This is a genomic window from Curtobacterium sp. AG1037 (assembly GCF_003349855.1).
In the GTDB taxonomy this organism is placed as follows: Bacteria; Actinomycetota; Actinomycetes; order Actinomycetales; family Microbacteriaceae; genus Curtobacterium; species Curtobacterium citreum.
The window spans coordinates 1-113,714 of record NZ_QQAO01000001.1; the positions used below are offsets into that span (position 1 = coordinate 1).

At 71.5% G+C, this 113,714-nt stretch carries 107 protein-coding genes (1 of these 107 running past the window's edge); 67 read left to right on the forward strand and 40 right to left on the reverse strand.

The features are described 5' to 3' along the window. Positions 1-463: 463 nt before the first annotated feature. The 3 genes from DEU32_RS00005 to DEU32_RS00015 form a co-directional block, all read right to left on the reverse strand. Entirely contained in the window at positions 464-1,045 is a 582-nt protein-coding gene (locus tag DEU32_RS00005) for a TetR/AcrR family transcriptional regulator (protein ID WP_114848824.1), read from the reverse strand. Then, positions 1,042-2,547, reverse strand: a complete 1,506-nt coding sequence (locus tag DEU32_RS00010) for an MFS transporter (RefSeq protein WP_258554728.1) — start codon at positions 2,545-2,547, stop codon at positions 1,042-1,044. Before DEU32_RS00010 ends, DEU32_RS00005 begins: the two co-directional genes overlap by 4 nt. A 579-nt stretch (positions 2,548-3,126) precedes the next feature. Beyond that, on the reverse strand, positions 3,127-3,714 hold the full coding sequence (locus DEU32_RS00015; RefSeq protein ID WP_114848825.1) for a TetR/AcrR family transcriptional regulator: 588 nt from the start codon (positions 3,712-3,714) through the stop codon (positions 3,127-3,129). Between the two features lie 93 nt (positions 3,715-3,807). Here DEU32_RS00015 and DEU32_RS00020 point away from each other — a divergent pair, with 93 nt between their 5' ends. Both DEU32_RS00020 and DEU32_RS00025 read left to right on the forward strand, forming a co-directional pair. Beyond that, positions 3,808-4,722, forward strand: coding sequence for an SDR family NAD(P)-dependent oxidoreductase (locus DEU32_RS00020; protein ID WP_114848826.1), 915 nt, complete (start codon positions 3,808-3,810; stop codon positions 4,720-4,722). Continuing rightward, on the forward strand, positions 4,722-5,471 hold the full coding sequence (locus DEU32_RS00025; protein ID WP_114848827.1) for an SDR family NAD(P)-dependent oxidoreductase: 750 nt from the start codon (positions 4,722-4,724) through the stop codon (positions 5,469-5,471). Before DEU32_RS00020 ends, DEU32_RS00025 begins: the two co-directional genes overlap by 1 nt. Before the next feature lie 36 nt (positions 5,472-5,507). Here the strand turns inward: DEU32_RS00025 and DEU32_RS00030 are convergent, their stop codons facing one another. Then, positions 5,508-5,720 (reverse strand): hypothetical protein, encoded by a 213-nt coding sequence (locus DEU32_RS00030; protein WP_114848828.1) that lies wholly within the window; start codon positions 5,718-5,720, stop codon positions 5,508-5,510. 1,013 nt (positions 5,721-6,733) lie between these two features. Next, positions 6,734-7,393: an ATP-binding cassette domain-containing protein gene (locus DEU32_RS00035; protein ID WP_181819144.1), complete on the reverse strand. Its 660-nt coding sequence runs from the start codon at positions 7,391-7,393 to the stop codon at positions 6,734-6,736. A gap of 453 nt (positions 7,394-7,846) precedes the next feature. Between DEU32_RS00035 and DEU32_RS00040 the strand changes: the two genes are divergently transcribed. Then, on the forward strand, positions 7,847-8,953 hold the full coding sequence (locus tag DEU32_RS00040; protein ID WP_114848830.1) for a phosphate ABC transporter substrate-binding protein PstS: 1,107 nt from the start codon (positions 7,847-7,849) through the stop codon (positions 8,951-8,953). A 143-nt stretch (positions 8,954-9,096) separates the two neighbouring features. On the opposite strand, the gene DEU32_RS00045 is transcribed toward DEU32_RS00040, so the two are convergent. Together DEU32_RS00045 and DEU32_RS00050 are read right to left on the reverse strand one after the other, a co-directional pair. Continuing rightward, complete coding sequence (locus tag DEU32_RS00045) at positions 9,097-9,852, reverse strand: DeoR/GlpR family DNA-binding transcription regulator (protein WP_180224650.1); 756 nt, start codon at positions 9,850-9,852, stop codon at positions 9,097-9,099. Continuing rightward, positions 9,839-10,756, reverse strand: a complete 918-nt coding sequence (locus DEU32_RS00050) for a ribokinase (protein ID WP_167510008.1) — start codon at positions 10,754-10,756, stop codon at positions 9,839-9,841. The genes DEU32_RS00045 and DEU32_RS00050 overlap by 14 nt, the downstream gene beginning before the upstream one ends. A 183-nt stretch (positions 10,757-10,939) precedes the next feature. Here DEU32_RS00050 and DEU32_RS00055 point away from each other — a divergent pair, with 183 nt between their 5' ends. The 6 genes from DEU32_RS00055 (at position 10,940) to DEU32_RS00080 (ending at position 17,418) form a co-directional block, all read left to right on the forward strand. After that, positions 10,940-11,899 (forward strand): sugar phosphate isomerase/epimerase, encoded by a 960-nt coding sequence (locus DEU32_RS00055; RefSeq protein WP_114848832.1) that lies wholly within the window; start codon positions 10,940-10,942, stop codon positions 11,897-11,899. 80 nt (positions 11,900-11,979) lie between these two features. Continuing rightward, on the forward strand, positions 11,980-13,245 hold the full coding sequence (locus DEU32_RS00060; protein ID WP_208738890.1) for an MFS transporter: 1,266 nt from the start codon (positions 11,980-11,982) through the stop codon (positions 13,243-13,245). A gap of 63 nt (positions 13,246-13,308) precedes the next feature. After that, positions 13,309-14,349: an ABC transporter substrate-binding protein gene (locus tag DEU32_RS00065; RefSeq protein ID WP_114848833.1), complete on the forward strand. Its 1,041-nt coding sequence runs from the start codon at positions 13,309-13,311 to the stop codon at positions 14,347-14,349. Then, positions 14,346-15,902, forward strand: a complete 1,557-nt coding sequence (locus DEU32_RS00070) for a sugar ABC transporter ATP-binding protein (protein WP_202596804.1) — start codon at positions 14,346-14,348, stop codon at positions 15,900-15,902. The genes DEU32_RS00065 and DEU32_RS00070 overlap by 4 nt, the downstream gene beginning before the upstream one ends. Positions 15,903-15,912: 10 nt before the next feature. Further along, entirely contained in the window at positions 15,913-16,962 is a 1,050-nt protein-coding gene (locus tag DEU32_RS00075; protein WP_114848834.1) for an ABC transporter permease, read from the forward strand. Positions 16,963-16,965: 3 nt separating this feature from the next. Next, positions 16,966-17,418 carry an RbsD/FucU family protein gene (locus DEU32_RS00080; RefSeq protein WP_114848835.1) on the forward strand — a complete coding sequence of 151 codons (453 nt, stop codon included), beginning with the start codon at positions 16,966-16,968 and terminating at the stop codon, positions 17,416-17,418. An 80-nt stretch (positions 17,419-17,498) separates the two neighbouring features. On the opposite strand, the gene DEU32_RS00085 is transcribed toward DEU32_RS00080, so the two are convergent. The 3 genes from DEU32_RS00085 to DEU32_RS00095 are packed head-to-tail and all read right to left on the reverse strand — an operon-like array spanning position 17,499 to position 19,011. Further along, positions 17,499-17,843 (reverse strand): hypothetical protein, encoded by a 345-nt coding sequence (locus tag DEU32_RS00085; protein ID WP_114848836.1) that lies wholly within the window; start codon positions 17,841-17,843, stop codon positions 17,499-17,501. 11 nt (positions 17,844-17,854) lie between these two features. Next, a complete protein-coding gene (locus DEU32_RS00090) occupies positions 17,855-18,454 on the reverse strand; it encodes an Asp23/Gls24 family envelope stress response protein (RefSeq protein WP_141860396.1) in 600 nt (199 codons plus the stop codon). Continuing rightward, on the reverse strand, positions 18,451-19,011 hold the full coding sequence (locus tag DEU32_RS00095; protein WP_229666788.1) for an RNA polymerase sigma factor: 561 nt from the start codon (positions 19,009-19,011) through the stop codon (positions 18,451-18,453). The genes DEU32_RS00090 and DEU32_RS00095 overlap by 4 nt, the downstream gene beginning before the upstream one ends. A gap of 211 nt (positions 19,012-19,222) precedes the next feature. On the opposite strand from DEU32_RS00095, the gene DEU32_RS17435 reads away from it, so the two are divergent. After that, a complete protein-coding gene (locus tag DEU32_RS17435) occupies positions 19,223-19,351 on the forward strand; it encodes a hypothetical protein (protein ID WP_257222040.1) in 129 nt (42 codons plus the stop codon). Positions 19,352-19,388: 37 nt separating this feature from the next. Then, entirely contained in the window at positions 19,389-20,282 is an 894-nt protein-coding gene (locus DEU32_RS00100) for a serine hydrolase (protein WP_229666787.1), read from the forward strand. Between the two features lie 88 nt (positions 20,283-20,370). Here DEU32_RS00100 and DEU32_RS00105 read toward each other — a convergent pair whose 3' ends face one another. Next, entirely contained in the window at positions 20,371-20,718 is a 348-nt protein-coding gene (locus DEU32_RS00105; protein ID WP_058741171.1) for a hypothetical protein, read from the reverse strand. A 2-nt stretch (positions 20,719-20,720) separates the two neighbouring features. Between DEU32_RS00105 and DEU32_RS00110 the strand changes: the two genes are divergently transcribed. Beyond that, complete coding sequence (locus DEU32_RS00110; protein ID WP_258554729.1) at positions 20,721-21,710, forward strand: response regulator transcription factor; 990 nt, start codon at positions 20,721-20,723, stop codon at positions 21,708-21,710. Between the two features lie 18 nt (positions 21,711-21,728). Here DEU32_RS00110 and DEU32_RS00115 read toward each other — a convergent pair whose 3' ends face one another. Continuing rightward, positions 21,729-23,210, reverse strand: coding sequence for a glycosyltransferase (locus DEU32_RS00115; protein ID WP_114849148.1), 1,482 nt, complete (start codon positions 23,208-23,210; stop codon positions 21,729-21,731). 125 nt (positions 23,211-23,335) lie between these two features. On the opposite strand from DEU32_RS00115, the gene DEU32_RS00120 reads away from it, so the two are divergent. Then, positions 23,336-24,016, forward strand: a complete 681-nt coding sequence (locus DEU32_RS00120) for a hypothetical protein (RefSeq protein WP_147281380.1) — start codon at positions 23,336-23,338, stop codon at positions 24,014-24,016. 33 nt (positions 24,017-24,049) lie between these two features. On the opposite strand, the gene DEU32_RS00125 is transcribed toward DEU32_RS00120, so the two are convergent. Then, entirely contained in the window at positions 24,050-24,736 is a 687-nt protein-coding gene (locus DEU32_RS00125) for a hypothetical protein (RefSeq protein WP_114848840.1), read from the reverse strand. Then, positions 24,733-26,319, reverse strand: a complete 1,587-nt coding sequence (locus DEU32_RS00130; protein WP_114848841.1) for a cell wall metabolism sensor histidine kinase WalK — start codon at positions 26,317-26,319, stop codon at positions 24,733-24,735. Before DEU32_RS00130 ends, DEU32_RS00125 begins: the two co-directional genes overlap by 4 nt. Positions 26,320-26,360: 41 nt before the next feature. Here DEU32_RS00130 and mtnN point away from each other — a divergent pair, with 41 nt between their 5' ends. The 3 genes from mtnN (at position 26,361) to DEU32_RS00145 (ending at position 29,748) form a co-directional block, all read left to right on the forward strand. Continuing rightward, a complete protein-coding gene (gene mtnN, locus DEU32_RS00135; protein ID WP_114848842.1) occupies positions 26,361-27,071 on the forward strand; it encodes a 5'-methylthioadenosine/S-adenosylhomocysteine nucleosidase in 711 nt (236 codons plus the stop codon). 369 nt (positions 27,072-27,440) lie between these two features. Continuing rightward, on the forward strand, positions 27,441-29,390 hold the full coding sequence (locus DEU32_RS00140) for a potassium transporter Kup (protein ID WP_114848843.1): 1,950 nt from the start codon (positions 27,441-27,443) through the stop codon (positions 29,388-29,390). A gap of 133 nt (positions 29,391-29,523) precedes the next feature. Beyond that, complete coding sequence (locus DEU32_RS00145; protein WP_141860408.1) at positions 29,524-29,748, forward strand: hypothetical protein; 225 nt, start codon at positions 29,524-29,526, stop codon at positions 29,746-29,748. A gap of 125 nt (positions 29,749-29,873) precedes the next feature. Here the strand turns inward: DEU32_RS00145 and DEU32_RS00150 are convergent, their stop codons facing one another. Together DEU32_RS00150 and DEU32_RS00155 are read right to left on the reverse strand one after the other, a co-directional pair. After that, the gene (locus tag DEU32_RS00150) at positions 29,874-30,752 is read right to left on the reverse strand and encodes a DUF808 domain-containing protein (protein WP_114848845.1); all 879 of its coding nucleotides are present in this window, start codon (positions 30,750-30,752) and stop codon (positions 29,874-29,876) included. 41 nt (positions 30,753-30,793) lie between these two features. Continuing rightward, the gene (locus tag DEU32_RS00155; protein WP_114848846.1) at positions 30,794-31,099 is read right to left on the reverse strand and encodes a hypothetical protein; all 306 of its coding nucleotides are present in this window, start codon (positions 31,097-31,099) and stop codon (positions 30,794-30,796) included. Positions 31,100-31,164: 65 nt separating this feature from the next. On the opposite strand from DEU32_RS00155, the gene DEU32_RS00160 reads away from it, so the two are divergent. Continuing rightward, complete coding sequence (locus tag DEU32_RS00160) at positions 31,165-31,434, forward strand: hypothetical protein (RefSeq protein ID WP_114848847.1); 270 nt, start codon at positions 31,165-31,167, stop codon at positions 31,432-31,434. Here DEU32_RS00160 and DEU32_RS00165 read toward each other — a convergent pair. Beyond that, positions 31,431-31,868, reverse strand: coding sequence for a VOC family protein (locus tag DEU32_RS00165; RefSeq protein ID WP_114848848.1), 438 nt, complete (start codon positions 31,866-31,868; stop codon positions 31,431-31,433). The two genes, DEU32_RS00160 and DEU32_RS00165, sit on opposite strands and share 4 nt — an antisense overlap. A 49-nt stretch (positions 31,869-31,917) precedes the next feature. Then, positions 31,918-32,481 (reverse strand): TetR family transcriptional regulator, encoded by a 564-nt coding sequence (locus tag DEU32_RS00170; protein ID WP_114848849.1) that lies wholly within the window; start codon positions 32,479-32,481, stop codon positions 31,918-31,920. Positions 32,482-32,572: 91 nt separating this feature from the next. On the opposite strand from DEU32_RS00170, the gene DEU32_RS00175 reads away from it, so the two are divergent. Next, entirely contained in the window at positions 32,573-33,331 is a 759-nt protein-coding gene (locus DEU32_RS00175; protein ID WP_114848850.1) for an SDR family NAD(P)-dependent oxidoreductase, read from the forward strand. A 358-nt stretch (positions 33,332-33,689) separates the two neighbouring features. Here the strand turns inward: DEU32_RS00175 and DEU32_RS00180 are convergent, their stop codons facing one another. After that, positions 33,690-34,280 (reverse strand): TetR/AcrR family transcriptional regulator, encoded by a 591-nt coding sequence (locus DEU32_RS00180; protein WP_114848851.1) that lies wholly within the window; start codon positions 34,278-34,280, stop codon positions 33,690-33,692. A 77-nt stretch (positions 34,281-34,357) separates the two neighbouring features. Next, positions 34,358-36,544, reverse strand: a complete 2,187-nt coding sequence (locus tag DEU32_RS00185) for an MDR family MFS transporter (RefSeq protein WP_114848852.1) — start codon at positions 36,542-36,544, stop codon at positions 34,358-34,360. Positions 36,545-36,642: 98 nt separating this feature from the next. On the opposite strand from DEU32_RS00185, the gene DEU32_RS00190 reads away from it, so the two are divergent. Next, a complete protein-coding gene (locus DEU32_RS00190; RefSeq protein WP_114848853.1) occupies positions 36,643-37,119 on the forward strand; it encodes a MarR family winged helix-turn-helix transcriptional regulator in 477 nt (158 codons plus the stop codon). A gap of 135 nt (positions 37,120-37,254) precedes the next feature. Then, entirely contained in the window at positions 37,255-39,066 is a 1,812-nt protein-coding gene (locus DEU32_RS00195; protein ID WP_181819146.1) for a DEAD/DEAH box helicase, read from the forward strand. Positions 39,067-39,244: 178 nt separating this feature from the next. Here the strand turns inward: DEU32_RS00195 and DEU32_RS00200 are convergent, their stop codons facing one another. Further along, the gene (locus DEU32_RS00200; RefSeq protein ID WP_114848854.1) at positions 39,245-40,177 is read right to left on the reverse strand and encodes an NAD-dependent epimerase/dehydratase family protein; all 933 of its coding nucleotides are present in this window, start codon (positions 40,175-40,177) and stop codon (positions 39,245-39,247) included. Positions 40,178-40,299: 122 nt separating this feature from the next. Here DEU32_RS00200 and DEU32_RS00205 point away from each other — a divergent pair, with 122 nt between their 5' ends. The 4 genes from DEU32_RS00205 (at position 40,300) to opgC (ending at position 46,153) form a co-directional block, all read left to right on the forward strand. Beyond that, positions 40,300-41,034 carry a TetR/AcrR family transcriptional regulator gene (locus DEU32_RS00205; RefSeq protein WP_114848855.1) on the forward strand — a complete coding sequence of 245 codons (735 nt, stop codon included), beginning with the start codon at positions 40,300-40,302 and terminating at the stop codon, positions 41,032-41,034. Positions 41,035-41,154: 120 nt separating this feature from the next. Then, positions 41,155-43,182: a glycosyltransferase gene (locus DEU32_RS00210; protein WP_229666782.1), complete on the forward strand. Its 2,028-nt coding sequence runs from the start codon at positions 41,155-41,157 to the stop codon at positions 43,180-43,182. Between the two features lie 2 nt (positions 43,183-43,184). Next, positions 43,185-43,592: an ATP-binding protein gene (locus DEU32_RS00215; RefSeq protein ID WP_058742853.1), complete on the forward strand. Its 408-nt coding sequence runs from the start codon at positions 43,185-43,187 to the stop codon at positions 43,590-43,592. Next, the gene (gene opgC / locus DEU32_RS00220; RefSeq protein ID WP_181819147.1) at positions 43,589-46,153 is read left to right on the forward strand and encodes an OpgC domain-containing protein; all 2,565 of its coding nucleotides are present in this window, start codon (positions 43,589-43,591) and stop codon (positions 46,151-46,153) included. The genes DEU32_RS00215 and opgC overlap by 4 nt, the downstream gene beginning before the upstream one ends. A 381-nt stretch (positions 46,154-46,534) precedes the next feature. Here opgC and DEU32_RS00225 read toward each other — a convergent pair whose 3' ends face one another. From DEU32_RS00225 to DEU32_RS00245, 5 genes are read right to left on the reverse strand one after another with little or no spacing between them, the layout of a single operon-like run. After that, on the reverse strand, positions 46,535-47,650 hold the full coding sequence (locus DEU32_RS00225; protein WP_167510010.1) for a Gfo/Idh/MocA family protein: 1,116 nt from the start codon (positions 47,648-47,650) through the stop codon (positions 46,535-46,537). Continuing rightward, a complete protein-coding gene (locus tag DEU32_RS00230; RefSeq protein ID WP_114848856.1) occupies positions 47,647-48,471 on the reverse strand; it encodes a ThuA domain-containing protein in 825 nt (274 codons plus the stop codon). The genes DEU32_RS00225 and DEU32_RS00230 overlap by 4 nt, the downstream gene beginning before the upstream one ends. Positions 48,472-48,514: 43 nt before the next feature. After that, positions 48,515-49,405: a carbohydrate ABC transporter permease gene (locus DEU32_RS00235; protein WP_114848857.1), complete on the reverse strand. Its 891-nt coding sequence runs from the start codon at positions 49,403-49,405 to the stop codon at positions 48,515-48,517. Continuing rightward, positions 49,402-50,349: a carbohydrate ABC transporter permease gene (locus tag DEU32_RS00240; protein ID WP_229666780.1), complete on the reverse strand. Its 948-nt coding sequence runs from the start codon at positions 50,347-50,349 to the stop codon at positions 49,402-49,404. The genes DEU32_RS00235 and DEU32_RS00240 overlap by 4 nt, the downstream gene beginning before the upstream one ends. A 58-nt stretch (positions 50,350-50,407) precedes the next feature. After that, positions 50,408-51,643, reverse strand: coding sequence for a sugar ABC transporter substrate-binding protein (locus DEU32_RS00245; RefSeq protein ID WP_114848858.1), 1,236 nt, complete (start codon positions 51,641-51,643; stop codon positions 50,408-50,410). Positions 51,644-51,841: 198 nt separating this feature from the next. On the opposite strand from DEU32_RS00245, the gene DEU32_RS00250 reads away from it, so the two are divergent. From DEU32_RS00250 to DEU32_RS00265, 4 genes are all read left to right on the forward strand, one after another. After that, entirely contained in the window at positions 51,842-52,870 is a 1,029-nt protein-coding gene (locus DEU32_RS00250; protein WP_180225637.1) for a LacI family DNA-binding transcriptional regulator, read from the forward strand. A 165-nt stretch (positions 52,871-53,035) separates the two neighbouring features. Continuing rightward, a complete protein-coding gene (locus DEU32_RS00255; protein WP_114848859.1) occupies positions 53,036-54,355 on the forward strand; it encodes an ABC transporter substrate-binding protein in 1,320 nt (439 codons plus the stop codon). Next, positions 54,352-55,320, forward strand: a complete 969-nt coding sequence (locus DEU32_RS00260) for a carbohydrate ABC transporter permease (protein WP_181819148.1) — start codon at positions 54,352-54,354, stop codon at positions 55,318-55,320. Before DEU32_RS00255 ends, DEU32_RS00260 begins: the two co-directional genes overlap by 4 nt. Further along, a complete protein-coding gene (locus DEU32_RS00265) occupies positions 55,320-56,168 on the forward strand; it encodes a carbohydrate ABC transporter permease (protein ID WP_258554731.1) in 849 nt (282 codons plus the stop codon). The genes DEU32_RS00260 and DEU32_RS00265 overlap by 1 nt, the downstream gene beginning before the upstream one ends. Before the next feature lie 101 nt (positions 56,169-56,269). Here the strand turns inward: DEU32_RS00265 and DEU32_RS16995 are convergent, their stop codons facing one another. Beyond that, positions 56,270-56,425 carry a hypothetical protein gene (locus tag DEU32_RS16995; protein WP_167510011.1) on the reverse strand — a complete coding sequence of 52 codons (156 nt, stop codon included), beginning with the start codon at positions 56,423-56,425 and terminating at the stop codon, positions 56,270-56,272. Between the two features lie 160 nt (positions 56,426-56,585). Continuing rightward, complete coding sequence (locus tag DEU32_RS00270; protein ID WP_058743118.1) at positions 56,586-57,032, reverse strand: MarR family winged helix-turn-helix transcriptional regulator; 447 nt, start codon at positions 57,030-57,032, stop codon at positions 56,586-56,588. A 115-nt stretch (positions 57,033-57,147) separates the two neighbouring features. Here DEU32_RS00270 and DEU32_RS00275 point away from each other — a divergent pair, with 115 nt between their 5' ends. After that, positions 57,148-58,131 carry a helix-turn-helix domain-containing protein gene (locus DEU32_RS00275; RefSeq protein ID WP_147281381.1) on the forward strand — a complete coding sequence of 328 codons (984 nt, stop codon included), beginning with the start codon at positions 57,148-57,150 and terminating at the stop codon, positions 58,129-58,131. A 157-nt stretch (positions 58,132-58,288) separates the two neighbouring features. On the opposite strand, the gene DEU32_RS00280 is transcribed toward DEU32_RS00275, so the two are convergent. Continuing rightward, entirely contained in the window at positions 58,289-59,326 is a 1,038-nt protein-coding gene (locus DEU32_RS00280) for a LacI family DNA-binding transcriptional regulator (protein ID WP_114848863.1), read from the reverse strand. A gap of 156 nt (positions 59,327-59,482) precedes the next feature. Here DEU32_RS00280 and DEU32_RS00285 point away from each other — a divergent pair, with 156 nt between their 5' ends. From DEU32_RS00285 to DEU32_RS00305, 5 genes are all read left to right on the forward strand, one after another. Beyond that, positions 59,483-60,778, forward strand: a complete 1,296-nt coding sequence (locus tag DEU32_RS00285) for an ABC transporter substrate-binding protein (RefSeq protein ID WP_058743121.1) — start codon at positions 59,483-59,485, stop codon at positions 60,776-60,778. A 7-nt stretch (positions 60,779-60,785) separates the two neighbouring features. Next, positions 60,786-61,814 carry a carbohydrate ABC transporter permease gene (locus DEU32_RS00290; protein WP_114848864.1) on the forward strand — a complete coding sequence of 343 codons (1,029 nt, stop codon included), beginning with the start codon at positions 60,786-60,788 and terminating at the stop codon, positions 61,812-61,814. Beyond that, positions 61,811-62,689 (forward strand): carbohydrate ABC transporter permease, encoded by an 879-nt coding sequence (locus DEU32_RS00295; protein ID WP_114848865.1) that lies wholly within the window; start codon positions 61,811-61,813, stop codon positions 62,687-62,689. Before DEU32_RS00290 ends, DEU32_RS00295 begins: the two co-directional genes overlap by 4 nt. A gap of 170 nt (positions 62,690-62,859) precedes the next feature. Then, positions 62,860-65,268 carry a glycoside hydrolase family 3 N-terminal domain-containing protein gene (locus DEU32_RS00300; protein WP_114849156.1) on the forward strand — a complete coding sequence of 803 codons (2,409 nt, stop codon included), beginning with the start codon at positions 62,860-62,862 and terminating at the stop codon, positions 65,266-65,268. Positions 65,269-65,416: 148 nt separating this feature from the next. Then, a complete protein-coding gene (locus DEU32_RS00305) occupies positions 65,417-65,851 on the forward strand; it encodes a VOC family protein (RefSeq protein ID WP_114848866.1) in 435 nt (144 codons plus the stop codon). A gap of 11 nt (positions 65,852-65,862) precedes the next feature. Here the strand turns inward: DEU32_RS00305 and DEU32_RS00310 are convergent, their stop codons facing one another. After that, positions 65,863-66,261: a hypothetical protein gene (locus DEU32_RS00310; RefSeq protein WP_114848867.1), complete on the reverse strand. Its 399-nt coding sequence runs from the start codon at positions 66,259-66,261 to the stop codon at positions 65,863-65,865. 83 nt (positions 66,262-66,344) lie between these two features. On the opposite strand from DEU32_RS00310, the gene DEU32_RS17000 reads away from it, so the two are divergent. Together DEU32_RS17000 and DEU32_RS00315 are read left to right on the forward strand one after the other, a co-directional pair. Then, positions 66,345-66,515, forward strand: a complete 171-nt coding sequence (locus tag DEU32_RS17000; protein ID WP_180225628.1) for a hypothetical protein — start codon at positions 66,345-66,347, stop codon at positions 66,513-66,515. A 120-nt stretch (positions 66,516-66,635) separates the two neighbouring features. Beyond that, complete coding sequence (locus DEU32_RS00315) at positions 66,636-67,208, forward strand: TetR family transcriptional regulator (protein ID WP_114848868.1); 573 nt, start codon at positions 66,636-66,638, stop codon at positions 67,206-67,208. A gap of 22 nt (positions 67,209-67,230) precedes the next feature. Here the strand turns inward: DEU32_RS00315 and DEU32_RS00320 are convergent, their stop codons facing one another. The 3 genes from DEU32_RS00320 to xylA form a co-directional block, all read right to left on the reverse strand. Further along, positions 67,231-68,220, reverse strand: coding sequence for an acetylxylan esterase (locus tag DEU32_RS00320; RefSeq protein ID WP_114848869.1), 990 nt, complete (start codon positions 68,218-68,220; stop codon positions 67,231-67,233). Between the two features lie 147 nt (positions 68,221-68,367). Then, entirely contained in the window at positions 68,368-69,858 is a 1,491-nt protein-coding gene (locus DEU32_RS00325; protein WP_114848870.1) for a xylulokinase, read from the reverse strand. Between the two features lie 56 nt (positions 69,859-69,914). After that, positions 69,915-71,108 (reverse strand): xylose isomerase, encoded by a 1,194-nt coding sequence (gene xylA, locus DEU32_RS00330; protein WP_114848871.1) that lies wholly within the window; start codon positions 71,106-71,108, stop codon positions 69,915-69,917. Positions 71,109-71,205: 97 nt separating this feature from the next. Between xylA and DEU32_RS00335 the strand changes: the two genes are divergently transcribed. The 10 genes from DEU32_RS00335 (at position 71,206) to DEU32_RS00380 (ending at position 82,736) form a co-directional block, all read left to right on the forward strand. Next, positions 71,206-72,402: a Gfo/Idh/MocA family protein gene (locus DEU32_RS00335; protein ID WP_258554733.1), complete on the forward strand. Its 1,197-nt coding sequence runs from the start codon at positions 71,206-71,208 to the stop codon at positions 72,400-72,402. After that, the gene (locus tag DEU32_RS00340) at positions 72,399-73,097 is read left to right on the forward strand and encodes a ThuA domain-containing protein (protein ID WP_114848872.1); all 699 of its coding nucleotides are present in this window, start codon (positions 72,399-72,401) and stop codon (positions 73,095-73,097) included. The genes DEU32_RS00335 and DEU32_RS00340 overlap by 4 nt, the downstream gene beginning before the upstream one ends. Next, positions 73,094-74,194 carry a Gfo/Idh/MocA family protein gene (locus DEU32_RS00345; RefSeq protein WP_181819170.1) on the forward strand — a complete coding sequence of 367 codons (1,101 nt, stop codon included), beginning with the start codon at positions 73,094-73,096 and terminating at the stop codon, positions 74,192-74,194. Before DEU32_RS00340 ends, DEU32_RS00345 begins: the two co-directional genes overlap by 4 nt. A 26-nt stretch (positions 74,195-74,220) precedes the next feature. Continuing rightward, entirely contained in the window at positions 74,221-75,264 is a 1,044-nt protein-coding gene (locus DEU32_RS00350) for a sugar phosphate isomerase/epimerase (RefSeq protein ID WP_114849158.1), read from the forward strand. 159 nt (positions 75,265-75,423) lie between these two features. After that, a complete protein-coding gene (locus DEU32_RS00355) occupies positions 75,424-76,725 on the forward strand; it encodes an ROK family transcriptional regulator (protein ID WP_114848874.1) in 1,302 nt (433 codons plus the stop codon). Beyond that, positions 76,722-77,768 (forward strand): NAD(P)-dependent alcohol dehydrogenase, encoded by a 1,047-nt coding sequence (locus DEU32_RS00360; RefSeq protein WP_114848875.1) that lies wholly within the window; start codon positions 76,722-76,724, stop codon positions 77,766-77,768. Before DEU32_RS00355 ends, DEU32_RS00360 begins: the two co-directional genes overlap by 4 nt. A 139-nt stretch (positions 77,769-77,907) precedes the next feature. Beyond that, the gene (locus DEU32_RS00365) at positions 77,908-79,308 is read left to right on the forward strand and encodes an MFS transporter (RefSeq protein ID WP_114849159.1); all 1,401 of its coding nucleotides are present in this window, start codon (positions 77,908-77,910) and stop codon (positions 79,306-79,308) included. A gap of 191 nt (positions 79,309-79,499) precedes the next feature. Continuing rightward, positions 79,500-80,936 (forward strand): bifunctional UDP-N-acetylglucosamine diphosphorylase/glucosamine-1-phosphate N-acetyltransferase GlmU, encoded by a 1,437-nt coding sequence (gene glmU / locus DEU32_RS00370; protein WP_114848876.1) that lies wholly within the window; start codon positions 79,500-79,502, stop codon positions 80,934-80,936. A gap of 49 nt (positions 80,937-80,985) precedes the next feature. Next, the gene (locus DEU32_RS00375) at positions 80,986-81,963 is read left to right on the forward strand and encodes a ribose-phosphate diphosphokinase (protein ID WP_114848877.1); all 978 of its coding nucleotides are present in this window, start codon (positions 80,986-80,988) and stop codon (positions 81,961-81,963) included. Continuing rightward, on the forward strand, positions 81,960-82,736 hold the full coding sequence (locus DEU32_RS00380) for a putative protein N(5)-glutamine methyltransferase (RefSeq protein WP_114848878.1): 777 nt from the start codon (positions 81,960-81,962) through the stop codon (positions 82,734-82,736). The genes DEU32_RS00375 and DEU32_RS00380 overlap by 4 nt, the downstream gene beginning before the upstream one ends. Before the next feature lie 34 nt (positions 82,737-82,770). On the opposite strand, the gene DEU32_RS00385 is transcribed toward DEU32_RS00380, so the two are convergent. Continuing rightward, complete coding sequence (locus DEU32_RS00385) at positions 82,771-84,387, reverse strand: molybdopterin-dependent oxidoreductase (RefSeq protein ID WP_114848879.1); 1,617 nt, start codon at positions 84,385-84,387, stop codon at positions 82,771-82,773. Between the two features lie 291 nt (positions 84,388-84,678). On the opposite strand from DEU32_RS00385, the gene DEU32_RS00390 reads away from it, so the two are divergent. After that, complete coding sequence (locus DEU32_RS00390; RefSeq protein WP_114848880.1) at positions 84,679-85,305, forward strand: hypothetical protein; 627 nt, start codon at positions 84,679-84,681, stop codon at positions 85,303-85,305. 69 nt (positions 85,306-85,374) lie between these two features. Here the strand turns inward: DEU32_RS00390 and gndA are convergent, their stop codons facing one another. Next, positions 85,375-86,832, reverse strand: coding sequence for an NADP-dependent phosphogluconate dehydrogenase (gndA, locus tag DEU32_RS00395; RefSeq protein WP_114848881.1), 1,458 nt, complete (start codon positions 86,830-86,832; stop codon positions 85,375-85,377). 114 nt (positions 86,833-86,946) lie between these two features. Between gndA and DEU32_RS00400 the strand changes: the two genes are divergently transcribed. Then, entirely contained in the window at positions 86,947-87,486 is a 540-nt protein-coding gene (locus DEU32_RS00400) for a gluconokinase (protein WP_114848882.1), read from the forward strand. Here the strand turns inward: DEU32_RS00400 and DEU32_RS00405 are convergent. Continuing rightward, positions 87,473-87,721 (reverse strand): hypothetical protein, encoded by a 249-nt coding sequence (locus tag DEU32_RS00405; protein ID WP_258554735.1) that lies wholly within the window; start codon positions 87,719-87,721, stop codon positions 87,473-87,475. The genes DEU32_RS00400 and DEU32_RS00405 overlap by 14 nt on opposite strands. Positions 87,722-87,935: 214 nt before the next feature. On the opposite strand from DEU32_RS00405, the gene DEU32_RS00410 reads away from it, so the two are divergent. Together DEU32_RS00410 and DEU32_RS00415 are read left to right on the forward strand one after the other, a co-directional pair. Next, complete coding sequence (locus DEU32_RS00410) at positions 87,936-89,228, forward strand: sensor histidine kinase (protein ID WP_114848883.1); 1,293 nt, start codon at positions 87,936-87,938, stop codon at positions 89,226-89,228. Continuing rightward, positions 89,225-89,986 (forward strand): response regulator transcription factor, encoded by a 762-nt coding sequence (locus DEU32_RS00415; protein WP_114848884.1) that lies wholly within the window; start codon positions 89,225-89,227, stop codon positions 89,984-89,986. The genes DEU32_RS00410 and DEU32_RS00415 overlap by 4 nt, the downstream gene beginning before the upstream one ends. A gap of 28 nt (positions 89,987-90,014) precedes the next feature. Here DEU32_RS00415 and DEU32_RS00420 read toward each other — a convergent pair whose 3' ends face one another. From DEU32_RS00420 to DEU32_RS00430, 3 genes are read right to left on the reverse strand one after another with little or no spacing between them, the layout of a single operon-like run. After that, positions 90,015-90,650 (reverse strand): class I SAM-dependent methyltransferase, encoded by a 636-nt coding sequence (locus DEU32_RS00420; protein WP_114848885.1) that lies wholly within the window; start codon positions 90,648-90,650, stop codon positions 90,015-90,017. 46 nt (positions 90,651-90,696) lie between these two features. Further along, entirely contained in the window at positions 90,697-92,136 is a 1,440-nt protein-coding gene (gene uxaC / locus DEU32_RS00425; protein WP_114848886.1) for a glucuronate isomerase, read from the reverse strand. An 11-nt stretch (positions 92,137-92,147) separates the two neighbouring features. Further along, complete coding sequence (locus tag DEU32_RS00430; protein ID WP_114848887.1) at positions 92,148-93,209, reverse strand: LacI family DNA-binding transcriptional regulator; 1,062 nt, start codon at positions 93,207-93,209, stop codon at positions 92,148-92,150. A 144-nt stretch (positions 93,210-93,353) separates the two neighbouring features. Between DEU32_RS00430 and DEU32_RS00435 the strand changes: the two genes are divergently transcribed. From DEU32_RS00435 to mfd, 17 genes are all read left to right on the forward strand, one after another. Further along, complete coding sequence (locus DEU32_RS00435; protein ID WP_114848888.1) at positions 93,354-94,706, forward strand: ABC transporter substrate-binding protein; 1,353 nt, start codon at positions 93,354-93,356, stop codon at positions 94,704-94,706. Next, complete coding sequence (locus DEU32_RS00440; protein WP_114848889.1) at positions 94,706-95,692, forward strand: carbohydrate ABC transporter permease; 987 nt, start codon at positions 94,706-94,708, stop codon at positions 95,690-95,692. Before DEU32_RS00435 ends, DEU32_RS00440 begins: the two co-directional genes overlap by 1 nt. Next, positions 95,689-96,639, forward strand: a complete 951-nt coding sequence (locus DEU32_RS00445) for a carbohydrate ABC transporter permease (protein ID WP_058742280.1) — start codon at positions 95,689-95,691, stop codon at positions 96,637-96,639. The genes DEU32_RS00440 and DEU32_RS00445 overlap by 4 nt, the downstream gene beginning before the upstream one ends. Positions 96,640-96,719: 80 nt before the next feature. Then, the gene (locus tag DEU32_RS00450) at positions 96,720-97,559 is read left to right on the forward strand and encodes a sugar phosphate isomerase/epimerase (RefSeq protein WP_114848890.1); all 840 of its coding nucleotides are present in this window, start codon (positions 96,720-96,722) and stop codon (positions 97,557-97,559) included. After that, positions 97,556-98,785 carry a Gfo/Idh/MocA family protein gene (locus DEU32_RS00455; protein ID WP_229666767.1) on the forward strand — a complete coding sequence of 410 codons (1,230 nt, stop codon included), beginning with the start codon at positions 97,556-97,558 and terminating at the stop codon, positions 98,783-98,785. Before DEU32_RS00450 ends, DEU32_RS00455 begins: the two co-directional genes overlap by 4 nt. Then, positions 98,782-99,654: a sugar phosphate isomerase/epimerase gene (locus DEU32_RS00460; protein WP_114848891.1), complete on the forward strand. Its 873-nt coding sequence runs from the start codon at positions 98,782-98,784 to the stop codon at positions 99,652-99,654. Before DEU32_RS00455 ends, DEU32_RS00460 begins: the two co-directional genes overlap by 4 nt. Then, on the forward strand, positions 99,651-100,934 hold the full coding sequence (locus DEU32_RS00465) for a mannitol dehydrogenase family protein (RefSeq protein WP_114848892.1): 1,284 nt from the start codon (positions 99,651-99,653) through the stop codon (positions 100,932-100,934). Before DEU32_RS00460 ends, DEU32_RS00465 begins: the two co-directional genes overlap by 4 nt. Next, positions 100,931-102,283, forward strand: a complete 1,353-nt coding sequence (gene manD, locus DEU32_RS00470; RefSeq protein WP_229666765.1) for a D-mannonate dehydratase ManD — start codon at positions 100,931-100,933, stop codon at positions 102,281-102,283. Before DEU32_RS00465 ends, manD begins: the two co-directional genes overlap by 4 nt. Before the next feature lie 31 nt (positions 102,284-102,314). Beyond that, positions 102,315-103,235, forward strand: coding sequence for a hypothetical protein (locus tag DEU32_RS00475; RefSeq protein WP_114848893.1), 921 nt, complete (start codon positions 102,315-102,317; stop codon positions 103,233-103,235). Between the two features lie 96 nt (positions 103,236-103,331). Beyond that, positions 103,332-104,534: a sensor histidine kinase gene (locus DEU32_RS00480; RefSeq protein WP_167510016.1), complete on the forward strand. Its 1,203-nt coding sequence runs from the start codon at positions 103,332-103,334 to the stop codon at positions 104,532-104,534. Beyond that, on the forward strand, positions 104,531-105,187 hold the full coding sequence (locus DEU32_RS00485) for a response regulator transcription factor (RefSeq protein WP_114848895.1): 657 nt from the start codon (positions 104,531-104,533) through the stop codon (positions 105,185-105,187). The genes DEU32_RS00480 and DEU32_RS00485 overlap by 4 nt, the downstream gene beginning before the upstream one ends. A 9-nt stretch (positions 105,188-105,196) precedes the next feature. Next, a complete protein-coding gene (locus tag DEU32_RS00490; RefSeq protein WP_114848896.1) occupies positions 105,197-106,153 on the forward strand; it encodes a hypothetical protein in 957 nt (318 codons plus the stop codon). Positions 106,154-106,508: 355 nt separating this feature from the next. Then, positions 106,509-107,150, forward strand: coding sequence for a 50S ribosomal protein L25/general stress protein Ctc (locus tag DEU32_RS00495; protein ID WP_114848897.1), 642 nt, complete (start codon positions 106,509-106,511; stop codon positions 107,148-107,150). A gap of 31 nt (positions 107,151-107,181) precedes the next feature. Continuing rightward, positions 107,182-107,766 carry an aminoacyl-tRNA hydrolase gene (pth, locus tag DEU32_RS00500; protein WP_058742290.1) on the forward strand — a complete coding sequence of 195 codons (585 nt, stop codon included), beginning with the start codon at positions 107,182-107,184 and terminating at the stop codon, positions 107,764-107,766. Continuing rightward, positions 107,763-107,945 (forward strand): hypothetical protein, encoded by a 183-nt coding sequence (locus tag DEU32_RS00505; protein WP_114848898.1) that lies wholly within the window; start codon positions 107,763-107,765, stop codon positions 107,943-107,945. Before pth ends, DEU32_RS00505 begins: the two co-directional genes overlap by 4 nt. Positions 107,946-108,044: 99 nt before the next feature. Continuing rightward, entirely contained in the window at positions 108,045-109,409 is a 1,365-nt protein-coding gene (locus tag DEU32_RS00515) for a hypothetical protein (protein WP_147281382.1), read from the forward strand. A gap of 99 nt (positions 109,410-109,508) precedes the next feature. Then, positions 109,509-113,120, forward strand: a complete 3,612-nt coding sequence (gene mfd, locus DEU32_RS00520) for a transcription-repair coupling factor (protein ID WP_114848901.1) — start codon at positions 109,509-109,511, stop codon at positions 113,118-113,120. Between the two features lie 149 nt (positions 113,121-113,269). Here mfd and nhaA read toward each other — a convergent pair whose 3' ends face one another. After that, a protein-coding gene (gene nhaA, locus DEU32_RS00525; protein WP_181819149.1) for a Na+/H+ antiporter NhaA crosses the window boundary here: on the reverse strand, positions 113,270-113,714 show its 3' portion. Its footprint extends 734 nt past the window's final position; only the last 445 of its 1,179 coding nucleotides appear in the window; its start codon lies off the right edge, out of view; the stop codon is at positions 113,270-113,272.

The following is a 113,714-nucleotide window of genomic DNA, read 5'->3' on the forward strand; positions in this document are numbered from 1 at the left end:
CAGCTCGAGGGTGACAACGCGATCCTGACCGGCACCACGGTCCACGTCTCCGACGACGCCGCGAAGCTGCTCAACAGCACCTTCAAGACCGACGCGGTCAAGGGTGGTCTCCTCGTCGGGACCGCGACCATCACCGCACAGATCAAGTAAGCACCGGTCGAGCAAGACCCCGCGGGCACGACCCGCACCAGCACCACCACGAGAAGGCGCCGCCCCCGACCACGGGGACGGCGTCTTCCGCCCGTTCTCCACGTCAAGCGGACGTCAGCGTGCTCGGCTTCGATGAGGCTGAACGCGATACCCGCGTCCTCAACCACATGCAATCGGACCAATGCTGCAAGCTTCAGTCCGTTGCAGTGGCTGCGACCGCTTCATGCCGGCTACTACTCGTGGGGTCAGTCTTCAGTGATCAGCGCTTTCGGCGGTTAGCTGTGCCGCCGCAACCGCTTGGCGGCGATCTCCATCAAGTCGATGGGTCACTTCGTGTGAGGTCGAGGAGGGCGTCCCGGGCGACGTTGAGCTCGTCTGCGGTGAGGTAGGGGGTCACCGCGGAGGATGCGGCGAGACCTTCAGCGGCATGGCGGATCACGAGGTACCGTGCGGCGGGGAGCCCGTCGTCTGCGAAGAACCGGCGCCAGTACTCGGCGTCAGCTTGCAGGAGGGCCTTCGTCCCAGGTGCGTCCAGCAGGGCGTTCAGGAGTGACGTCGGCGAGAACACGGCTGCTGCTGCGGCGCTGCCGCCACACAGGGCGCTGACGTACGCACGAGTTCCCCGTCCCGGTGACGCGTCTGCGGGATCGATTTGCTGATCTACTTCTGTCACGAGCGTCCGCAGACCGCGGTCTGCGACGGCGACGAGCAGTGCGTCTCGGGAGGGAAAGTGATGCAGCAGTCCACTTTTTGAGACGCCCGCTTTGACGGCGACGGCGGCGATGCTCACCGCCGTGCCGTGCGCGGCGAGCAGTTGTTCTGCGGCATCGAGGATCTGCCTGCGGGTCAGCGCTCTGTCGCGCGGATGCCGAGGTCGTCGAGGCGCATCGGTCATGACTTCTCCCGCTCGGATGGGATGACGCGGAGAGCAAGGATGCCGCCAGCGGCTAGGAGCACGGCAGCGAGGACGGTTGTGACCTGCATGCCGGCCGTGAACGCTTCCTGCGCGTGCAGGAGAGCCGTTGAACCTGACGGTAGTGCTTCAGTGGCACTGGCAAGCGACTCTCGCACCGCGGCTGCCTCGTCTTTGGGGACGTCGTCAAGATTGAGTCGGGAGCGGTAGAACGCGGTCTGCAGGGAGCCCAGGATCGCGATGCCGAGCGCTGTGCCGAGTTCGTACGCGGTCTCTGAGATCGCGGACGCTGGTCCGGCACGTTCGCGTGGGACCGCCGCGACGACGGCATCGGTGGCGAGGGTCATGGCGATGCCTTCCCCGAGGCCGAGAGCAACCAGCGACAACGCGATCCCGAAGTACGCGGAGAGACCCTCGGTAGAGGCGAGGGACGCCATCCCCGCCCCGGCGAGGAGGAGCGCGCCGCCGATGGCGCGTCCCTTCCCGAGACGGCGAGAGAGCAAACCGACAACGGCGACGACCGCGACCGATGCCACTGTTGCGGGGAGCTGGTGGATACCGGCCTCGAGGGGAGAGAGGCCCCGAACCAGCTGCAGGTACTGCGAGAAGAAGAACAGCAACCCGATGAACGCGAACACTCCGAGCGCGTTCGCCAGGATCGCACCGCTGAACGCCGGGACCCGGAACAGTTCGAGGTCGATCAGCGGTGTCTGCAGACGTCGCTGACGTCGAACGAAGAGCACGGCCGCTACGACACCGAGCGCCGTGAACGCAGGAACGGTCCCGTCGAGGCCTTCTCCGGCGAGGTGCTTCACCGCGTAGACCACCGGGACGATTGCTGCGATGGACAGCACAGCGGAGAGCAGATCGATGGGGTTGCGGCTTTCCCCGCGGGACTCTTGCAGCAGGAACACGCCCCCGGTCAGGATCAGGACGATGACGGGCACGTTGATCAGGAACACCGAGCCCCACCAGAAGTGCTCTAGCAGCGCCCCGCCGATGAGGGGTCCGGCCGCCGCGCCGCCTGATGCGCCGGCCGCCCACACCGCAATCGCTGTGGTTCGCTGCCGCGCGTCGCGGAACGTCGCGCGGACCAGGGAGAGCGTCGACGGCATCAGCGTCGACCCGGCGACACCGAGCAGGGCTCGCGCTGCGATGAGCACCTCCGCGGTCGGCGCGAAGGCTGCCAGCACAGATGCCGCTCCGAAGCAGGCCGCACCGATCAGGAGCAGCCGTTTCCGCCCGACCCTGTCTGCCATGTTCCCCATCGTGATCAGCAGGCCGGCCAGGGCGAACGAGTAGATGTCGCCGATCCAGAGGATCTGCGTGCTGGTCGGCTGGAGATCCTCGCTGATCGAGGGCACCGCCAACGCTAGAACCGTGCCGTCGATGGACAGCAGCATGACCGCGAGGGTGAGGATGCCAAGCGATGCCCACTCCCGTGGCGTCGCCTTCTCGGTCGTCAGGACATCGAACGAGCTCACCACCAGCACGGTACAGACCGGATGGTCGGTAAAACTGACAACGATTGATGAGAGAGGGCTCGGGGCCCCGAAGCCCGCAAGCGCGTGGCCGTGCCAACGACAGCGTGATTCCTCGTCGTCGATCGTTCGGAGCTCAGTACCCTGTTCTGAGTCGGTTGAACGGAAGCCACCGCGGCTCCTCTGCGGCATGAGCGCATGGCGTGACCATTGCCATGCACACAACTCATCAGCGAGCGATCGTTGCCTCGTGGCCTGACCGAGATGCGCTGAAGGTCCCCCGTCAGGGGACATCATGACGCTTGTAGTGGAACCGACTGAAGCTATTTGGGCATCAAGTCTTACGACGCGGCCTCATCGGTGGTGAGAAGTGTCAACCAGCCGTTAGCACGTGTGTCAAACCGCATTTGCTTCCCGCATCTCGCGCAGCGAGCCACTCCTGCATCTCCGACCCGCACCTTCGCAGCATCGTGCCCAGCCGAGCCATGAATGCTGAGGTTCTGTTCCATCTGATCACGTTATCAGCGTCGATGTGGCAACGGTTGGCGGAGCAACGGCCACTCCGTGACTCTTTGACTCGGCCTACCAGTCGGTGAGGACACGGAGAGCTTGCTGGGATCGGAGTTGAAGGTCGTCGTCTTCCGCGGTGGTCCAGCTCTCGAGGACCACGGTGAGGATGGCGACGATCGCAGCTGACCGGGCTTGGGCTTCGAGTGCGGTGATGGTGGGGAAATACTGATGAATGACGGCAACGAGATCTTCCTGGGCGGCGCGGCCAGCGGCCAGCCATGACATGCGAAGCGCCGGTGTCCCGAGTATCAGTCGCAGCTCGCTGCGGCGGACAGGGCCGGCTGATACCTCCATGAACCCGGCTACCACTGCATCGAGCAGCGGTAGGTCGCGACGCTTCCGGATGGCTGCCGTCAGCTCATCTGGGCCCGCACGCAGACCGACCGAGAGTGCTTCATCTTTGCCCGAGCAGTGCCGGTAGAACGTACGCATTGAGATCCCCGCTGCCGTGGCGATCTGCTCGACAGTGACGTTCTCGAACCCGTGCCGCTCGAACAGTGACGCCGCTGCCTCCGCAATGTCTGCCTGCGTCGCCGTCCTGCGACGCACCCGAAGCGGCGCGAGCTGCTGCGTCTCATCGCCGATCGACTGCGTGTCCATGCTTCAAGTATCCCGCAATCCGTGGTGGCACACATCCGCTAAGTGGCATGATGTGCCACACGCTCGGAGAGGCCGAGTCTCGAAGGAGAGAACATGTCTGCAGTGTCGTTCACTGGCCGCGTGGCGGTTGTGACAGGGGCCGGCGGGGGCTTAGGTCGGGCTCATGCCCTCGAGCTCGCGAGCCGCGGAGCGAAGGTGGTCATCAACGACCTCGGCGGTGACATCAGCGGGGAGAACGGCGGAACCGCCATGGCCGACCAGGTCGTCGAGGAGATCCGGGCCGCCGGCGGTGAGGCGGTTTCGAACTACGACTCGGTTGCCACCCCTGAGGGAGGCCGATCCATCGTTCAGACCGCTCTCGACGCCTTCGGCAAGATCGACATTCTGATCAACAACGCCGGCAACATCCGCAACGCCGCCTTCACCGACTTGACCCCGACAGCGATCGACGCCCTGCTGGCGGTGCACGTCAACGGCGCGTTCTACGTCACGCAGCCCGCCTTCACGAACATGCGGGAGAACGGCTACGGCCGCATCGTGTTCACATCCTCTGCTGCAGGTTTGTTCGGGTCGATCCAGCAGGCCAACTATGCAGCGGCCAAGGGTGGGGTGTTTGGCCTCGCTAACGTGGTCGCGCTGGAAGGAGCGCCGCACGGCATCCTCGCGAACACGATCCTGCCCGCGGCGCTCAGTCGGATGGGAGCGGACATGAACGAGGACCAATTCGTCGGTATGCCGACAACGCCAGCGCACGCAGAACCCGAGATGATCAGCGCCTTGGTCGCATACCTCGCCAGCGACGCAAACACCCGCTCGCACGAGCTCTACTCGATCGCACGCGGCCGTTATGCGCGTGTCTTCATGGGGGTCACGCCAGGCTGGCATGTTGCTGCCGATGAGCCGGTCGCCACCCCCGACGACGTCGCCGCACACATCGACCAGATACGCGACCTGGACGGATATTCCATTCCTGGGTCCATGAACGAAGAGTTTGCGTTGGTCCGCTGATGACGCTCCAGGACAAGGTCGTCGTCGTCACCGGCGGCGCCTCCGGCATCGGAGAAGCAACCGCGAAGCTGCTCGCCGAACGCGGCGCCAAGGTCGTCATCGGTGATGTGTTCGAGGCAGCTGGCACCCGCGTGGTCGATGAGATCATCACAGCCGGAGGCGCGGCGTCATTCATCCGCACAGATGTCTCACGCGCCGAGGACACGATCGCCCTCGTCGAACACGCCGTGGACACCTTCGGCGCACTCCACCAAGCCGCGAACGTCGCTGGGATCGGCCATCCGCACGCTCGCATCCACGATCTCGACGAGACGTGGTGGGATCGCGTCCACAGCATCGACCTCAAAGGCATCTGGCTGTCGATGAAAGCCGAGATCAGCTTCTTCCTCGAGCACGGGGGCGGGTCGATCGTCAACATGGCCTCCGATGCCGGACTTCGTGCCACGATCGGTCAGCCCGCCTATGCTGCAGCGAAAGCCGGTGTCATTTCTCTCACGGGGCAAGCAGCACTCGAGTACGCCCGCGACAGCATCCGGGTCAACGCTGTCGCCCCTGGCCTGATCGACACCCCCGCAGTAGCAGCGCTCGACGATGAGATCCGAGCGCTGTACGCGGCGCAGATGCCAGTGGGCAGGATGGGGACGCCGCGAGAAGTCGCGGCAGTAGTCGCGTGGCTACTTTCCGACGACGCCAGCTTCGTCACCGGCATCACTCACAGCGTCGACGGCGGCTTCATGCAGAAGAGCTGACCCGCGACGCGACCAAAGTCACATCCGCTCTGGCGGCTACGCCCTGCCCCGCGGGGCGTAGCCGGGAGGAGGCATCATGACCGCCACAGCTTCGAAATCGAGCGTCAGGACGATCTGGTCTGACGACGGCGACGCGATTGATGTGATGTTTGCGGGCTGGGCCGAGTCGACGAACGACGCGTTGTCCTTGACCTGCTGAAGAGACCAGACGACGTCAGCCGCGATAACCGGCTTGCTGTCCTGGAACATCCTGCCGTCCCAAGGATGACCGTGAAGGTGAGCCCGTCGGACGAGAGCTCGTGCTTCGAGAGGAGCACGCCACGGATCGCACCGATGCCGTCCATCGCCCGGCCGACGAGCCCCTGATGCAGGTTGTCGATGAGCACCTGATCGAGCGCAGCACCGGGCTGCGTGCGGATGTCCACGCTGGTTGATTCGGGGACGAGCCCGCTCCGGGCCGTAGTGCCAGCGCCGCCCTGTTCGATCGAGGATTCCGAGCACCTGGTCAGAGCAAGGGCAAGGGTCGAGACGACCGCGACGGCGCTGGCAACGCGGGCTGCGCGTCCGCCCGGACGCGGGAGGAGCGGACTTCTGGGCTTGGCGTTCCTTCCGGCGCGGGATTGGCGGTCGTCGCGTCGCGCCTTCACGAGCGTAACGAGCATCTGCGACAGGGACGAGCAGGCAAGACGCGAAAGGCCGGATGCAAGCGTTCGTGACGCTCCGGAGGCCACGCCAACTCGGTCGTCAGTGCGCGTGCGACTCAGCCGTCGTCGCTACATGGGACCACGAAGCGAGGCCCGATCGGTCGCGGAACGCTCCCGAACGCCGAATTCGCAGTAGAGCCCGCACCCGGGCGTCAGCAGTGCCGTCGAATCTCCGCGCAACGCCGCCAGAAGGGAGCCCAAAAGTAGAAGTATCGGGGTTGATCGTCATCATGGTGACCACTCGGACAGGACGCGGTTCCTGCATCTTCTCATGAACGCGCTCGGGCTTGAGCTGACCTGTGTTCCAGCAGCCGCATTATGCATCGTCAGACTGCCGAAACCATGAATGACGGACGGCTAGATCCAGTCGTGATGCGCGGGCGCTAGTCACGAGATCCACCATGCCTGCAGATCCAGTCAGCTCGCGACCAGAAGTGCCCGCTACTCGGCCAGCGAGAGCCGCAGTCCGCTTTCGCGCAGAATTTGAAACTGAGCGCGAGTTCCAGATGGACCAGAACCCCTCAGCTGATGATCAACCATGGGACCCCGATTCAGCGGTCAGCGTCGAAGTTGGGCAACGTGTCGGCCGCCCTTGTTGAGCCGGATGATGATGTCGGCTTTCGGCCCTGGATCGGATCCGGGGGTCCCCACGATGACGATGCTGCCTTGACTGGCAAGCTGGGCAAGAGCATCGTAGACGACGTCTCGGGAGATGGGGTCGAGTTCACTTGCGGGATCGTCAAGTACCTTGACGGGGGCATCGACGACCATCGCGCGGGCCAGGGCAACGCGCTGCTGCTGGCCGCCGGAGAGTTGTTCCACGAGGTTGTGGTGCACCGCCGTTGGAAGACCGACGGCATCGAGCGCCGCTCGGATGAGTTCAGCTGAGCTGGCTTGTTTGGCAGCGATGAGTTCGAGTGCGACGTTCTCGGCTGCACTCAGGCCGCTGATCAGGTCGTGCTCGCGTGACATCTCGGACACGTGTGACGCCCGCTCCGCGAGCGGCCCATGAAGGCGGATGGAACCTTCCACGATCGATCCTGATACGGGTGTTTTCTCGCCGTGCTTGCGCAAATGGTGAACGATGTGGTTCAGGAAGTCTGTGATGACGGCCCCGTCATGGCCGGTCACGGCAACTACGCTTCCCTGCGGAATCACTCGATTGACGGTGAGGACTGCCCGGTCATTCATTTCGAGGAGGACTTCTTCGAGGATCAAAGATCCTTGATCACATCTCTCTACTTCGCCAGTCATACCGCCTCCGTATCGTTGTCCTCGGCGTCATCTCGACTCACCCTGAGAGCGTCTGGTCTGTCTGCTTGGACGGACACCAGCGAGCCGGCGGGCCAGCGGGCGCGCAAGTGCTCGGGAATTGGGATGGAGCCGTCGGCCGAGATGACGGCTCGGCGACCGCTGCCGTGATCTTCCTCTCCGACGCGGCCGTCTCGTAGGTGTACCAAGCGTTGCATCCGCTTCGCGACGGCTTCATCGTGGGTGACGAGCAGCGCCGCAATACCCTCCTGATCGGCCTCCGCAACCAGCAGGTCGAGTAACCGCTCTCGAGCAGCATCACCATGAGGCCCACTTAATTTTGTTTCGTCGCGCGGCAGGGTTCGCCGGTGCTGGCGTCTGCCGGGCGACTTTCCGACGTACGCCCCCGAAGGGACCCCTGTGAACACCAAGCGAATCGGTTCGATCGCAGCGATCGCGATCGCCGGCGCCGTCGCGCTGTCCTCCTGCGCCTCGAACGAGAGCGGCAGCGGCGACACCGCCGCGCCGACCTCGAGCTCCGGCACCGACTACTCGAAGCTCTCGGGCACGCTGACCGGCTCTGGTGCGAGCTCCCAGCAGACCGCTCAGGGTGTGTGGGCTGCGAACTTCCAGAACGTCGCCTCCGGCGTGACGGTCAACTACGCGCCGGACGGCTCCGGCGCCGGCCGCAAGAACTTCATCTCGGGTGCCGCGGACTTCGCCGGCTCCGACGCCGCGCTGAAGGACGAGGAGCTCTCAGGCTCGTTCGACCTGTGCGCGGACAAGGCCATCGACATCCCGGTCTACATCTCCCCGATCGCCATCGCCTACAAGGTCGACGGCGTCAAGGAGCCCACGCTCGACGCGAAGACCATCGCGGGCATCTTCTCGGGCAAGATCACCAAGTGGAACGCCTCCGAGATCGCCGACCTGAACAAGGGCGTCGACCTGCCGGACACGAACATCACCGTCGTGCACCGCAACGACGACTCGGGCACGACGTACAACTTCAGTCAGTACCTCAACGCGAACGCGCCGGATGTCTGGACCGAGGAGCCCAGTCAGACCTTCCCGTACTCCGTCGGCGACAGTGCGAAGGGCACCTCGGGTATCGCCTCGACCATGTCCACCGCCTCGAACGCCATCACCTACATCGACGACTCCGGCGCCGGTGACCTCGACAAGGCCAAGCTCATGGTCGGCTCCACGGCCACCGGGATCTCGGCCGAGGGCGCTGCCAAGGTCGTTTCTGACTCGGAGCTCGAGACCGGTCGCGAAGCCAACGACGTGGCGATCGACATCGACCGCAAGGACACCGCCGAGGGTGCGTGGCCGCTGGTCCTGGTCTCCTACGCGATCGCCTGCCAGGAGTACAAGGACGCCGACAAGGGTGCGCTCGTGAAGGGCTACCTCGATTACGTCGTCACGCAGGACGCGCAGGAGGCCGCCGCGAAGGAGGCCAAGTCGGCCGCCCTCACCTCCGACCTGTCGGAGAAGGCCGCGAAGGCCGTCGCCTCCATCAAGTAGCAGCAACCGACATGCAGGAAGGAGCACGGCCGCCAACGGGCCGTGCTCCTTCCTTGTCCTCCCGACGCTGCCGTCGAGCGCACTCCGGTCGGTGAGCGGGCTGCCAGCGGATTCGCGATCAGTGTGATGCCGTTTCGGTGAGATCAGGAAGGCGTGCTGCTCGTCAACGCGATCACTGCCGCGCCGGCGTGCTGGAGGACCTCGTCGTCCGAGTCTGTGATCACGGTGCAATCGGCGAGCGTGAAGGCATGGCAGAGGGACACCTGGTTGAACTTGCTGCTGTCGGCGAGCACGTAGGTGTGCTTGCTGTGTGCGTGCACGATCCGCTTCTTGTTCGCCTCGCGGATGTCGAACGTCGTCACCCCGGCGGCGGCATCGATGCCGGTCACGCCGATGAACGCCTTGTCGAAGTACAGGTCGGCGAGTTCGCGATCAGTGATCGGACCTGCCACGGAGCCGATCACGGGCAGCACGTCTCCGCCGAGTGCCGTGACGGTGACACTCGGAGGCAGCGGCAGGTTCAGCGCGTGCGTGTTCGAGGTGATCACGTGCACACGCGAACCACGGAGCGCTCGCATGAGTTCGGTCGCAGTCGTTCCTGAATCCACGTAGACCGTGTCACCGTCGGCGACGAGCGCGGCGGCGGCTTCGGCGATCGCGGTCTTCTGGGCCCGGTTGATGAGGGACTTCGTCGCGATCGGCACCTCGCTCGCAGCGTCTTCGAGCCGGATGGCGCCGCCGCGCAGGCTCACGATCCTGCCCGTGTCCTCGAGGGCCTTGATGTCCCGGCGCACCGTCGACGGTGACGCGCCCGTCACGTCGATCAACGCCTCGATCGTCACCGGGTCGCCGGCGGCGGCCTGTTCGAGGATCAGCTGGTGTCGCTCAAAGGACTTCACTGGTGAGCACCTCGCGGGTCGGCATGCTGGACTGCGCGCCGACGCCCTCGACGGTGATCGACGCCACACGCGTCGCATCGACTGCAGCAGCGAAGGGGTCGGACCCGTTGACGAGGGCATTGGCGAACGCCCCGATGAACGAGTCACCGGCGCCGGTCGAGTCTACGGCGTGAGCGGGGACGGCCTCGACGAACTGGACGGTGGTGCTGTCGGCGACGTAGCACCCGCGGCTCCCGAGCGTCAGGACCACCCCCTGGCAGAAGCGCTGCAGGTCGACCACCGCGCGCTGCATGGCCGCGTCGTCGTGGACGTCGCCGAGGTCGCGGCCGATGTACGCGCTCGCCTCCTCCTCGTTCACCACGAACCATGTGCACCGGCGCGTCACACGCTCCGCGACGGGGCGAGCAGGAGCGGCGTTGAACACGACCGGTACCGCGGCGGCTGCCGCCAGTTCGACGGTCCGTTCGTTCGCCTCGGCAGGGATCTCGTTCTGGATCACGACGACGCCGGCTTCCTGGAACAGCTGCTGGTTCTCATCGATCCAGCCCGGGTCGATCGCCCCGTTGGCACCTTCGACGATGGTGGCGTACACATCGCCCTCACCCACGACGTGGACGATGCCCAACCCGCTGGACTCGTCGGTCGGTCGCATGTGGCAGTCGATGCCATGGCTCCGCAGGTTGTCGAGGCACAGCCGGCCCAGACCATCGGCACCGCAGGCGCCGATGAACCGGACCGTCGCTCCGAGTCGCGCAGCCTGAACCGCTTGGTTCGCGCCCTTCCCGCCGAACGCACCCTTCGCCTCGGCTGCAGCGAAGGTCTCGCCGCGGCGGGGGAGACGGTCCTGCGTGACGATGTAGTCGTAGTTGACGCTCCCGACGACCAAGACGTCCGTGCCTGCCATGGGGACCTCCACCTCGTTGTGCTCGCTCATGCTCCAGCGCGGAGCAGCCGTGCGGCAAGCGGATCTCTCACCGCATTGCCGACACGGGCTGAGCCTAGGAAGCTCTGACGCTCGTTGTCAAAGATGGCGACGCAAAAAGAAAAAACTTGACCAAACTTGTCAGGCCGGGCTAGCTTCGCCGACATGAAGTTCGCAACGCGCCTCAACTCCTTCGTCAGCGGCGGCGACGTCCCCGCTGCTCTCCGCCGCATCGCTGCGACCGAGGGCGTCGACTACGTCGACCTCAACTACCCCGAGCACTTCGAGAGCGTCGGGCCTGCGGCCATGAAGGCGCTCCTGGACGAACTCGGCCTGACGCTCAACGGCAACGCCACGCGCTTCCGCAAGCAGTTCGTCGCCGGCGAGTTCAGCAACCCGGACGAGACGGTCCGTCGGGCGGCGATCGACCTGGCGAAGGACGCGATCGATGCCGCCGCGACCTGCGGCAGCGATCTGCTCACGGTCTGGCTCGGCTTCGACGGCTACGACTTCACGTTCCAGAAGGACTACGCGGCCGACCTGCAGCGCATCGTGTCCGCCTTCCAGGAACTGGCCGACCACCGCCCGGACTTCCGGATCAGCATCGAGTACAAGCCGTACGAGGAGCGCGTGCACTCGATGATCAACAGCTTCGGACAGACGCTCGACGTCATCACCCGCATCGACCGCCCGAACCTCGGAGCGACCCTCGACTTCGCACACATGCTGATGGCCGGAGACCAGCCTGCGTTCGGGGCGTCGCTGCTCCTCGAGCAGGGCAAGCTCTTCGGGATCCACCTCAACGACGGCAACAACGCCCATGACGACGGCCTCATGATCGGATCCATCCACCCGTTCGAGACCATGGAGATGATCTACTTCCTCCTCCGCCACGAGTGGGACGGAGTCATCTACTTCGACACCTTCCCGATCCGCGAGGACGCGCAGGACGAGGCCGAGACCAACCGCGCCACCGTCGAGCTCTTCTTCGAGAAGGTCAAGGCTGTCGGTGTCGACCGCATCACCGAGGTCATCCGTTCGCAGGACGGCATCGCAGCGCAGCGACTGCGCAACGAACTCCTCGGCATCGGGTCGTCGAAGTACCAGGGCGAACTCGCCGTCTGACCGTGAACCCGGCCGGCGCACATTCCTGCGCCGGCCGGCCTCGCCTCTCCTCCCGATGGTGTGAACAGAAAGGCTCCGAAGTGAACCGCGTCCTCGACCGCATAGGACTGCCCCGAAACCTCGTCTGGGGCTACATCGGACTCGTCCTCTTCATGGTGGGTGACGGCGTCGAACAAGGGTGGATCTCGCCGTGGCTCGTCTCCCGCGGCGTCACCGTCTCCGACACCGCCGCCCTGATCACGGTCTACGGAGTAACGGTCGCGATCGCGGCCTGGTTCTCCGGCGTCCTCGTGCAGACCATGGGGCCACGCAAGGTCATGCTCCTCGCCCTCACCGCGTTCCTGGTCGGCAGCGTCGGGTTCATCGGATTCGGCGTCACCAGCCTCGACTGGCCGGTGATGCTCGTCTTCTACGCGATCCGGGGCCTGGGCTACCCGCTGTTCGCGTACTCGTTCCTCACCTGGATCAACTACAGCGCCCCGCTGGAGCGCCGTGGCCTCGCCGCCGGCTGGTTCTGGTTCATGTTCTCGCTCGGCCTCAGCGTGATCGGGCCGTTCTACTCGTCACTCGCCTTGCCTGCATTCGGGCACATCGCGGTGCTCTGGACCGGCCTGGCCTTCGTCATCGTCGGAGCACTCGTCGCCACCATCGCCAACCGAGCGACCGTCCCGCCCGAGGAGATCCACCCGTTCAGTGCGCGCGAGCTGTCGAAGGCCGTCACGCTGATCGGACGACCGACGATCTCGATCGGTCTCCTCGTGAAGACGATCAACGGGCTGGCGCAGTACGGCCTGCCGGTCTTCATGCCGATCTACCTCGCCTCCTTCGGCTACACGACCACACAGTGGCTGCAGATGTGGTCCCTCGTGTTCACCGTCGCCATCTTCGCCAACCTGTTCTTCGGCTACGTCGGCGACAAGATCGGCTGGCGACGCACGATCGGTTGGGTCGGCGGCGTGGCCTACTCCGTCGTGCTCGTCGCGGTGTTCCTCGCGCCCCACCTCATCGGCCACGACGTGGCGCTGATGACGATCGTGCTCTGCCTGTGCGGCGTGACGATGGCCGGCTTCGTGCCGCTGTCCGCGCTCTTCCCACTGCTCGCGCCGGACAACAAGGGCGCAGCGATGTCCGTACTCAACCTCGGAGCCGGACTCTCCGCGTTCGTCGCACCGGCCCTCGCCGGACTCTTCTTCGGGTGGTTGGGCGCAGGCGGCGTCCTCGGCATCTACGCCGGCTTCTACCTCCTCAGCGCGATCCTCACCCCCTTCCTGAAGACCCCCGCCGAGAAGGCGTCCACCGACGCTGCTCCCGCGAGCCGTGACGAACCCGTCCCGGTCCACAACTGAACCTCCTCTCCTCACCCACCCCGCGGCACCCGAGTGTGCGGCGCATCCCAGAAGGTCAACGCAATGGCGCGAACCAGAACCGTGTTCTCCCTCTCCCTCGTCGTGGCGATCGCACTCGTCGCAGTGGTCGGCGGTGTCGTCGGCGGACGAGCCACCGTCTCGAACGCCGACGCGCGCAGTTCCGGATCCGCAGGTGCGGCCGCCGGTGTGAAGGTCGACGTGATCATCCGAGCAACCGACTCCGAGTACTGGCAGACCCTCCTCGCCGGTGCGGAAGCAGCAGCCAAGGACTACGGCGTCGACGTCAGCACCTTCGGTCCGACGTCGGAGACGGACATCGCCGGCCAGGTGCAGCTCGTCGAGAACTCCGTGGCTCGCGGAGCGGACGCGATCGTCGTCGCACCGAGCTCGAGCGAGGCGCTGAACGCATCCGTCAACGCGGCCCGGAAGTCCGGGATCAAGGTGATCACCGCCGACACCCGCGTCACCGCAGACGTCGACGGCCACATCGGAACCAACAACGAACTCGCCGGCACCTCCGCTGGCGAGAAGATGTGCAAGCTCCTGACCGCCCAGGGGACGACCACCGGCAAGGTCCTCGTCGAAGCGCCGATCGCTGGCATCGAGGCCAACCAGCAGCGCGACGCAGGATTCCGGTCCGGTCTGTCGAAGGACTGCCCGAAGATCGACGCGAGCCTGCAGAACTACAACAACAACGACATCAGCACAGCCGCGTCGCAGGTGAACGACGCCATCTCGGCCCACTCGGACCTGGTGGGTGTCTTCGCGGACAACAACAGCTCCGGAGTCGGAGCGGCCACGGCGATCAAGGACAACAAGGCAGCGGACACCATCCCGGTGGTCGCCTTCGACTCCGACCCCGCCGAGAACGCCGCGCTCAAGGCCGGGACGATCGACGCCCTCGTGGTGCAGAACCCCTGGTTCCTCGGCTACCAGGGCGTCGTCGAGGCAGCCATGGCCTCCCAGGGGCGCATCCCGCCGGCGGTCCTCGATCCCGGAGTCGCCGTCGTCGACCGCGACAACATGGACGACGCCGCGATCAAGACCCTGCTGAAGCCGCAGACCGCCAAGGTCGACAAGTGACGATCGTCGAGCCCGACGGAGCCGCGGTCCTGCACCTCGTCGACGTCTCCAAGGCGTTCGGAACGGTCCAAGCCCTCAGCGGGGTGTCCCTGAAGCTGGTCGCCGGCCAGGTGCACTGCCTGGCAGGCGAGAACGGTGCCGGGAAGTCCACCCTGATCAAGATCCTCACGGGAGCGTTGCATCGTGACTCGGGAGAATTCCGGATCGACTCCGACCCCGTGACCACCGCGACACCGTCAGCGTTGCGAGCTGCAGGAGTGCAAGCGGTGTACCAGGAGCTCAGCCTGCTGCCGCACCTCTCGGTTGCCGAGAACGTGTTCATGGGCAGACTCCCCTCCAGGTCAGGCCTCATCCGCACCGGCGAGCTCCACGACCGATGCCGGGTCGCGCTCGACGACCTCGGGCTCACCGAGGTCGATCCGTCGGCGACGGTGGAGCACCTGCCAGCGGCGACGAAACAGCTGGTCGAGGTCGCCAAGGTCGCGACCGCCGACCAGGTCAAGGTCATCGTCTTCGACGAGCCCACGACCGCGTTGACCGAAGCGGAGTCGGATCGCCTCCTCGAGCAGATTCGACGCTTCAAGGCAGCTGGCGTCGCGATCCTGTACATCACGCACCGGCTCGAGGAGATGTTCGCCATCGGCGACTGGGTCACCGTCCTTCGCGACGGTGAACTCTCCCAGAGCGGGCCTCTCTCCGACTACACCGAGGACACCCTCATCACCGCGATGGTGGGCAGGGACGTCACCGCGCTCTACCCGGACGAGGTCCGCGAGGAACACTCCGAGCGCCTCACGGTCACCGGCCTCCGACGCACACCGGACAGCCCGCCGATCGACCTCGTCGCGCGCGGCGGTGAGATCCTCGGTATCGGCGGCCTGCTCGGGTCAGGGCGCAGCGAGCTGCTCCTGAGCATCTTCGGGTCGGACTCGATCGCAGCAGGCGAGATCCGGATCGACGGGCGGGTCGTCAGGCCGGACGGCCCCCGGAGCATGATGAACGCCGGTGTCGCGCTGCTCACCGAGGACCGGAAGGTCCTCGGGCTCCTCCCCGAACTCTCCATCAGGGAGAACGTGACGATCGCGAGCCTGCGAACCGGTTCGCGGAAGGGGCTCCTGCCGCGGAAGTCTCAGATCAGCGAGGCTGATGCGCTGCTCGACAGCCTCCGGATCCGGGCCGGCTCGTACGACCAGCCCGTTTCGTCCCTCTCCGGCGGCAACCAGCAGAAAGTCCTCCTCGCCCGGTGGTTGCTCACCAAACCCAAGGTGATCATGTTCGACGAACCCACGAAGGGCATCGACATCGGCGCGAAGGGTGAGCTGTACGACGTGATCAACGGCCTCGCCCGCCAGGGGCTCGCGGTCGTGGTGGTCTCCTCCTACCTCCCCGAGCTCCTCGGTCTCGCCGACCGCGTCGTCGTGCTCCGCGAGGACGCCATCGCCGGTGAACTGCCCCGCGGGGCATCCGAGGAAGACGTCCTCCAGCTCGCCAGCGGCGCAACGCCGTCCCTCCGCAACGATCGATCCGACACCGCCGTCGGACAGAACCCCTAGGGAAGACCTCATGCCGAAACTCCTCTGGCGCGAAGCCATCGAGACCACCACCATCCGCACGGTCCGGGACAGTGGCGCCCCCCTCACCGCGAGGATCAGCCCGAAGCCGAGGGTCGCCACGCTCGGGAGCATCGCCGGCCGCGAGAGCGGAGTCCTCGTCGTCCTGCTCGTCGTCTTCGGCGCGCTGACCCTCCTCAGCGACGACTTCCTCACCGCCAACAACCTGGCCAACCTCGCTCGACAGGTCTCGATCTACGGCATCATCGCAATCGGGCAGCTCCTCGTGATCCTCACCGGCGGGATCGATCTGTCGACGGGATCGATCCTCGGCCTGTCCGGGGCGGTCACCGCACAGCTGATCGTCGACGGCGTCCCGGTCGTCCCCGCGATCGCGCTCGGACTCCTCATCGGCGCCGTCCTCGGGCTCTTCACCGGGTTCGTCGTCACACGCTTCAAGCTGCCCCCGTTCATCGCAACCCTCGGCATGCTCGGTATCGCCCGCGGTATCGTCCTCGTGATCACCGACGCCAACACCGTCCAGGGCCTGCCCGACAGCTTCCAACAGCTCGCCAACGGCACGGTCTTCGGTGTCCCGAACCTGCTCATCCTCTTCGTCCTGATCGCCGCGGCCGCCGCGTTCGTGCTCAGGCGGACGGTGTTCGGGCGCTACGTCTACGCCGTCGGGTCGAACGCGGAAGCTGCACGTCTCGCCGGCGTTCCCGTCAGACTCGTGACGGTCTGCGTCTACGTCATCGCGGGCCTGCTGTCCGCCGTCGGGGGCATCCTGCTGACCTCGCGTCTCGGTGCCGGTGTGCCGACGGCGGGCACGGGTTTCGAGCTGCAGGCGATCGCCGCGTGCGTCATCGGCGGAGCCAGCTTGTCCGGGGCACGTGGGAGCGCGATCGGTGCTGCGTGCGGGGCGCTCCTGATCGGCGTGCTCAACAACGGTGGCAACCTCCTCGCCGTGAACTCGTTCTCCCTGCAGATCGCGATCGGCGCACTCATCCTCGTCGCGGTGGCGTTCGACCAGCTCAACAACCGTGCCGCTGCGAAGGAGTGACCGATGTTGCGAGGCATCGATCCGGTCCTGAACGCCGAGGTGCTGAGCGTCTTGATGGCGATGGGGCACGGCGACGAGGTGCTGATCTGCGACGTCAACCACCCAGCAGCGTCCATCGCCGCACACACCGTCCACGGCAGCGTCGTACACATGACGGGATGCGGTATCGAGCGGGCGACGACCGCGATCCTCTCCCTGCTCCCACTGGACACCTTCGTCGATGCGCCGATCCGGCGGATGCAGGTCGTCGGTGCACCGGATCGGCTCGTCGATGCGCACCAGGTGATGCAACGTGTCGCTGACCGGGCCGCAGGCGGGCCCGTCACCGTGGAAGCGCTTGCACGGTTCGACTTCTACGAAGCAGCGCGCGGAGCGTACGCAGTGATCCGGACATCCGACCCTGGCCCCTACGGTTGTTTCCTCCTCCGCAAGGGAACCATCGAAGTCGGCGAGTGACCCGGCAGATCCTCGTGGACGAGGCAGCCGTCGTCTGCCGACCGCCGTCACGGCGGCACGCACACGACCGCGGGGAGCCGTCACCCGACGACCGTACCGCCGTCCTCCACCACCCGGATCGTCACCGTGATCAGGTCCGCCGACGGCCCCGGCACCCCGTCGACGACCTCGCGTAACCGCTCCCCGACCTCGCGCAGGGTGTCGGGCGCCGGCCGCCGGTCGTCCACCGCGATGTGCGTGGTGAGCCGGAGCGTGGTGTCGAGCCGGTCGACGTCGACGAGCACGTCGGGCTCCCGCAGCGACAGCGCGACCGCGACGGCCTCGGCGGCGGCGTGCACCGCGGACCGGGGTGCGTGCACGCCGACGACCCCGGGGACGGCCCGGACGGCGGCGGTCAGGTCGCGGGAGAGTGCTTCGTCGTCCACGGTGCTGCTCCTCACGGCAGGAAGACGTCGTCGAATCGGACGTCGATCGACGCGACGGTGAGCTCGGTGTGCCGCTCGAGTGCGCGCGTGACGGCGAGCCGGAGTCGCTCGGCGGTCTCCTCGGCGGGGTGTCCGTAGACGAGTCCGGCGGTGACGGAGACGGTGATCGGGGCGCCGGGGACGTCGAGGTCGCCGGTCAGGGTGCAGCGTCCCATGACGACCCCGCCCATGGTGTCGCCGGCCCGCCGCACGATGCCCTGCACGGCGGCCTCGGTCATCGACAGGCGCAGCCGCGGGTCGGGGTGGGAGACCGGGACGTCCCGGCCGGACCGGACCTCGGCGCGGATCGCCTCGAGCAGCCGGTCGACCCAGCCGGTCTCGCGGTCGGACTCGCCGTCGGCGCGGTGCTGCAGGGCGTCGAGCGAGAGCTCGCGGAGCCGCTGCATGTTCGAGAGCGCGAGACGGCACGCGGCGGAGCCCTCGATCGACGGGTCGATCGGGTTCCGTCCGCGGTCGAGGTACTCGGCGAGCTCCTCCATGGAGTGGCCGTCGAGGTCGTCGTCCGGCAGGGGCAGGTCGTCGTCGGGCACGGGCAGGTCGTCCTGGTTCATCGCCATCCCTCCATCTCCGCGGAGAGGAACCGTCGCGCTCGGGCGAGCAGCCCGCGGACGGTGGTCACGGGCAGTTCGAGTTCGTCGGCGATCTGCTGGTAGCTGTAGCCGGCGGTCTCCCGGAGCAACCAGCACCGACGCTGGTCGACGGGCAGCCGGTCGAGCGCGGCCCAGACGGCGTCGAGCTGCAAGCGCGTCTCGACGATGCGCTCCGGGTCCCGGGCGGCGTGGGTCGGCTCGGCGACGTCGTCGTCGAGCTCCTCGTGGTGCCGTCGGCGCCGCAGCCGGTCGAGGGCCTTGCGCGTGACGATCTGCATCATCCACGGCCGGAACCGCGCGGGCTGCTCGAGCTCCCCGAGCTTCCGCCACCCGGTCAGGAAGGACTCCTGCACGACGTCGTCCGACTCGACGTTCGACGCGAGGACCTGCTCCGCGTACACGCGCATCACCGGACCGTGGCGCCGGGCGAGGACCTCGAACGCCAGGACGTCCCCGTCACCGGCGCGCGACACGAGGGTCGCGTCCGATGCGTGGAGCAGGGGGTCGTCCTCGGGCACACCCCGAGCCAACACCCCGCGCCCGCGGGGACGCCGGACGCTGCCGTGCCCCGTCCGGACACGCCGCGGATCGGTCATTTCGTGACAGAACGCGCGCTCGGGACGTCCTCCTGTTGACATGCACCACGAACCCGCACCCGAACCCGGCACACCCCACCGTCCCCACGACGTCGGCGGTCCGCCGTCCGACCCAGTGGTCCGCGACCTCTGCATGAGCGTCTTCGACCGCTGGCGCTGCGCGCTCGCCGACGGGCACGAGGGCCTCCACGCCGCCGAGGTCGAGGGCTCGTCGACGTCGTGGAACGACGCGGCGTCCGGGCGCCGGCTCCGCGGACTCTGACGCGCGCCGCGGCCGCGGGTCCGCGATGATGGCCTCCGTGCACCCCGCCCAGTCCGACCGCGCCGCCGCCGTCCTCGACACCCTCGTCGCCCACGCCGACCGGACCGGCTTCCGCGCCCACGGCCTGCACGTCCGGATCGGTGACGAGACGGCCGAGCACCACTGGACGCCCGACGTCCGCCGCGAGGTGCACTCGATCGCGAAGGGCGTCGCCGTCCTGGCGGTCGGCATCGCTGCGGACGACGGCCTCGTCGACGTCGACGCACCGGTCGTCGAGGCGATGGCGGCCGCCCTGCCGGGCACCGCGTTCGGCCCGGGCACCGGCGAGGTCACCCTGCGGCACCTGCTCACGATGACGAGCGGCATCGACATGCCCTGGTCGGCGACGGAGCTCACCGAGTGGCCGGACCTCGCCGCCGAGTTCCTCGGCCGGCCCGCACGCGGCCGGGTCTTCCAGTACGCGAACGTGAGCACGTACACGGCGATGCGCGTCCTCGAGACCCGGGTCGGCGACGTCGGCGCGTTCGTCGCGGACCGCCTGTTCACGCCGCTCGGCGTCGACGGCGTCACCTGGGAGCGCTGCTCCCGCGGGTTCGTCGCCGGCGGGGCCGGCATCGCGCTCCGCACCGAGGAGGTCGCCCGCCTCGGCCGCCTGGTGCGCGACCGCGGCGTCGTGGACGGACGGCGCGTCGTCGGGGCGCGGTGGTGCGACGCGATGCACACGGACTGGGTCGTCCGACCCGACGCGGACCCCGGCTACGACCGGTACGCGATGGCGGGTTGGGGCGGGCCGGGGCGGCTCTGGCGCCTGCACGGCGCGTACGGCCAGATGGTCATGTCCGCCGACCACGCCGTGGTCACGGTCACCGCCGACGACCACGGCGGGGCGGACGCCTTCGCGGTCGCCGTGGACGCGGTGCTCGCCCCCTAGCGGCGCGGCCCGTCACCGGGGCGGGGACCACCGGACGGGAGGCACGTGGCGGGGCCGCACCGTGCCTCCCGTCCGGTGGGTGGTCGCGTCACGCGACGGGCGGGGCGAAGGCGGCCCCGGCGGACGCAGCCGAGCCGTCCCACCCGGTGGCACCGGCGGCGACCGCTGCACGGAGCAGGACCTCGCCCGTCCGCGAGCCGTCGCAGACCACGCGGACGCCGAGCGCGCGACCGACCCGGACGATCGACGCGACGGCGGCGGCGTCGCGGTCCGTGAGGGACGCGACCAGGAGCACGTCGGGGGCCGGCGCGAAGCCGCGGAGCGCGGATCCCCAGGTGTCCGCATGCAGGAGGGTGCTGCAATACTCCTCGGAGACGAGCCACCCGTACCGCTCGGCACGGTCGTGCGCGTCCAGGACCACCAGCGTGCCGTTCACGGGTGACCACCGTGGCGGGGGAGGGGGACTCCGTCGTGACGGACCCGGGACAGGAACGACGCGTCGCCGTCGTCATCGAGGACGACCTCGACATCCGCTACCTGCTCGAGCAGGTGCTCATGCAGGCCGGTTTCTCGGCGGTCAGCACCGGCAACGGCGAGGACGGCGTGCGCGCGGTCCTCGCGCACGAGCCCGTCGTGACGACGCTCGACGTGTCGCTGCCGGGGATCGACGGCTTCGAGGTGGCGCGGCGCATCCGGGAGTCGAGCAGCACCTACATCGTGATGATCTCGGCGATGGGTGACGAGATCGACATCCTGCAGGGCCTCGAGGCCGGTGCGGACGACTACCTCGTCAAGCCCTTCCGGCCGCGGGAACTCCGGGCCAGGCTCGGGGCGATGCTCCGGCGTCCGCGCATCGCGGAGCCCGCGGCGCCCGAGGTCGGCGACCCGGACGGCACCGGTCCGCTCGCCGCGAGCGAGGTCCCGGTCGCGTCCGCCGCGCCCTCGGCCGTCCTGTCCGTCGCGACGGTCACGCCCGAGGTCCCCGCCCCTCCGGTGGCCGCGGACCCGCCGACCTCGCCCGACGGTCCGGCGTCGCCGGGCTCGCCGGCTTCGCCGGTCGGTCCGGCCGACGTCGACGGTGCGTGGGTGCACCACAACGGGCTCGCGATCGACCAGGAGGCCCGGCTCGTCCGGGTGGACGGCGTCCCGGTCGAGCTGACCAAGACCGAGTTCGACCTCATCGCGACGCTCGTCGAGACCCGTCGCCGCGTCCGGTCCAAGGCGGACCTGGCGCTGGCCGTCCGGAACGACGCGTACGTCACCACCCACTACATCGGCGACGCCGACCGGCGGAACGTCGAGGTGCACATGGCGAACCTGCGACGCAAGCTCGCCGACGACCCGAACGCGCCACGCTTCGTCGTGACGGTCCGGGGCGTCGGCTACCGGCTGACGGGACCCGGGGACCCGGGGTTCGTCGCGGAGTGAGCGGGGAGGCGGCATCCCTCAGACCCGGTACCCGAACTGGCGGCGGAGCAGCTTGCCGACCATCCCGAGGGTCTGCATCGCCGTGATCACGGCGAGCACCGGCCAGCCGAACCACAGGATCGTGGACTGCGCGACGACGTCGAGCTGCAGCCATCCGTACACCGCGGCGGCCATCACGAGCAGGACGATCGCGACCGGCGCCAGGTGCGCGTTGCCCGAGCCGCGCTCGGCCTTCGCCTGCTCGGCCCAGTTGTCGGTCTGCTTCTTGCTCGCGAAGCGGGTCCACGCGCGCAGGAAGTGGCCGAGACGGATCCACATGTAGACCTCGGCCGGGGCGATGAGCGCCGCGAACAGCACGTCGCGCCACGTGCGGTGCTTCATGGACGCGACGACCCGCAGGTTCAGCGCGACGGCGACCACCGGCGGGACCAGCCACAGCGGGCTGAACACGAACGCGTGGATCGACAGGGACGCGACGAGCAGCAGCACGAAGAGCACGCGCGTCAGGAAGTTCATCGCCATCGAGGCGTGCTCGACCCAGCGCAGGCGCAGGTTCGGGTGGAACGGCTGCCCCTTCGTGTCACCGCGCTGCCCGGGCCACATGAGCTCGATCGCGCCGAAGTTCCACTTGACCTGCTGGGCGTCGAGGCCGCGCAGGGTGTGCATCCCGCCGACGTCGGCGCGGGCGCGGGCGCTGATCTTGGTGAGGTACCCGGCGCTCTTCACCTGGAGCGAGAGCAGGGAGTCCTCGACCTCGCTGTCCTTCACCCACGGCGAGCCCTGGTGGTTCGCGTCCATGACCTCGTGCAGGGCGCGCATCGAGAAGATCGAGAACTGGCCGCCGAGGACCGCCATGTTCCGGCCCTTGAGCATGTTCTGCATGTTGAACGCGGCGAACTGGGCGCGCTGTCCGGCGATCAGGAAGCGCTGCACGGGACCGCGGAAGGGCCGGTCGTCGATCGAGTAGATCGCGGAGATGCCGCCGATGCGCGCGTCGGAGACGATCTCCTGCGCCAGCCACTCCACGGCGTCCGGGTGCGCCGTGGTGTCGCCGTCGACGCCGAGCATGTAGTCGCAGCCCTCGATGAGGCTGAAGCCGTAGTTCAGGGCCCCGACCTTCTTGTCCGGGTTCTCGCCGATGTCGTGCACGTAGACCTCGGTGCGCTGCTCGACGCCGTCGCGCTCGACCACGTGCGGGCCGGCGAAGTCCGCGGCGACGTCGAAGGTCCGGTCCGTCGTGTTGTTGATCACGACGTGCACCACGTCCGGCAGCCGGGTCTGCTCGAGGAGCGAGGTGAGCACGGCGGCGATGCTCTCCTCCTCGTTGTAGGCCGGGATGACGCAGCCGATGGACGGGCGGTACTCCGGCAGCGCCTGCAGGTCGTCGAGGACCGACGCGGCCAGCTCGGGGTCGTGGCGGCGCGTGTAGCGGCTGCGGTCGGCGGCGGTCGAGGTGGTGGGGACCGTGCGGGGGGCCTCGGTGGGTCGGGTGGCGGACACGGGGTGCTCCTGATCGTTCGGGTCGATGCGGTTGCACCGAGTCTCCGGGCCACCGCTCTGCGCCGGCGCTACCATGGCGCAGCGGATCCTCAAGATCTGCTCTGGACGCAGGAGTGGGGGCGACGATGACGGTTCGGCGGGGGTCGGTCGTGGGGCGGCCGACGACGGGGCGTCCGGTCGTGGCGCGGGCTGCAGCCGTGTCGGCGCTCGCGGTCGGTGCGGTGCTCGTGCTCGCCGGGTGCGGGACGCCGCCGTGGGAGGTCGCGGCATCGGCGTCCGCGTCGGCATCGGGGGCACCGTCCGCGTCGGCGTCCGGGGCGCCGTCTCGCACGCCGTCCGCGAAGCCGTCCGCCGTCGGTGGGGACCTGGCCTCCGGGGCGGCGAGCCGGACCCTGCAGGCCGGCGACCTGACGGTGGACGTCCGCTACTGGTCGACCCTGCCGATGGACGAGTGGACCCCGGGAGCGGACAAGCCCCTTTCGATGTCCGTGACGACCCGGTCCGGCGGCGACGCCGAGGTCCGGCTCGTGCGGGCCGCCGTCGCCGTGTCGTACCGGACGGGGTCGGGCGCCGACGTCGCGTCGGACGGCTCGCCCGCCGAGCAGGCGGACGGTCAGGGCTACGCGGTCGCCGCGCCGCAGTCGTGGTCCGGGACCTTCGTGCTCGGGGCGGCTCCCGCCGAGGCCGCGCGGCTCCGGGCGATCGTGACGCTCGTGTTCACCGAGACCACGGCGGGGAGCGGCGGCGCGACGGCACAGCAGACCGCGACCGACACGCTGTCGATCGACCTCGCACCGGCGGGCTGACCGCACCGCAGGTCTGGCGGTCGCGGGGCGTCGTCAGTCGTCGGTCTCGAGGTCGTCGAGCCGGTAGCCGAGGTCGTCGGTCGAGGTCGTGCGCCAGGTCGCCGTCGGAACGGTCGGGACGCGGTCCGGCGAGACCGCCACGAGGGCCGTCTCGACCTCGGCGCGCCAGGCAGTCAGGTCGCACTCCTCCTGCCGGACGAGCGCCACGACCCGGTCGTGCTGCTCGGTCCACAGCGGGGCGTCCGGCGGGACGACGTCCCGGAGCGCCCGGGCCAGGGCAGCACGAGCGGCGTCGACCGTCTCGGAGCCGAACGCGGTCCCGAGCAGCGCGGCGTCGCCGACGGTCACCGCGAGGCGGACGACCGACACCTGGTGGTAGTCCGCGCGGTCGAGCATCCGCAGCGCCGCCGGGAGCGCCTCGGCCCGCTGCGGGACGCCGTCGCCCGCGGCCGCCGCCTTCCCCGGGCGGACCCGGAGCACCGTGCAGACGAGCCCGACCGTGAGCAGCACGACGAGCCACACGACCAGCACGCGGGTGGCCGACCCGGCGAAGAGCGCCGCGGCGATGCAGACCAGGAACGCCCCGACGATGCCGACCGCCGCGTCGAGGGCACTCCGGGGGACGTCCGGCCGTCGTGCGCCCGATCGACGGCTCACCAGCGCGGTGGCGAGCAGGACGAGGCCGCAGCCGACCGCGGTCCAGAGCAGGTAGGGGTTCACGCGACGGGCTCCGTCCGGTCAGGTCCCGCTGCCGGGATCGTCATCGTCGCGGTGGTGCCCTCGCCGAGCACGCTGAGCACCGTGAGGTCCCCGCCGTGCCGCCGGGCGATCTGCCGGCAGATGGCGAGGCCGAGCCCGGTGCCGTGGATCCCCGTGCTCCGGACGCTCTCGGCGCGGAAGAACCGCTCGAACAGCCGGTCCTGGTCGGCGTCAGCGATGCCGATCCCGTCGTCGCGCACGATGAGCCACACGAGGTCGCCGACCGCGTGCGCCCCGATCTCGACCCAGCCGCCGTCGTGGTTGTACTTGACGGCGTTGCTCACCAGGTTGTCGACGACCTGCCGGATCCGGAAGGCGTCGGCGACCACCGTCACGGGGGACGCCGCCGCGCTCGTCCGGAGCGTCACCCCGGCGGCGCGGGCGGCGGGCTCGGCGGCCTCGACCGCGGCGTCGACGACCTCGAGCAGGTCGCACGGTGCGAGCACGAGGTCGACACGTTCCTCGCGGGCCGCGTCGAGGATGCCGCCGACGAGCTCGACGAGTCGTTCGGCGTTGCGGGAAGCCACGTCGAGCAGGCGCTCGGCGTCCGCGGGCAGGCCGTCCACCTCGCGCGCGAGCTCCACGGAGCCGAGGACCGCCGTGGTCGGTGTGCGGAGCTCGTGCGACACCGAGGCGACCAGGTCGTCCCGGGCCTGCAGGGCACTCCGCTCGGCGGTGACGTCCCGCGCGACGAGGACGCCGCCCCCGCCGCCCTCGTCGGGCAGCAGGCGCGTGCTGACCGTGTACGTCCTGGCTCGACCGTCCTCGCGCCGGACCGGCACGAGCTCCTCCTCGAGCTCGGCGCCGTCCAGGGTCCGCCGCACGAGCGACCCGACCCCGTCCGCCGTGGTGCGGGCGGCGAGGTCCCGGGCGGCCGCGCCGCTGCGCCCGGCGTTCGTGACCGTGGTGTTCCCCTCGGCGTCGAAGGCGAGCACGTCGAAGTCCACCGAGTCGAGCACCGCGCGGACGAGTTCCTCGCGCGCGGTGACCTCGCCGAGGCGCCGACGGAGCAGTTCGGCCTGGTCGTGCAGGAGCGCCTGCCGGGCTCGGGCACGGCGAGCCAGGGCGGCCGCGGTCCCGCTGACCGCGGCGATCACGAGGGGGAGTGACACCAGCCGGGCGGTGTCGCCGGAGTCGATCGTCACCCACTCGCCGGGCGCGCCGACCCAGAGCAGGCCGACCGTGAACGCCGTGGTGGTCGCCGCACCGGGGAAGCCGAACGCGTACCCGGCCCACAGCGCGGGGAGTGTGAACAGCGCGCTGATCCCGACCGACGGCACGTCCCCGCGGATCAGGGCGATCGCGGCGACGTCGACGGCGAGCACGGCCGCGAACCACCGCGGGTCGACGGTCGTGGGGACCGCGGCCGCGACCGCGAGGGCCGCCAGCGGCAGCGCGGTCCCCAGGGCGGCGAGCACCCCGACCGACTCGCGGTCGACGACGAGCACGAAGGCGACGACCGGCATGATCCCGGCCACCATGGCGAGCTGGTTGCGGAACGCCCGCAGGCCAGCCCGCTCGTCCCGGTCCGTGCGCGTCCCCATGTGGACATGCTGGCACGCGCGCGGCGTGGGAGGATCGTCCGGTGCACCAGGAGTCCCGACCCGTCGCCGTCGTCATCGCGGCCATGAGCGAGGAGCTCGCCGCCGTCGCCGACCTGTTCGGCGGTGTGGTCCTGCAGGACGGCCCCGTCGGCGGACACGACGAGCACCACCTGCTCGACGTCGGCGGCCGGACGGTCGCCCTCCGCCGCAGCGGCATCGGCTTCACGAACGCCACCGCCGCCGTCGCCCACTGCTTCCACGACTTCGGCGCCGTCCCCGTGATCAGCGTCGGCACCGCCGGTGGGCTGATGCGCGGGATCGCCATCGGCGACGTCGTCGTCGGCGACCACTACGTCAACGTGAACGCGGACGCGACCGCCTTCGGGTACGCGCTCGGCCAGGTGCCGGGCATGCCGCCGGGCTACGCGCCGGACGCACGGATGGCCGACGTCGCCGCTGCCGCCGAGACACCGTACCGGGTGCGATCGGCCACGATCGGCTCGAGCGAGGTCTTCGTGACCGAGGGACGGGCGCGCGTCCTGCGCGAGGCGTTCCCCCAGGTCGCGGCCGTCGACATGGAGTCCGCGGCGATCGCCCAGTTCGCCCACGTGCACGACATGCCGTTCGTGTCGATCCGCGGGATCAGCGACCTCTGTGCGCCGGACGGCGACGAGTTCAAGGAGCACCTCGACGACGCGTCCGCGCGTGCGGCGCGCGTCGCGCACGACGTCGTCACCGACCTGACCGTCTGACGGGCCGACGTCCGCGCCGGACCGGGCCCCGTGCCTCCTGGCCGGTGGGGGGTGCCGCGTCAGCGGCGGCGCCTGCTCGCGATCAGTCCGCCGAAGACCAGCACCACCGCGATGACGAAGACGATCAGCTGGGCCGGTTCGAAGCCGTCGAGGTTCATGGTGTGCTCCTCCCGCGCGTGTCCGCGCTCTGTTCGTCGCCGACGGTAGGACGCCGTTCCTGTACGCGTCGAGGTGTCGGGGTACAGCGAACGGCAGGCCGGTCTCCGCACGGCTGTCCACAGGTGGAGGTCGCCTGCGAACCGGAGGCGCCCGTCGGTGCGATGATGATCCGCGGTCGTCGCCCGGACGACCCTGACGGAAGAGACGCGCGTGACCGAGACCCGCTCACCGTCGCCCACCACGGACACCGTGGCCGACGACGGCCACGTCCCCGGCAAGGGCGTCGTCGCGCTGGCACTGGCGGCGCTCGGCGTCGTCTTCGGCGACATCGGCACCAGCCCGCTCTACGCGCTGCGCACCGTCTTCACGATCGACGGCGGCATCGTCAAGGCGACGCAGGAGGACGTCTACGGCGTCATCTCGATCATGTTCTGGAGCGTCACGGTCGTCGTGTCGATCAAGTACGTGCTCGTGCTCATGCGGGCCGACAACAACGGCGAGGGCGGGGTGATGGCGCTCGCCGCCCTCGCACGGCGGCTGTACGCCGAGCGCCGCGGCGGGGCGACGATCTTCCTGGTGATCGGGATCATCGGCGTCTCGTTGTTCTACGGCGACTCGGTGATCACACCGGCGGTCTCGGTGCTCTCCGCGGTCGAGGGCCTGTCCACCGCGGCGCCGTCGGTCGAGCACCTGATCGTCCCGATCGCCGCGGTGATCCTCGTGCTGCTGTTCGCCGTCCAGCGGTTCGGCACGGGCAAGGTCGGCAACCTGTTCGGTCCCGTGATGCTCCTGTGGTTCGCGGTGATCGCGGTGGCCGGCGTGCCGCACATCATCGCGCACCCGGGCGTCCTGCAGGGGCTCTCGCCGACCTGGGCGGTCACGTTCCTCGTCGCGCACCCGTACATCACGTTCGTGGCGATGGGGGCGGTCGTCCTCGTCATCACCGGGGCCGAGGCGCTGTACGCCGACATGGGGCACTTCGGTCGCCCGGCGATCCTGCGCGCGTGGTTCTTCGTGGTGTTCCCGGCGCTCGTGCTCAACTACCTCGGCCAGGCGTCGCTGGTGCTCGAGGACCCCTCGGCGGCGAAGGACCCGTTCTTCCTGCTGTTCCCCGACGGTCTGCGGCTCCCCGTCGTGGTGCTCGCCACCGCGGCCACGGTGATCGCGAGCCAGGCGGTCATCAGCGGGGCGTTCTCGCTGACACGGCAGGCCGTGCAGCTCGGGCTGCTGCCGCCGCTGACGATCCGGCAGACCTCGCGTGAAGAAGGCGGCCAGATCTACCTGCCCGCCGTGAACCTGCTGCTGTTCATCGGCGTGATGGCGATCATGCTGGCGTTCCGGTCGTCCGCGAGCCTCGCGACCGCGTACGGGGTGTCCGTGACCGGCGCGCTCGTCGTCGACACCCTGCTGCTCCTCCTCGTCGTGAAGCCGCTCTGGCAGTGGAAGACGTGGAAGCTCGTGCTCGCCGCGGTCGTCTTCGGTGGGCTCGAGCTGACCTTCCTCGCCGGCAACCTGTCGAAGATCCTGCACGGCGGGTGGGTCCCGCTCCTGATCGCGCTGGCCGTCATCACGCTCATGACGACGTGGCGCCGGGGTCGGCAGCTCGTGCAGGACGAACGCAAGGAGCGCGAGGGGTCCCTCGCCGAGTTCATCGAGCGCGTCAACACGAAGCACATCCCGCGGGTCGAGGGGATCGCGATCTTCCCGCACCCGAACAAGGAGACCACCCCGCTCGCGCTCCGGGCGAACGTCGAGCACAACCACGTGATGCACCGGACCGTGCTCATCGTGTCCGTGCTCACCGCCAACGTGCCGCACGTCCCGCACGCCAAGGCGTTCTTCCGCGACGACCTGGGATACGAGGACGACGGGATCGACCACATCACCGTGAAGTTCGGGTTCTCCGACGACCAGGACCTGCCCCGTGCCCTGCACGCCGCGTGCCTGGCCGAGGTGCTCGACATCGACCCGGACGAGATGCAGCACGCGTCGTACTTCATCTCCCGCGGCGCGCTCCGGCCGCAGCCGGGCAACCGGGGCATGGCGCGGTGGCGGAAGAAGCTGTTCGTGGGGCTCGCGCACAACGCCGCCGATCCCGCCGCGCGGTTCGGGCTGCCGGCGCAGCGCACCGTGACGATGGGCAGCGACGTCGAGATCTGACCGCGGCCGTGGGCTGCGTGCCGCGGTGCTGCTCGTTGCTCCGATGCTGAGCACCGTCCAGCCGGACGGCGTAGCGTCCGAGCAGTCGTTCCGCCATCCGGGCTCCTGCGGCACCGAGCGGAAGCCGCCCCCGATGGCACACGTGCACCCCCTCACCTGGCGACAGGACTCCGCGACGACGTGGTGTGCGCTCGAGGGGGACACCGTGCTCGGGACGATCGTGCTCGAACGGCAGTACGAGCTCGCGTCGGTGGACGGGGCCGTCCGGGGATCGCACAGTGCGCTCGGGAGTGCGCAGGCGCAGCTCGAGGCGTGGTACCAGTGGTCGACGTCGTCGCCGGGGGACGGCGGACGCTGACGCGCGCGCGTGCGATGTGCGATGCGCGGTGCGCGTGCGGCGCGCGCGAGTCCATGTGCTCAGCGACACTTCACGCGCACTCGCGGCCGTGAGGTGTCGCTGAGCGCGTGAGGTCGCCGCCGCCGTCAGTGCGAGCGGCGCCGCAGCCGACCGACGCCGAGCACGATGCCCACGACGACCATGCCGAGCACGAGCCCGAGGACGGCGGACACGGCCGTGTCGACGATCCAGGTGACGACCGGTCCGGCAGCCTCCACCGCGTGTTCGACCACGTGCAGCAGGTCGTAGGGTCCGGACCAGAACGTCTCGGCGAGGTTCGCGATCACCAGGTGCCCGCCGACCCAGAGCATCGCCACGGTCCCGACGATGCTGATCACGCGGAACACCGTCGGCATCGCGGCGACGACCCGGGCGCCCGCACGTCGGGTGCGGCGCGACTCCTGCTTCATCATCTGCAGGCCGATGTCGTCGACCTTGACCAGGAGCGCCACCGCGCCGTAGACGAGCGCGGTCATGCCGGCGCCGATGAGCGCGAGGGCCCCGACGGTCGGCCAGAACCCGAGGCTCGTGTCCAGGCTCGCGAGCGCGATGAGCATGATCTCGGTGCTCAGGATGAGGTCCGTGCGGATCGCGCCGAACACGAGCTTCGGCTCGGTCGTCGGCTGCTCGTCGCCGTGCGCCGCGTGGTGCACCCCGAACCACTCGGTGACCTTCTCGGCGCCCTCGAAGCACAGGTACGTGCCGCCGATCACCAGGAGCCACGGGAGCACCCACGGCGCGAAGGCCGACAGCAGCAGGGCCAGGGGGATGATGATGACGAACTTGTTGAACAGGCTGCCCAGGGCGATGCGCCCGACCACCGGCAGCTCACGCGCGGGCTCCAGGCCCTGCACGTACTGCGGGGTCACCGCCGCATCGTCGATCACCACGCCGGCGGTCTTCGCGCTGGCCTTGAGGGCCGCGGAGAGGATGTCGTCCACCACGGCGAGCAACCCGACTGACATGTTCCTCAGACTACTGGGCCGGAACCTGCGAACCCGTGGTGTCAGACCGTCGGCTCGGGCGTGATCGTCCCGGGTCCGAGGGGCAGGACGCCGCTGCGGTAGCGCAGGGTATCCGCGGTGCCCACCGTGGCGTGCGCGGCGCCGAACCGCCAGACCCGGTTGTACAGGTAGACGCCCACCTCGGTGTCGCCGGACTCGGCGACCGCCCACGTGCCGGTGCCCCACTGCGCGGGGTGCCCGACGCCGTCGATCGTCACCGTCGGGCGGGCGCCCCAGGTGCACCAGGGCCGGTCGATGGTGAGCGTGATCCGGCGCCTCGTCGTGCCGGACGGCTGCGGGGCGTCCATGCGTTCAGGCTACGGGGTGCCGCGGTCCTGAACGGCCGCAGGATCGGCGTCCGTATGCTCGCGGCATGGCTGACTTCACCGCTGCACAGGCCGCCGTCGTCCGGATCGAGCGCGCCGAACCCGGTCGCTGGGACCTCTCCGTCATCAGCGACGCGGGGGTCGCGATGGGGCACGGCGTGTACCTGTTCGACGCGGCGCAGGACGACGCCGAGGACGAGCAGGCCGCGGCCCTCGACTTCGTGCGCGAGTACGGCTTCCGGTTCGAGCGGGACGCGGTCGTCGCTGACGGTCCGGACGCCTTCTGGGCCCCGCTGCTGCCCGCCGACGCCGCCTAGGAGCCGGCCAGGGCCGGGCCGGTCGCCGCTGCGGACGCCTCGAAACCGATCAGCCACGTGACCCCGAAGGCGTCCCGGACGACGCCGTCCCAGTCGCCCCACGGTCGTTGCTGCAGCGGGTCGACCACGGTGCCGTCGGTGGCCAGGTCCCCGAACCACCGCCGCAGGACGTCGGGTTCCGCCGCGCCGAGCAGGGAGAAGAGCAGGCCCGACGCCGCGAAGGACTCGTCGTCGGGGCCGGCGTCCGCCGCGAACAGCCGGAGACCACCGACGAGCCCGCCGTGCGCCACGGCGTCGGCCGGACCGTCGTCGCGGGAGAAGTCGGCGTAGGTGGCGATCCGGAGCTCGCCGCCGAAGACCCGCTGCCACCGGGTGAGCGCTGCCCGTGCCGTCCCGGGGAGCAGGAAGTACGGTGCCGGTCCGCTGACGTTCATGCGCCGACGCTACGCCCGGTCGTCGGGGACCGCGAGCCTCAGCCGAGCATCAGCCGAGCATCGAGAGGGCGCGGTCGACGGCGTCCTCGGGGCGTCCGTCGCCGTCGACCGCCCACCACGTGAGTGCGGCGCTCGCGGCCGCTACCAGGACGTTCGCCCGCACGACCACCTCGAGGTCGGTGTGCGATCGCCCGTCCCGCTCCGCGACGAACCGGACGACGGTCCTCGTCAGGGCGGCGATCGTCTCCGCGCCGACCAGGCCGAGCGACGGCTCCGCGCGGATCACCCGGAGTCGGTGCCGTGTCGTCTCGACGACGTCGTCCGGGAAGGTCGCGCCGATCCGGTACGCGGCCCGCAGGGCCTCCGCGGACGTCTCGTTCGTCGGGCGTTCCCGCAGCGCGGCGGTGAAGCGGTCGGCGAACTCGTCGAGGCCGCCCCAGACCAGCGCGGCCTTGCTCGGGAACAGGCGGAACAACGAACGACGGCTGACCCCGGCGGCCGCCGCGACCTCGTCCATCGAGACGGCGTCGAAGCCCAGGTCGTCGAACATCCGGAGCGCGACGAGCGACACCGCATCCGGATCGATCGTGCGCGGGCGTCCGACGGTTCCCATGGCATCCTTTCGGCACTGAGTGCTACAACTGGGTGGTGGACACCGCGCACCTGCGCAGCTCGCGCACCGCGCACCTCGACGAGGAGACGACATGAGCGACACCACCGCCGGACGGTTCGCCGGCAAGACCATCATCGTCACGGGAGCGGGGTCCGGCATCGGACGCGCCACGGCGACGCGCATCGCGAACGAGGGCGGACGCGTCGTCGCGACCGACGTCGTGTCCGAGCGACTGGACGCGCTCCGGGACGACCTCCCGGGGCTCGCCGTCGAGACCGTCGTCGGCGACGTCACCGATCCGGCGACGATCGACGCCCTGCTCACCGCCGCGGGCCAGCGCATCGACGGGCTCGCGAACGTCGCCGGGATCATGGACGCGTTCCTGCCGCCGGACGAGGTCGACGACGCCACCTGGGACCGCGTGTTCAGTGTCAACGTCACCGGTCCGATGCGGCTGACCCGGGCCGTCCTGCCGGCGATGATCGGCGCCGGTCGCGGTGCGGTCGTGAACGTCGCGTCCGAGGCGGCGCTCCGGGCCTCCGCTGCCGGGGCCGCCTACACGGCATCCAAGCATGCGATCGCCGGCTTCACGAAGAGCGTGGCGTTCTTCCACGGTCCGCAGGGCATCCGCGCGAACGCGGTCGCCCCCGGGGCGGTCGCGACGAACATCGAGGCGCCGATGCGGAGCGAGTACGCGGCCGGTCGGGTCGGACCGATCATGCAGGTGGCCATCCCGCCCGTCGCGCAGCCCGAGCAGCTCGCGGCGGCCATCACCTGGCTGCTGAGCGACGACTCAGCGAACGTCAACGGCGTCGTGCTGCCGTCTGACGGTGGGTGGTCGGTCGTCTGACCCGGTGCGCCGAGCGGGGACCCCCGGTGTCGACGACGACGACGTTGGCGTCGCCGACACGGGTTCCCGCCGACCGGGGTCGGCGGGACCGAGCATAGGGCGGTCCCGCCCGCACCGACGGCTGCGTTACGGCAACCCGCACGCTGCTCGCGTAGCCCCGCCGAGACGCCCGCCTGCCTCGAGACGCCCCGGTCCCGTCGAGACGCCCCGGTCCCGTCGAGACGCCCCGGCCCCGTCGAGACGGCCCCGGGGACGAAGGCGTCTCGGCCACACGGGGGCGTCTCGCCGAGCCAGCGGCACCGGCCGAGCCAGCGGCAGCGGCCGAGCCAGCGGGACCGGGACCGGGTCCGATCGCGCCCTACGCCGAAGCCAGCGCGCCCATCTCCGCCACGACGACCCGGAGCCGCGCGTCGAGCTCATCACTGTCGCCCACGGTGTCCCGGTGTGCGACCTCGGACAGCGCGGACATCACCAGCCCGACCGCAGTCCGCGCGGTCTGCTCGTCGGTCCGGACACCGACGGTGGCGAGGAGCGACTGCCGCGACTCGGCCATCCACCGCATCACCATCGAGGCCATCTCGGGCCGGAGCACGAGCAGCTCCTTCATGCGCCGACGGTCGGGCGACAGCGGGACGGTCGAGGCGATGAGCGTGCAAAGGTCGTCGACCAGCCGCCCGTCGGCCTCGGCGAAGCGCGAGGCAGCCCACGCGGGGACCTCCACGGTGTCGAGGCCGAGCGCGGCGTGCGCCTTCGACGTGAAGTAGTTGAAGAAGGTCCGCGGGGAGACGTCGGCGTCGGCGCAGATCTGCTCGACGGTGACGCCGTCGAGACCGTGCTCGGACACGAGCGTGAGCGCGGCGTCGTGGAGCGCCTGCCGGGTCTGCTGCTTCTTCCGCTCGCGCAACGTGCACGGCGCGGTGGCCGGGTCCGGTGCTGCTGTGGTGGTCACGTGCACTCCTGGGTGGAGGGTGGGTGGGGCGGGAGCGGCCGGTCCCGGTGCGCGGTGCACCCGGACCGGCCGCGTGGTCACCGACGCTGGGTCGGCGTGGAGCCGGTCATCGGCCCCGTGAAGGACCCGGCCTCGGCGGCGGCGAGACCGGCCTGGACCTCCAGCTCATCAGCGCCGTCACCGGCACCGTTCGCCTCGTCGTGCTGCTCCTGCAGCGCCGAACGCTGGCGGAGCGGCGGCACCCGGAAGAACCAGGTGAGGACGAACGCGAGCAGGATCACCCCGAGTCCGACCCAGTAGATCGTCACGGACGAGGCGTTGAACCCCGCCATGAACGGCCGGGTCAGCCGGCTGTCCGCACCGGTCAGGAACGAGGTGTCGTTCGTGCTCGTGGCGTTCGAGTCGGTGCCACTGCCGTCCTGGATCTCCTGCGCGAGCTTCGGCGTCAGCTCGTCGACCCAGTACGTGCGCTGCGAGGCGTCCGACCAGTCGACGGTCACCGTGCCGTCCTGCACGCCCGCGTGGGCCTTCGTCGCCACGGCGTCGAGCGCGGCGGCCTCGGCAGCGGGCGTGGCGTCGGCGACCTGCTGGTCGATGACGGTCTGGGCGGCGGCCTCGGGCAGCGCCCCGGCGTCGACCTGGGCCTGGACGGCGGCGCTGACCTTCGACACGACCTGCGCGTCGGCGGCCTGCTTCGCCTGCGCGGTCGCGTCGTCGAGCTGTGACTGCACGGTCTTCGTGAGCGGCGCGGTGATCGGGGCCCAGATCTTGTCGATCGCGCCCTGGTTCTCGGCCTTGCCCGCCACGGTCGGGTCGAGTGCGGCGGAGAGCGCCGGCTTCAGGTCGGCCTGGTTCGCGGTCGCGGTGAGGATGTTCGACGGCATCACCGAGAACAGGATCGACAGGAGCACGGCGGTGCCGAGCGTGCCGCCGATCTGCCGGAAGAAGGTCGCCGACGAGGTCGCGACGCCCATGTCCCGGGCCTCGACCGAGCCCTGGGACGCCAGGGTCAGCGACTGCATGACCGAGCCGAGCCCGAGGCCGATGAGGAACATGCCGATCATCAGGAACCAGAGCGGCTTGTCGATCGTCATGAAGGTCAGGACGACGTAGCCGGCGGAGACCAGGAACGTGCCGATGACCGGGAAGATCCGGTAGCGACCGACGCGGGCGACGATCTGGCCGGAGGTGATCGACGCGATCATGAGCCCGCCGACCAGGGGCAGCGTCGCGAAGCCGGACTCGGTCGGGGTGAGGCCGACGACGATCTGCAGGTAGAGCGGGATGGTCAGCATGGCACCGAACATCGCGAAGCCGACCAGGAACCCGATGACCGTGGCCATCGAGAAGGTGCCGGACCGGAAGAGCTTGAGCGGGATGATCGCCGCGTCGCCCATCTTCGCCTCGACGAGCAGCAGCGCGACGAGACCGAGCGCGCCGATGACGTAGCTCGCGATCGCGGCGGGGGAGCCCCAGCCCCAGGTGCGGCCCTGCTCGGCGACGAGCAGCAGCGGCACGAGCGTGACGATCACCGCCGTGGCGCCCCACCAGTCGACCTTCGGCTTGTCGCCCTTGCCGTGCACCTTCGGCAGGTGCAGGAAGACAATCACCATGATGAGCGCGGCGACACCGATCGGGACGTTGATGAGGAGCACCCAGCGCCAGCCGGTGATCCACAGGATCTCGGAGGAGCCGGCGAGCAGGCCGCCGATGAGCGGGCCGATGACCGACGAGATGCCGAACACGGCCAGGAAGTAGCCCTGGTACTTGGCGCGCTCGCGCGGGGCGAGGATGTCGCCCATGATCGCGAGCGGCAGCGACATCAGGGCGCCGGCGCCGATGCCCTGCACCGCGCGGAACGCGGCGAGCATGAGCATCGAGGTGGACATCGACGAGAGCACGGCGCCGAGGATGAACACCACGATGCCGAAGATGTAGAGGGGTCGGCGGCCGAAGATGTCGGAGAGCTTGCCGTAGATCGGCGTCGCGATGGTCGACGTGATCAGGTACGCGGTCGTGACCCACGCCTGCTGGTCGAGCCCGTGCAGGTCGTCGCCGATGGTGCGGATGGCCGTGCCGAACACCGTCTGGCCGAGGGACGACAGGAACATGCCCGCCATCAGGCCGTAGATCACGAGGAGGATCTGGCGGTGCGTCATGAGCGGCTGCTGGCCGGGCGTGCCGGGCGCGGGCGCGGCGGTCGCCGCGGGCGCCTCGGCCGCGTGGCGGCCGTGCTGCACCGGGACGGGTGCGGTGGCGGTCATCGAACTCCTTTTTCTGGCTGTGTAACTTTGCAGACCGCGCAACGATACATCCATTGCTTCCAGCAAGCAACTAATTTGGGCGCCGGTACCCTGGCCGCGTGACCGAGGACCGCGCCGCCGCCGAGCGGCTCCTGCACGCGCAGCTCGACCGGCTCTGGGTCCGCCAGGCGCTCCGCTCGTCGCTCATCGAGTCGCGCGGCGGGCTCGACCCGACGGCGCGCGTGATCCTGCGGGCTGTCGACCACTTCGGTGCCGTCCGTTCGATGGCGATCGCCGACGCGACCGGGCTGTCCCGGCCGGTCGTCAGCCGTCGGGTCGCGTCGCTGGTCGAGGCCGGGTACCTCGACACCTCGCCCGACCCCGCGGACGGACGCGCGAGCCTGGTCGCGGTCGCCGACGCCGGTCGCCGGCTGCTCGACCGGCTCGACGTCGCCGGCGCCGAGGCCGTCGACGAGCTCACGCAGGCCTTCGCGACCGACGAGCTGCGCACGCTGGCCGGACTGCTGGCCCGCCTCAACGACCGTGCGGACACCGTCCTCGGCATCGGCGCGCCGGACCGCGACGACGCGGCCTGACCACGCGGCCCGCGTCGCGGACGCGACCGGGGACGGACCGGAGGCTCGTGGCGGGGCCCGCCACGAGCCTCCAGTCCGGTGCTCCGTCACCACGCGCGGTCGCCGCGCAGGTCGCAGCCGGGGTACCGTTTCCGCATGAGCACGGACACCGCCACCACCACCGAGACCACCGACGAGGGGCCCGTGGTGACCTTCGCCGACCTCGGCCTGAGCGACCCGGTGCTCAAGGCCGTCAAGGAGATCGGCTACGAGACCCCCTCCGCGATCCAGGAGGCGACCATCCCGACGCTGCTCGAGGGGCGCGACGTCGTCGGCCTCGCGCAGACCGGGACCGGCAAGACGGCGGCGTTCGCGCTGCCGATCCTGTCCCGCATGGAGTCGGGCGCGAAGGTGCCGCAGGCCCTGGTGCTGTCGCCCACCCGCGAGCTCGCGCTCCAGGTCTGCGAGGCGTTCGAGCAGTTCGCCTCCCACATGAAGCACGTGCACGTGCTGCCGGTCTACGGCGGCCAGGCGTACGGCGTGCAGCTGTCCGCCCTGCGCCGCGGCGTCGACGTCGTCGTCGGCACGCCCGGTCGCATCATGGACCACATCGCGAAGGGCACGCTCGACCTGTCCGAGCTGAAGTACCTCGTGCTCGACGAGGCCGACGAGATGCTCAAGATGGGCTTCGCCGAGGACGTCGAGACGATCCTCGCCGAGACCCCGGACGACAAGCAGGTCGCGCTGTTCTCGGCGACCATGCCCGCGCAGATCCGCCGCATCTCGCAGCAGTACCTGACGGACCCGGCCGAGATCACCGTCAAGACGAAGACCAAGACCGCGGCGAACATCACGCAGCGGTACCTGATGGTGTCGTACCCGCAGAAGGTCGACGCGCTCACCCGCATCCTCGAGGTCGAGGACTTCGAGGGCATGATCATCTTCGTCCGCACCAAGAGCGAGACCGAGACCCTCGCCGAGAAGCTCCGCGCCCGCGGGTACGCCGCCGCCGCGATCAGCGGTGACGTCGCCCAGGCGCAGCGCGAGCGGACGGTCAACCAGCTGAAGTCCGGCAAGCTCGACATCCTCGTCGCGACCGACGTCGCCGCCCGCGGTCTCGACGTCGACCGCATCACGCACGTCGTGAACTTCGACATCCCCGTCGACATCGAGTCCTACGTGCACCGCATCGGCCGCACCGGTCGCGCCGGACGCAAGGGCGACTCGATCAGCTTCGTCACGCCGCGCGAGCGCCGCCTGCTCTCGGCGATCGAACGCCACACCAAGCAACCGCTCACGCAGATGCAGCTCCCGACGATCGACGACGTCAACGAGACCCGCCTGACCCGCTTCGACGACGCGATCACCGCGGCGCTCGAGCAGCAGGACCGGATCACGGCGTTCCGCGACGTCATCGCCCACTACGTGCGGAACCACGACGTGCCGGCCGACGACGTCGCCGCCGCGCTCGCGGTGGTCGCGCAGGGGGAGTCGCCGCTGCTGCTCGACCCCGCCGACGACCAGCTGCGGAACCAGGTCGACCGCGACGGTGCCCGCGCCGCCCGGCCCGACCGGGACCGCGAGGACCGTGGTCCGCGTCGCTCGCAGCCGATGACCGCCTACCGCATCGAGGTCGGGCGTCGCCACCGCGTCGAGCCCCGGCAGATCGTCGGCGCGCTCGCGAACGAGGGCGGCCTGCGCCGTGACGACTTCGGCGCGATCCAGATCCGGCCGGACTTCTCCATCGTGGAGCTGCCGCAGGACATGGACGCCGGCGTGCTCGACCGGCTGTCGGACACCCGGATCAGCGGGAAGCTCATCGAGATCAAGCCGGACCGCCGGGGTGGTGGCGTGCGGCGTGACCGGGACGACCGTGGGCCGCGTGGCGGGGGCCGGGATCGCGACCGCGACGACCGCGGTTTCCGTGGTGGCGACCGGGAGCGCGGGCCGCGCAAGCCCCGGTACTGAGGCGCGCGGTCGCCGGCTCGGCGCCGTTGCCGAGACGCCCTGCCGTCGCCGAGACGCCCTGCCGTTGCCGAGACGCCCCCGGATCCGGGGCGTCTCGCTCGTTCGGGGGCGTCTCGGTGCGTTCGGGGGCGTCTCGGTGCGTTCGGGGGCGTGTCGGTGCGTTCGGGGGCGCCGTTCGCTACGCCGTCACGAGTCCCGACAGGGTCCGGCGGCACACCTCGTCCCACGGCGTCGGTTCGATCCCGAAGTGCGCCCGTGCCTGCCGGTCATCGAGCACGTACGGCGCGGTCCACTGGTACCCGAGCTGTGCGAGCTCGCGCATCAGGGGCGTGACCAGGCCGATGGCCCGGACCAGCCCCATCGGCAGCCCGCGCACGGGGACCGGCGCACGACCAGCGGCGTGGAGCACGTCGGTGAGCGCCTGCTCCTGGGTCCGGGGTGGGTTCGACGGGACGTTCCAGGTGCGCCCGTGCGACGAGGGGTCGCCGACCGCCGCGACGAGCGTCCGCGCGACGTCCTGCACGTCCGTGTAGGTGTGCGGCCGGTCGGTCCGGCCGATCACCGTCACGGCCTTCCCCTGCAGGGCGGCGGGCAACACCCGTGTCACGTGCCCGTTCTGGCCGATGCCGGGTCCGACGTAGTCCGAACCGCGGACCTCGACGGCCCGCAGTCGTCCGGCCTCGTGCGCGGCCCGCGCCTCCGCCCACATCCGCGCCCGCAGCACGCCCTTGTGGTCGGTCGCCGCGTCGGGCAGGTCCTCGTGCATCGGTCCGTCGACGGGGCCGTACGGGTACAGGTTGCCGGTGATGCCGTACACGGCCCCGGTCCGCTCGGCGGTGGTCAGCAGGGCGTCCGCGAGCGGCGGCCACACCCGCTCCCACTGCGTGTAGTCGCCGGGGTTGGCGCAGTTGTAGAGCGCAGCGGCGCCCTCGGTGACGCGGGTCAGTGCACGGGCGTCGGCGGCGTCGAGTGCCTCGTGCCGCACGCCGGGAAGACCGGTGTCGCGGCCGGACCGCGTGACGACGACGACCTCCTCCCCGCGGTCGGCGAGGTGGGCGGCGACGTGCCGCCCGACGGGACCGGCGCCGACGACGACGTGGTGACGGGACATGGTGGCCTCCTGGATCGATTCGGAGAGCGGTGCTCTCGGAAGCAGTGTGGCGCGCTTCGGCTCCGTTCGCAAGAGCAGTGCTCCCGTTTGTGTGCACTGCTCTCGCATGGCATCCTGGCGGGATGTCCGACAATGCCCCGACCGCCCGCGCCCTGGCGCGCGAGACCGTCCGCGCGCGGATCCTCGCTGCAGCTCGGGCGCGCCTGACCGAGGAGGGTCCCGCGCAACTCAGCCTGCGGGCCGTCGCGCGGGACGTCGGACTCGTGTCCTCCGCCGTCTACCGGTACTTCGCGAGCCGGGACGACCTGCTGACGGCGCTGCTCGTCGCGGACTACGACGAGCTCGGCGCCGCGGTCGAGTCCGCCGAGGCGCCGGTCGACCGCGCGGACCACCTCGGCCGCTGGACGGCTGCGTGCCGGGCGATCCGCACGTGGGCGACCTCCCACCCCGGCGACTTCGCACTGCTCTACGGCTCACCCGTGCCCGGCTACGTCGCACCGCAGGACACGATCGAGCCGGCCTCGCGGGCGACGCACGTGCTCGTCCGGATCGTCACCGAGGTCTGGGACGACCCGGACGAGGGTCCGTCGCGGACCGGGACCGGCCCCGCGGTGGGTGACCCGGCGCGGACGGCCACCGCGATCGCCGACGCCGTCGCCTACACGCGACAGCGGGGCTTCCACACCGACCCGCACCCCGAAGCCGTGCTCCGCCTGCTCATGGCGTGGACCACGGTGTTCGGGGTCCTGTCCTTCGAGCTGTTCGGTCACGCCGTCGGATCGGTGTCCGATCCTGATGCCTACTTCGACGAGGTCGTCGTCCACCTCGCGTACGACCTGGGGCTCGCGGGCCGCTGAGCGTGGTCGGACGGCGCTTCATCGGGGCGTCGGGCTGACAGGTCCTCGTGTGCTGCGGTAGACAGGCTGGTACGCAGCGCACTCACCAGCGCTGTCCGGCAGCAGCAGGGAAGGATGCCGATGACGGCGCTCGACGTCAGCCGCCAGGACCGGCGACGGCTCACGACCGGCACCCCGACCCGGCGGCTCGCCGTGGTCCGGACGGTCGCCCTGCTCGCCTCGATCGCCGGCGTGAACTACATCGTCTGGCGCTGGGCCGCCTCCGTGAACTGGCACTCGTGGTGGATCGCGGTGCCGCTGATCCTGGCGGAGACCTACAGCGTCATCGACTCGCTCCTGTTCGCCTTCGGAGCGTGGCGGCTGCGCGAGCGGGGGGAGCCGCCGACGAAGCCGGCCGGGGACGTCACGGTCGACGTCTTCGTCACGACGTACAACGAGCCCGTCGAGCTCGTCGTCCGCACCGCCCGCGCGGCGAAGGCGATCACACACCCGCACAGCACGTGGATCCTCGACGACGGCAACCGTCCGGAGATGCGCGCCGCCGCAGAGGCACTCGGGATCGGCGTCATCACCCGCGGTGCCGACTGGGTCGACCGTCCCCGCCACGCCAAGGCCGGCAACCTCAACAACGCGCTGCTCGCCACCCAGGGGGAGTTCCTGCTCATCCTGGACGCCGACCAGGTCCCGGAGCCGTCGATCCTCGACCGCACGCTCGGGTACTTCAAGGATGAGCGGATGGCGCTCGTGCAGACCCCGCAGTGGTTCGAGAACGTCCCGGACGCCGATCTCCTCGGAAGTCAGGCGCCCCTGTTCTACGGGCCGATCCAGCAGTCGAAGGACGGCTGGAACGCCGCGTTCTTCTGCGGCTCGAACGCGATCCTGCGCCGCGAGGCCCTCATGCAGCTCGGCGTCACCCGCTACGTGCGCGAGGTCGAGGAGTCCGTCGAGCGGACGATCAAGACCTCGCGGAAGCTCCTGGCCCGGGCGCGCGAGACCGAGACCGACCCGCGCGTGCTCGACGCGCTCGACGGCGCCGAGCAGGTCGTCGACCGCGCCCGTGACCAGATCGACCGGGGCGAGCCGCTCGGCGACGTCACGTACGACTTCCAGCGCGGCATCGACGCGATCGCCTTCCGGTTCGCCGCCGCCGACCTCGAGGCGGTCCGCCGCGACCTGCAGGAGCTGGCGGCGATGTCGACCGAGGCGGACACGTTCGCCGGGCTCGACGACGCCGCACTCGACGTCCTCGGTCGGCGCGAGGCCTCGCCCGTCGCGGCCATCGAGTCGATCGCCGTCCTGGCCCGCGCGCTCGACGTCAACCGCGACGACGAGGCGCAGCCGATCATGCCGCTCGCCACGATCTCGGTCACCGAGGACATGGCGACCGCGATGCGCCTGCACGGCCTCGGCTGGAAGTCTGCGTACCACGACGAGATCCTCGCCAAGGGCCTGGCGCCCGAGGACCTGCCGACCATGCTCGTGCAGCGCCTCCGGTGGGCACAGGGCACCATGCAGGTGTTCTTCCGCGAGAACCCCCTCGTGCAGAAGGGGCTCTCGTTCGGGCAGCGCCTCATGTACTTCTCGACGATGTGGAGCTACCTGTCCGGCTTCGCCGCGGTCGTCTACATCGCGGCCCCGGTGCTCTGCCTGTCGTTCGGGGTGGTCCCGGTCCAGGCGTACAGCGTCGACTTCTTCGTGCGGCTCATCCCGTTCCTCGTGCTCAACCAGGCACTGTTCTGGGTGGTCGCCGCGGGCAGACCGACGTGGCGCGGGCAGCAGTACTCGCTCGCGCTGTTCCCCGTGTGGATCGAGTCCGTGACGAGCGCGTTCGAGAACGTGTTCCGGGGCAAGCCGCTCGGCTTCCGGGTCACCCCGAAGGTCCGCGACGAGTCCGAGCAGAAGCCGCGGTGGGACCTCGTCAAGCCGCAGCTCATCGCGATGGCGGCCCTCGTCGCGTCGCTCGTGCTCATCGGCATCCGCTACCTGACCGGCCAGGCGGAGGGGATCGCGCCCCTCGTCAACTCCGCCTGGGTCGTCTTCGACCTCTTCATCTTCAGCATCGTGATCCGGGCCGTCCGCTACGGCGGTCCCGGCCCCGGGACGGTGCAGTCCGAACACGAGTCCTCGACCGCAGGAGGCCCGCTGTGACCATGCAGCACGTGACCTTCGAGGTGCCGGCCGTCGCCGCGTCCCTCGACGAGGTGCAGGACCGGTTCGCCGCCTGGTGGGAGACGCTCGACGTCGACGACGTGCGGCTCCGCTTCGCGCTCGAGACCGCGTTGGCCGAGATCGCCGCGAACATCGTCGAGCACACGAAGCGCACCGACCGGGTCGAGGGCCGCCGGTACACGGTCGAGCTCCTGGCGACCGACCGCGAACTCCTCGCGGTGCTCACCGACAACGGGCAGCCGGCGGACGTCGACCTGTCCGCGGTGACGATGGCGGACGTCGACGAGGAGAGCGGCCGCGGCCTCGCGCTCGCCACCGCCGCGCTCGACCGGCTCGAGCACCAGCACGTCGGCGGTCACAACATCTGGACGCTGGCGTGCACCCGGTGAGGGGCGTCCTGGCCAAGGCCGTCGCGCTCCTCGTCGTGCTCGGGACGCTGCTGCTCGGCGGCGCACTCCCGGCGGCCGCGGTGACGGCGAACCCGGCGGCGGCGACCCCGGCGGCGGCGACCCCGGCGGCGGCGACCCCGGCGGCGGCCTCGGACCGCGGTGCGCTCCCGGCGTCCGACCGGGCGTGGTTCGGCCCCGACCTGGACTGGGGCGACGACAGCCCGGACGGCTACGCGGGCCGACTCGGTGCCGTGCCGTCGATGTACGGCGTCGAGATCGAGTACCCCTTCGACCGGAGCGCGCGGAAGGAGTTCCTCCGGGCGACCCGGGCCGCGGCCGCCCAGGGGGCCGTCCTCGTCGTCAGCCTCGAGCCCTCGCAGTCGCTCGGCTCCCTGACCCGCGCCGACGCCGAGACGGCGAACCGCCTGTTCGAGGAGGTCCACCGGCAGTACGACACCCGCGTGCTCGTCCGCTTCGCGCCGCAGATGAACGGCACGTGGGTCCGGTGGGGGCAGCAGCCGACCGCGTTCGTCGACGCCTTCCGCACGCTCGCCGGCGTCGTGCACGCCGGCGACTCGTCGGCCGCGATGGTGTGGTCGCCGTCGTACGGGGCCGGCTACCCCTTCGGGGAGTCCGCCGGCCGCCTGCAGGACCTGTCCGCGACCGACGTGTCGAAGCTCGACACGAACGGCGACGGACAGCTCACCGCGGCCGACGACCCGTACGCGCCGTACTGGCCCGGTGCGTCGAGCGTCGACTGGGTCGGCCTGTCCATGTTCTCCTTCGGCAAGGGCAAGGCCACCGAGGCCGCCGGGCGCGAGGTCCCCCTCACCACCAACGAGGTCCCCGCCGCCGGTGAGGTCCAGGCACGCTTCGACGAGACCTGGGGCTACCAGCAGCCGCAGACCGAGGGCACCTTCACCCAGCGCTTCGCCGTCGACCAGGACCGTCCGATGCTCCTGGACACCGGGGCGCTCTACGACCACTCGCTCAAGGGAGCCGCGGAGCTCCCCGTCAAGCAGGAGTGGTGGCGGCAGGTGATCGCCGCCGTGCAGCAGCACCCCGAGGTCCGCGGCGTCACGTTCCTCGAGACGAACCGCCGCGAGCCCGAGGCCGGCAACCGGGTCGCGGACTGGCGGGACACGGCCGTCCCGGGGATCGCCGGGTCGTTCCGGACCGACCTGCAGGACGCCGACCACTTCGTCTTCGGGCCGGTCACCGAGCGGATCACACCGCAGGACGGCGCCGCCGCCGTCAGCCAGGAGTACGAGACCGGCGGCGACCAGATGGCGTGGATCGTCTGGTTGGCGGCCGGTCTGGCGGCGGTGTTCCTGCTCAGCGGCCTCGTCGGTCTCCTGCTGCCGAGCTGGCGCTACCCCGACGACGGCAAGCCCGGGCGCGACCTGCGGCTCGACCTGTTCCGCGGGTTCATCATCCTCGCCGTCGTCATCACGCACATCGAGATCGGCGGACCGTACTCGTACATCACGCTGCACGCGACCGGCGCGATCACCGGCGCCGAGATGTTCGTGTTCCTGTCCGGCATGGTCCTCGGCATGACCTACCCGTTCGCGATCAAGAAGTTCGGCGAGTGGGTCGCCGCCGTCGGCGCGTGGAAGCGTGCGCGGAAGCAGTACCTCGTGACCCTCGGGGTGATCCTGGTCGTCTTCGCGATGAGCTTCATCCCCTTCCTGAACACCGATGCGATCACGACCTTCACGGACCGGGGGACCGGGACCGGCGGCGTCGGGGCCGAGGGACGCGTGTACGACCTGTACCCGAACGCGATGCAGCTGCTCGCGTACCCGCCGCCCTGGTACGCGATCCGGCAGTTCCTGCTGCTCGAGATGGGCCCGTGGCCGTTCAACATCATGGGACTCTTCGTGGTGCTGAGCCTGTTCATCCCGCTCTTCATGTGGGTGATCCGGCGCGGGTTCTGGTGGGCGCTGCTCGTCGTCAGCTGGGGTGTCTACGTTTTCCAGGCCCTCAACCCCGACTTCCGTCCGCTGAACTCGCAGTTCGAGGCGGTCTTCCCCCTCCTCACCTGGCAGGTCGTCTTCACGCACGGACTCGTGCTCGGCTACTACCGCCGACAGGTCATCGGCGCGCTCACCGGTCGGCTCGGCAAGGTGCTCATCGGCGTCGGCATCACCGGGTACGCGCTGTTCCTGGTCTACGTCTGGGCGGGCAACCAGTTCGGCTTCACCCCGACCCCGTTCCCCGCGACGATGTACGACCAGCTCTACAACACGGCCTACCAGCGCGTGGACCTGCAGTGGGGCCGGCTCGTCGACATCGCGTTCTTCGCGATCGTGTCGTACGCGATCCTCACGGTGTTCTGGAAGCCGATCGCGGCGGTGATCGGCTGGCTCTGGATCCCGATCGGGCAGGCGAGCCTCTACGTCTTCGTGTGGCAGGTGTTCTTCGCGCTGGCGATCGCGTCGATCCCCGGTGTCGACTGGTTCAACGGGTGGATCGGCTTCGCCGCCCACACCGCGCTGATCCTGCTGGTCTGGTACATGATCCGCAGGAAGTTCCTCTTCTCCGTCATCCCCCGCTGACCCCGCACGCGCGTTCGTTCCCATCGCGAGTGATGTGGGAAGCGGAATCGCGCATACCTGGTCAGAACGAACGACCCGGTGCGCGCGGATCGACCTGGTACGCGCGGTTTCGCCCGGTACGCGCGGAGGCACCGAGCACGCGCGTTCTTTCCCATCGCGAGTGACCCGGGAAGCGGAATCGCGCGTCGGAGGTCGGAAGGAACGACCTGGTATGCGCGGATCGACCTCCGTTGCGGGGATCGGCCCGGCATGCGCGGATCGGCTTCCTCCGCGCGGACCGGTAGCGCGGGTGGGCGGGTGCGCCGCGACCACGGACGGACGGGAGGCGCGGTGCCGGCCGGCACCGCGCCTCCCGTCCGTGGGGTGGTCGCGTGGGGCGGGTCAGGCGAGCGCGCCGCTGTCGGTCGCGAGCGCCTGCCGGACCGGACCCCACGCGGCGAGCCGCTCCCGGACCGCCTCGTCCCGCTCGGTCTCGAGGGCTGTCGCGTGCGCCTGCTCGAGCACCTCGTCGACGACCACGCGCTGCCCGGAGCGCGCCGACGCGATCGCCGCGTCGACCATCACCAGGCTCATCACGTTGCGGTGTACCTCGCCGTCGGGACGGTGTCCGGACCGGACCGCGCGGACGAACGAGGCGAGCGCTCCCGCGATCTCCGTCCCGACCCCGGCGGCGGGCTCGGGCGACCCCGCTCCGCCGTCGACGACGCTCGACGGGTCGTGGTCGCCGTCCCAGGCGGCCGAGCCGGTCGCGCCGGTGGCCCGCCAGTCGCCGTTCCAGGACGTCTCGTCGCCCGGCGCGCACCACGAACCGTCGTAGACGTAGCGGACGTCGTCCTCGAACGTGAACACCGCGGCGGCGTTCGCGTGCCCGCGGTACCAGGACCACGACGGGTTCCACGACTCGCAGTACACCGACACCGGCTCGCGTTCGAGCACGTAGCGGGCGGAGTCGAACGCGTGGATCGCCATGTCGAGGAGCAGGACGTCGTCCATCTCTTCGCGGAAGCCGCCGAAGCGCGGTGCCCTCGCGAACCGGGTGTTCAGGCTCCCGACCCCGCCGAGCGCGCGGACGTGCTGCCGGAAGGCGACGAGCTGGTCGTTGTAGCGGCGGGACTGGGACACCATGAACAGCTGCCCGGTGACCTCGGCCGCGGCGGCGAGGGACAGGGCCTCGGCGACGGTCTGGGCGGCGGGCTTCTCGCCGAGGACCGGCAGACCGGCGTGCAGGGCGTCCATCGTGACCTGGTGGTGGGCGACCGGCACGGTGATGTCGAGGACGGCCTCGGCACCGGTCTCCGCGAGGAGCGCCGTGAGGTCCCGGCCGACCGGGATCGACGGGGCGCCGGCCAGGTCGGCCCCGGTGCGTGCGGCGTCGAGGTCGAGGTCGACGACGCCGACGAGCTCGACGTCGGGGTCGGCGGCGACGGTGGCGAGCCACGCGCGGCCCATCCCGCCGGCGCCGACCTGCACGACCCGCAGCGGGGCGTGGTCGGTCATGCGCGAGCCCCGGCGGCGTGCTCGTCGGCCTGCTCGGACGCCGTCTCGTCCGGCTCGTCGTCGAACGGGCCCCGGTAGTGCTGGCCCTCGAAGTACTCGCCCAGGTCGTAGCGGCGGAGCGTCGGCAGCTCGCGCTCCCGGTCCGGCCGGGCCCACTCCGCGCCGTTCGCGACCACGCGACGGACGTCGGGGTGGTGGTACACGGGGAAGTCCTGGTCACCAGGCGAGAAGTAGAAGATCTTCCCGAGGCCGCGGCGGTAGGTCATGCCGCTCCGGAAGACCTCGCCGCCGGTGAACCCCGAGATGAAGATCAGCTCGTCGGGGGTCGGGACGTCGAAGTACTCGCCGTACATCTCCTGCTCGGGGATGACGATCGGGTTCGGGACGCCGCGGGTGATGGGGTGCTGCGGGTTCACGGTCCAGACGAGCTCCTGGTCGTGCTCGCTGCGCCACCGGAGCGTGCAGGTCGTGCCCATGAGCTTGCCGAAGATCTTCGACCAGTGGCCGGAGTGCAGGACGACGAGCCCCATGCCGGACAGGACGTGCTTGTGCACCCGGTCCACGACGGCGTCGTCGACGTCCGCGTGGGCGGCGTGCCCCCACCAGGTGAGGACGTCGGTCTCGGCGAGCACGGCGTCGGTCAGGCCGTGCTCGGGCTCCTGCATGGTCGCGGTGCGGACCACGGCCTCGGGCAGGTGCTCGCGGATGCCCGCGGCGATCGCCCCGTGCATGCCCTCGGGGTAGCGCTCGGCGACGTGTTGCTCGACCTGTTCGTGGACGTTCTCGCCCCAGACGGTGACGCGGAGGGGGGTGGTGGTCATGGTGTGTGCCTTCCTGGCTGTGGGAGCGCGGAGCGGGCCGTCGTCATTTGACGGCACCGCCGAGCGCACCGGCGGAGATGTAGCGCTGGGCGACGATGAGCAGGACCGCGGCCGGCAGCGAGGCCAGCACAGACGTCGCCATCACCGGCCCCCAGTCGGTCACGTTCGAGCCGATGTAGTTGTAGATGCCGAGCGTGATCGGTCGGACGGCGTCGGTCGACGTCAGGGTGAGCGCGATGAGGAAGTCGCCCCAGGCGCCGAGGAACGTGAAGAGCGCCGCGGTGACGATCGCGTTCCGGCTGATCGGCAGGACGATCGACACGAAGGCCCGCAGGTCGTTCGCGCCGTCGACGAGCGCGGCCTCGACCAGGCTCGGCGGGATCGACTCCATGAACGCGCGCATGAGCAGCACCGCGAAGGGGACCTGCACGGCGCTGTCCGCCAGGATCAGTCCGAGGTAGCTGTTGAGCAGTCCGACGTTGTTGAACAGCGCGTAGAGCGCGTTCGCGATCACGATCCCGGGGATCATCTGCGTGATGAGCAGCACGAGCAGGAACGCCTTCGTGCCGCGCATCCGGAAGCGGGCGAGTCCGTAGGCCGCCGGGGTCGCGATGACGAGCGTCAGCACGACGGTGCCGAGGCCGATGATCATGCTCGAGACGAAGTTCTGCCCCTGCTGGGCGAACGCCGCCTGGTAGCCGGCGAACGTCGGGTTCCAGGGGAACCATGTCGCGGTGGCGGCACCGGACGTGGCCTGCAACGACGTGTTCACCATCCAGTAGACGGGGAAGACCATGATCGCGAGGAACACGATGCCGAGGATCGTGAACGGGATCCCCTTGCGGCTCGAACGGGGTCGGCGGGCCCGGGTGCTCCGTGCCGTGGTGATCGCCCGGGTCGCCGTGACGGTCCTGCCTGCGAGTCCGACGCTCATTCGTCGACCGCCTTCCTGGAGATCGCGATGTAGACCATCGCGAAGACGAACGAGACGACGATGAGCACGTTGCTCACCGCGGCTCCGATGCCGAACTGGAAGTTGATGAACGACTGGTGGTACGCGTTCGTGGCGAGCGTCTGCGTCGAGTTCGCCGGTCCGCCACCGGTCAGGCCGAGGATGATGTCCACGACCTTCAGCGTGTAGACGACCCCGAGCACGATCACCACGCTGACCACCGACCGGATGCTCGGCCAGGTGATGTACCAGAAGGCCTTGAACCCGGTGGCGCCGTCGAGCGCGCCGGCCTCGTAGAGCTCCGGCGGGACGGACTGCAGCCCGCTGTACAGGATCGTGGTGTTGAACGGGATGCCGAGCCAGACGTTGACGCCGATCACCGCGATGAGCGCGAGGCTCGGGCTGACCAGCCACGGCACCGGCCCGATGCCGACGATCCCGAGCAGCTGGTTCAGTGCGCCGCTGTCCTGGTCGAGCAGCCACTTCCACACCGCGCTCGAGGCGATGAGGGGGAGCAGCCACGGCAGCAGCAGCAGGCCGCGCAGGAACCCGGACAGCGGGAAGTGCCGCCGGAAGAACAGCGCGAGCCCGAGCCCGAGGACGAACTGCAGGACGATCGATCCCGCGGTGAAGAGGGCGGTGTTGACGACGCTCGTCGTGAAGACGGCGCTCGTGAACACCGAGACGTAGTTGCCGAAGCCCACCCACGGGGCCTCGCCGGTGAAGAAGGTCTTGGTCGTGTAGTCCTGGAACGACATCACGACGTTCTTGACCACCGGGTAGCCGAAGAACAGGGCCACGAAGACGGCGGCCGGGATGACGAACAGCCATCGGGTCAGGCCGGAACGGAGCCGCGCGCGGCGCTGTCCGGGTCGTACGGGGGCCGGGGACGTCGCTCGCGAACGGAGCTGGGTCGAGGCGCTCATGTCAGGTCCTTTGCGTCGAGGACGGGGAGCCGGTAGGGGGACCGGCTCCCCGGATCCGCTACTGGTTCTGTGACTGCGCCTGCTCGAGCGCCTGCTCGGGGTCGGCCTTCCCGGTCAGCGCGAGCTGCACGGCGGTGTAGATCTTCGTGGCGGCCTTGGGCCAGTCCGGGCCGAGCTCGCCGGTGCGGGCCCGAGCGGTCTGCACCGTGGTCACGAAGGACGCGACGTCCTGGTGGTCCTTCGCCCACGCGGCGCCGACTTCGGTGTTCGTCGGCACGTTGCCGGTGACGCCCGCGATGACGTTCTGCATCTTGTCGCTGTTCAGGCAGCCGACGAACTTGCCGGCGAGCTGCATCTTCTCCTTGTCGCCGGTCTGCGGGACGGTGAAGGCCTCGCCGCCGAGCGGGGCGACGGTCGCCGAGCCGGTGCGGGTCGGGATCGGGACGCTGTCGAACTCCAGGTTCTTCGCTTCCTTCAGCGCCGGCAGCTGCCACGGGCCGTTGATCATCATCGCGGCCTTGCCGGCGATGAACTGGTTGTTCACGTCGGCCTGCGCCCAGTTGATCGAGCTCTTCGACATCGAGCCGTCGTTCTGCAGGTCCTCGACGAGCTGCAGGGCCTGTGCCGCCTCGGGCGTCGCGATGTCCTTCTCGTCACCGCCGTTCGACCAGAAGAACGGCAGGAACTGCCAGGTGCCCTCGTAGGTGTTGATGTTGCTCATCGCGAAGCCGTACGTCGACCCGCTCGTGAGCTTCTTCGCGGCGGCCTTGAGCTCGTCCCACGTCTTCGGGGGCTGCACCCCGGCGTCCGACAGGAGCTTCTTGTTGTAGTACAGCGCGATCGAGTTCGTGACGGGCTGCAGACCGTAGAGCTTGCCCTCGTACGTGTTCGCGCCCTTGACGCCCGGGACGTCGTCGTTCGCGTCGAGGCCGTAGTCGCCGAGGTCGGACAGGGCGCCGGACGCGGCGATCTGCTGCACGTCCGGGTTGTCGAGCATGAGCACGTCGGGCAGCGTCCGCGACGACGCCTGCTGCAGCACCTTCGAGATGAGGCCGGCGCCGGCGACGTGGTTGATCTTCACCTGGGCGCCGACGGTCTTCGCGCACTGCTGGTAGATGGTGTCGTAGTTGGCGGCGTAGTAGTCCTCGATCGTGAGGGTCTTGGAGCCGCCGCCGGACGAGGCGGACCCGGAGCCGGAGCAGCCGGACAGGACGAGGGGGACCGTGGCGACCACGGCGACCGCGCCGACGAGGGCGCGGATCCGGCGGGACGAGGAGTGGAACCGGTGCTTCATTGCGTAGCTCTTCTCTTGGGCGGATGCATGAGGGGACGCCCGGCGACGGCTCCATCGACGTCGTCGTCGCGGTGGTCCTTGGGGCGAGAACGTAACAGCAAAGCGCTTTGCCTGTAAAGCGCTTTTTTCGGGAATCGGCGGGTCTATGCTGACCAGACAGCAGGCTGACGAGACAGCACGACCCGACCCGGAGGCGCCATGGCCACGATGCAGCAGGTCGCCGACCGCGCCGGCGTCTCGATCGCGACGGTGTCCTTCGTCGTCAACGGCACGAAGTACGTCACGCCGGCGACCACCGCCCGGGTCGAGGCGGCGATGCGCGAGCTGAAGTTCCGCGGCAACCTCGTGGCACGGGCGCTCGCGAGCCGGCGGACCCGGATCATCGCGCTGCTGTTCCCGACCGTCGGCAACCGGTTCAGCCCGACGACGTCGGAGTTCTTCATGAGCGCCGCCGAGCGGGCGTCCCAGCGCGGCTACCACCTGGTGCTCTGGCCGGTCGACCCCGCTGGCGAGGACCTCGACGACCTCGTGTCGGGCGGGCTCGTCGACGGGGTCGTGCTCATGGAGGTGCGGATGGACGACCCGCGCGTCCGGAAGCTCAGCGAGCTCGACGTGCCCTTCACGCTGATCGGCCGGACCCGGGACAGCAGCGACCTGCCGTTCGTCGACATCGACTTCGAGACCACCATCGAGGACTCCCTCGACCACCTGCAGGGCCTCGGCCACCGCCGGTTCGGGCTCGTGCTCGAGAACCTCGAGGGCACGCCGATGGCCGGGTACGCCCCGCACCTGCGTGTCGAGGACACCTTCCGACGGTCCGTCGCGGCCCGCGGCGCCGTCGGGACCGTGGTCTACGCCGGAGCCGGCAGCGAGGGCGGACGCGAGGCGGCCCGCGCACTGCTCGACGCCGACCCGGAGGTCTCGGGCGTGCTCGTCATGAAGGACGACTCGTCCGCCGGGCTCCTCGTCGGGCTCTCCGCGGCCGGGCGACGGGTCCCCGACGACGTCTCGGTGCTGAGCATCGCCTCGTCCGGGACGGCGGGCGACCAGCACCACCCCCGCCTGACGACGATGGTCGCCCCGGGTCGCGAGCTCGGCGAGCGTGCGGCGGACGCCCTGATCGACCAGCTCGACGGCGCGAGCGAGGGCAAACCGCACTTCCTGCTGCCCTGCGTGCTCCGCCCCGCGGAGTCGGTGGCCGCGGCCCCCACCGGCGCGACCGCCTGACGGACGGGAGGCACGTGGCGGCGCCGCCACGTGCCTCCCGTCCGTCCGTGCCGGCCGCGCGCGGACGTGCGCCGAGTGCGACGACGGCACCGCCTGCACGCCCTCCCAGGGACGCTTGGTTGTGTGGACTCACAGGTTCGCAGCACCACACGTCGAGGAGGACGGATGGCCATCGACCGGAGACTGTTCCTGCTCGGGGGAGCGGGGGTGCTGCTGCTCGCCGGCTGCTCCACGCGACCCGAGCGCACCACCGTCCAGGACTGGCCGACGGACCCGCCGGACGGCGACGTCACGATCAGCTGGTGGGCCGGACAGGTCGCCTCGAAGGACGGCGGCGACCTGCGACGGCGCCTCATCGCGGAGTTCCGGCGGGAGCACCCGAACATCCGCGTCCGGATCGTCAGCGCACCGAGCGACACCGACACGAACCGGACGAGCCTGACGACGCAGATCGCCGCGGGCAGCCCCACGCCGGACGTGTACCTCGGCGACGTGGCCTGGCCGGGACAGTTCGCGAAGAACAAGCTCGCGACGCCCGTGAACGAGCTCGTCGGGGCGGACTTCTTCGAGCAGTTCCCCGAGGGACTGCGGCAGGCGGCGAGCGTCGACGGGACGTACTACATGTTCCCGCTCTACATCGACGAGTCGTTCTTCCTGTACCGCCAGGACCTGCTCGACAAGCACGGCTTCCAGGTGCCCCGGTCGTGGGAGGAGGTCAAGGACACCGCCGCGAAGCTCGTCGACACCGGTGACGTCAGCTACGGCCTGGCGTTCCAGGGCGACGTGTACGAGGGGCTCACCTGCAACGTGACCGAGTTCGTCGCGGACGCCGGCGGCTCGCTCCTGAACGACGACCTGACCCGGCCGGAGACCACGAGCTCGGAGACCAAGCGCGCCTTCGAGTTCATGCGCTCGCTCATCACCGACGGCGCCGCACCCCGTGCGACCCTGACCTACCAGGAGCAGGACACGAACGACGCCTTCTCGGGCGGACGGGCGGCCTTCCTGCGGAACTGGTCGTACGCGTGGGGGATCGCGAACGGGCCGGACTCCGCCGTCGCGGGCAAGGTCGGGCTCGCCGCCCGACCGACGTTCGACGGCACGGACGAGCACCACTCGACGATCGGCGGGTGGGGGAACTCCATCAACCCGCACACCCAGCAGCCCGCCGCCGCGCTGACGTTCGCCCGGTGGATGTCGAGCGAGACCGCGCAGCAGTTCCTGACCCGCGAGGGCGGTGTCCTGCCGGCCCGCAGTGCGAGCCTGGTCAGCGAGGACGCGAAGCGCCAGAACCGGCCGACGTACGACACCGCCGCCGGCATCACGCTCGTGCCCCGCCCGACGTCGACCGCGTACTACCCGAAGGTCTCGCAGGGCGTCTACCAGAACGGCAACAGCATCCTCGGGGGCCAGGCGTCGGTGGACGGCGGCACCCGGGCGATGGCCTCGGCGATCTCGCTCGCCCTGTCGGGGGAGGCGCTGTGAGCGCCGGGACCGCCACCCGGCCCGCCGCACGGACCCCGGGCGCCGGACCGGACGGGTACCGCCGGACCTCGGCCCGGTCGCGCATGGAGCGCATCCGGGCGCGCGGGGCGTGGGGCTTCGCGGCCCCGGCGCTCCTCGTGGTCGCCGCGGTGACGATCTTCCCGGTCGTGTACTCGATCGTCCTGAGCTTCGCGGACGTCGAGATCGGCTACGACGGGTTCAGCATCCAGGGCTTCGGGCTCGGCAACTACGCGGCCCTGCTGCAGAGCGCCGACTGGTACCGGGCGCTCGGCTTCACGGTGTCGTACACGCTCGTGACCGTCTCGGTCGAGCTCGTCCTCGGCATGCTCGTCGCGCTCGTCCTCGAGCGGCTCGGGGTCACCCGCGGGTGGATGCTCGCGCTGATGCTCGTCCCGTGGTCGCTCGTCACGATCGTGAACGCCCAGCTGTGGAAGTACGTCTACGACTCGACGTACGGCGTCGCGACGTGGTTCTTCGGGCTGTTCGGGGACGCCCCGGTCATCCTCGGCGAACCGGTCCCCGCGATCACCGGCCTGATGGTCGCCGACATCTGGAAGACGACGCCGTTCGTCGCGATCATCCTGCTCGCGGGGCTCGTGCAGATCTCCGAGGACCACTACGAGGCGGCCGAGCTCGACGGCGCGAACGGGTGGCAGACGTTCTGGCGCGTGGTGCTCCCGCAGCTCACGCCGACGCTGACGATCGCGGTGCTCTTCCGCGTCCTGCAGGCGTTCGGCGTCTTCGACCTGCCGTTCGTGCTGACGAACGGCGGCCCGGGCACTGCCACCCAGTCGCTCGCGATCATGGGCTACAAGGTGCTCTTCCAGGACATCAACATCGGACCGGGCGCGGCCATCGCGACGAGCACGGCGGTCATCGTCGCGGCGGGGTGCCTGCTGTTCCTCCGGGCGTTCCGGAACCAGGCGAAGGGAGGGGACGCCTGATGCCCCGGACACGTGTGCGCAAGGGCTGGCGGCGGTGGGTCAACACCGTCAACGTCAGCGGTGTCGTCATCGCGGTGCTCACCGCACTGCCGCTGTACTGGCTCGTCTCGACGTCCCTCAAGCCGTCGTCCGAGATCGCGCAGTCGCCGCCGACGATCTGGCCGCGCTCCCTGACGTTCGACAACTTCGTCACGGCGTTCCGGGACAACGCGCTCGGGCAGTACATGGTGAACAGCGTCGTCGTGTCGGTCTCGACGACGGTGATCGTCCTCGCGCTGTCGTTCCTCGCCGGGTACGCGCTCGCCGGCCGGTGGATCGCGGGGCGGACGGCGATCATGACGTCGCTGCTCATGCTGTCGGTGTTCCCGGCGATCGCGGTGCTGACGCCGCTGTACCTGCTCGAACGGAACCTCGGGTTGCTCAACTCGTACCCGGGGCTGGTCGTGCCGTACGTGGCGTTCAACCTGCCGTTCGCCATCTGGATCATGCGGAACTACCTGCAGGGCATCCCCTCGACGATCGAGGAGGCCTCCGAGATCGACGGCGCCGGAGCCTGGCGCACGGTGCTGTCGGTGATCCTGCCGATGTCGAAGCCGGGGCTCTTCACGGTCGGCGTGTTCACGTTCACCGCGTCGTGGAGCGAGTTCCTGATGGCGTTGACGTTCAACAGCGAGAACTCGTTCCGCACGATCCCGGTCGGCATCGCGCTCTTCGGCACCCAGTTCACGGTGCCCTTCGCGCAGATCTTCGCGGCGAGCGTGGCGGCGACGATCCCGATCGTCATCCTCGTGCTGGTGTTCCGCCGGTCGATCGTGTCCGGGCTCACCTCGGGTGCCGTGAAGGGCTGATGCCGGGCGTGCCCAGGAGACGGACGGGAGGCCCGTGGCTGTCGAGCCACGGGCCTCCCGTTCCGTCTGCCGGTCGCCCTGGGCGACCGTACGCCGCGCGGTCAGCCGCGCCGCGGGTCCCGAGCGGTGTCGGTGAAGAAGTCGGCGTACAGGCCGTTGCTGTCCTGCAGTTCCCCGTACTTCCAACGCTTGCGCATGCGACGGAACGTCTCGATGCGCACCGGGTCGATGCCCGGCTCGGACTGGTACGCGCCCATGGTGCCTCCCCGTCTCCCTGTGTTGCCCCCGATCGGGGGCTCCCACGGAGGACGCTACGGACGTGCGGCCGTCACGTCCGGCAAGATAGGTCGGGAAGTTACCTAGTTGCGCTTGTTGGACAAATGTTCGAGCAGTGTCCTCGCGCGCCCGTAGCCTGCGTCAGGGGGTCGGAGCGCCGTACTCGAGCGCCTCGATCACGCGGTTGATCACCCGCACGTACTTGACCCGGTCGCGTTCCGAGAAGGAGGACAACAGCTCGTGCAGATGCTCGTTGGTGCTGTCCATGGCGGACGCGTAGGCGCGCTGGGTCTCCGGGGTGAGCTCGATGAACCGGCTGCGGCCGTCGTCGGGGTTCGGGACGCGGCACAGGTGCCCGGCCCGCTCCAGACGGTCGATCGTGCCCGTCACCGCGGGGCTCGTCAGGCCGAGGTGCGAGACCAGGTCCTTCACGCGGACCTTCCGCTCCGCGGCCTCCGCGCGAGCGACGAACTGCAGCACGGTCAGGTCCGAGCCGGAGACCGACAGGCGTTCACGGAGTCGTCCACGCAGTGCGCCCATCGCGGCTTCGAGCCGGGTCAGGGCGGCGGTCAGGTCGATCTCGCTCACGTGGTGGTCGCCCCCTCGTCGCGTCGTGGTCCCGGGCGACGTTACGCCGCCCCTACCCCGGAAGCGTATCCAGATAACGAGATGTACCGCGCCATGTGGACAGTCGGAGGGAACCGTGGCTGACCCGCTCATCGAGGCGTTCGCCGCCGAGGCCACGATCGCCCCGGTCCGGTTCGAGGTCTCCGGCACCCGGAGCGACCACGCCGTCCGCGACCTCGGAGGCATCTACGCCGGCGACCGGTGGAGCGCGAGCGCGTCCGGCGGCCGGTTCGACTACCGGTACACCGCGATCGGCGACAGCGAGGTGACGATCCGCCGGTCCCAGATGCACGGCGAGATCCGCGGCGTCGTGCAGGGCGGCGGCGACTACGTCGTCACGTGGATCAGCGCCGGCACCGGCGAGGTCGAGGTCCGCGGGGAGCGCTGGCCGATGGAGCGGGACGTCCCCGTGCTGTTCCCCGCGGACGAGGAGTTCTGGTTCACGAGCGCCGACTACGACCAGCGGCTCGTGCACTTCGACCGCGACTTCGTGCGTCGGGTCGCGGCCACCCGTGGCGAGGTCGGCGAGCAGGGGCTGCGCTTCGACGGGTTCCGCTCGCCCGAGGCGTCGATCGGGCAGCGGTGGCAGGGGGCGCTCACGGCGCTGTCCCGGGCGCTGCGTGTCGGCGGACCGGAGTCGGACGCGTGGCAGGACGCCAAGGTGTCGGCCGTCGAGGTCTTCCTCGACATGTTCCCCCCGCAGACCGACGACCTGCCCGACGTCCTGGCGGAGACCCGGAACGCCCGGCTGCGCGCCGCGGTGGAGTACATCCACGCGCACGCGGCCGAGGACGTCAGCATCACGGACCTGTCCGACGCCGCCGGCCTGAGCGTCCGGTCCGTGCAGGAGTCCTTCCGCCGGGTCTTCGACGTGTCGCCGCTGACGTACCTGCGCCAGGTCCGGCTCGACCACGTGCACGAGGAGCTGCTCGAGGCCGGGCCGCACGCCGGTGCCGTGGGGGACATCGCGCGGCGGTGGGGCTTCGCGCACCTCGGGCGGTTCTCGGCGTCGTACGCCGAGCGGTTCGGCGAGTACCCGAAGCAGACGCTCCGGCGCTGACGCCCGGCGCGCGGCGCGGCCGCCCGCGTGGTGCGGTGTGCTCGCGCACAACCGGAAGCACGCCGAGCCGTGGTCTTGCGTGGTGCGGCGTGCTTCCGGTTGTGCGGAGCGCACGGGATGCTTCGACGGGCCCCCTGCGCCGCGCGCGGCCGCCGCGTCAGTCGCGCGCGGCCGGCGGCGCCGCCGTGCTGCTGCGGACGCGCAGCGTCGTGCGGAGCCGCACGTGGTCGGTCGTCGGCTCGCCGCGGAGCATCGCGAGCAGCATGGACACCGCGCTCGCGCCGAGGTCGACCAGCGGCTGGGCGACGGTGGTCAGCGGCGGCGTGGTCGTCGACGCCTGCGGCACGTCGTCGAAGCCGACCACCGACAGGTCCTCGGGGACGCGGAGCCCCAGCGCCTCGGCCGCGTGCAGCACGCCGATCGCCGACGAGTCGTTCGCCGCGAAGACCGCGGTCGGCCGGTCCGGCAGGGTCAGGAGCTCGTGCGCGACCGCGGCGGAGCGCTCCTCCTGGTAGTCGCCGGGGCGGACGAGGTGCTCGTCCACCGGGACGCCCGCCGCCGCCATCGCCGCGCGGAAGCCCGCGTCGCGGAGCTGGGACGACGCCAGGTCGCCGCGACCCTGCAGGTGCGCGATCCGCGTGTGCCCGAGCGCCAGGAGGTGCTCGACGGCCTCGCGGGCGCCGGCGGCGTTGTCGGTGTCGACGGTGGCGTGGCCCTCGGGCCCGGTGTGCGGGTCGATCGCGACGACCGGGATCGACGCGGCGGACATCGCCTCGGACGGGGTGACGACGATCGCGCCGTCGATGAGCGTGCCGGACAGGCGGGACAGCGACCGCCGCTCCCACCCCGGTCGGCTCGACCCGGTGAGCAGGCCGGCGTAGGCGAGCAGCTCGTACCCGGTGCCCGTCGTCGCCGCGGAGATGCCGCGCAGCAGCTCGGTCGAGAACGGCTCGAACTCGGTGACCAGGATGCCGATCACGTTCGTCCGGGTGCTCCGCAGGCTCCGCGCGACGAGCGAGGTCTCGTACCCGAGTCGCTCGACGACCTCCTGCACGCGCACGATCGTCGCCGCAGCCACGCCGTCCCGGTTGTTGATCACCTTCGACACCGTCGGGATGGACACCCCGGCGGCCCGCGCGACGTCCGCGATCGTGACCCGGCCCGGTCCGGGCGGGGTGTCGAGGGCCGTCTGCATGTGCTCACCGTACAACCGCTCAGGACTCGGCACGGCTCGGGAGCCAGATAAAGAAAACGTTATCGATAACGATTGACAAGCCTGCTCGGCGCCTGGCACGCTCTCCGCAGCGGCATCCGCTGCCGCACGTCAACGACGACACCGAGGAGTTCCACGATGACGAGGAAGATCCGTGCCGCGGCAGCCATCGCGCTGATCGGGGCGACCGCTCTCACAGCGGCAGGCTGCTCAGCGGGCAGCGATGCCTCCAGCGACGGCGGCAAGGTCACCATGACCTTCTGGCACAACTCGACGACCGGTCCGGGCAAGGCCTTCTGGGACCAGACCGTCAAGGACTTCGAGGCGAAGAACCCGAACGTCACGATCAAGGTCCAGGCCATCCAGAACGAGGACCTCGACGGCAAGCTGCAGACCGCCCTGAACTCCGGTTCGGCCCCGGACGTGTTCCTGCAGCGCGGCGGCGGCAAGATGGCCGCCATGGTCAACGCCGGCCAGCTGCTCGACATCTCCGACTCGATCGGGTCCACCGCGAAGTCCGAGATCAGCGAGGGCTCGTTCAAGGGCTACCAGCAGGACGGCAAGACGTGGGCCATGCCGGTCGACGTCAACCCCGAGGGCATCTGGTACAGCCAGGACCTCTTCAAGCAGGCCGGCATCGAGGGCACCCCCACCACGATGGAGGAGCTGAACGCCGACATCCAGAAGCTCAAGGACGCGGGCATCCAGCCGGTCGCCGTGGGTGCGAAGGACGCCTGGCCGGCCGCGCACTGGTACTACAACTTCGCGCTCCGGGCCTGCCCCGAGAGCGTCCTCAACAAGACCGCGCAGGACCTGAAGTTCACGAACTCGTGCTGGAAGCAGGCAGGCGAGGAGACCAAGGCCTTCTTCGACACGAAGCCCTTCAACGACGGCTACCTGACCACCGCCGCACAGCAGGGCGCCGGCAGCTCGGCCGGTCTCATCGCGAACCACAAGGCGGCCATGGAGCTCATGGGCGCGTGGGACCCGGGTGTGATCTCCTCGCTCACCCCGGACGGCAAGCCGCTGTCCGACCTCGGCTTCTTCCCCTTCCCGGAGGTCTCCGGCGGCAAGGGCGCACCCGGCTCGATGATGGGCGCCGTCGACGGGTACTCCTGCTCGGCGAAGGCCCCGAAGAAGGCCTGCACCGACTTCCTCAACTACATGACCGAGAAGCCCGTGCAGGAGGCCTACTACAAGGCGTTCAACGCGATCCCCGCGAACAAGTCGGCCCAGTCGGTCGTCACCGAGCCCTACCTGAAGAGCGTGCTCGAGGCCTACAACAAGGCACCGTTCGTCTCGAACTACCTCGACACCGTCTACGGCCAGAACGTCGGCAACGCCCTCAACACGAGCGTCGTCAACCTGCTCGCAGGCAAGGGGTCCGTGTCGGACATCGTCTCGACCGTCAACCAGGCAGCAGCGAAGGGCTGACGAACCCATGACCACCTCCGTCACCAGTCGCTCCACGGACCAGTCCGGGGCAGCGCGGTCCGGGACGGGGCGTCGCACGGGCGGGGCCGACGGTTCGCCGTCGGCCCCGGCCCGCCGGGCCCGCAAGGGCAACGACGTCCGCACCCGGGTCGAGATCGCCGTCCTCGCCGGACCGGCCACCCTGATGTTCGTCGGGTTCGTGATCCTGCCCGTCGTGCTGGCCGCGTACTACGGCTTCTACAAGTGGCAGGGGTACGGCACCCCGACCGACTTCGTCGGCCTGCAGAACTACACCATCATCTTCACCGACCCGGACTTCCGGGGCGTGCTCTGGCACAACCTGTTCATCGTCGTCGGGTCGCTCGTCGTGCAGGGGCCGATCGCGATCATCCTCGCGCTGCTGCTCAACCAGCGCATCCGCGGGCGCGGCCTGATCCGCGTGCTCATCTTCGTGCCGTACGTCATCTCCGAGGTGATCGTCGGCACCGGCTGGAGCCTCATGCTCCAGTCCAGCGGCGCCGTGAACGACCTGCTCCAGGCCGTCGGGCTCGGGTCACTGCGGAACGACTGGCTGTCGAACCCGGACATCGCCATCTGGACGCTGCTCGCGATCATCTCGTGGAAGTACATCGGCTTCGCGGTCATCCTGTTCCTCGCCGGCCTGCAGAGCATCCCGGAGGAGCTGTTCGAGGCCGCGCAGCTCGACGGTGCGAGCTACTGGCAGATCCAGCGGCGCATCACGCTCCCGCTCCTCGGCCCGACCATCCGGATCTGGGCGTTCCTGTCGATCATCGGCTCGCTCCAGCTGTTCGACCTCGTCTACATCATCTGGGGTCAGTACATCGCGGCCACCGCCGGGACCTCGACGATGGCGACGTACATGGTCGCCAACGGCCGGCTCTCCGGCAACTACGGGTACGGCAACGCCGTGGCCGTGGTCATCTTCCTCATCTCGCTGGTCGTCGCCCTCGTCTACCAGCGGTTCGTCCTGCGCCGCGACACCGCCGGCGCCCTGACCGAGAAGGGCGACCGATGACCGCCACCGCCTCCATCGTCGCGCCGAACCGCCGCCGGTCCCGTGACCACGGTCCGGTCCGCAAGGAACGCAACCTCGGCACCTACTTCATCGCCCTCGTGTTCATCGCGGTCTGCATCGCGCCGGTCGCGTACATCATCCTGGGCGGCTTCCGCACGAACTCGCAGATCACCGCGAGCCCGGCCGGCCTGCCGAACCCGTGGCAGATCGGGAACTACGTCTCGGTCCTGACGAGCGGCGTCTTCTGGCAGCAACTCGGCAACTCCGTCGTCGCCGGCGTCACCACCACGGTCGGTGTCGTCGTCCTCGGGCTCATGGTGAGCTTCGTGCTCGCCCGGTACCGGTTCCGCGGTCGCGGCGCGCTCTACTCGCTGTTCGCCGCCGGCCTGATGTTCCCGATCACCGTCGCGATCACCCCGCTGTACCTGCTCGTCAAGGACCTCGGCCTCACGAACAGCCTGGCCGGCGTGATCCTGCCGCAGATCGCGTTCGCCCTGCCGACGACGGTCATCATCCTCGTGCCGTTCCTGCGGGCGATCCCGGACGAGCTCGAGGAGGCCGCCGCGATCGACGGGGCGAGCCGGCTCGGGTTCTTCTTCCGCATGGTCGTGCCGCTGTCCCTGCCCGGGGTCGTGACGGTCGGCATCCTCGCGTTCATCGGCAGCTGGAACAGCTACATCCTGCCGCTGTTCATCCTCAACGACTCGTCGGCGTACACGCTGCCCCTCGGGGTGCAGGCGTTCTCGTCGCAGTACTCGGTGGACACCGCGCGCGTGCTCGCGTTCACCTCGCTCTCGATGATCCCCGCGCTCGTGTTCTTCGCGATCTTCCAGCGCCGCATCGTCGGTGGCCTGACCGGGGCGGTGAAGGGGTGACGGCGCTCGACACGTCCACGCACCCGACGGACGGACGCCAGCCGACGGACGGACGCCACCGGACGGACGGACGGGAGGCGCGTGGCGGCGCCGCCACGCGCCTCCCGTCCGATCCGCAGCACGTCGCGCACGGGACGGCGCCCGACCGGGTGACCGCGCTGCTGGCCGCGATGACCCTCGAGGAGAAGACGGCGCAGCTCGTCGGCTACTGGCTCGACCAGAACGGTGTCGTCGCGCCGATGCAGGGCGAGATGGCGGCCGCGCAGGGCGGCGAGACGCTCGCCGACGTGACCCGGCACGGGCTCGGGCAGTACACCCGCGTGTACGGCACCCGCCCCGTCGAGCCCGACGAGCGCGCGGCCTGGTTGTGGGCGGAGCAGCGGCGCCTCAAGCGCGAGACGCGTCTCGGCATCCCGGCGCTCGTGCACGAGGAGTGCCTCACCGGGCTCGCCGCGTGGCGCGCCGCGACCTTCCCGACGCCGCTCGCGTGGGGTGCCGCGTTCGACCCGGAGCTCGTCGAGCAGGTCGGCGCGGTGATCGGCCGGTCGATGCGCGAACTCGGGGTGCACCAGGGCCTCGCTCCCGTGCTCGACGTCGTGCGTGACCCCCGATGGGGTCGCGTCGACGAGTGCATCGGCGAGGACCCGTACCTGGTCGGCACCGTCGGCTCCGCGTACGTGCGCGGGGTGCAGAGTGCCGGCGTCGATGCGACGCTCAAGCACTTCCTCGGCTACTCGGCCTCGCGCGCCGGACGCAACCACGCGCCCGTGCACGCCGGACCGCGCGAGGTGGCGGACGTGTTCCTGCCGCCGTTCGAGATGGCGCTCCTCGACGGGGGCGCCCGCAGCGTCATGAACTCGTACGCCGAGGTCGACGGCGTGCCCGTGGCGGCCGACCCCGAGCTCCTGACCGGGCTCCTGCGCGACCGGCTCGGCTTCGACGGGACGGTCGTCGCGGACTACTTCTCGGTCGCGTTCCTCGAGGTGATGCACGGCGTCGCCCGGGACCGCGGCGAGGCGGCCGCACTCGCGCTCACCGCGGGCATCGACGTCGAACTGCCGACGGGTGACGCGTACCTCGCGCCCCTCGTCGAGCGGGTTCGCAGCGGCCTCGTCGACGAGGCGCTCGTCGACCGGGCGGTGCTGCGGGTCCTCCGGCAGAAGGAGCGGCTCGGGCTGCTCGACCCCGATGCCTTCGAGGACGAGCCCCCGACGGGCGTCGACCTCGACTCGCCGGAGCACCGGGCGCTCGCGCGGCGGCTCGCGGCGGAGTCGCTCGTCCTGCTCGCGAACGACGGCGTGCTCCCGCTCGGCGGCCCGGTCTCCGGCGCCGCGACGGGCGCGGTCGACGCCGCGGCGGGCGCGGTCGCCGCTGCGGGCGCGGTCGCCGCTGCGGGCGCAGTCCTGCGGGGCCCGGTCGCGGTGATCGGCCCGAACGCCCACCGTGCCGAGGCCCTGCAGGGCTGCTACTCCTTCGCGAACCACGTGCTCGCGACGCACCCGGGTCTGCCGCTCGGGTTCGCGATCCCGACCGTGCTCGAGGCCCTGCAGGACGCCCTCGGGGACGACGCCGTGCGGTACGCCCCCGGCGCCGCGGTCGAGGGCGACGACCGCTCCGGCTTCGCGGAGGCCGTCGCGACGGCGCGCGGTGCCGCGGTCGCGGTCGTCGTCGTCGGCGACCAGGCGGGCCTGTTCGGCCGCGGCACCGTCGGCGAGGGCAACGACTCCGAGACGCTCGACCTGCCGGGCGTGCAGCGCGAGCTGGTCGAGGCCGTCGTGGCCACCGGCACCCCGACCGTGGTGGTTCTGCTGACCGGCCGGCCGTACGCGATCGGCTGGATGCTCGACGGCGACCACGCGAAGCCGTCCGCCGTCGTGCAGGCGTTCTTCCCGGGGGAGGGCGGCGGCCTCGCGATCGCCGACCTCCTGACCGGGGCCACCGCGCCGTCCGGACGTCTGCCGGTCTCGCTGCCCCGGTCCGCCGGCGCGCAGCCGTACTCGTACCTGCACCCGCGGCTCGGGGGCCCGTCGGACGTCACCGCGACCGACTCGACGCCCGTGCGGCCGTTCGGCTTCGGCCTGACGTACACGAGCATCGCGTACGAGGACCTGCAGGTCGACGACGCCGTCGCCACCGACGGTGCGTTCACGGCGTCCGTCACGATCAGGAACACGGGGGACCGGGACGGGATCGAGGTCGTGCAGCTCTACGGGCACGACGTCGCCGCGTCGGTCACCCGTCCGGTCGCCCAGCTGCTCGGCTACGCCCGGGTCGCGCTCCCCGCCGGCGGGTCGGTGCGGGTGCGCTTCGACGTGCCGGTGCAGCGGTTCGCGTTCACGGACCGGGCGATGCGGAAGGTCGTCGAGCCGGGGGACGTGCAGGTCTGGGTCGCGTCCGACGCGGCGGCGTCCCGGCCGGGAGGCCCGGTGCCGACGGGCGGGATCGTCGCCTCCGGGGACGGTCCGGTCCGGCACGAGGTGCCCGGGTCCGCCACGGACCGTGCGGTCGTGCGCGTGACCGGTGCGCTGCACGAGGTGTCGCTCGCCGACCGGCGGACGGTCACCTGGTCGCTCGTCTGAGGGCGCGGGTGCGCTCGCGCACCGCGCGGTGCGCCCGCGCGAGACTCGGCTCTGCGGACACGTTCGCGGCCCCACGGCCGCGAACGTGCCCGCCTGGCCGAGTCTCGGGGGCGCCGCCGACCGGGCACCCGGATGGGACGATGGCCGGGTGCCGCTCGATCCCGACCCCGCCCTGGTGCCCGAACTCCTGGTCACCGACCTCGACCGCAGCCTGGCGTTCTGGCGGGACCGCTGCGGCTTCGTCGTCCGGTACGCCCGCCCCGAGGAGCGCTTCGCGGCCATCGCCCTCGGCTCGGCGCACCTGCTGCTCGAGCAGGTCGGCGTCGGGCGCAACTGGCTCGCCGGCCCCCTCGAACGCCCGTTCGGCCGCGGTCTGAACCTGCAGGTCGCCGTCCCCGACGCCAGAGCGCTCGCGGCCCGCCTGACCGACGCCGGCATCGCGCTGTTCATGCCGGTGGAACACCGGTGGTACCGCGTCGACGACGAGGAGACCGGGGTCGAGCAGTTCGTCGTCGCCGATCCCGACGGGTGGCTCGTCCGCTTCCAGTCGTCCCTCGGCCGCCGACCACGGCCGGTGGACTGACGAGCCCGCCTTCAGGAGACGTGCACACCCGTCGCGAGCCAGCTCGCGAGGACACCGAGCGCCGACACGACGAGCGCCGGCAACAGGGCGAACCCGCCGAGCAGGAGTGCGAACCAGCCGATCGCCCGACCGCGCACGGCACCACGGCGGACGCCCCGCACGCCGAGCAGGGTCACGACGACGGCGACCGGGAGCGCGGTCGCCAGCACCAGACCGATCGCGATCTGCTCGCGGGCGGCGGGCGTGAGGTCCTCCGGGCCGAGGGCGGGCTCCGCCGCGGCGACTGCGAGGTACACCGTCGTCCACACGAAGGCCACCAGCACACCGACCCACCCCGCCGCGCTCCTGCCGGCCCGGTCCCTGGTCAGCGGCGCCCACGGCCCGTCCCGGTGCCACAGGTCGTCCGTCACGGTCGCATCCTACGAGCACGCCGTCGAACTCCCGGGGAGTGCGCGTACCGTCGCGTTCTTCACGACCCTCGAAGGAGCAGGCCATGTCCGACGCCCACGACCCCCGCGACACCACGAACGACCCCGAGGGCACGCCGAAGCCCGACGGCCTCGGCGAGGACGGGACCATCCCCGACCACCCCGAGGGCGTCGCCGCCGGCTTCGCCGGGGACGACTCGCACTTCAACCACGAAGAGGACGAGGACGCCCAGTAGGCGGACGCGACCACACGACGCAACGGGAGGCCCGTGGCGACGCCGCCACGGGCCTCCCGTTGCGTCGTCCGGTCACCACGTCGCGACGGCGACCGTCCGTCGGGTCGGTACCGTGGTCGCATGGCTCGCTTCACGCCCCCTGTCGCCGACGCGATGCGCGCGCGCATCCTGGACGCCGCCCGCGACGAGTTCGCCGCCCACGGACTGACGGGGGCGCGCGTCGAGCGGCTCGCCGCCGCGGCGGACAGCAACAAGGCGCAGGTCTTCCACTACTTCGGCGGCAAGGAGGGGCTCTTCGACGCGCTCCTCGTGCAGGAGCTCGGCGGGTTGCACGACGCGGTCCCGCTCGACACGGACGACCTGCCCGCGTGGGCCGGACGCCTGCACGACGCGGTCGTCGAGCGACCGTGGGTCGCGCGCCTGGCGACCTGGCAGCGCCTCGAGCGTGCGGACGTAGCGGTCCCCGCGCTCGTCGAGCGGTACGAGTCCACGGTCGCCGAGGTCGAGCGGGCGCAGCGCGCGGGGGTCCTGCCGCGGTCGTTCCGGCCGGCGGTGCTCCTGGCCCTCGTGCAGCAGCTCGCCGGGGTGTGGACCGCGCTGCCCGCCGAGGCGACGGGCTCCGTGTCCGCCGTGGTGGCCGCGCGGCGTCGCCAGGTCGTCGTGGACGCGGTCGGGCAGCTGCTCGGCCGCTGAACCCACGAGGACGCCCGACCCGCTAGAGCCGGTCGCGCAGGAAGGCCACCTGGCGCTCCCAGTGCCGGAAGCCGCCGCCCTCGTGCCCGTTGTACGGGTACACAGCGATCTCGTGGTCGGCCGAGCCCAGGGCGTTGTACGCCGCGAAGGTCGTCCGTGGCGGCACGACGTCGTCCATCAGCGCCACGGAGAACAGGGCCGGCGCGGTGATGCGCTCGGCGAAGTGCACGCCGTCGAAGTAGGCCACCGTGTCCCACACACGGTCGACGTCGTCACGGTGGACCGACAGGTGCGTGGCGAGCTCGAGGTACGGGCCGCCGACGGCCACGGCCGCGCCGTGCTCCCAGTCGCAGAGGAACGCGACGTCGGGCAGCACCGCGACGAGCGGGCCGACGTGCGCCTCGACCAGGGCCGCCGCGGCGAGGGTGATCCCGCCGCCCTGGCTGCCGCCGGTGAGGGCAATCCGGTCGACGTCGACGCCGGGGAGCGTGCGGACCGCCTCGACGAGCCGCACCGCGTCCGTGAACACGCGGCGGTAGTAGTGGTTCGCCGGGGCGTCGACGCCGCTCGCCATCCACCCGCCGACGTGCGGCACGGAGCCGTGCGGGTCGGGGGTGTCCCCGCCGGAACCCCAGCCACTGCCCTGCCCGCGGGTGTCCATCACGACGTGCACGAAGCCCGCGAGCGCCCACGACACGCGTTCCCCGGGGAGTCCGCGGCCACCGCCGTACCCGAGGAACTCGACCACGACGGGCAGGTCCTGGTCGGCCGTGCCCGCGGGGCGGGAGACCCAGGCGCGGACCGGGTCGCCGCCGAAGCCGGGGAACGTCAGGTCCTGCACGTCGAGGGCGGTGACCGGCGTCTCGGCGGGGGTGGTGACGGGCGCGGTGCCGGCACCGGCTGTCCGGGCCTCGGCGATCGTGTCGGCCCAGAAGGCGTCGAGGTCGGCCGGACGCCGCACCTCGGGGCGGTACGCCCGGAGCTGGTCGAGGGGCAGGTCGGTGAGCGGCATGAGGTCCTCCGGGGTCGTTCCGCGCGTGGGATGGCGTTCCGCGCATTGGGGGTCGTTCCGCGCGTCGGAGGACGAATCTTCCGACCTCCGACGCGCAGAACGTCTTCCTACACCGTGCGCGATCGGATCGATCGCTCGCGGGCGGGGTCAGCGCGCGGCGTGTGCCCGGTACTGCTCGAGCACCTCGGGGCGCGGGTCCGCGGGGACGACGGTCGCGGAGACCTCCCACGACGGCAGGCTCCCCGTCAGTACCCACGCGGCCTGCCGAGCGGCGCCCGAGGCGACGTACTCGCCCGGCTCCGGGATCGACACGTCGCGGCCGAACACCTGCGCGGCGACGGCCCGGACGGCCTCGTTCCGCGCGGCCCCGCCGATGAGCAGCAGGCGGGACACCGTGACGCCGGTGCCCTCGACCGCGGCGAGCCCGTCCGCGAGGGCACAGAGCATGCCCTCGACGGCGGCGCGGGCGAGGTGGGCCCGGTCCGTGGTCGCCGGGGTCATCCCGAGCAGCGAGGCGGTCGCGTCCGGTCGGTTCGGGGTGCGCTCGCCGACGAAGTACGGCACGAGCACGAGTCCGTCCGCGCCCGCCGGCGCCTGCAGCGCCAGCTCGCCGAGGCCGTCGTGGTCGACGGCGAGGAGCCCGCCGATCACCTCGAGCACGCGGGCCGCGTTGAGCGTCGTCACGATCGGGAGGCGCGACCCGGTCCCGTCGGCGAAGCCCGCCACGGTCCCGCTCGGGTCGGTCACCTCGGTGTCGGTGACCCCGAAGACCGTCCCGCTCGTGCCGAGGGACACCGCGACGTCGCCGGGACCGAGGCCGAGGCCGAGCGCAGCCCCGGCGTTGTCGCCGAGTCCCGGGCCGACCACGAGTCCGGCGCGGGCGGTCGCGCCGCCCGGCAGCGCGACGTCGGACCCCAGCGTGCCCATCGGCTCGTCCGGTGCGACCACCCGCGGCACCACGACCGCGTCGTGGTCACCGGCTCCGGCTGCGGCTGCGGTTGCGCCACCCGCGACCCGGAGGTCACGGCCGAGCGCGGCCGCGAACAGCTCCGGGTCGTACTCGCGGCGCACCGGGTCCCAGTACGCCGTGCCGCTGGCGTCGGAGCCGTCGGTCGCGAGCCCGTCGAGGTCCGGGCCGAGCGGGCTCTCGTCCGCCGGGCCGTACCCGCGCAGCCGCCACGACAGCCAGTCGTGGGGGAGCGCGACCGCGGCGACGCGCGCCGCGTTCTCCGGCTCCGCGTCCCGCAGCCAGCGCAGCTTGGTCCCGGTGAACGAGGCCACCGGGACCAGACCCGTCCGGGCGACCCACGCCTCCCGGCCGAGCTCCTCGACCATCTGCGCGGCCGCGTCGGCGCTGCGGACGTCGTTCCAGAGGAGTGCGTCGCGCACCACGCGACCGTCCGCGTCCAGCGCGACCATGCCGTGCTGCTGCCCGGCGACCGCGACCGCGGCGACGTCGTCGAACCCACCGGCGTCCGCGATCGCGGCGCCGAGCGCGTCCCACCAGTGGCGGGGGTCGACGGAGGTGCCGTCCGGGTGGGACGCGCGTCCCTCCCGGACGACCGCACCGGTGGCAGCGTCACGGATGGTGACCTTGCAGGACTGGGTCGACGAGTCGACCCCGGCGACCAGGGTCACCCCTTCGGCGGCAGGCCGCCTCAGCGCGCGGAATGCAGCCGCTGGCGCGTCTGCCTTCAATTCCGCGCGCCCATCAGGTGCTCGATCGCGAGCTGCTGCAGGCGCACGAAGCCGAAGCCCTTGCCGCCGAAGTACGCGTCGGCGTCGAAGTCCTCGAACGCCGAGCGGTCGGCGAGGAAGTCGTCGTACGACTCGCCGCTGTGCAGCGTCGGGGTGCTCAGCTCGTCGACCTTGGCGGCGGACAGGGCCTCCTGCACCTCGGGGTCGGCGCGGAACGCCTGCGCGCGCTCCTTGAGGAGCAGGTACATGCGCATGTTCGCCTTCGCGGAGTCCCAGACGCCCGTGATGTCCTCGGTGCGCGACGGCTTGTAGTCGAAGTGCCGCGGGCCGTCGTACGCCTGGCCGCCCTGCGGGGCGCCGTGCTCGAGCAGGTCGACGAGCGAGAACGCGTTCTGCAGGTCGCCGTGGCCGAACACCAGGTCCTGGTCGTACTTGATGCCGCGCTGGCCGTTCAGGTCGATGTGGAAGAGCTTGCCCTGGTACAGCGCCTGGGCGATGCCGGCGGTGAAGTTCAGGCCCGCCATCTGCTCGTGGCCGACCTCGGGGTTGATGCCGAACAGTTCCGGGCGCTCGAGCGTCTCGGTGAAGGCGATCGCGTGGCCGAGGGTCGGCAGGAGGATGTCGCCGCGGGGCTCGTTCGGCTTCGGCTCGATGGCGAAGCGGATGTCGTAGCCCTTGTCGGTGACGTACTGGGCGAGCAGGTTGACGGCCTCGCGGTAGCGCTCGAGCGCGGCCTGCACGTCCTTGGCGGAGTCGTACTCCGAGCCCTCGCGGCCGCCCCACATGACGAAGGTCTTCGCGCCGAGCTCGGCGGCCAGGTCGATGTTGCGGAGCACCTTGCGGAGCGCGAACCGGCGGACCTGGCGGTCGTTCGAGGTGAAGCCGCCGTCCTTGAACACCGGGGCCGAGAACAGGTTCGTCGTGACCATCGGCACGATGATCCCGGTCGACTCGAGGGCGCCCGTGAGGCGGTCGATCTGCGCCTGGCGCTCGGCGTCGGTCGAACCGAACGCGAACAGGTCGTCGTCGTGGAAGGTCAGGCCGTAGGCACCGATCTCGTCGAGCTTCTCGACCGCCTCGACCACGTCCAGCGCGGGACGGGTCGGGCCGCCGAACGGGTCGGAGCCGTTGTAGCCGATGGTCCAGAGACCGAAGGAGAACTTGTCGTCACGGGTGGGCGTCGTTGCCATGGTGGGTCACCGTTCGTCGTCGAAACAAAATGTTGCCGCGCCCAACATAAGCGGTAGGGTGGATCCTGGCAACACCGGATCGCAAAGGAGCGAGTGGATGGCACAGGACGCACACGGACCGGGTCGACTGCGGGTCGCGATGGTCGGGCACGGCTTCATGGGGGCGGCGCACTCCCAGGCGTGGCGGACCGCCCCGCGGTTCTTCGACCTCGGCGTGGAGCCCGAGATGGCGGTCGTCGTCGGCCGGGACGCCGAGCGCACCGAGGCCGCGCGCCGGCAGTACGGCTGGCAGGCCGCGTCGACCGACTGGCGCCAGGTGGTCGCCGACCCGGACATCGACGTCGTCGACGTGGTGTCGCCCGGCTCCTCGCACGTCGAGGTCGCGATCGCCGCGCTCGAGGCCGGCAAGCACGTCCTGTGCGAGAAGCCCCTCGCCAACACCGTGGCCGAGGCCGAGGCGATGACGGCCGCCGCCGAGTCCGCCGCTGCGCGCGGCGTCCGCGCCATGGTCGGGTTCAGCTACCGCCGCGTGCCCGCCATCGCGCTCGCGCGCCAGCTGGTGCAGGACGGGAGGATCGGGGTCGTCCGCCAGGTCCGCGCGCTCTACCTGCAGGACTGGTTGGCCGACGCCGAGGGCCCGATGACGTGGCGCCTCGACAAGGCGCTCGCCGGTTCCGGCTCGCTCGGCGACATCGGCGCGCACGCGATCGACCTCGTCGAGCACGTCACGGGCGCACAGCTGTCCACCGTGTCCGGCACGCTCGAGACCTTCGTGCACGAACGCCCGCTGATGGCCGAGGGCGTCGGCCTGTCGGGCACCGCGTCGAGCGAACGCGGACAGGTCACCGTAGACGACGCCGCGTTCTTCCTCGGGCGGCTCAGCGGTGGCGCTGCCGACGGCGCGATCGGCACGTTCGAGGCCACGCGCTACGCGACCGGTCGGAAGAACGGCCTGACGCTCGAGGTCAGCGGGTCCGAGGGCGCGATCCAGTTCGACCTCGAGTCGATGAACGAGCTGCGGCTGTACGAGTCGTCGGCGCCCGCGGGGGAGCAGGGCTTCCGCCGCATCCTGGTCACCGAGCCGGAGCACCCGTGGATGGCCGCGTGGTGGCCGACCGGGCACCTGATCGGCTACGAGCACACCTTCAGCCACCAGGTCACGGACTTCGTGCGGGCGATCGTCGCCGGCACCGACCCGCAGCCGTCGTTCGCGGACGGCCTGCACGTGCAGCGGGTCCTCGACGCGGTCGAGCGCAGCGCGGCCGACGGCAGCGCCTGGACGGCGATCCGATGACCGGCGGGAAGAAGGCCCTGGTCGTCCGGGGCGGGTGGGACGGGCACATGCCGGTCGAGACCACCGACCTGTTCGTCCCGTTCCTGCGGGACAACGGGTTCGACGTGCAGGTGTCGGACTCGACCGCGGTGTACGCCGACGAGTCCGTGATGGCCGACGTCGACCTGATCGTGCAGGTCGTCACCATGTCGACCATCGCGGACGACGAGTTCGCCGGACTGCAGAAGGCGGTGCTCGGCGGTGCCGGACTCGCGGGATGGCACGGCGGGATCGCGGACGCGTTCCGGAACACCGCCGACTACCTGCACATGATCGGCGGGCAGTTCGCGCACCACGCGAGCAAGCACCCCTCCGAGCGCACCGGCGAGCAGTCCGACAACTACATCCCGTACACGGTGCACATCACCGAGGCCGGGCACGAGCACCCGATCACGCAGGGCATCGAGGACTTCGACCTGGTGACCGAGCAGTACTGGGTGCTCTCCGACGAGTACAACGACGTGCTGGCGACCACGACGCAGGAGGCCCGGGACTTCGACGCCTGGAACCGTCCGGTCACGGCGCCGGCGATCTGGACCCGGCAGTGGGGGCAGGGGCGCGTGTTCGTCTCGGCGCCCGGGCACCGGCTCGAGGTCGTCGAGTCGCAGCCGCTCCGCACGATCATCGAGAGGGGACTCCTGTGGGCAGCGCGATGAAGGTCGGTGTCGTCGGGGTCGGCGTCATCAGCCAGCAGTACTTCGAGCACTTCCCGGCGCTGCCCGGGCTCGAGCTCACCGCCGTCGCGGACATCGACGTCGCCCGGGCGCAGTCGGTGGGCGAGGCACAGGGTGTCCGCGGGACGAGCGTCGACGAGCTCATCGCGGCGGACGACGTCGACGTCGTGCTCAACCTGACGATCCCGGCCGCGCACGCCGAGATCGCGACCCGGGCGCTCGAGGCCGGCAAGCACGTCTACGGCGAGAAGCCGCTCGCGATGTCGACGGCCGAGGCGCAGCCCGTGCTCGACCTCGCCCGGCGCTCGGGGCTGCGGGTCGGCAGCGCGCCGGACACCGTGCTCGGCACCGGGATCCAGACGGCCCGGCAGGCGCTCGACAGCGGTGCGATCGGCACGCCCGTCGGTGCCGCCGTCTCCTGGTCGGCGCCCGGGCACGAGCTGTGGCACCCGGCGCCCGCGTTCTACTACCAGCCGGGTGGTGGGCCGCTGCTCGACATGGGGCCGTACTACCTGACGAGCCTCGTGTCGTTCTTCGGACCGGTCGTCCGGGTGAGCGGCGCCTCGACCCGCTCCGACCGCGAGCGCACGATCGCGACCGGACCCGCCGCGGGCACCCCGCTCCGGGTCGACATCGACACGCACGTGGTCGCCGTCCTCGAGCACGCGAACGGCGTCGTCTCCACGGTCACGGTGTCCTTCGAGGTCTGGGCCACCCGGGCGCCACTGTTCGAGGTGTACGGCACCGCGGGCACGCTCGGGGTCCCCGACCCGAACCGGTTCTCGGACCCGGTGTCGATCGCCGACGCCCAGGGGGGAACAGCACAGCCCCGCGAGTGGCGGGACCTGCCGACGAGCGCCGGGTACGCCGACGCCGGACGCGGGTACGGCCTCGCCGACATGGCACACGCGATCGCCACCGACCGGCCGCACCGGGCGTCCGGCGACCTCGCGTTCCACGTGCTCGAGGTGATGGAGGCGGTCTCGACCGCCGCCCGCGAGCACGCCGTGGTCGACGTGCGGTCGCGCGTCGACCGACCGGAGACCGTTCCCGCCGGAGCCGAGCCGAGCACCTGGTGAACGAGCAGCAGGAGGAAGGAAGCATCATGACGGAGACGACCCGTGCCTCCCGGCCGAGCGTGGCGACGCGACCGGTCACCCTGTTCACCGGCCAGTGGGCGGACCTGCCGTTCGAGGAGGTCGCCCGACTGGCGGGGGAGTGGGGCTACGACGGCCTGGAGATCGCCTGCTGGGGCGACCACCTGGACGTCCGTCGCGCCGCGACGGACCCCGACTACGTGGCGGACCGGAAGGCGGTCCTGGAGCGCAACGGCCTGCAGGTCTGGACGATCGCGAACCACCTGACCGGGCAGGCCGTGTGCGACGACCCGATCGACCAGCGGCACGAGGACATCCTCGCGCCGCACGTGTGGGGCGACGGCGACCCCGAGGGCGTCCGTCAGCGGGCAGCCGAGGAGCTGCAGTGGACCGCCCGCGCGGCCGCGGCGCTCGGCGTCACGACCGTCACCGGGTTCTCCGGGTCGTCGATCTGGAAGACCGTCGCCGGGTTCCCGCCGGTGCCGCCCTCGATGATCGACGCCGGCTACCAGGACTTCCACGACCGGTGGTCGCCGATCCTCGACGTGTTCGAGGAGGTCGGCGTCCGCTTCGCGCTCGAGGTGCACCCGTCCGAGATCGCCTACGACTACTGGACGGCGAAGCGGGCGCTGGAGGTGTTCCAGGACCGGCCGGCGTTCGGCTTCAACTTCGACCCGTCGCACTTCGTCTGGCAGGACCTGGACCCCGCCGCGTTCCTGCTCGACTTCGCGGACCGGGTGTACCACGTGCACTGCAAGGAGTCGGTGAAGCAGCTCGACGGCCGCAACGGACGCCTGTCGTCGCACCTGCCGTGGGGCGACCCGCGGCGCGGGTGGGACTTCGTCACCGCCGGGCACGGGGACGTGCCGTGGGAGCGGGTGTTCCGCGTGCTGAACCACATCGGCTACGACGGTCCGACGAGTGTCGAGTGGGAGGACGCGGGCATGGACCGGCTCCTCGGCGGCCCGGAGGCGCTGGCGTTCGTCCGGCAGCTCGGGACCATCGCGCCGCCGGACGCCGCCTTCGACGCCGCGTTCTCGCGCTCGCGCTAGCCGCCAGCGCCGGCGGGCCCCGCGCCGGCGGGCGCCGCGCCGGCGCGGGGCCGAGTCTCGGCCAGGCGGGCAGTTCCGCGGCGCTCGGCCTGCGAAGGTGTCCGCGGAGCCGAGCCTCGGCACCGCCCGACCCGCACCACCACCCCACGAGGAGGACCCATGGCCCGACCGGCCACGACCACGCCCGGCAACGCCGCGCGCGTCCTCCGCATCGTGCACGAGGGCGGGCCGCTCCCGCGCGCCGAGCTCACCCGGCGCACGGGCCTGAACCGCTCGACGGTCCTGGCGATCGTCGGCGAGCTCGTCGAGCAGGGACTCGTGCACGAGGAGTCCCCCGCCCCCGGCGGCCCCGGTGCCGATCGCCCCGCAGCCGGCGTCGGGCGTCCCAGCGCGATCGTCCGCGCGTCGCCGGACGTCGTGGCCGCCGCCGTCACGGTCGAGATCGACGCCGTCGGGGTGGCCCTCGTCGCGCTCGACGGCACCGTGCGCGACCGGCTCGTCGAGCCCCAGCCCAGCGTCCCGAGCGCGGCCGTCGCGATCGACGCCGTCGCCCGCGTGCTCGGCACCCTCACCACCCGGGCGGCACCGGGCCTGCGGCTCGTCGGGGTCGGCGTCGCGGTCCCCGGGATCGTCCGCGTCGAGGACGGGGTCGTCCGGGACGCCCCGCACCTCGGGTGGCGGGACGAGCCGTTCGCGGGACCGCTCGCCGAGCGCCTCGGCCTGCCCGTCCGCGCCGCGAACGACGCGAACCTCGGTGCCTGGGCCGAACGGCTGTACGGCAGCGCCCGCGGCGTCGACGACCTGGTCTACCTCAACGGCGGCGCGAGCGGCATCGGCGGCGGCATCGTCAGCGCCGGCCGACCGTTCAGCGGCGCCGACGGGTACGCGGGCGAGCTCGGGCACACCTTCGTCGCCGCGAACGGCGTCCGCTGCCACTGCGGGGCCGTCGGGTGCCTGGAGACCGAGGCCTCGCGCGAGTCCCTGACCGCGGTCACCGGGACACCCCCGGACGACCTCGACGCCCTCGCCGCGGCGCTCGCCGAGGGCCGGGACGAGGTCGAGCGGGTCGTCGACCGGCAGGTCACGGCGCTCGCCACCGCGATCCGGAACGCCGTCCACACGGTCGACCCCGAGGTCGTCGTCCTCGGCGGGTTCCTCGGCGAGCTGCTCGGGCATGTCGGGGACCGCGTCGAGGACGAGGTCCGGGCGCAGACGATGGCCGCCATGACCGACCGGCTCCGGGTCGTGCCGGCGGCGCTCGGCCGGGACGTCCTGGTGCGCGGGGCCGCCGAGCTCGGGTTCACCGACCTGCTCCGCGACGGCCAGGCGACCCCGATCCAGGCGACGCAGGCCCCGGCCCGAGCGACGCGGGCCCCGGCCCAGACAGCCCCGCCCGCCGCCAACACACCGACCACCCCGTCCGACCGCGACGACGCGGTCGAGGAAGCGAGATCCGCATGACCGACACCGCCACCACCCAGCGCGCGAGCGTCCTGCTCGGCACCCAGGACCTCACCGTCGAGGACCGCCCCGTCCCCGAGGTCGCCGCCGGGGACGTGCTCGTCCGCGTCGCCGCCGTCGGCGTGTGCGGCTCCGACGTGCACTACTACCGCCACGGCCGCATCGGGGACTTCGTCGTCGAGGAGCCCCTCGTCCTCGGCCACGAGCTCTCCGGCACGATCGCCGCCGTCGGCGAGGGCGTCGACCCCGCCCGCGTCGGGGAGCGCGTCGCCGTCGAACCGCAGCGCCCCTGCCACCGCTGCGCGCAGTGCCTGGCCGGTCGCTACAACCTCTGCCCGCACATGCGCTTCTACGCGACGCCGCCGGTCGACGGCGCGTTCGCCGAGTACGTCACGATCGAGGCCGAGTTCGCCCACACCCTGCCCGACACCGTCTCGTTCGAGGCCGGCGCCCTCCTCGAACCCCTGTCCGTCGGCATCGCCGCCGCACGGAAGGCCGGGATCGTCCCCGGATCGAGCGTCCTCATCGCCGGCGCCGGTCCGATCGGCGTCATCTGCGCGCAGGTCGCCCGCGCGTTCGGTGCGACGCGCGTCGTCGTCAGCGACCTCGTCCCCGAGCGCCGCGAGCGGGCGCTGTCCTTCGGCGCGACGGAGGTCGTCGACCCCGTCGCGGTGGACGTCACCTCGGACATCGTCCCCGTCGACGCCTTCATCGACGCCAGCGGCGCACCGCGCGCGGTCTCCGACGGCATCAAGGCGGTCGGACCGGCCGGCGCCGCCGTCCTGGTCGGGCTCGGCAACTCCGAGATGGTGCTGCCCGTCGAGCACATCCAGAACCTCGAGGTGACGGTCACCGGCATCTTCCGCTACACGAACACCTGGCCGGTCGCGATCGGGCTGGTCGCGTCCGGACAGGTCGACCTGGACGCACTCGTCACGGGACGCTTCGGGCTCGACGACGTCCGCGAGGCCCTCGAGAGCGACACCGACCCGGCCTCCCTCAAGTCGGTCGTCTACCCGAACGGGGTCCCGTCCGCCTCGTGACCCGGGACCGGACTGGAGGCACGTGGCGGGCCCGCCACGTGCCTCCAGTCCGTCCTGCGGTCGTGTCCGGCGACCGCACCTGCCGGTGCACCCGGACCGGGGGCACCGGTGCGACACCGCGACGCGCTACGGTTCGGCCATGACGGCGACACCGGCGGCCGCAGTGCCGCAGCGCACCGACCGACGGGCCCTCGTGTCCTGGGCCCTCTGGGACTGGGGGTCCGCGGCGTTCAACGCCGTCGTCACCACCTTCGTGTTCAGCACCTACCTGGCGAGCCGCGCGTTCGTCGACCCGCGGCTCGTCGCGGCCGAGGGCACCTCGGCTGCCGCCACCCGCGCGGTCGAGCGCGAGCTCGCGCAGAACGCGGCGACCGTCTCGACCGCCCTGACCGTCGCCGGGATCGTCGTGGCGCTGGTCGCCCCCGCGGTCGGACGGCTCGCGGACTCCTCCGGGCACCGGCGCCGGTCGGTGCTCGTCGCGACCATCGGCATCGCGCTGTCGATCGGGGCGATGGTGTTCGTCGCACCGAGCCAGCCGTACCTCGTGCTCGGCGCGGCCCTGCTCGGGATCGGGACGGTCGCGTACGAGATCGCCACGGTCGGGTACAACGCGATGCTCGGCCAGGTCGCCTCCGGGCCGGAGACCGGCCGGGTCTCGGCGATCGGCTGGGCGGCCGGGTACTTCGGCGGCATCGTGCTGCTGGTCGTGCTGCTCGTCCTGTGCATCCAGGACTTCGGGACGCCCGGCGTGGCCGGGGTCCTGCAGCTGCCGGCGACCGTGGCGACCGGGCAGTGGGACGTCCGCGTCGCGATCGGCATCGCCGCCGTGTGGCTCGCCGTCAGCTCGGTGCCGCTGTTCCTGACCGTCCCCGAGGCCGCGCCGGACCGGACGCAGACCGGCGGCCTGCTCGGGGCCTACCGGGACCTCGGCCGCCACGTCGCCCGGCTGTGGCGCGAGCGGCGGAACGTCCTGGCGTTCCTGGTCGCGAGCGCGGTGTTCCGCGACGGGGTCGGGGCGGTGTTCACGTTCGGCGGGATCATCGCCGCGCAGGTGTTCGGCTTCAGTGCGTCCGAGGTGATCCTGTTCGCCATCGTCGCGAACGTCGTCGCCGGGGTCGCGACGTTCCTGTCCGGGTGGCTCGACGACCGGTTCGGCTCCCGGGCGCTCATCACGGTGTCGCTGATCGGACTCGTCGTGTGCGGCACGGCGGTGCTCGCGGTCGGGACGGCCCAGATCGGGTTCTGGGTGCTCGGGCTCGCGCTGTGCGTGTTCGTCGGCCCGGTGCAGTCGTCGTCGCGGGCGTACCTGGCGCGGCTCGCGACGCCGGGCCGCGAGGGGGAGCTCTTCGGCCTGTACGCCACGACCGGGCGGGCGGCGTCGTTCCTGGCGCCGGCGCTGTTCGGGGTCGCCGTGACCGCGACCGGCTCGACGCGGTTCGGCATCCTCGGCATCGTGGTGGTGCTCGTCGCGGGGCTCGTGCTCATGGCGTTCGTCAAGCGGGAGGACGGGGCGGCGGCCGTCCCGCGCGTCGGGGGCTGATCCGCGCGTCGGGTGCCGTTCCGCGCGTCGGAGGCGTTTCCGCTCGTCGGGTGCCGATCCGCGCGTGGTGTGTCGTTCCTTCCGGCACCCCTCGCGCGATCCTGCCTCCCACGTCACCTGCGATGGGCCGGATCGTCCACGGTGACGGCCCCGCGGCACCCGCTCGGCTCCCGTGCGCCAGGATGGAGGGCATGACCGACCAGCGGATCGCCGTCGTCGTCCTCGCCGCCGGGCAGGGCACGCGCATGAAGTCGTCCACCCCCAAGGTGCTGCACCGCCTCGCCGGCCTGCCCCTCGTCGCCCACGTGCTCCGCACCGCGGCGTCGCTCGAGCCCGAGCACGTCGCCGTGGTGGTCCGGCACGAGCGGGAGCGCGTCGCCGCCGAGGTCGCCGAGCGCGCACCCGGCGCGATCGTCGTCGACCAGGACGACGTCCCCGGCACCGGGCGCGCCGTCGAGGTCGCGGTCCAGGCGCTCCCCGCCGACTTCGAGGGCGCCGTGGTCGTGCTCTCCGGCGACGTCCCGCTGCTCGACGCAGCGTCGCTCCGCATGCTCGTGGACGCCCACGCCGGGAACGCCGCGACCCTGGTCAGTGCGATCGCCCCCGACCCGACCGGCCTCGGCCGCGTGGTCCGCGACGCCTCCGGGGCCTTCGTCGCCGTCGTCGAGCACAAGGACGCGACCGACGAGCAGCGCACCATCACCGAGGCGAACGCCGGGATCTACGCGTTCGACGTCGCGCACCTCCGTGCTGTGCTCCCCGGTCTCACGACGGCCAACGCCCAGGGCGAGAAGTACATCACCGACGTGCCGGCCCTCATCGCCGCGCGCGGCGGAGCGATCGACGTCGTGACCCTCACCGACCCGTGGCTCGTGGCGGGGATCAACGACCGCGCGCAGCTCGCCGACGCCGCCCGCGAGCTCAACGCCCGGATCGTCCGTCGGCACCAGCTCGCCGGCGTCACCGTCCAGGACCCCGCGACGACGTGGATCGACCTGGACGTCACCATCGAGGCCGACGCCGAGGTGCTCCCGGGCACCCAGCTGATCGGCGCCACCGCGATCGCGGCCGGGGCCGTCGTCGGACCGGACACGACCCTGCGCGACACCGAGGTCGGCGCCGGCGCGACCGTGAACCGGGTCGACGCGACGCTCGCCGTGATCGGGGACGGTGCCTCGGTCGGCCCGTTCGCGTACCTGCGGCCGGGCACGATCCTGGGCGACCAGGGCAAGATCGGCACGTTCGTCGAGACCAAGAACGCCGTGATCGGGCGGGGCAGCAAGGTGCCGCACCTGTCCTACATCGGCGACACCGAGGTCGGCGAGGACTCCAACATCGGGGCGAACACCATCACCGCGAACTACGACGGCGTGCACAAGCACCGCACCGAGGTCGGGTCGAACGTGCGGACGGGCTCGCACAACGTGTTCGTCGCCCCGGTTAGGATTGGCGACGGGGCGTACACCGGCGCGGGTACGACCGTCCGCAAGGACGTACCGGCCGGGTCGCTCGCGATCAGCTACGCCCCGCAGCGCAACACCGACGGATGGGTCGAGGAACACCGACCCGGTACGCCGGCGGCCGAGGCGGCTCGGCGCGCGCACGGCGAACAGAACACGGCGACCTGACCCGGCCGTCGGCAGCGACCCCGAGCGGGTCAGGGAGTGAGCACCGCACTTGTCCGGAATCAAGACAACCGGCCAGAAACGACTCGTCCTCGTCTCGGGACGAGCGCACCCGGAGCTCTCGGCGCAGATCGCCGACGAACTCGGGGTCGAGCTGGTCCCGACCGACGCCCGCACCTTCGCGAACGGTGAGCTCTACGCCCGCTTCGACGAGTCGGTCCGCGGCTGCGACGCGTTCGTCATCCAGTCGCACACCGCGCCGATCAACGAGTGGCTCATGGAGCAGCTCATCATGGTCGACGCGCTCAAGCGTGCCTCGGCGAAGCGCATCACGGTCGTGGCGCCGTTCTACCCCTACGCCCGACAGGACAAGAAGGGCCGCGGCCGCGAGCCGATCTCGGCCCGACTGGTCGCCGACCTGTTCAAGGCCGCCGGTGCGCACCGCATCATGAGCGTCGACCTGCACGCCGCCCAGATCCAGGGCTTCTTCGACGGCCCCGTCGACCACCTGTTCGCCATGCCCGTGCTGCTCGAGCGCTTCCAGCAGATCCTCGACCCGGAGACGCTCACCGTCGTGTCGCCGGACATGGGCCGCGTGCGCGTCGCCGACATCTGGTCCGAGAAGCTCGGCGCCCCGCTCGCCATCATCCACAAGCGGCGTGACCCGCTCGTCCCGAACCAGGTCTCCGTGCACGAGATCGTCGGTGACGTCTCCGGCCGCGTCTGCCTGCTCGTCGACGACCTCATCGACACCGGTCGCACGATCGCCAAGGCCGCCGAGGCCCTGAAAGCGAACGGTGCCACCGGCGTCGTCGTCGCGGCGACCCACGCGGTGTTCTCGGACCCGGCGAAGGACCTGCTGCAGAGCGAGTTCATCGACCGCGTCGTCGTCACGGACACCCTGCCGCTGCCGGAGGAGAAGCGCTGGGACCGCCTCGAGGTCCTGCCGATCGCCCCGCTCATTGCCCGCGCGATCCACGAGGTCTTCGACGACGGTTCCGTCACGTCGATGTTCGACGGCGCGGCTTGACCACAGCGCGGGACGCGCTCGCCGCCCGGCTCCGGGCGGTGGGCAGCGTGTTCGCCGAGGACGAGGCCGACCTGCTGCTCGAGGCGGGCGACGGCGATCCGGTCCGTCTGCGTGCCCTGGTGCAGCGGCGCCTCGCCGGTGAGCCGCTCGAGGTCGTCCTCGGCTGGGCAGCCTTCGACGGGCACCGGGTCCGCGTCGTTGCGGGGGTCTTCGTGCCCCGGGCACGCACCGCGGTCGTCGTCGAGCAGGCGGCGCGGCGGCTCCACCGGTACGACCGGGTCGTCGACCTGTGCTGCGGGGTCGGCGCGATCTCCGTCGCGCTGCTCGGCCGCGTCGGCGCGCTCGACCTCGTCGCGGCCGACCTGGATCCCGACGCGACCGACGTGGCCGCCGAGAACATCGGGGATCGGGGGATCGTCGTCACGGGCGACCTGTTCGCGCCGCTGCCCGAGCGGTTCCGGGACGCCGTCGACGTCATCGCCGTGAACGCCCCGTACGTGCCGTCCGGCGAGGTCGCGACGATGCCGTCGGAGGCCCGCGACCACGAGCGGCTCGTCGCCCTCGACGGAGGAGCGGACGGCCTCGACGTGCACCGCCGCATCGCCGACGGGGCCGGCGCGTGGCTGCGTCCGGGCGGGGCGGTCGTCATCGAGGTCTCGGCGGCCCAGTCCGCGGCGTCCGCGGCACTGTTCGCCGCCGCCGGGTTCACCGTCGCGGTCGAGCGCGACGACGAGGTCGACGGGACGTGCGTCGTGGCGGTCCGACCGGCCTGACGCCCGGCCGCCGGCTGCCGTCCGCGGACCGCCGTCAGTCCGCGCTGACCTGCACGGTGTGCCATCCCGTTGCGCCGTTCGGCGCCGGAGGCCGCTCGACACTCGTCTGCACCTGCCCATCGGTCCCCGTGGCGCGGACCTGCAGCCGGTGCGACCCGGCCGTCGGGGTCCACCGCCACACCCACTGCCGCCAGGTGTCGGCGGACACCGAGTCGGCCAGGGTCGCGTCCTGCCAGTCGCCGTCGTCGACCCGGACCTGCACGCCCTTCACGCCGTGGTGTGGCTGCCAGGCGACACCCGCCACGGCGACGGTCTTCCCCGCCGCGAGCGACGCCCCGTCCCGAGGCGTGTCGATCCGCGACTCGAGCTTCACCGGACCGCGCTCCGACCAGCCACGCGGGGTCCAGTACCCCTGCGCGTCCGCGAATCGGGTGACCTCGAGCTCGTTCACCCACTTCGTCGCGGAGACGTACCCGAACAGGCCGGGCACGACCATCCGGACCGGGAACCCGTGCTCGGGCGGGAGCGGCTCGCCGTTCATCCCGACGGCGAGCATCGCGGCGGTGTCGGGGTCCTGCAGCACGTCGAGAGGAGTCCCGGCCGAGAAGCCGTCGACGCTCCGGGACAGCACCATGTCGGCGCCGTCCCGGACCCCCGCCCGCGCAAGGAGCTCGCGGATCGGGTACCCGAGCCACAGCGCGTTGCCGATCAGGTCGCCACCGACCTCGTTCGAGACGCAGCTCAGCGTCGCCATGTGTTCCTCGAGCGGGAGCGCCAGCAGTTCGTCCCAGGTCAGCTCGACCTCTCGCTCGACAGCGCCGTGGATCCGCAGCTTCCACTGCGCCGGGTCGACCGACGGCACGCGCAGGGCGGTGTCGATCCGGTAGAAGTCGGCGTTCGGGGTGACGTACGGCGTGACCCCGGACACGTCGAGGGACGCCCCGGCAGGGACGGACGTCGCCGTGGTCGCCGGCTGCGGCAGGCGGATCGCTCGTCGTGCGGCCGCGGCAGCCTGCATCGCCGAGGTCCCGAGGCGGGACGCGCCACCGACCACGACCGCGGCGACCGCGGTCGCCGCGCCCCACACCAGGAACGCGCGACGTTCGGTCGCCGCCGGCCGGGGCGAGGCCGACGGGACGGCGGCCGCGGCTTCCCAACGCCGGAGCCGACGGAGGAGCAGACGCAGCACGACGATGGCCGCGACCACGCCGAGGACGCTCGGCAGCCCGTCCCACGTGCCGCTGCCCGAGCGCGTGGTGACGGCCGCGAGCGACAACGCACCACCGACCGCGAACACGAGCGCCCCGAACGGCGGACGTCGACGTTCGAGGACGCCCGCGCCGGCGCTGATGCCCGCCGTGACGACGGCCATCAGGACGAAGAGCGCGGCCTTGTCCCCGGTGCCGAACAGCCCGACCATGAGGTCCTTCGCAGCGGGCGGAGCGAGGTCGATGACGGCGGAACCGACGGCGACGAGCGGACTGCCGGCGCCACCGAGCAGCAGCGCACCGAACTCGGCGACGGCCAGGAACGCGACGACGGCCACGATCCCGCACGCGGCGGCCCACCCGGCCGGGCGGCGGACGGAGGTCCCCGGCGGGAGCGGCTCGGCAGCGGGTGCGGAGGAGGCGGAGGGTGGTGCGGTGCTCACCCGTGCAGCGTAGGTCGGCAGGCCGCCGACGGGCTGACAGGCGGCCGGACGGTGGACGGGCGCCGGCGGCCGACCTGCTGGGGTGGAGCGGGGCTTCCCCGGGCGTTCATCACCTCGTTCCCCAGAACGGGCCAGCGCGGCGACGCCGGACCGTGCGAGGATCGGGATGTGCTGAGCCGACCCGACCGCGTGCCGCGTCGGCAGCGTGCGCAGCAGCGGGCCCAGGAACGAGCCCAGGAACGAGCCCAGCAGCGAGCACAGCGACGTGCACAGCGGCGGTCCCGCCCGGCGGTGTCGGTCGCCCGACGCTTCGCCGCCCTGCGCTGGACGATCGTGGGGATCTGGGTCGCCCTGCTCGTCACCCGCATCGTGGTGTCCACCACCGCGCCGGAGTCCGACCTGTCGTACTTCGGGGTGCTCGAGGCGGTCGCGATCACGGGCGGCCTGGTCCTCATCGCCGTCGCGGTCCTCCGGGCCCGGGCGATCCGACGTCGCCGTGCCGACGAGGCCCTCGCGCTCGCGATCCGGCGCATCGACCCGACCGTCTGGCTCGTCCCCTCGGTACCGACCCAGGAGCTCCGCGACGCCGTGCGCGATGCCCGGCCCGAGGCAGCGCTCGGGCAGCGGGTCACCTGGGCGTTCGGCGCCACCGAGGCGTCGCTCTGGGAACTCGAGGAGCGCCGCGCGACCCGGCTGCTCGTGATCCGCTGGAGCCGGATGGTGCACGTCGGACTCGAGGACGTCGTCGGGGAACGGAGCGCCACGGCGATCGCGCTGCACTACGTCCGGCCGGACGACACGACCGCGGTCGCCACGTTCTTCGTCCGCTCGGCTCCGGGGTCGCAGCGCCTGCTCGGCCGTGGTCCGCGGCTCGAGCGGCTCGTCGCCGACCTGGCCCGCGAGCGCATCGTCGCCTGAACGACCGGACACAGGCACGGGAACGGGCGAGGAGCCTGCGCTCCCCGCCCGTCGGCCGGTCCGGACCCGTCAGTGCGTCGACGGCTCCTGTTCGACCTCGCGCCGGTCGTCGTCGGACCACAGCGTGTGGAACGTGCCGTCCTTGTCGATGCGCTGGTAGGTGTGCGCCCCGAAGAAGTCACGCTGCCCCTGGATCAGCGCCGCGGGGAGCCGGTCCGAGGCGAGGGAGTCGTAATACGCCAGCGCCGACGAGAAGCCCGGCGCCGGGATCCCGGACGCGACCGCGATGCCGACGATCCGCCGCCAGGCCGCTTCGCCCTCGGCGACGGCGTCGGCGAAGTACGGGTCGACCAGCAGCGACTCGAGCGCCGGGTTCTTGTCGTACGCCTCGACGATGCGGTTGAGGAACTGCGCACGGATGATGCAGCCACCGCGCCAGATCTTCGCGACCGCGCCGAGGTCGATGTCCCAGTCGTACTCCTCGGCTCCGGCGATGATGAGGTCGAAGCCCTGCGCGTACGCGACGACCTTCGACGCGTACAGCGCCGCACGGACGTCGTCGGCGAACGAGTCGGGCACCTCGGCGATGTCCGGTCGGTTCTTCACGCTCCGCTGCACCGCGGCACGCTGCTTCGGCTTCGACGACACCGCACGGGCGAAGACCGCCTCGCCGATGCCCGACACCGGGATGCCCAGTCCGACGGCGTTCTGCACGGTCCAGACGCCGGTGCCCTTCGACCCGGCCTCGTCGCGGATGACGTCGACGAGCGGCTTCCCGGTGTCGGCGTCCTGCTGCTTGAGGACCTCGCCGGTGATCTCGATCAGGTACGACTCCAGGTCGCCCTTGTTCCACTCGTCGAACACCTGCACGAGCTGCTCGACGGAGTACCCGCCGACGCGGCGGAGCAGGTCGTAGGACTCCGCGATGAGCTGCATGTCGGCGTACTCGATGCCGTTGTGCACCATCTTCACGAAGTGGCCGGCGCCGTCGGAGCCGATGTGCGTCACACACGGCTCGCCCTCGGCCACGGCGGCGATCGACTTCAGGATCGGTCCGAGGGTCTCCCAGGCCTCCTTCGAGCCGCCTGGCATGATCGACGGGCCGTTGAGCGCGCCTTCTTCGCCGCCGGAGATGCCGGTGCCGACGAAGTTCAGGCCCTTCTCGCGCAGGTCGTGCTCGCGACGGATGGTGTCGTGGAAGTTCGCGTTGCCGCCGTCCACGATGATGTCGCCTTCCTCGAACCGCTCCGCGAGCTGGTCGATGACGGCGTCGGTGCCCTTGCCGGCCTGCACCATGATGATCGCGGTCCGGGGCTTCGACAGCGACGCGACGAACCCGTCGATGTCCTCTGATGCGATGAACCCGGCGTCGCCGTGTTCCTGCATGAGTTCCTCGGTCCGGGCGTAGGTGCGGTTGTAGACCGCGACCGTGTTGCCCTCGCGCGAGGCGAGGTTGCGTGCGAGGTTCGAGCCCATCACCGCGAGGCCGATGACCCCGATGTTCGCCTGTCCGTCGTGCTCTGCCACCTGGGTCTCCTTCGTCCTGGATGTTCGGTGCCCAACCTACGAGCCGGACCCTGGGGTCGCACGAGTGTGACGGCAACTGGGGACGGGAATCGGACGTGCTCCTACTGTGGAGGGATGAACGACGTCGCCGTCCTCCCGCCCGTGCTCGTGATGGGGGTCTCCGGCTCCGGCAAGTCGACGATCGGACAGGCGCTCGCCGACGCCCTCGCCGATCAGGGGCAGCCGAGCGAGTTCGTCGACGCGGACGACCTGCACCCCGCCGCGAACAAGGAGAAGATGCGGCAGGGCACGCCGCTGACCGACGAGGACCGCTGGCCGTGGCTCGACGCCTGCGCGGCCAGGATCGCGGCGGTGCAGGCCTCGGGTCGCCGCTGCGTGATGGCGAACTCGGCGCTCAAGCGCGTGTACCGGGACCGGCTCCGGTCCGCCGCCCCGGACCTGGTCATCGCCTTCCTCGACGGCTCGCACGACCTCATCGCCGAGCGGCAGTCGCACCGGCACCACGAGTACATGCCGACGTCGCTGCTCGACTCGCAGTTCGCGACGCTCGAGCGGCCGGAGCCCGACGAGGCCGCCGTCGCGGTGTCGATCGACGGCTCCGTCGACGACACCGCGGCGACGATCAGGTCGGCGCTGTCGGTCACCTCCGGCTGAGCTCGGCGAGCCGCCCGCGGTACTCCTCGGCGTCGATGTCGCCCCGGGCGAAACGGTCCGCGAGCACGGACCGGGCATCGGAGCGCGCCCGCCAGGACCCGCGGCGGAGGACGCCGAAGACGACGCCGAGCGCCACGAGCGCCAGGAAGAAGAACAGCGAGAGCGCGAGGAACGGGAAGCCGGGTCCGTGGGCGTACGGACCGACGGCGGCGGTGGACGAGAGTGCGGGGATCACGATGGCCTCCTGTGGTTGCGTGGTCGTCGCTGGTGCGACAGGACGAGCCTCCGGCCTGGAGGCACGGCGCGCGTCCGCCGACCGGGCCCACTTCCGGCTGCTCCCGCAGTCGCGACGACGCCACTCCTGCACAGGCGACTCCGCCCGGGGGAGTAGTCCACAGATGGTGCGGCGGCCCGACGCCCCGGCGCGCTGCCGCCCCTAGGCTCGCCCCGTGACCACCGACGCCCCCGCTCCGACCACCGGCGATCGCCGCCGGTCCTCGGGGAGCCCGCGGTTCGCCCGCGTCGGTCGGGTGCTCCCCGTCGCGGTCGTGCAGGTCGCCGGGACCCTGCTCGCGTCGCGCATCAGCGGCGGACCCCCGCGAGGGCAACGTCCCCCCTGGGCGGGCGCCGGCGTCGTGGTCGAGCCCGTGGACGTCGTCCCGCTCGCGGTCGTGCTGCTCGTGGCGGGCGTGCTCGTGCTGCCCTGGCGATGGTCGTTCCCGCGGAGCGTCCTCGCCGTCACGCTCGCGACGACCGTGGGGTACGCCCTGCTGGTGTCGCCCCGCGGCCCGTTCGTGGCGGCGCTGACGATGGCGATGGCGAACGCCTGGTTCCGCGGGCACCGGCGCTCGGTCCTCGCCGCGGCGGTCGTCGCCGTCGGGCTGCTGCCGTCCGCCGACCTGCTGACGGCTCGATCGCCCCTGTACAGCATCGACGCCGCCGTCCTCGCGCTCGCCTGGGTGACCGTGACGATCGTCGTCACCGAACTCGCCCGTGTCCGTCTCGAACGGGTCGCCGAGCGTCGGCGTGCCCGGGCCGAGGCCGAGCAGCAGCGCGCCAGGGACGAGCGCGTCCGGATCGCGCGGGAGCTGCACGACTCGGTCGCGCACAGCATGTCGCTCATCAACCTGCAGGCAGGGGTGGCGCTGCACCTCGGCGCGACCCTGCCTCCGGGGACGCGGGACTCACTGACGAGCATCCGGGACACCAGCCGCGAAGCCCTCGTCGAACTCCGGACGATCCTGGGGGTGTTGCGCTCGGCGGACGGCGCCGGTCCCGACCCCGACGGCCGGGTCGTGCCGGAGCGGAACCCGGTGCCGGGGCTCGACCGGGTCCCGGACCTCGTCGACCGTGCGCGGGCGGCGGGCATCGACGTGACCGCACGGGTCGAGGGCGACCCGACGACCGTCGGCGGCGTGGTGGACCGCAACGCCTTCCGGATCGTGCAGGAGTCCGTGACGAACGTGATGAAGCACGCGCCGGGCCACCGCGTCGACGTCACCGTCTCGGTGGGCGCCGAGGTGCTCGACCTCGTCGTCCAGGACCACCCGCTGCCCGGAGCCGTCCAGCGGTCGACCCGGCTCGGGGAGTCGGGCAACGGGCTCATCGGGATGCGCGAGCGCGCCGACGCGGTGGGCGGCACGATGACGGCCGGACCGACCCCGGACGGCGGGTGGCGGGTGGCCGCGCGCCTGCCCGTGCCGACGAACCGGCCACCAGACCGATCCGAGGAGCCAGCATGACCGACCCGAGCCCCGCAGGCCCGAGCCCCGCAGGCCCGACTTCCGCAGGTTCGACCTCCGCAGGCCCGACCCCTGCCGACGATGGGGGCGAGCAGATCCGCGTCCTGCTCGTCGACGACCAGGTGCTCGTCCGGGCTGGGCTCCGCGCGCTCGTCGACGCCGAACCGGGCATGACGGTGGTCGGCGACGCGGGCGACGGCGACGCCGCGGTCGACGCCGTCCGTCGGGAGCGTCCGGACGTGGTCCTCATGGACATCCGCATGCCGGGCTCCGACGGCCTCGAGGCGACGAGACGCATCGCCGCGGACCCGGAGCTCGACAGCGTTCACGTCGTCGTCCTCACCACCTTCGAGGAGGACGCCTACGTGTTCGAGGCGATCCGCGGTGGTGCCGCCGGCTTCCTCGTGAAGGACACCGAGCCCGCGGAGCTCCTCCGGGCGATCCGCACCGTGCAGGCGGGGGAGTCCCTGCTGTCCCCGGGGGCGACCCGGTCCCTCGTCGCCGCCTACGCCGCGCACGCGAAGCCGAGCGCCCTCGCCCCGTCGCTCGACGTGCTGACGGAGCGGGAACGCGAGGTCATGCAGCTCGTCGCCCTCGGACTCACCAACACCGAGATCGCCGAGCGCCTGTTCGTCAGCCCGATGACCACGAAGACCCATGTGTCCCGCGCGATGATCAAGCTCGGCGCCCGCGACCGCGCTCAACTCGTCGTCTTCGCCTACGAGACCGGCCTGGCCACCCCCGGCTGGCAGCCCTGACGACCACCTGCCGCGACGGCGGGCGACATCACCCCGCCCGCACCGCGCTGACCGCCAGGTGCGGCCGCACCCCCTCGTCCTCGCGCTCCCGCACGTCGACGACGGTGAACCCCGCGTCCTCGACCGCCGCGACCAGGCGCTCCTCCGGCCACCGCCACGCCGTCGTCACCGCGTGGTCGAACGGCTCCAGGACGGCACCGGCGAAGGCGCCGACGAGCAGCCCGCCACCGGCGTCGAGCACCCGGTGGAACTCCGCGAGGGCGACCGGGACGGCATCCGGCTCGTGGTGCACGAGCGAGTACCACGAGAGCACCCCGCCCACGCTCCCGGCCGGCAGCCCGGTCGACTCGAGCGTGGCCCGGCGCACCTCCACGTCCGGAGCCGTCCGCCGCGCGATCGCGACGAACGCCGGGACCGCGTCGAGCCCGACGACCCGGTGTCCGAGCCCGGCCAGGTGGGCGGCCCAGTGCCCGGGCCCGCACCCGGCGTCGACGACGACCCCGTGGCAGCCGGCCGCCCACTGCTCGACGTGGGTGCGATCCGCGACGTGCACGGCGTCCATCGACCCGAGCACGGCCGCGTACTCGTCAGCCCGGGCGGCGTACGCCCGCTGCACACGCTCGTCCGCCGGCTCATCAGCCCGCTCGTCCACCCGCTCGCCCATCCGACGACCGTATCCGCCGGCCGCCCGGCTGGCGACGAGCACCGGGTCAGAGCTTGAACGTCGCCCGCGGGATGTCCGACACGATCCGGTGGGCGGTGCGCACCGCGTCCTCCTCGCTGAGCTGGTGCGTCACGACGAGCGAGGCCAGGTACGCCGCGTCCGCCCGCCGCGCCATGTCGTGCCGCGCCGGGATCGAGCAGTAGGCCCGGGTGTCGTCGATGAACCCGGACGTCTTCGTGAACGACGCCGAGTCGGTGACCGCGGCGCGGTACCGGCCGATCGCCGCCGGGGTGTCGATGAACCACCACGGCGCTCCGGCGTAGACGGCCGGGTAGAAGCCGGCGAGCGGCCCGATCTCGCGCGAGAACACCGTCTCGTCGACCGTGAAGAGCACGAGGTGGAACCCGGGGGCGGTGCCGAAGGCCTCGAGGAGCGGCCGGAGCGGCTCGGTGAAGGACCCGACCGCGGGCAGGTCGTGCCCGGTGTCCGGCCCGAAGCGCTCGAGCGTCGGCCGGTGGTGGTTCCGGTGCACGCCGGGGTGCAGCTGCATGACCAGCCCGTCCTCGACGCTCATCTCCGCCCAGCGGTAGAGCATGTCGTGCCGGTAGGCGACGGCGTCCGCCTCGGTCAGGGACGCCGGGCCGCGCAGCGCCGTGGCGTGGATGCGCTCCCGTGCCGCCGTGGAGAGCGGGGTCGAACCCGCGTCGAGCACGCCGGTGTCCGTCGCGGTCGCGCCGTGCTCGATGAAGTACCGTCGTCGCGCGCGCAGCGCGGCGAGCAGGCCCGCGTGGGTGCCCGTGTCGATGCCCGCGGCCTGACCGATGGACGTGACCACGTGCCTCCAGTCCGGTCGGGACGGGTCGAAGACCGCGTCCGCGCGGAAGGTGGGCAGCACCCGTCCACGGAAGGACGGGTCGGCGGCGAGCCGCGCGTGCGCGGCGAGGTCCGCGGTCGGGTCGTCGGTGGTGGCGAGGACCTCGATGCGGAAGGTGTCGAAGAGCGCCCGCGGACGGAACGCGGGCGTGGTCAGCAGCTCCGCCAGGTGGTCGTACTGCGCGTCGGCGTTCTCGGCCGACGGCTGCTCCGTCAGACCGAAGACGTCGTGCAGCTCCGTCTCGAACCAGTACCGGACGGGCGTGCCGGCGAAGTCGTCCCAGTGCGCGGCCAGCCGGTGCCAGATCTGTCGACCGTCGGGGACGGACCCGTCGCCGGAGCGGTCCGGTCGTCCCAGTTCGTCGAGGCCGACGCCGTTGGCGTGGAGCAGCCGCAGCACGTAGTGGTCGGGCGTGACGAGCAGCGACGCGGGGTCGGCGAACGGCTGGTCGTCCGCGATCAGGGCCGCGTCGACGTGCCCGTGGGGGGAGATGATCGGCGCGTCCGCGACGGCCTGGTACACGGTCCGGGCGACGGTCCGCGCGGCGGGGTCGGCGGCGAACAGCCGGTCGGGGTGCGGGGCGAGCGGGGTGGCGGTGCTGGTCCGGGTCATCGTCGACTCCTTCAGGACGGACGGCGGGCGGTGGCCGGTGCGGGGCCGGTGGACTCCCGCACGGTCAGGTGGGTGGGCAGGGCGACGGCGCTCGCCGGGTGGTCGCCGACCGGGTCGCCGAGCGGATCGTCGGACGGGGACGCGCCGAGCCGACCGAGCAGCATCCGGATGGCGACCTGTCCGGCACGCTCGATCGGCGACGTCATCGTGGTGAGCGGTGGGTTGCAGAAGTCGGCACCGAAGATGTCGTCGCACCCGACGACGGACATGTCGTCCGGGACGCGGACGCCGCGCTCCCGCAGTCGGGTGAGCATGCCGATGGCGATGAGGTCGTTGAACGCGATGCAGGCCGTCGCGCCCGCGTGGACGGCGGCGTCGGCAGCGGCGGCACCGGAATCGACGAACGGCGCGTGCGGGCCGATCCGTGCGACCCGGACACCCAGGCGCTTCCCCACGCGGACGAGCGCCCGCCAGCGGCGTTCGTTCGACCACGAGCTGTCCGGACCGGCGACGTACAGCACGTCCCGGTGACCGAGCGACACGAGGTGCTGCACGGCCTGCTCGACCCCGCCGGGGGTGTCGATGAGCACCGAGGGGACCCCCGCCGGTCGGCGGTTCACGACGACGAGCGGCGTCCGCTCCGCGAACCGGGCGATCTGCGCGTCGGACAGGCGGGACGCGGTGAGCACCGCGCCGTCGGCCTTCGTCGCGATCGCGCTCAGGGCCGCGAGCTCCGCCTCGGCCGACTCCTCGGTGTCGACGAGCAGCTGCGTCCACCCGGCGGCGGCGAGCTGGTGCTGCGTGCCACGGATGACGTCGAAGTAGAAGGGGTTCGTGATGTCCGAGACGAGCACGGCGACGGCCCGGGTGCGACCGGACGTCAGGGCCCGTGCCTGCTGGTTCGGGACGTAGCCGAGCTCCCGCGCCGCGTCCTGGATCCGCTGCTGCGTGGCGCGGTTCACCCGGTCGGGCAGGGACAGCGCACGGGACACCGTCGACGGGGCCACACCGGTCGCGTCGGCGATGTCCCGGATCGTCACCCGCCGAGCGGTGTCGGTGTCTGCGCTGCTCACGGTGGTGACGCTAAGCCGCCGTGGCAACAAGTGGCAACCGGTTGCCGCATGTTGCCACGGAGCGGGACAGTGGGGCGCACAGCCGGCAGCGCCGCCGGTCGGCCGGGCTCAGCCCGGTGGAGGCTTCGAGGAGGAAACCCCCGCATGAGCACAGGAAGACGCAGGACCCGCGCCCTCGTCGGTGCCGCCGTCGTCGCAGTCGCCGCCCTCACGCTCCAGGGCTGCGCGATCGTGAACGGCAGCGGCGACGACCCGAACACCCTCCGCGTGATGATGGGCGCGGACACCACCTACCCCAAGGAGCGCAAGCAGTGGCAGCAGGAGACCGCTGCCGAGTTCGAGCGCACCACGGGCGCCCGGATCCAGTGGGAGACGTACTCCTCCGCGCAGGAGGAGCTGACCGCCATCCAGACGAGCGTCATCTCCGGACAGGGCCCCGACGTCTACGCGATCGGCACGACGTTCACCCCCACCGCGTACGCCACCGGCGCCTTCGTCGAGATGGGCAGCAAGGAGTGGCGGGCGGTCGGCGGCAAGGACCAGTTCGACGCCGCCTCGCTCGGCATCTCCGGGCCGAGCGCGTCGAAGCAGATCGGCATCCCGTTCGCCAGCCGGCCGTTCGTGATGGCGGTCAACAAGGACCTGCTCGCCCAGGCGGGCATCACCGACCTGCCGACCACCTGGGACGAGCTCACCGCGGACGCGAAGGCGACCACCCGTGACGGCCACTTCGGCATGGCGATCGCCTACGCCGACGGGTTCGACCCGTGGAAGTTCGTCTGGGGCATGGCGCAGAACGCCGGCAACACGATCGTCGACGGCTCGAAGGCGGAGATCTCCGCGGACGCCGTCGAGAACGCCTACCGCACCTACTTCGACTGGGTGACGAAGGACGGCGTCGTCGACCAGGCCGCGATCGGCTGGAACAACGCCCAGGCCCTCGCCCAGTTCGCGGACGGCAAGGCCGCGTTCTTCCCGATGACGACCACGACGTCGCTGAACACCCTCAAGGGCTCGGCGGTCGACGGCAAGTACGAGTACGCGCTCCTGCCGACGGTGCCCCCTGGTGCGACCGAGCGTCCGGTCGACGGGATCGAGGCGGCGAGCATCCTGTCCGGCGACAACCTCGTCGTCGCCGACTACGGCAAGAAGCAGGACCTGTCCTTCGACTTCGTCAAGCAGGTCTCGTCACCGGCGGCCCAGGAGCGCTACTTCGAGCTGTTCGGGCAGCTGCCGACCAACACGCAGGCCGCGCAGACCATCGCGCAGGAGAACCCCGACCTCGCTCCGATCGTCCAGGCCGGCAAGCTCTCGAAGCCCACCGCCTTCACCGGCGCGTGGTCCGACATCCAGCTCTCGCTCGTCGACGTCGTCGTGCAGTCCATCCCGTCGCTGAAGAGCGGCGAGGTGACCGACGACCAGCTCCGGAAGCGGCTCGACGCCGCACAACGGGACGCCCAGGCAACCCTGGACCGGCAGAAGAACGGAGGCCTGTGATGACGCAGGTCCGGCCACACGGCAAGACACCCCTCTACAAGCGCGAGCGCCCCCTGTGGATGCTCCTGCCCGGCGGTGTCCTCATGCTCGTCGTCATCGTCGTGCCGCTCCTGGTGGGCGTGTACATCGCGATGCTCGACCTCGACCAGTACACCCTCCGCGAGTGGTTCAGCGCCCCGTTCGTCGGCCTCGCCAACTTCGCCGAGGCGTTCACGGACTCGCCGCTCCTGCACTCGGTCTGGATCTCGGTGTCGCTGTCCGTGCTCGTCACGGCCGTCACCGTCCCGATCGGCGTCGCCGCGGCGATCTCCTCGCAGAACCGGTTCCCCGGACGCGGACTCGTCCGCTCGGTCTACCTCATCCCGTACGTGCTCCCGGCCTTCGTCGTCGGCACGTTCTTCCGCACGATGCTCCAACCGCAGGGCGTCGTGAACACGGTGCTCGGCACGGACGTGCTGTGGCTGAACGGCTCGGCGTCCTACTGGGCCCTGGCCGGCGTGATGATCTGGACGAGCTGGCCCTTCGTCTACCTGCTCTCGCTCGCGGGGCTGCAGGCGGTCGACAACGAGGTGCACGAGGCCGCGGCACTCGACGGCGTCACGTGGTGGGCGAAGCTGCGGTACATCGTCTTCCCGTACCTCCGCGGACCGCTCAGCCTCGCGGTGATCATCTCGATCCTCCACAACATCAACAACTTCACGCTGCCGTTCGTGCTGTTCGGCATCCCGCTGCCCTCGAGCGTCGAGGTCATGCCCGTCCTGACGTACATCGCGAGCTTCCAGTCGTTCCGCTTCGGGCTCTCCGCGGCGATGGCGATCTGCTCGCTCGTGATCGTCGCCATCCCGCTGTTCGTGTACCTGCGGGCCGTCAAGCTCGACACCGGTGACGACGCCGGCCCCAGCCGCAAGCAGCGCCGCAGCGACCGGCTGACCCTCGCAGCAGCGACCCCGGCCGCCGCCGCCGACCTCGACGGAGCCCGCGCATGAGCGCCTTCAGCACCACCCGCACCCGGCCCACCGCGACGCTCACCGAGAGCATCACCACCGGGGGCGCCCGGAAGCGCACCAAGCGCCCGTACGACACCGACGTCACCCGGCTCCTGCCCCGGTGGCTCCTGGTCGTCGTGATCGCCGTCATCATCGCGTTCATCGCCGCGCCGGTGCTCTACATCCTGTTCGGCTCGGTCAACTCGGACGTCGCGGTCGCCCGCGGCGAGTACTTCCCGTCCGAGTTCACGCTGGCGAACTACGTCGAGATCTGGAACACCGTCGCCCTCGGCCAGGGGCTGGTGAACTCGCTCCTGACCGCCGGGGCCGTGGCCGTCGCGAGCGCCGCGCTCGCCGTGTCGACCGCCTACGTCCTGGTCCGGTTCCGGTTCCTCGGCCGGCTCACGATCCTGCGCGGGCTCCTCGCCCTGCAGTCCATCCCCGGGACCCTCCTGCTCCTGCCGGTGTTCGTCGTCTTCGCGAACATCGCGAGCGCGACCGGTGTGCAGGTCATCGGCACCCGCTGGGGCCTCTTCGTCACCTACCTGACGTTCGCGCTGCCGTTCTCGACGTGGGTCATGGTGACCTACCTCCGCGGTCTGCCGAAGGAACTCGAAGAGGCGGCGCGCATCGACGGCGCCTCGAGCGGACGCATCCTGCGGAGCGTCGTCCTGCCGCTGTCGTGGCCCGGGATCGTCGTGTCGGCGATCTTCGCCTTCCTGCTCGGCTGGAACGACGTGCTGTTCAGCACGATCATGACGACCCCGAACACCCGCACCGTCGCGGTCGTCCTGCAGGTGCTCGGCACCACGCAGGAGGGCGGCGCCGTCCCGATCTACGGCCAGATGATGGCCGCCTCGATCGTGTGCGCCGTGCCGGTCGTCGCGCTCTATTTGATCTTCCAGCGCTACCTGGTCGGCGGCCTGACGGCCGGCTCCGTCAAGTAGCGAACGCAACCAGACGACGGACAGGAGGCGCGGTGCCAGCCCGCCCCGCGCCTCCCGTCCGGTCTCACGAAGGGAACGCAATGACCGACCAACCAACGTGGGAGCTCTCCGGCTTCGGCGACGAGATCGACGCCGACCCCACGATCCAGGTCGCCGTGCTGCAGGCGCTCGGCGCCTCCGCGATCGAGGTGCGGAGCGCCTGGGGGGTGAACGTCGTCGACCTCGACGAGGACCAGCTCGCCGGCCTGCACCGCCTGTTCCACGAGCGCGGTCAGACCGTCTCCGCCATCGCCTCACCGATCGGCAAGGTCGCCGTCGACGAACCCGTCGAGCACGAGGTGGGCCGGCTCGGCCGGGCGATCGCCGCCGCGCACGCCCTCGGCACGACGAACGTCCGGATCTTCTCGTTCTACTTCCCGGACCGTGCACCGGAGGACGTCCGCGACGACGTCCTCGTCCGGATGCGGGCGCTCGCCGACCTCGCCGAGCGCGAGGGCGTCACGCTCCTGCACGAGAACGAGAAGGACATCTACGGCGACGTGCCCGACCGTGTGCTCGACGTCGTCGAGAGCGTCGGGTCACCCGCGCTGCGGCTCGCCTGGGACAACGCGAACTACGTGCAGTGCGGGGTCCGCCCGTTCACCGACGGGTGGGCGCAGCTCGCCCCGTACGTCGACTACCTGCAGGTCAAGGACGCGCTCGCCGCGGACGCGTCCGTGGTCCCCGCGGGTGAGGGCGATGGCGAACTGCTCGACACCCTGACCGCACTCCGCGACGCCGGGTACGCCGGCTACGCGTCGCTCGAACCGCACCTCAGCGACTTCACCCACCTCGGCGGGTTCTCCGGCCCCGCGGCCTTCGGTCGCGCCGGTCGCGCCTTCCGCACCCTCACCGACCAGATCGGAGTCACCCTGCGATGACCACACCACTCAAGCTGGCAGTCGTCGGTGCCGGCGTCATCGGTCGCCACCACGCCCGCGTCGCCGTCCAGCACCCGGACCTGCAGGTCGTGGCGCTCGTCGACGCCGTCCCCGCCGCGGCCACGAGCGCCGCCGACGAACTCGAGTCGACGGGAGCCACCCGTCCGATCACGACGTCCACGATCGAGGAGGCCATCGAACAGACCGACATCGACGTCGTCGCGATCTGCTCGCCGTCGGGCATGCACGTGCAGCTGGCCGAGGCGGCCCTCGCCGCGGGCAAGCACGTCGTCATCGAGAAGCCCCTCGACACGACCATGCCGCGAGCCCGGCAGATCGCGGCGCTCGCCGCGGACGCTCGCGAGCGCGGACTCGTCACGAGCGTCATCAGCCAGCACCGGTTCGACCCGGCGTCGGTCGCCGTCGCCGGTGCGGCACACGGCGGCGACTTCGGGACCGTGACCTCGGGGGTCGCGAGCGTGGCGTGGTACCGGTCGCAGGGGTACTACGACTCGGGCGACTGGCGGGGCACCTGGGAGCTCGACGGCGGCGGCGCCGTGATGAACCAGGGCGTGCACACCGTCGACCTGCTCGTGTGGGCCCTCGGTCGTCCGGAGGAGATCTCCGCCCAGGTCGGGCTGCTCGCGCACGACCGCATCGAGGTCGAGGACACCGCCGTCGCCACCGTCCGGTTCCGCGGCGGGGCGCTCGGCGTGGTCCACTGCACGACGGCCGCCTACCCGGGCCTCTCCGCGCGCTGGGCCGTGTACGGCACGCACGGTTCCGCGATCGTCGACGACGACCGGCTCGCGTACTTCCACGTCGCCCCCGACACCGCGACGCTCGAGTCCGCGGCGACGACGGCGAACACCACCGCGGTGGCCGACGCCGCCGACCAGAAGGACCGGGTCGTCCCGCCCGAGCACGTCGTCGGCGGGCCGGTCGAGCCGGACCACTTCGCCGCCGGGCACGCCCGGCAGTACACCGACATCGTCGCCGCGATCCGCGAGGGCCGGGACCCCGGCGTCACGGTCGACGCCGCCCTCGTCTCGCTCGCGACCGTCCGCGGGCTGTACGTCAGCGCCACGCTCGGCAAGCCGGTCCGGATCGACGACGTGATCGAAGGCCTGTACGACGACGTCGTGCCGGTCGTCGGAGCGCCGTCCCGCACCGTCGCCACCGCCACCACCGCCACCACCGCCGCCAGTGAAGGAGCAGGCCGATGAAGTTCTCCGTGTTCACGGCGTCCACCCCGGACTGGACCCCGTCGCAGGCCGCCGAGACCCTCGCCGAGCAGGGCTGGGACGGCATCGAGTGGCGCATCGTCGACGACCGCACCGAGGACGGCTCGTCCGGCTTCTGGGCCGGCAACCGGTCGACCTGGCAGTACAGCGGCATCACCGAGCAGGTCGGCGAGATCGCCCGGACCACCGACGCCGCCGGGCTCGAGTACTCGGGCATCGGCGGGTACCAGCCCGTGTCCGACCGTGCCGGCGTCGAGACGATGCTCCGGGTGACGAGCGAACTCGGAGCCCGTCAGGTCCGCGTCACGATGCCCTGGTACCGGCGCGAGCGCGAGCGCACGCACGAGACGTACGGGCAGATGTTCGACCGCACCCGGGCCGACCTCGAGTGGACGGCCGGTCGCGCGGCGGAGCTCGGGGTGAAGGCCCTGGTCGAGCTGCACCACATGACGATCACCCCGTCGGCCTCGGCGGCCCTGCGACTCGTCGACGGCCTCGACCCCGCGCACGTCGGTGTCATCCACGACCTCGGCAACCTGGTCATCGAGGGACACGAGGACCACCTCGCGGCCTTCGAGCTCCTCGGCCCGTACCTCGCCCACGCGCACGTCAAGAACGCCCGGTGGGTCGACACCGGCGACACCCGTGCCGACGGCAGCCGGGTCTGGCAGCACGAGTGGGCGCCGCTGCGTGACGGGCAGGCGTCCGTGTCCGAGTACCTCGATGCGCTCCGCCAGGTCGGCTACGACGGCTGGGTCACGATCGAGGACTTCTCGACCGACCTCCCGCTCGCCGAGCGCACCGCGGACAACCTCGCCTACCTCCGCTCCCTGGTCCCGGTGGCGGCATGACCGACCGTCGACCCGGCATCGTGCACCTGGGGGTGGGTGCGTTCGCCCGCGCACACCTCGCCTGGTACACGCAGCACGCCACCGGCGAACCGTGGGGGATCACCGCCTTCACGGGACGCTCGCCCGCGGCCGCCGACGCGCTCGCCGCGCAGGACTGTCGGTACACCCTGGTCACGCGGGCAGCGGACGGCGACGTCGCCGAGGTGGTCGACACGATCGTGGCCGCTCACCCCGGCACCGACGACACGGCCTGGAGGCGCGCGGTCGCGTCCCCGACGACGAGCATCGTCACGCTGACGGTCACCGAGGCCGGGTACCGCGCCGGTTCCGACGTCCCCGCCCGGTTGGTCGACGGGCTCGCCGCCCGGCGGGCGGCGGACGGCGGACGGATCGCCCTGGTGTCGCTCGACAACCTGACGCACAACGGCGACGTCCTCCGGGACGCCGTGCACGCCGCGACGGCGGACCCCGACCTCCGAGCCTGGATCGACGACCACGTGACCTTCCCATCGTCGATGGTCGACCGGATCACCCCGGCGACGACCGACGACGACGTGGCCGGGCTCGCCGACCTGCCGGGCGCCCTGCCCGGCGACCGTGTCCCCGTCGTCGCCGAGCCCTTCGTCGAGTGGGTGCTCGAGGACGCCTTCGACGGGATCGACCGCCCCGCGTGGGAGACCGCCGGGGTGCGCCTCGTGCCCGACGTCACCCCGTTCGAGCAGCGGAAGCTCTGGCTCCTCAACGGCTCGCACTCGCTCCTGGCGTCCCTGGGACTCCTGCTCGGGCACGAGACCGTGGCCGAGGCGATGGCCGACCCCCGCTGCCGCGCCGCGGTCGAGCAGCTCTGGGACGAGGCCGCCGCCGAGCTCCCGCTGCCCGCCGCCGAGGTCGACGACGCCCGGGCCGCCCTCGTCGAACGCTTCGCGAACCCGCGGATCCGCCACACCCTGCGGCAGATCGTCGCCGGGAGCGCGGCGAAGCTGCCGGTCCGGGTGGTCGACGTCCTGCGCCGACGACTCGACCGCGACCCGGCCGCCGGCGTCGGACCCGGCGCCGCGACCGCCCTCGCGGCCTGGTGGCTGCACTGCACCGAGCAACCGGAGCTGGTGGACGACCCCGGGGCGCCCGGGCCAGACTCGGACGTGCACGACGTCCTCGCCGTGGTCGCGCCCGACCTCGACACCACCCCCGTGGTCGACGCCGTCACCGCGGCGGCCGACCGCATCCGCACCGCCGCGGCACCTGCTCGCGGCACCGTCGACGAAGGAGTCCTCCGATGAGCACGAGCACCACGAACCCGGCCGCGCCCGTGCCCGGCGCCGGCGACGGGGGAGCGGCGACCGACCCGACCGCCGGCCGCCCGGACACCTGGGCCTCGGCCGACCGCGGGCAGCTCATCGACCGGGCCGAGGTCGTCGTCACGAGTCCGAACCGCAACTTCGTCACGCTGAAGCTCACCACCGCCGACGGTGTCACGGGGCTCGGGGACGCGACGCTGAACGGCCGTGAGCTCGCCGTCGCCGCGTACCTGACCGAGCACGTCGTCCCGCTGCTCGTCGGACGGGACGCGAGCCGCATCGAGGACGCCTGGCAGTTCCTCTACCGCTCGTCCTACTGGCGCCGCGGCCCGGTGACGATGGCCGCGATCGCCGCCGTCGACATGGCACTCTGGGACATCAAGGGCAAGGTCGCGGGGATGCCCGTCTACCAGCTGCTCGGCGGTGCCTCGCGGACCGGGCTCATGGCGTACGGGCACGCTTCGGGCAAGGAGCTCCCGGAGCTGTTCGACTCCATCCGCGAGCACCAGGAGGAGGGCTACCGGTCGATCCGCGTCCAGACGGGGGTCCCCGGACTCGAGAGCATCTACGGCATCGCGTCGAACAAGACCACCGAGGGCAACGCCGGCGTCCGGTACGACTTCGAGCCGGCGCAGCGCGGGGCCTTCCCCGCGATGGAGGACTGGGACACCCGGGCGTACCTGCGCCACGTGCCGACCGTGTTCGAGGCCGTCCGCAACGAGTTCGGCCCCGAGCTGCCGCTGCTCCACGACGGCCACCACCGGATGACCCCGCTGCAGGCCGCGAAGCTCGGCAAGTCCCTCGAGCCCTACGACCTGTTCTGGCTCGAGGACTGCACCCCCGCCGAGAACCAGGAGGCGCTGAAGCTCGTCCGCCAGCACACCACGACGCCGCTCGCGATCGGCGAGGTGTTCAACACGATCTGGGACTTCAAGGACATCATCCGCGACCAGCTCATCGACTACGTCCGCGGTGCGGTGACGCACATGGGCGGCATCTCCCCGCTCCGGAAGACGATGGACTACGCCGCGATGTACCAGATCAAGTCCGGGTTCCACGGGCCGACGGACATCTCCCCGGTGGGACTCGCGGCGCAGATGCACCTCGGGATGGCGATCCACAACTTCGGCATCCAGGAGTACATGCAGCACGGGCCGCAGACGAACCAGGTGTTCCGGCAGACCTTCACCTTCACGGACGGCTACCTGCACCCGGGCGACGAGCCGGGCCTCGGCGTGACGCTCGACGTCGACGAGGCCGGCAAGTACCCGTACGAGCAGGCGTACCTGCCGTTCAACCGACTGGCCGACGGCACCGTCCACGACTGGTAGCGCGCCCGCCCTGCCCGGGCATGCTGGGGGCGTGGAGTTCGCGGACGTGGCGAGGGAACTGCTCCTCGTCGCGCCCGCGGACTTCGTGCGGGAGCGCACCGCCCGGCAGCGTGCGGTCCGCGGGAACGACCGTGCGCTCGCGACCCGGATCGGCGGGCTCCGGAAGCCCGCCCCGGCCGCCTGGGTGGTCGACCTGCTCGCGCACGAGGGCGCCCTCGACGAGGCGGTCGCCCTCGGACCGACGATCCGGCAGGCCCAGGCGGACGCCGACCCGGACGCGATCCGACAGCTCCGACGCCAGCGGTCCGCGGTCGTCGCCGCACTCGCCGAGACCGGAGCCGACCGGGCCGCCGACGCCGGGCACCCCGTGACCCCGGCGGTCCTCGAGCAGGTCCGGGCGACGATCGAGGCCGCGATGGCCGATCCGCACGCGGGCGCCGCGGTCCGGTCGGGGTTGCTCGTCCGTCCCCTCGAGAGCGCCGGGTTCGACGCCGTCGACCTGGACGGCGCGCTCGCCGACCCCGACGCGGTCCCGGAGGCCTGGTCCGGCAGCGGTGCGGAACCGGTCCCGATCGCGAGCGCGAGGAGCGCGCGGAAGCCGAGCCGCGCCTCCAGGCCGGCGAAGCCGTCGCAGCCGAAGACCGAGTCGAAGCCGAAGTCCGAGCCGGAGCCCGAACCACGCGTCGACCCGGCGGCGGAACGCCGGGCGGCCCGCGAGGCGGAGTCCCTCGCCCGCACGGAGTCCCGCGACGCGGACGCCGCGCTCGACGCCGCCGAGACGGACCTGGAGCGCGCGGAGGACCACCGCGCCGACCTCGAGCGGCAGCTCGCCGACGCCACGGCCGAGGTCGAGCGCGCCACCCGTGCCCGCGACGACGCCGAGGCGGCGAGCGACCGCGCACGTGAGCTCCTGCGCGCCGCACAGCGCCACCGCCGCGACGTCGGGCACTGAACCCCGACGACGGCCGGGATCGACCACTCATCCCCTCGGATGAAAGCCACCGCTCCCGCTCGCTCCCGCGCCGGAGCCCGCCCTACGCTCGCCGACATGACCTCCTTCCTCCGCCGCCGGGCACGGCACCTCCTGGCACCCGCCGCGGGCGCCGTGTACCTCGTGCTCTGGATCGTCGCCGAGGCCGGACGCGCCGACCTGACCGGCCACGTGCTCGTCGTCAGTGCGTTCGCCGTCGCGATCGCCCTGGCGTCCTGGATGCCCGCGACGGCCCTCGGCCTCGTGGTGGTCGTCCCGCTGCTGCAGGCGCTCCACCTGCTCGCCCGCCCGCGGGACACGACGTGGCCGGAGTACCTGGCGATCGCGATCGTCGTCGGGGTCGTCGGTGCCGGCCGGTCCGGGCTGCTGCGGTGGCTCGCGGTCCCGGTCCTCGGTGTCGCGAGCGTCGCGGCGGCCTGGGCGATGGCCGTGCCGACCGTGGCCGACCCGGACGTCTGGTCGAACTGGACCGCCTCGGGCGAGGGGACGCGCGGCAGCCTCGTCCTGCTCTCCCTCGCCATCGCGGGTGCGAGCGGCATCGCCTGGGCGGTGGGCGTCGCGATCGGTGCCGCGTGGCGGATCGGGCTCGCCCGCACCAGGGTCGCCGTCGCGGAGCGCGAGACCGCGGTGACGACCGCTGAACTGCGCGCCGAGCAGGACCGCGCCCGGATCGCCCGCGACGTCCACGACTCCCTGGCGCACTCGCTCGCGGTCGTGGTCTCGCAGGCCCAGGGCGCCGCGGCGGTCGCGGGGTCGGACGGCCCGACGGCGACGGCACTGCGCGACATCGCCGACGTCAGCCGCAGCGCGCTCGGGGACGTCCGGTCGCTCGTCGAGCGGATCCAGGGCACCGGTCCGGCCGCGGCGCACGGGCTCGCCGACGTGCCGGACCTCGTCGAGGACATGCGCGAACTCGGCATGCGGGCAACGCTCGAACAGCACGGGGACCCCGTCCGGCTCGGGACCGCGACGGACGGTGCCGTGCACCGGATCGTGCAGGAGAGCCTGACGAACGTCCTCAAGCACCAGGGGCGCACGGCCGAGGCGCGGGTCGTCCTGGACTGGCGCGGGCCGGGACTCGGCGTCGTCGTGACCTCACGCGGGGACGCGCCGCTCGTCGCCCTCGACGGCCCGGGATCCGGGGTCGACGGCATGCGTGAGCGCGCCCGGCTCGCCGGCGGCTGGCTCCGCGCGGGGGACGGCGACGACCCCGACGAGTTCGTCGTGACGGGCTGGCTCCCGACCGAGGCCGGCCGGTGAGCGCGATCCGCGTCGCGGTCGTCGACGACCAGCGCCTGTTCGCGTCCGGCATGCGGATGCTCGTCGACGCGCAGGACGACATGTCCTGCGTCGGCACCGCGGGCGACGGCCAGGCGGCCCTCGACCTATGTGCCGCCGAGGACCCCGACGTGCTCCTCCTGGACCTCCGGATGCCGGTGCTGAACGGCATCGAGACCACGGCCCGGCTCGCCGAGCGCGGTGGGGAACGCCCGCGGGTGGTCGCCCTCACGACGATCCGGCGTGACGAAGCGGTGCTCGCAGCGCTGCGCGCCGGAGCCGCCGCGTTCCTGACGAAGGACGCGCTGCCGGAGGTCGTGCTCGCGACGATCCGAGACGTGCACGAGGGGCGCCCGGCGCCGACCGAGGCCGAGGCACTCGACCTGCTCCGCACCGACGGGACCCTCGTCGAGACACCCCGTCCGGACGCAGTGCTCGACGCCCTGAGCGCCCGCGAGCGCGAGGTGTTCCTGCTCGTCGCCAAGGGCCTGAGCAACCAGGAGATCGCGTCCGCCGTGTTCCTCAGCGAGGCCACGGTCAAGACGCACGTCCGCGCGGTGCTGACGAAGCTCGGGCTCCGGAACCGGATCCAGGTCGTCATCACCGCACACGAACGCGGCCTCGTCCGCGCCTAGGGGGAAACCATGCGTCCGACCCAGCGTGCCGCGAAGACCGGCACCCTGCTCCTCGTCGTCGCCGGGCTCGGCGCGGCCGTCCTGCACCAGCTGCCCGAGCCGGCCGACCAGACGATCCGACCCACCGCCGAGCGGGACCCGGACACCTGGTCGATGCCGCTCGACGGCTACGTCCAACCCGGGTCCTCCGAGGAGACGTACGCCGTCAACCTGCTCGTGCAGCCGTGCCTGGTCGACCAGGGCATCGACTCCCCGATGCCCTGGGCGACGCTCGACGGTCTGCGAGCCCAGTCCGTCGTCGACGAGACGCCCGAGCGTGGCAACCCGTCGCCGGCGCTCGCCTGGTCACGACCACTGAGCGCTGATGATGCCGCTCGCCGCGGCTACCACGCGCCGTCGACGGACGGTGCGAACGCCTCTGGCATCCTGGCGTGGGGGCAGGACCCTGAGCGCAATGCCGCGTACACCGCGGCTGCCGGGGCGGAGGTCGACCGCTGCTACCGAGCATCTCGCCGGACGCTCGGCACGGGCAACGGTGCGGCACAGAGCGCCTCGCAGACCGCGAAGCGCCTGACGTACCTCGCGGCCGAGGACGCCCGCCGCACGCCCGAGGTCCGCGCCGCGGCGACGCGCTGGCGGCAGTGCCTCGCGCGGACGGCGACGCATGAGCTCCCCGACGACCCGCACGGCATGCCGACGACGGCGATGCGGCAGGCCTTCGCACTCGAGGCGCGGACGGTCGCGGGCGACGACGAGATCGCCCTCGCCGAGCACGACGTGGCCTGCCAGACCTCGTCCGGGTACCGCGCCGCGCTGTACGACGCGCAGTGGAACCGCCTCCTGCACGTGACGGCGACCGACGCCGCCGTGCTCCGGTCGGCGGACGGCGACCAGGCCGCGCTCGCGGACCGCGTCGCCGCGACGATCGAGCGGCTCGCGCCGCCGGCACCCGAGGGCGTCGACTGACGCGTCGCGCCGACGGACCGGCGGACGTGGGCAGGTGGTCCTGGGGGGACCGGCCCGCGTCCGCCGGGTGGGGAGCACCGGACGGGAGGATCGTGGCGGCGCCGCCACGATCCTCCCGTCCGGTCGTGGGCACCCGCGGACCGCAGCCCGGTCCTGGTGCGACACGCCCGGCTGCTCCTGCTAGACTCGCAAACCGACTTCGGCGAGGGCCGCGTACGCGCGGCCGTGATCGACGCGGTAGGGAGACCCGGCCCAGTCCTGGGAGCGTTCCTCACGCGTGCACGCGTTCGAGTTGCAACACCACAGACCCCCCGATGCCGGCACCCCGGCGTCGACCCCGACACCAGGAGGCACCATGGCCGACTACACCAAGCTCGCAGCGGAGAACCGCACCAAGTTCGGCAAGGGCGCTGCGCGCAAGCTCCGCGCTGCCGACAAGATCCCCGCGGTCGTCTACGGCCACGGCACCGAGCCGCAGCACATCACCCTCCCGGGCCACGAGACGATGCTGCTCGTCCGTACCGCCAACGCGGTCGTCGACCTCGACATCGAGGGTGCGGCCCAGCTCGCCCTCGTCAAGGACGTCCAGCGTGACCCGGTGCGCCAGATCATCGAGCACATCGACCTCGTCGTCGTGCGCCGTGGCGAGAAGGTCACGGTCGACGTGCCCGTCGTCGTCACCGGTGAGTCCTTCTCCGGCACCATCCACGTGCAGGACCTCTCCTCGGTCTCCCTCCTCGTCGAGGCGACCGCGATCCCCGAGCACGTGACGGTCGACGTCGAGGGCCTCGAGGACGGCACGCAGGTCCTCGCCTCGCAGCTCGAGCTGCCGGCCGGTGCCGAGCTCGAGACCGACGCCGAGGCGCTCGTCGTCCAGATCGTCACCCCGCGTGCGACCGCCGACGACATCGCCGCCGACGAGGAGTCCGCCGAGGCGGGTGCCGAGGCCGGTGCCGAGGGCGAGGCCGCCGAGTCGACCGACGCCGACTCCGAGTAGTCACTCCTCGCAGGACGTCTGGCCGACGCTGATGACAGGAACGACCCTCGTCGTGGTCGGGCTCGGGAACCCCGGGCCCGGCTACGCGGGGAACCGGCACAACGTCGGCCAGATGGTCCTCGATGAACTCGCCGCCCGCATGGGTGCGACGTTCAAGAAGCACAAGACCCCGAACCAGGTCGCCGAGGGGCGCCTGGTGCCGGGCGGCCCGAAGCTCGTCCTCGCGAAGCCCGGGTCGTTCATGAACACCTCCGGTGGTCCGGTCTCGAGCGTGCTCGGGTTCTACAGCGCCACCCCGGCCGACCTCGTCGTCGTGCACGACGAGCTCGACCTGCCGTTCGACACCGTCAGGCTCAAGGGCAGCGGCGGGCACGGCGGGCACAACGGCCTCCGCGACATCATCAAGGCGACCGGCACGAACGAGTTCACCCGGGTGCGGATCGGCATCGGCCGGCCCCCGGGACGCCAGGACCCCGCCGACTACGTGCTCCGCGACTTCTCGCCGACCGAGAAGAAGACGCTGCCGAACCTGCTCGCCGACGGCGCCGACGCGGTCGAGGCGATCGCTGAGCTCGGGCTCCTCGCCGCGCAGCAGCGCGTCCACGCTCCTTCGTGACCCCGGTCCTGCTGGCGGCGAACGGGCTCGTGCAGACGATCACGATCGTGGTCGTCGCCGTGGTCGGCCTGACCTTCGTGCTCACGGCCCGAGTCCTCACGCGAGGCGCGGTGCAGCCCCCGGACGACCACACGCGGCTCCCGGAACAGCCCGCGGACCTCGAACCCGGCAAGGACTGACCGCTGCGCCTCGGTCCCCGAACTGGGGGACTACGCCGTCCCCCGCCGATCAGTACGGTCGGCGCCGGGGGAAGGTCCTCCACGAGGGGGGGGGCCACCATGCACCGCACCGTCCGCGAGCCCGAGGGCGACGCGACCGTACGACCCAGCACCAGCGGAGGCCATCCCGCCCGTCGCGGTTCCGCCCGTCGCGGTCCGGGCATCCTCCTCGCAGCCGGTGCCGCGGCGGTCGCCGTGGTCCTCGCCGGGGCCGGCGTCGCGCTGGCGGACCCGGGCGCGACCGTCGTCGAGCGCTGGACGCCGCTCCGTGCGGACTCCTCCGCACCGCCCGTCGCGTCGACCTTCGCCGCGCCGAACGACGTCCACGTCGACGCCGACGGCTCCGTCCTGGTCGCGGACTTCGCCGGGAACGGCGTCCTCCGTCGATCGGCCGACGGTGTGTGGAGCGTCGTCGCCCCCTTCGGCACCGGGCCGCGAGACATGTGGAACCCGTCCGCCCTGGCGACGACCGCGGACGGCCGGGTGCTGGTCGCGGAGGCCGGTCGACCCGCCCTGGCGACGGTGGACCCGGGAACAGGGGCCGTCACACGACAGGATGCCCCGCCGGTCCGAGGGCAGGTCAGCGGCCTCGCCGTCGACGGTGCGACCGTGTTCGCCGCGGTGCCCGGCAGCGGTGCCCTGTGGACGGCGCCGCTCGGCTCGGACACGTGGACGACGGTGGACGGCCCGTGGCGGGACCCGTCCGGCGTCGCCCTCTCGGACGACGGCACGGTGCTCACGGTGGCGGACGCCGGTGTCGACGACGTCTGGCAGGTCGACCGCGAGACCGGGTCCGCGGTGGCGCTCGGGTTCCCGGGCGAGCCGGGCAGCACCCTGCGCGGCGTCGCCGTCGACCACGGCGACGTGTTCGTCGTGGACAACGGCGAGGGCAGTGTGTGGGCGAGGGTGCAGGGCTCGTGGCGGGTCGCCGTCTCTACCGCGCCGGACGGGTCGCCGCTCGTCGACCCGACCGGCGTCGCCGTCGGAGCGGACCGCTCGCTCGTCGTCGCCGACTACAACCGGCAGCGGATCGTGACGGCGGCGTCCTCGGGACGGGTGGCCCCCGCGCCGACCGCGGTCCCGACGTCCTCACCCACCGGCACCCCGACCACCACCGTGCCGGACGGTGACCCGACGACCGCGCCGCCCGTCGGTGCGACGAGCCGTCCCTCCAGCGTCCCCTCGGCGTTCCCCTCCGGGTCCGTCGCCGCGGAGCCGACCGCGTCGACGACGGGTGACGCGGGACGGGCCGGTCCCGTGCCTCCCGGCTCCGGCCCGTCGCGGCCGGCACCCATCGACGGGCCGGACCACGCGCGTGCCCTGGCCTGGACCGGCAGTGCACCGGTGGTCCCCGTTCTCGTGGTCTCCGGGCTCCTGCTGCTGCTCGGGGCGGCCGGCGTCGTGATCCGCCGCCGCCGGGCATGAGGCGCGGCCGGCCCATCGCGACGTGGGTCGGACGCGCTCCGTGTTCGCCGATCGCGCACGCCCCGACGCCTGTCGGAGGGCGCCGCTACCATCGTCTGAGTGACGATCTCGGGCATCATCCCTGCGCTCTCGCGCGCCTCCGCGTTCGATCGCGTCCTCCGCGCCGCCGGGCGTGACGCCGACTTCTCCGTCGTCGACGGCCTCCGCGTGCCGCTGCTCGCGGCGCTCCTGGCCGAGCGCGACGGCCCCCAGTGCCTCTTCGTGATCACGGCGACCGGGCGCGAGGCCGAGGCGGTCCGCGGTGCCTTCACGTGCACCGTGCCCGACGCCGAGGTCCTCGAGTTCCCGGCGTGGGAGACCCTGCCGCACGAGCGGCTCAGCCCGAGCGCGCAGACCGTCGGCACGCGCATCGCCACCCTCCGGAAGCTCGCCGCGTGGCAGGACGCCGCGCCGGCCGAGCGCCGCACGACCGTGGTCGTCGCGAGCGTCCGCGCGGCGCTGCAGCCCATCGCCGGCAACCTCACGTCGCTCGCACCCGTCGCGCTCCGCAGCGGTTCCCGCGGCAACGACCTCGGGCAGATCGCGTCGCAGCTCGTCGACCTGGCCTACGCCCGCGTCGACCTCGTGACCCGTCGGGGTGAGTTCGCCGTGCGCGGTGGCATCCTCGACGTCTTCCCCCCGGGGGCCGACCACCCGGTGCGCGTCGACTTCTTCGGCGACGAGATCGAGGCGATCAAGGCCTTCTCCGTGGCCGACCAGCGCACGACCGACGACGACCTGGGTGACGTCGACCTCACCGCATCCCGTGAGCTCCTGCTGAGCGACGACGTGCGGCAGCGGGCGCGCGAGATGCTGCACGAGTTCCCGAACCTGTCCCAGATGCTCGCGAAGATCGCGGAGGGCATCCCGGTCGAGGGCATGGAGTCGCTCGCACCGGCGCTCGTGCAGGACCTCGTCCCCGTCACGAGCTACCTGCCGGACGCCGCGACCGTGGCCGTGCTCTCCCCGGAGCGGGTCGCCGGGCGCGCGCACAGCCTGGCCGAGACGAACACCGAGTTCCTGCAGGCCGCGTGGAGCGCCGCGGTCGCCGGGGCACAGGCGCCGATCGACCTCGACGCGGGCAACTTCCTCACCGTGCAGCAGCTCAAGAACGGCTGCGGGGAGCGCACCTGGTGGACGGTCACGCCCTTCGACTCCGGGCTCGACGAGGGCGACCGCGACCGCGTGCTCACCGACGCCGAGGCCGCGGCCGAGGCGGGGGAGTACATCCGCGTGCGCGCCGAGGCCATCCCGAGCTTCGCTGGGAGCGCGGACGGTGCCGTCGAGCACGTCAAACACCTGGTCGACGACGGCTGGGCGGTCGTCGTCACGGCGCAGGGCAAGGGGCTCGTCGAGCGCGCGGTGCAGGTCCTGGCGGACGCCGGGGTCGCCGCCCGTGCCGGCGAGCTCACCGCCCCGCCGGAGCCGGGCGTCGCCGTCGTCACGACCGCCTCGGTCGAGGCCGGCTTCGCCACGCCGGACCCCCGGATCGCGCTCCTCAGCGAAGCCGAGTTCTACGGCCGCAGCGTCCAGCAGGGCGCCCGCACCGTCAAGAAGCTCGCGGCCCGCCGCAAGAACGTCGTCGACCCGCTGCAGCTCAAGGCCGGCGACGTCGTCGTGCACGCCACGCACGGCATCGGCAAGTTCGTGGAACTCGTCAGTCGCGAGGTCTCGAGCGGCGGCCGGAACGCCGTGAAGACGCAGCGCGAGTACCTCGTGCTCGAGTACGCGCCGTCGAAGCGCGGCTACCCGGGCGACAAGCTGTTCGTCCCCACCGACCAGCTCGACCAGCTCTCGCGGTACGTCGGCGGCGAGAGCCCGACGCTGTCGAAGATGGGCGGCTCGGACTGGGCGGCCGCGAAGTCGAAGGCGCGCAAGGCCGTCCGCGACATCGCGGTCGACCTGGTCAAGCTGTACTCCGCGCGCATGGCGTCGAAGGGGCACGCGTTCGGCCCCGACACCCCGTGGCAGCGCGAGCTGGAAGAGGCGTTCCCGTTCGCCGAGACCGCCGACCAGCTGACGACCATCGACGAGATCAAGCGCGACATGGAGCGCCCGATCCCGATGGACCGCCTGCTGTCCGGCGACGTCGGCTACGGCAAGACCGAGGTCGCGATCCGCGCCGCGTTCAAGGCCGTGCAGGACGGCAAGCAGGTCGCCGTGCTCGTCCCGACGACCCTGCTCGTCCGCCAGCACATGGAGACGTTCCAGGAGCGCTTCGCCGGGTTCCCGGTGCACCTCCGCGCACTGAGCCGCTTCCAGTCCGAGAAGGAGTCGAAGGAGACCATCGCGGGTCTCGCCGACGGCACCGTCGACATCGTCATCGGCACGCACCGGATCCTGTCGCAGAGCATTCAGTTCAAGGACGTCGGCCTCGTCATCATCGACGAGGAGCAGCGGTTCGGCGTCGAGCACAAGGACCAGCTCAAGAAGCTCAAGACCAACGTCGACGTCCTGGCGATGTCCGCGACGCCGATCCCGCGCTCGCTCGAGATGGCGGTCACGGGCATCCGCGAGATGTCCACGCTCGCCACCCCGCCGGAGGACCGCCACCCGATCCTGACCTTCGTCGGACCCCAGTCCGACCTGCAGGTCGCCGCGGCGATCCGGCGCGAACTGCTGCGCGAGGGCCAGGTGTTCTACGTGCACAACCGCGTCAAGGACATCCAGTCCGTGGCGTCGCACCTTGCCGAGATCGTCCCCGACGCCCGCATCCAGGTCGCCCACGGGCAGATGTCCGAGGGCGCCCTCGAGCAGGTCATGGTCGACTTCTGGGAGCGGAAGTTCGACGTCCTCGTGTCGACCACGATCGTCGAGACCGGCCTGGACATCGCGAACGCGAACACGCTCATCATCGACAAGGCGGACAAGTACGGCCTGTCCCAGCTGCACCAGCTGCGCGGTCGCGTCGGTCGTGGGCGGGAGCGCGGCTACGCGTACTTCCTCTACGACGCCGACAAGCCGCTGTCCGAGACCGCGCAGGACCGCCTCGAGACCATCGCCGCGAACAACGAGCTCGGCGCGGGCATGCAGGTCGCCATGAAGGACCTCGAGATCCGCGGTGCGGGCAACCTGCTCGGTGGCGAGCAGTCCGGCCACATCGCGGGCGTCGGGTTCGACCTCTACCTGCGGATGATCGGCGAGGCGGTGTCGCAGTTCCGCGGGGACGTCGCCGAGGGGCAGACAGAGCTCCGGCTCGAGATCCCGGTCGACGCGCACATCCCCGAGGACTACGTCGAGTCCGAGCGGCTCCGGCTCGAGGCGTACCAGAAGCTCTCAGCGGCCTCGGCCCCGACGGCGCAGCCCGAGGCGATCGACATGGTGCTCGACGAGCTCACCGACCGCTACGGCCAGCCGCCGCAGGCCGTGCTCACCCTGGTCGAGGTCTCCCGGCTCCGCCGGATGGCGCAGCAGGTCGGGCTGTCCGACGTGGTCGTGATGGGCTCGAACCTGCGGGTCGCCGGCAAGGAGCTCGCTGACTCGGCACAGGTCCGGCTCAAGCGGATGTTCCCGGGTGCGCGCTGGTTCCCGCAGCAGAACGCGTCGAGCATCCCGCTCCCCAAGCCGCACGGCGAGTCCCTGCCCGACGACGGCCTCATCCAGTGGGTGGAGAGCATCCTCACCGCCGTCTACGGGGCGTCGAAGACGCCGGCCGAGGCACCGGCCGCCTGAGCGGCGACCTCTGGACGACCGGGAGGCACGGTGCTAGCTGGCACCCCTTCCTCGCAGGCTCGGTCGGCGCGCCCCGCGCAACGCTTCGCGTTGCCGCTGAGCGGGGCGCGCCCGTCCGTCAGTGGGTCACCACCCGTGGGTCGTGACCGCTACTCGGTCGCCTCCGCCTCGAACAGTTCGCGCCGAGCGCGGTACCGCCGCGCACGCAGGCTGACGACGACCGCGGAGGCGACCATCGCGATGCCCGAGCCGACGAGGACGGCGAGGACGCCCTCGTCCAGGACCTCCTCGCTGCGCGCGAAGGCCAGTTCGTTCATGAGCAGCGACACCGTGAAGCCGATGCCGCCGAGCACCCCGACGGTGACGATCGAGCCGAACGACAGCGTCGAGCGCCCGGGCGCGCGGAAGGCCCGCGTCGCGATCGCGCCGAAGACGGTGATGCCGATGAGCTTGCCCACCGGCAGGGCCAGGACGACCGCCCAGAACGTGGGGGAGAGCTCGCCGAGGCCGACGCTCGGCACCACGACCGCAGCCGAGGCGAACGCGAACAGCGGCAGCACGACCGCGTTCGACCACGGCTCCACGCGCTCGTGC

What these genes read in the sequence shown, in the direction of transcription:
- DEU32_RS00005 (WP_114848824.1), bottom strand. Translation starts at nt 1,045, where the DNA reads ATGACCGATGCGCCTCGACGACCTCGGCATCCGCGCGACAGAGCGCTG.
- DEU32_RS00015 (WP_114848825.1), bottom strand. Translation starts at nt 3,714, where the DNA reads ATGGACACGCAGTCGATCGGCGATGAGACGCAGCAGCTCGCGCCGCTT.
- DEU32_RS00020 (WP_114848826.1), top strand. Translation starts at nt 3,808, where the DNA reads ATGTCTGCAGTGTCGTTCACTGGCCGCGTGGCGGTTGTGACAGGGGCC.
- DEU32_RS00025 (WP_114848827.1), top strand. Translation starts at nt 4,722, where the DNA reads ATGACGCTCCAGGACAAGGTCGTCGTCGTCACCGGCGGCGCCTCCGGC.
- DEU32_RS00030 (WP_114848828.1), bottom strand. Translation starts at nt 5,720, where the DNA reads ATGTTCCAGGACAGCAAGCCGGTTATCGCGGCTGACGTCGTCTGGTCT.
- DEU32_RS00050 (WP_167510008.1), bottom strand. Translation starts at nt 10,756, where the DNA reads ATGGCAGGCACGGACGTCTTGGTCGTCGGGAGCGTCAACTACGACTAC.
- DEU32_RS00055 (WP_114848832.1), top strand. Translation starts at nt 10,940, where the DNA reads ATGAAGTTCGCAACGCGCCTCAACTCCTTCGTCAGCGGCGGCGACGTC.
- DEU32_RS00065 (WP_114848833.1), top strand. Translation starts at nt 13,309, where the DNA reads ATGGCGCGAACCAGAACCGTGTTCTCCCTCTCCCTCGTCGTGGCGATC.
- DEU32_RS00075 (WP_114848834.1), top strand. Translation starts at nt 15,913, where the DNA reads ATGCCGAAACTCCTCTGGCGCGAAGCCATCGAGACCACCACCATCCGC.
- DEU32_RS00080 (WP_114848835.1), top strand. Translation starts at nt 16,966, where the DNA reads ATGTTGCGAGGCATCGATCCGGTCCTGAACGCCGAGGTGCTGAGCGTC.
- DEU32_RS00090 (WP_141860396.1), bottom strand. Translation starts at nt 18,454, where the DNA reads ATGAACCAGGACGACCTGCCCGTGCCCGACGACGACCTGCCCCTGCCG.
- DEU32_RS17435 (WP_257222040.1), top strand. Translation starts at nt 19,223, where the DNA reads ATGAGCGTCTTCGACCGCTGGCGCTGCGCGCTCGCCGACGGGCACGAG.
- DEU32_RS00120 (WP_147281380.1), top strand. Translation starts at nt 23,336, where the DNA reads ATGACGGTTCGGCGGGGGTCGGTCGTGGGGCGGCCGACGACGGGGCGT.
- DEU32_RS00130 (WP_114848841.1), bottom strand. Translation starts at nt 26,319, where the DNA reads ATGGGGACGCGCACGGACCGGGACGAGCGGGCTGGCCTGCGGGCGTTC.
- DEU32_RS00145 (WP_141860408.1), top strand. Translation starts at nt 29,524, where the DNA reads ATGGCACACGTGCACCCCCTCACCTGGCGACAGGACTCCGCGACGACG.
- DEU32_RS00150 (WP_114848845.1), bottom strand. Translation starts at nt 30,752, where the DNA reads ATGTCAGTCGGGTTGCTCGCCGTGGTGGACGACATCCTCTCCGCGGCC.
- DEU32_RS00155 (WP_114848846.1), bottom strand. Translation starts at nt 31,099, where the DNA reads ATGGACGCCCCGCAGCCGTCCGGCACGACGAGGCGCCGGATCACGCTC.
- DEU32_RS00160 (WP_114848847.1), top strand. Translation starts at nt 31,165, where the DNA reads ATGGCTGACTTCACCGCTGCACAGGCCGCCGTCGTCCGGATCGAGCGC.
- DEU32_RS00165 (WP_114848848.1), bottom strand. Translation starts at nt 31,868, where the DNA reads ATGAACGTCAGCGGACCGGCACCGTACTTCCTGCTCCCCGGGACGGCA.
- DEU32_RS00170 (WP_114848849.1), bottom strand. Translation starts at nt 32,481, where the DNA reads ATGGGAACCGTCGGACGCCCGCGCACGATCGATCCGGATGCGGTGTCG.
- DEU32_RS00175 (WP_114848850.1), top strand. Translation starts at nt 32,573, where the DNA reads ATGAGCGACACCACCGCCGGACGGTTCGCCGGCAAGACCATCATCGTC.
- DEU32_RS00185 (WP_114848852.1), bottom strand. Translation starts at nt 36,544, where the DNA reads ATGACCGCCACCGCACCCGTCCCGGTGCAGCACGGCCGCCACGCGGCC.
- DEU32_RS00195 (WP_181819146.1), top strand. Translation starts at nt 37,255, where the DNA reads ATGAGCACGGACACCGCCACCACCACCGAGACCACCGACGAGGGGCCC.
- DEU32_RS00200 (WP_114848854.1), bottom strand. Translation starts at nt 40,177, where the DNA reads ATGTCCCGTCACCACGTCGTCGTCGGCGCCGGTCCCGTCGGGCGGCAC.
- DEU32_RS00205 (WP_114848855.1), top strand. Translation starts at nt 40,300, where the DNA reads ATGTCCGACAATGCCCCGACCGCCCGCGCCCTGGCGCGCGAGACCGTC.
- DEU32_RS00210 (WP_229666782.1), top strand. Translation starts at nt 41,155, where the DNA reads ATGACGGCGCTCGACGTCAGCCGCCAGGACCGGCGACGGCTCACGACC.
- DEU32_RS00215 (WP_058742853.1), top strand. Translation starts at nt 43,185, where the DNA reads ATGCAGCACGTGACCTTCGAGGTGCCGGCCGTCGCCGCGTCCCTCGAC.
- DEU32_RS00225 (WP_167510010.1), bottom strand. Translation starts at nt 47,650, where the DNA reads ATGACCGACCACGCCCCGCTGCGGGTCGTGCAGGTCGGCGCCGGCGGG.
- DEU32_RS00230 (WP_114848856.1), bottom strand. Translation starts at nt 48,471, where the DNA reads ATGACCACCACCCCCCTCCGCGTCACCGTCTGGGGCGAGAACGTCCAC.
- DEU32_RS00235 (WP_114848857.1), bottom strand. Translation starts at nt 49,405, where the DNA reads ATGAGCGTCGGACTCGCAGGCAGGACCGTCACGGCGACCCGGGCGATC.
- DEU32_RS00240 (WP_229666780.1), bottom strand. Translation starts at nt 50,349, where the DNA reads ATGAGCGCCTCGACCCAGCTCCGTTCGCGAGCGACGTCCCCGGCCCCC.
- DEU32_RS00245 (WP_114848858.1), bottom strand. Translation starts at nt 51,643, where the DNA reads ATGAAGCACCGGTTCCACTCCTCGTCCCGCCGGATCCGCGCCCTCGTC.
- DEU32_RS00250 (WP_180225637.1), top strand. Translation starts at nt 51,842, where the DNA reads ATGGCCACGATGCAGCAGGTCGCCGACCGCGCCGGCGTCTCGATCGCG.
- DEU32_RS00255 (WP_114848859.1), top strand. Translation starts at nt 53,036, where the DNA reads ATGGCCATCGACCGGAGACTGTTCCTGCTCGGGGGAGCGGGGGTGCTG.
- DEU32_RS00265 (WP_258554731.1), top strand. Translation starts at nt 55,320, where the DNA reads ATGCCCCGGACACGTGTGCGCAAGGGCTGGCGGCGGTGGGTCAACACC.
- DEU32_RS16995 (WP_167510011.1), bottom strand. Translation starts at nt 56,425, where the DNA reads ATGGGCGCGTACCAGTCCGAGCCGGGCATCGACCCGGTGCGCATCGAG.
- DEU32_RS00280 (WP_114848863.1), bottom strand. Translation starts at nt 59,326, where the DNA reads ATGCAGACGGCCCTCGACACCCCGCCCGGACCGGGCCGGGTCACGATC.
- DEU32_RS00285 (WP_058743121.1), top strand. Translation starts at nt 59,483, where the DNA reads ATGACGAGGAAGATCCGTGCCGCGGCAGCCATCGCGCTGATCGGGGCG.
- DEU32_RS00290 (WP_114848864.1), top strand. Translation starts at nt 60,786, where the DNA reads ATGACCACCTCCGTCACCAGTCGCTCCACGGACCAGTCCGGGGCAGCG.
- DEU32_RS00295 (WP_114848865.1), top strand. Translation starts at nt 61,811, where the DNA reads ATGACCGCCACCGCCTCCATCGTCGCGCCGAACCGCCGCCGGTCCCGT.
- DEU32_RS00300 (WP_114849156.1), top strand. Translation starts at nt 62,860, where the DNA reads ATGACCCTCGAGGAGAAGACGGCGCAGCTCGTCGGCTACTGGCTCGAC.
- DEU32_RS17000 (WP_180225628.1), top strand. Translation starts at nt 66,345, where the DNA reads ATGTCCGACGCCCACGACCCCCGCGACACCACGAACGACCCCGAGGGC.
- DEU32_RS00315 (WP_114848868.1), top strand. Translation starts at nt 66,636, where the DNA reads ATGGCTCGCTTCACGCCCCCTGTCGCCGACGCGATGCGCGCGCGCATC.
- DEU32_RS00320 (WP_114848869.1), bottom strand. Translation starts at nt 68,220, where the DNA reads ATGCCGCTCACCGACCTGCCCCTCGACCAGCTCCGGGCGTACCGCCCC.
- xylA (WP_114848871.1), bottom strand. Translation starts at nt 71,108, where the DNA reads ATGGCAACGACGCCCACCCGTGACGACAAGTTCTCCTTCGGTCTCTGG.
- DEU32_RS00335 (WP_258554733.1), top strand. Translation starts at nt 71,206, where the DNA reads ATGGCACAGGACGCACACGGACCGGGTCGACTGCGGGTCGCGATGGTC.
- DEU32_RS00340 (WP_114848872.1), top strand. Translation starts at nt 72,399, where the DNA reads ATGACCGGCGGGAAGAAGGCCCTGGTCGTCCGGGGCGGGTGGGACGGG.
- DEU32_RS00345 (WP_181819170.1), top strand. Translation starts at nt 73,094, where the DNA reads ATGAAGGTCGGTGTCGTCGGGGTCGGCGTCATCAGCCAGCAGTACTTC.
- DEU32_RS00350 (WP_114849158.1), top strand. Translation starts at nt 74,221, where the DNA reads ATGACGGAGACGACCCGTGCCTCCCGGCCGAGCGTGGCGACGCGACCG.
- DEU32_RS00355 (WP_114848874.1), top strand. Translation starts at nt 75,424, where the DNA reads ATGGCCCGACCGGCCACGACCACGCCCGGCAACGCCGCGCGCGTCCTC.
- DEU32_RS00360 (WP_114848875.1), top strand. Translation starts at nt 76,722, where the DNA reads ATGACCGACACCGCCACCACCCAGCGCGCGAGCGTCCTGCTCGGCACC.
- DEU32_RS00365 (WP_114849159.1), top strand. Translation starts at nt 77,908, where the DNA reads ATGACGGCGACACCGGCGGCCGCAGTGCCGCAGCGCACCGACCGACGG.
- glmU (WP_114848876.1), top strand. Translation starts at nt 79,500, where the DNA reads ATGACCGACCAGCGGATCGCCGTCGTCGTCCTCGCCGCCGGGCAGGGC.
- DEU32_RS00400 (WP_114848882.1), top strand. Translation starts at nt 86,947, where the DNA reads ATGAACGACGTCGCCGTCCTCCCGCCCGTGCTCGTGATGGGGGTCTCC.
- DEU32_RS00415 (WP_114848884.1), top strand. Translation starts at nt 89,225, where the DNA reads ATGACCGACCCGAGCCCCGCAGGCCCGAGCCCCGCAGGCCCGACTTCC.
- DEU32_RS00420 (WP_114848885.1), bottom strand. Translation starts at nt 90,650, where the DNA reads ATGGGCGAGCGGGTGGACGAGCGGGCTGATGAGCCGGCGGACGAGCGT.
- uxaC (WP_114848886.1), bottom strand. Translation starts at nt 92,136, where the DNA reads ATGACCCGGACCAGCACCGCCACCCCGCTCGCCCCGCACCCCGACCGG.
- DEU32_RS00435 (WP_114848888.1), top strand. Translation starts at nt 93,354, where the DNA reads ATGAGCACAGGAAGACGCAGGACCCGCGCCCTCGTCGGTGCCGCCGTC.
- DEU32_RS00440 (WP_114848889.1), top strand. Translation starts at nt 94,706, where the DNA reads ATGACGCAGGTCCGGCCACACGGCAAGACACCCCTCTACAAGCGCGAG.
- DEU32_RS00445 (WP_058742280.1), top strand. Translation starts at nt 95,689, where the DNA reads ATGAGCGCCTTCAGCACCACCCGCACCCGGCCCACCGCGACGCTCACC.
- DEU32_RS00450 (WP_114848890.1), top strand. Translation starts at nt 96,720, where the DNA reads ATGACCGACCAACCAACGTGGGAGCTCTCCGGCTTCGGCGACGAGATC.
- DEU32_RS00455 (WP_229666767.1), top strand. Translation starts at nt 97,556, where the DNA reads ATGACCACACCACTCAAGCTGGCAGTCGTCGGTGCCGGCGTCATCGGT.
- DEU32_RS00460 (WP_114848891.1), top strand. Translation starts at nt 98,782, where the DNA reads ATGAAGTTCTCCGTGTTCACGGCGTCCACCCCGGACTGGACCCCGTCG.
- DEU32_RS00465 (WP_114848892.1), top strand. Translation starts at nt 99,651, where the DNA reads ATGACCGACCGTCGACCCGGCATCGTGCACCTGGGGGTGGGTGCGTTC.
- manD (WP_229666765.1), top strand. Translation starts at nt 100,931, where the DNA reads ATGAGCACGAGCACCACGAACCCGGCCGCGCCCGTGCCCGGCGCCGGC.
- DEU32_RS00480 (WP_167510016.1), top strand. Translation starts at nt 103,332, where the DNA reads ATGACCTCCTTCCTCCGCCGCCGGGCACGGCACCTCCTGGCACCCGCC.
- DEU32_RS00490 (WP_114848896.1), top strand. Translation starts at nt 105,197, where the DNA reads ATGCGTCCGACCCAGCGTGCCGCGAAGACCGGCACCCTGCTCCTCGTC.
- DEU32_RS00495 (WP_114848897.1), top strand. Translation starts at nt 106,509, where the DNA reads ATGGCCGACTACACCAAGCTCGCAGCGGAGAACCGCACCAAGTTCGGC.
- pth (WP_058742290.1), top strand. Translation starts at nt 107,182, where the DNA reads ATGACAGGAACGACCCTCGTCGTGGTCGGGCTCGGGAACCCCGGGCCC.
- DEU32_RS00515 (WP_147281382.1), top strand. Translation starts at nt 108,045, where the DNA reads ATGCACCGCACCGTCCGCGAGCCCGAGGGCGACGCGACCGTACGACCC.